Consider the following 113840-nt stretch of genomic DNA (forward strand, 5'->3'; position numbering starts at 1 on the left):
GTCAGTGTAACGGGAAGTACCGGAGCGACAGGTGATACGGGTGTAACGGGAGTCACTGGGGTTACCGGCGTCACCGGTGCCACGGGTGTTAGTGTCACTGGTGCAACAGGGGCCACCGGAGTAACGGGATTAACGGGTGCAACCGGAATAACTGGAAGCACCGGGGTTACAGGAATAACAGGTGCCACAGGAGTCGGTGTCACTGGATCAACAGGAGCTACCGGAATCACGGGTGCAACGGGCGTTGCAATTGGAATCACCGGAGCCACGGGTGTGACGGGAATTACAGGGACTACGGGAGCAAGCGGAACAACTGGGGTTACCGGGGCAACAGGGGTTAGTGTAACCGGAGGTACGGGCGCAACTGGAGTTACTGGAGCAAGCGGGGCAACAGGAGCAACCGGAGCAACAGGAGCCAGTGTAACTGGAAGCACAGGATCGACAGGAGTTACTGGAGCTACTGGAGCAACGGGTGCCACTGGAGTGAGCGTCACAGGAGCAACAGGCGTGACAGGAGTCACCGGGGGTACAGGTGCAACGGGTGCAACCGGAGCCACAGGAACTTCTGTAACATCTAACTCGGCTTACGGTGAGAACACAAGTGGAACCATCGTTGTTATTTTGGGTGGAACACTAATTCCACTGCCGAATAACCAAAATATTGGCACTGGCATAACCATTAATGGAACGAATGACACCTTCACTCTTGCCAATGCAGGGCGTTACTATATCTCTTACAAAATAAATCTTACAGCTGCACTTGCTATTCAATCCCGTATTTTACTTAACGGAACAGCAATTCCGGCGAGTGTAGTTTCACCATTACTTTCCCTCAGTCAGTTGCAGTCTGACTTTATTGTGACGGTAACTGCTGGATCAACAATCCAGTTCCAATTATTTGGGCTTGTTGGTACAGCTGTCCTCTCTCCACCAGGCGCTACATTAAACATTATTCAATTAGCTTAATGCATGAATTACGCTAGTCAAAAGGAATTTTGGGTTTATAAAAAGAGACGAACCTGATAAAGGTTCGCCTCTTTTTGTCTTATAATTGATTAGTCCGTCAGTTAATTCAATACGATTTCAACGGCTGTATTGATTTCCTGAAGAGCTGCAAGCTGTACAAGCACATCTTTTGGAACTTCCTTATCTACAGTCAGAATCATGATAGCTGCCCCACCAATGATTTTACGTCCGACCTGCATGGAGGCGATGTTAACTTCGTTTTCTCCAAGCAAAGTTCCAACACGTCCGATAATACCCGGTTTATCATTATGCGAAATCAGAATTTGGTGACTTTCTGGAGCGATATCCACTGGGAATTTGTCCAGACGCACGATCCGCTCTCCATAACCTGCAAGCAGTGTGCCCGCAACACGACGCTCCTCGGCATCCTGAGTCGTCACGAGTGTGACGGTAATCAGATTTGTAAATCCTTTAGTGGCCGATGTTTGGCTAACCACTACGTTGAGATCCCGCACTTTAGCTAAATGCATGGAGTTGACAATATTGGCTTCTCCGCCTAAATGTCTTGCCAGAATACCTTTTACAATGTAACGAGTCAAAGGAGAAGTATCCACTTCCGACAGATCTCCAGCGTAGTCGATCCGAATTTCCTGAACCGCATTTTGAGTGATCTGAGCTGCAAAGCTACCCAGTGTTTCACCCAGTTTAAAGTACGGCTGCAGTTTGTTCATTACAGTTGGGGCTACTGCAGGCATGTTAACTGCGTTTTTGAACGGTTCATTGCGCAGAATATGCAGGACTTGCTCGGATACGTCAATCGCTACATTTTCTTGTGCTTCTACTGTCGATGCACCAAGATGAGGCGTCACAATAATGCTAGGATGATTCAGGAATGGGTGATCAGCAGCCGGTGGTTCGCTCTCGAATACGTCGAATGCTGCACCAGCAACGATACCTTCATCAATTGCTTCTACAAGTGCCATTTCATCAACGACTCCGCCACGGGCACAATTGATAATACGCATACCTTTTTTCATCACTTCGAATTGTGGACGGGAGATCATATGGCGTGTCTCAGGTGTTAATGGTGTGTGAACGGTCATGAAGTCGGCATTGCGAATGATGTCATCCACACTAGCCAGCTTAACCTGAAGTTTCTCTGCGCGATCTTGAGTGAGGAACGGGTCATAAGCTAGAATATCCATTCCGAATGCTTTGGCACGTTTAGCTACTTCGCTACCGATCCGTCCCATACCGAGCACACCCAGCGTTTTATTTCTTAACTCCACACCAAGGAAGGTTTTACGATCCCAAGTACCTTGAATGGTTTTGGCATATGCCTGAGGAATATGTCGTGCCAGTGCCATCATCATGGCAAATGTATGCTCACATGTCGTAATCGTGTTACCGTCAGGGGCGTTAATAACAATGATACCGCGTTGGGTAGCAGCTTCCAAATCAATGTTATCTACACCTACGCCAGCACGTCCGATGACTTTAAGGTTTGTACCTGCTGTCATAATACGATCCGTTACACGAGTCTGACTTCGAACTAGAAGGGCATCATAATCGCCGATAATTGCAACAAGCTCATCTTCGCTAAGACCTGTTTTCTTCTCAACTACAACATCATTTGCATCCACCAGTTGCTGGATTCCCAGATCACTAATGGGGTCCGACACTAACACTTTGTACATGGTTTCTTCCTCCTTAGGTATGTGTATCTATATCGTCAAGGTCTCACCTCACGAAAAGAGGCATTCCTTAAAACCATTGAAACTCTTCCTTCCAACAACGCGGTGTCGCAGCAGAGGAGGAGGGTGTAGCAAATAGGGCGATTCCCACGTCTGTACTCTAAAATAAATCAAAAAACTCTCAATCCACATACTGCTTGCGCAATAAGGGACGAGAGTTGTCGTGGTACCACCCTAATTCACCGCCGTTTCGCAACGACAGTCTTAGCGGTCAATGAAGACCGAAGAGGATAACGGGTCTAAACCGATTGCACCTACTCCAATTTCAATGCAATAACTCAGGAGCGCTCAAGATCATCTGCCTGCCACCGATTTACACCATCCATCGGCTCTCTGTAAGACAAAGCAACGTCTTTTTTCCATCATCGTGTTTAACGTGACTAATTTTTTCATAATGTATCATGGCTGACATGAGCATGTCAATAGGCTTAAATGTTTTAATTCGATTTACTAATGTGATTTTCTTCAGTTGAGGAGAAGGCGTATAGATATAAAAAATTGACTTCCTTGATCGTTCGAAATAGCTCGATTACAAGCTGTTTTGTGAATCGGATTTTAACACATTAATGAACTAATTCAATGGATATGGCTGCGCTGAAAAACCGGGACTTGGGGCAGGCCTTGAACCTATTTGGTTTTTTGGCTATCATTTAGTATACTATCCGATTGGACAACGAATTTGTTATCCATCAAATATAAGTCAAGAGGACAGACACAGGCGATGAAAAAATTAAAGTTTCCCAAGTTCAAGATTCAGAAGGCTGAACCACAGCAGCTTACCGAGCGTTTGCTTCTGATCAATCTATACTTTACACAAGGGTTAACTTTGATCATTGGGGTTGTATGGATTTTATTGCAGAAGAGAAATCTTTTTGATGTACTTGCGTGGCCTGATAGTTACCAGTTTATTTGGTGGGGGCTTGGTCTTGCTGGCATTATGCTTGTTATGGACTTGGTTCTTTCTTATGTTATTCCTCAAGAAAGCATGGATGATGGCGGCATTAACGAGTTGCTGTTTCGCAAGCGTCCAATCTGGCACATTGTATGCATAGCAGCCATCGTTGCTGTTTGTGAAGAATTGTTATTTCGTGGAGCCATACAACATGCGTTAGGTCCTTACTGGACAAGTATTTTATTTGCGGTTATCCATATACGCTATTTGCGGCACTGGATTCCAACTGGTTGGGTATTTGTTTCGAGCTATGGATTGGGTTGGATTTATATGCAATCCGGCACATTATGGGCGCCTATACTTTGTCATTTTATTATTGATTTGGTGTCTGGATTAGCGATACGTTTTCGGAGGGGATCATGAATCAGCAATTAAGTAGAATGAAGACATACGGCAGTCAGCGCCATCGTCACTCGGATAAGACAGAGACATCTGAGCGGCCTGAAGCTTCTCAAGTAAATCTGGTTGTTGAACCAGCTGCTGCCTCAGAGGTGGGAGGACTCACACCCATTACCTCGGTCTCCATACCAAGATCACAACGCAAGTCTTATACATCATCACTGGAAAGTCCGGTACTTCCCCGGCGGGCACCAGCACGTGCCAACAAAGCAGAAAAGCCATCAGAAGAAGAATCCGTTTCCGAAGCGGGAACACTTCCTACGCGGACTGAGCTTCATCCATCTCGCCGTTTACGTCTCAGTAAGCGATTTGTTAACTCGCTCATATTTATATTTGTTTTGCTCACAATTAGTCTGGTTTGGTGGGGGATAAAAGGAGCGCCTTCTTTGGATACTTTCCTTCCATGGCCATGGTAATACTGGCATGGTTCGTTGCCGTTATTTTGGCCGGGATTGCCTTGCTGGTTCATATGTGGCGTGAGGCGCATCTTCATCACATCGTTTCAGAAGAGGTTGAAGTTCCGAATTTGCCCTCTTCTTTTGATGGCAGCAAAATCCTGTATTTATCTGATATCCATAAACGCAAGCTGAAAAAGAATGATCTGGAACATCTTCGCAATCAGGTGGACTGGGTTATTATTGGGGGAGATGTGGCGGAAAAAGGAATTTCATGGCCCATTGTCAGACATAATATGAGCTTGTTGTCTTATATTGCCCCTGTTTTTACAGTCTATGGGAACCATGATAAAAGAGCAGGAACTGTGCATCTCGAACGTATATTCCGAGATACGGGCGTTCAACTCTTACAGGATTCTACCACTTACCTTCGTAAAGGCAGAAGCAAACTGTGTCTGGTCGGAGTTGATTATCGTTCACAGCGAGGGGATTCGCTGCTTGCAGAATTGGACTCCAAAGAATGCAAGATTGCCATCGTGCACGATCCCCTAGAGGCTCTTCACTTGAATGGACCTGTTGATCTGATATTGAGTGGTCACACTCACGGTGGACAATTAGTATTTCCGGTCTTTGGCCCCGTCTTTCTTAACAAAGCGTACCGCTCTGTGTCTAGCGGGTGGTTCTCTTTGAAAAAGGATGGTAATGATACCGAGCAAGAAGGTAAAATGCTGGTTAGCAAAGGATACGGAACAAATCATTTGCCATTCAGACTTTGTTGTCCCGCAGAAATGCATATCATTACTTTGCGAATGCTCTCAAACAAACAGCCTTGATCCGCATAGGACCAAGGCTGTTTGTTATAACTTTGTAAGTTCCTTCATGTCAATTCCAACTCATCAATTATTGATATTAAGCCGAATGCCGGGCAAATAATCGAAGCTCAGCGGGCTTCCAGTTCAATGGAGCGAGGATCGACAAAAGTGTAACCTTTCTGTTCAAGTTTGGTTAACAACTCATCCAACGCTTCAACTGTCCATGGCAACTCATGCATCAAAATATTACTGCCTGGATTTAATTGATCCAGCACATTCTGGATGACTTTATCCGGTTTATTTTTGGTACTCTTATCCCAATCCAGTGAGCCATTGGACCATGTCATATATAACATGCCGTTTTTCTTGACTGTGGCCTTTAATGCATCATTTCCAGAACCGAACGGCGGACGGAAGAACTGGGGTTCCACGCCAATCGTTTCTTTCACAATCTTTTGCACATCGGTGACTTGTTTGGAAGCTGCCGTAGTGGACATTTTTTTCAGATCCTCATGGTCCCACGCATGATTTCCTATTACCTGTCCACGTTCATGGATGATCTCGAGCAACTCGGGATGACTTTTCACTCGGTATCCGTTAACAAAAAATATCGCTTTCGCGTCATGTTTATCTAAGGTGTCGATTAATCCGTTTATCATTTTTTCTTCTTTGGGCCCATCATCAAATGTTAACAATACAACCTTGCTTTCGTTCGTTTTATCGTTGGGTTTGATGTAGTAATTGGCATTCATATGATACGTTTTTTCAATATTAACTTCGGCTGCTTGTGTACCGAGAGCGTTATCAGTTTCTTCTTTTTCTGTCGAAGATGTTTCGTCATCACTTGGTGATTCTTGATCCGAATTCGAGTCCGTTGAGGACGGAGAATCCGTGGTTTGCTTTTCGCTTGTCCCAGTGGAAGTTGGCTCGTTCTGCTGCTCCTGCGTTGAAGTAACCGATTCATTGCTGGACTTCGTGGATTCAGGTGTTGTTTCGACCTTGGTTCCACAAGCTGACAACAGCATGCATGCGATCATAATTAAGGCAGTGGTGTGTCTAATCATGCTTTCAACTCGCTTTCCTGTATTTATGCGGAATGAGATGAGGCACTCCCGCAAACACTAGTTGTGATTTTAACATTAAAAGGAGGTTGGTGTAATGAAGGCGTCATCCTTTTTCTGGGGTGTTGTAATTGGCGTAGCAGCCAGTTCTTGGCTGTCCAAAGGTAAAATGTCAATGCTGTCTTCCGGTTCATCCCGCAACATGATGAATCAGGCCAAACACAAAATGATGGAGATGACGTTCCCAGGCATGGACGGATTCAGCTCCAAGCCAAACGAACAGAGCGGAGATTCCCACAAAAGCACGCATAAAAAAAGTGCAAAGCCGATCACTCCGCAGGAAAAAGAAGAGAACATGAACATGCTCAAAGATTTTATTCGCACCAATCCGGATGTTAAACATGAAGTTGAGCAAATTTTAACTCAAACAAACACAACAGTACCGGGTTTATAAACACAAACCTCCCATTAGAATCATCCACAGTCCTGTTTTGATGTGGAATGATTCTTTTTTTGTCGATTTTACTTCGTGCATTTGCAGGTATAAAATGATAACATAACTACATAGATTTATTTTCAGCACATATTGTTTTGTGCTTCATAATCTGTTATAAGACTTGCTTATAAAGGGGAGATCCTGTATGAAAATAGAACGATTAAGTCACGATAAGATACGGATTTTCCTGACCTTTGACGATCTGAGCGAGCGCGGAATACAAAAAGATGATATGTGGCAGGAAATACCTAAAGTTCATGAACTGTTCACTGAAATGATGGACCAGGCCTATTCCGAACTTGGATTTGATGCTACAGGTCCACTTGCTGTCGAAGTATTCGCACTTCCCGCTCAAGGGATGGTTGTCATTGTCACCCGGGGGAAATATGATCCGCAACAATATGGTTCAGGTAATGAGGATGATTTGCCTGAAGAAGTATATGAGATGGAAGTTACACTTGAGCAAAGCGATTCCATCGTCTATGCATTCAAAGATTTTGAAGTGCTGATTGAGGCTGCACATATGTTGCATCAGCACGTAACGGATGCTGGAAGACTTTATTCCTATAAAGACAAATGGTTTTTGCATTTTGAACCGGATGACTTGGATTCGACCAAACATGCAGCATTGATTGCATTGCTTGCTGAATTCGGTGAAGGATCTTCCGTTACCCCTGCCGTCATGGAAGAGTACGGAAAGGTTGTTATGCCTGAACAAGCGGTTGAGGTTATTTGCACCCACTTCAAGCGTCAGGAGTAAGCTCTAGTTGTAATCGCGTCTTTAGTCAGAGGAGGGAATTTCGGTGCTTTTGTTTTCGGTTCTAGCGGCAGCAGTAGCTCCGGGTCTCGCCTTGTTAACATACTTTTATCTGAAAGACCGTTATGACTCTGAACCTCTTCACATGGTATTTCGAGTCTTTCTCATGGGGATTCTGATGGTACTGCCTGTGATGATTATTCAGCGTGGCATGATGATCTGGCTTGGAGATAATCCTTATGTTGAATCCATCCTGATTTCAGGTGGGGTTGAAGAGTTCGTCAAATGGTTTGTGATTTACCATATTATTTATAACCATACCGAATTTGACGAGCCTTATGATGGGATTCTATACTCCGTTGCTGTTTCACTCGGATTTGCTACAGTTGAGAATGTGTTGTATGCCTTTGCGGGGAATGCTTCCGTCTCAGCTATGTTCATTCGTGCATTGCTTCCTGTATCGGGTCACGCCATGTTTGCAGTAATTATGGGTTATTACATGGGGCGGGCCAAATTCTCGGATGGCAAGAAAAAACGTTGGTTTCTTATGCTCTCACTGGTTTTACCGTTCTTCTGGCATGCGCTTTATGATGTCATTATGAATACCATGGTGAATCATTGGTTATGGTTCATTGCGCCATTGATGGCGGGATTATGGTACGGTGCGATGGGCAAGATTACAAGGGCCAACAATCGTTCTCCTTTTCGTTTTGTGAAGCGTGAGGAAGAGATTAAATTATAAAAATACGGACACACTGGTGGACATGGAGCGCAACCTGCGCCTGATGCCCCGGTGTGTTTTTTGTTGCAATAAAATAAAAATTCCCGGGGAAGACCAATAGAAACGGGGATAAGCGTGATGAGAATCAAAATTAAAATTAGATGCAAGCAATGTGGAGAACGTTTTACGCTGCGAGGTAAGAAAGAACGAGGAAGAATTGAGACCGGTTTTAAACAGTGTTTGTGTGATAATCGAGATCAGTTTGAAATTGAGGAAGATGGCGGCACAACCTGGGTACAATTGAATTAAATAGAACGTTTGAGACCATGCGTGATAAGCCCGTCATTGGACAGACTGGAAATCGCATGCATAAGAGGTCTTTCTTCGATCCACAATAGAGGTAGTGGCTTAGAAGAAAGGAGACTCTACCGATGTATAAACGTTTAAGTTCAGTTATGTTTCCGATATTTGCAGTTCTGTTAATCGGTGCTCTCGTATGGGGTTACCAAGAGAACCAGGAGAAAAATGCCATTCTGATCAAGGCAGAGAATCAATATCAGCGTGCTTTTCACGATTTATCTTTTCATATGGACAAATTGCACTCGGAGATTGGGAATACGCTGGCAGTCCATGCTACGTCCCAAGGGATGCATCGTAAAGGTCTGATGAACGTATGGCGACTTACCAGTGAAGCCCAGAATGAGATTAATCAATTGCCGCTTACAATGCTGCCATTCAGTGAAACGGAGGAGTTTCTCTCCCGCATCTCCAACTTTGCTTATCAGGCGTCCATGCGTGATCTGACCAATGAACCATTAAGTGAAAAAGAAATGGGCAACTTGAAAAAACTGTATGCGAATTCATCCGAGATCACTAAAAATCTGCAGGATGTACAGCAGAAAGTCATTTCTGACCGTTTACGCTGGATGGATGCCGAGTCGGCTATGGCAACGGAAGAGCAAACGATGGACAACACCATCGTGGATGGATTCCGGACAGTCAACAAAAAGGTACAGGAGTATCCTGAACTTGACTGGGGTCCTTCAGTCTCCAGCATTTATGCCAAACGTTCGGTGAAGAAGCTGGATGGCTTACCGATGACCAAAGAGCAGATCCAAACTAAAGCTGCAAAGTTTTCCGATGCAGAACACGGTAAGATTCAAATACAGGAAAATGGTAAAGGTACAGATTGGGAATCGTATACAGCCACGATTGATCAGTCCAAAGACAGTAAATTAAGTATGGACTTCACACGTAATGGCGGTCTGCTCATCTCTTACAGTGATACTCGCCCAATCGGGACGAAGAAAGTAACACGTAAAGAAGCTATGTCAAAAGCAGATCATTTCCTTTCCAATAAGGGTTACAAAGATATGAAGGCAGTCAATTATGACGAGTTTGGTAACCTCGGTAACCTGACCTATGTGCGCAAACAAGGCGATACACTGATTTATCCAGAAAAAATGTCTGTTCGGGTTGGCCTTGATAATGGGAATGTTACCGGCTTCCAGGCAAGTGATTTTGTATATGAGCATCAGAAAAAGCGGGAGATTCCAAAAGCCACACTCACGGTTGAACAGGCCCGCAAAAAACTGAATCCGGAATTCAAGGAGAGCTATGCTCGCAAATCACTCATTAAGAATGATTACAGCAAAGAAGTTCTGTGTTACGAATTCGGTGGACGCATCAATGGTGCAAAATATAAAATTTACATCAACGCTGATACAGGTATGGAAGAAGCCGTTGAGGAGATCAAACCGGTGAATGAGACCACATAACATCAAGAAGCCGGCAGCCTGTTAGAATGTAAATAGATTATGGAACAGACCACGTAGTGGTCTGTTTTTTTGTTGTCCACTATGAGAAAGGTCATGGTATAATAGTCCTTGTACATACGATACGAAGATAAAAAGCTAAGGTGGCGGTGAACAGCTTGTTTCCCAAAATAAATGAAGTTTTATACATCCAGATTGCCTCTGCAGATGAAAAAGAGGAAAGCAAAGAATATAAATCACGCATAGCGGATGTGGATGAAAATAGTTTTCTGATCGAAGTCCCGATGCAACAGGGAAGCAGTCGGTTGAAAAGGTTGTTTTTTGGTGAGGAATTGTCCATTTCTTATATTACGGAAGACGGGGTTCGTCATTATTTCAACACGTATGTGACTGGATTTGAAGAAGATGTAGTTCGGCTTGTACGAATTCGCAAGCCCTTGCCGGACGATATCACCAAAATCCAGCGTCGCAGTTTTCTGCGTGTTCATGCAAATCTTGAAATGGCCATTCAGGGTGAAGATCTTACCCGAGCCGTGGGCTTGACTGAAGATATTGGCGGCGGGGGATTGTCCATTTATGGGGAACCCAGTTTTGCTATTGCGGAAGGACAAAAGCTGAAATGCTGGTTGCTTATTCCTTATCGGAATGCAGCGATTGAACATGCGAACTTTGAAGCTGAAGTGGTACGGATCAAAACACTGGAAACAGGCAGACAGCTATGCATGTTAAAGTTTGTGCAGATTACAGATTCGGAACGACAAAAGATCATCAAGTTTTGTTTTGAACGGCAATTAGATTACCGAACGAAATAGAGATGGTGATTGTCTGTAATAGAAAGTGACAATGGTGGGCAATGTAATGGAAAAACGGAGGTTCAGCTTGTGAACAATCGCCATGCATCCCGCAGATACGAGCGCCTATATTATGTTTTATCCAAGCGAATGGAAAGAAGGGCTTTGAAGCTGATTACAGCTCTTCTTGTTCTGCTTGTGATCTATCAGCTATTACTTCTTGTGCCTGATATGAAAAAGAATATGACCTCCATTGATCGTCTGGAAGGAACACCAATTCAGATGCAAACGGTACACGATCAATAGCATCACTGATTTGTCTGTTTTTGCATCCATGTGTATAGTGTGGTATAATTTTGACGATGCAGGCAATGCCTGTTTTTTTATTGAGGCTTATCGTTTGAGGAGGAATGCCCCGTTGGCAAGCCAGAACACATCAGAGAACGGGAAGATGAACGTTGCAATTGACGGACCTGCCGGTGCCGGGAAAAGCACGGTGGCCCGATTGGTTGCAGAGGCGCTCGCGTATATATACGTCGATACTGGCGCGATGTACCGTGCGGTAACCTTGCATATGCTTCGAAAAGGTATTTCACCGGAAGATGTGCCAGAGGTGCTTCAGGAAACCCAAAAGCTGGTCATTGATTTACAACCGGATCCCGACGGACAGAAAGTGTTCTGTAATGGGGAAGATGTAACCTCGGAAATCCGCTCCCGTGAAGTGACGGGAATCGTGTCCCGATATGCGCAAATCGAGGGGCTGCGTACGCAATTGGTGGATACACAGCGGCAAATGGCTTTGCGCAAGGGCGTCGTCATGGATGGACGCGATATCGGAACGACAGTATTGCCCGACGCGGAAGTGAAAATCTTCATGACTGCCAGTGTGGAAGAGCGTGCACTTCGCCGCTTCAAAGAACTGGACCCCTCAGAAGGACTGACGTTGCAGCAACTTGAGCGAGACATTGCCACCCGTGACAAATTGGATGAAAGTCGGGAAATATCCCCGCTTCGTTGTGCTGAGGACGCTACAGTGCTCGATACAACCGAGATGAGCATCCATGAAGTGGTTGACAAAATCGTGTCTTATTGCACAATGGTCAGAGGAGAGATCGGTCTATGATTTACACATTTTGCAGCACATTACTGCGGATCATTTACACCATTCTTTTCCGCCTAGAGGCAGTTGGACGGGAGAACATCCCGAAAGAAGGCGGCGTACTTTTATGTTCCAATCATATCAGTAACTTTGATCCTCCAACGGTTGGTATCAAGATTCGTCGTCAGGTGCGCTTCATGGCCAAAAGCGAATTGTTTGATATTCCGGTCTTTGGCCGAATTATCAAAGCCGTAGGCGCTTTCCCTGTTAAACGTGGAGGCGTCAGCAAGGAATCCATCAAGACCTCACTCAACATTCTGCGTGGTGGTGAAGTGCTTGGCATTTTCCCTTCGGGAAGCCGACACAATGATGGAGGCATCGGCAAAAAAGGGGCAGCGAGCTTCGCTCTCCGAAGTGGTGCTACAGTTATTCCTACTGCTATTATCGGTAACTACAAGGTTTTTCGTAAGATGAAAGTAGTTTATGGAGCACCAGTGAATTTGGACGAGTTCAAGGAAGATCCTTCCGGCGATGCGCTGGAAAGAGCGACGGAGAAGATTATGTCCAAAATTAACGAAATGGTGCAAACAGGCGTGCCGAGCAAATAACGGCATCGTCAGACTGCTGAGTGCATGTTTCCATATTTTTGAGGGAAGCTAAGGATGTTCATTCAGCGATGAAAGTGTTTTGAACTCTGCTACAGGCAGGTTTGAATATAATGGGGTTTTTGAATTGAGGAGGGTATTTGACATGTCGGAAGAAATGAAAAATCAAGAAGCAACCCAAGATGAGTTGGATCAATTCGTTTCCTTGAAAAAAGGAGATACCGTAAAAGGAACCATCGTCAAATTGGAAGATAACCAAGCCTATGTGAGCATTGGATATAAATATGACGGTGTAATTCCAATTCGTGAACTGTCTTCCCTACACGTAGACAGCGCGTCTGATGCAGTTGAAGTTGGACAAGAAGTTGAAGCTAAAGTACTTAGCATCGACGACGAGAAAGAAAAACTCGTTTTGTCCAAACGTGCAATCGACAGCGAAAACGCTTGGGATCAATTGCAAAAGCATTTTGAAGACCAAGACGTATTCGAAGTTGTTGTAGGTGACGTTGTTAAAGGCGGTCTGGTAGCAGACGTGGGCGTTCGCGGATTTATCCCGGCTTCCATGGTAGAGCGCCATTTCGTTGAAGATTTCAGCGATTACAAAGGACGCACATTGCGTGTTAAAGTGAAAGAGATCGACCGTGAGAACAACAAAGTGATCCTTTCCCAAAAAGACGTACTGGAGCAAGAATTCGAAGCAAACAAAGCTACTGTTATGGCTGGTTTGCAAGAAGGTCAAGTGATCGAAGGTACGGTACAACGCTTGACTCAATTCGGTGCTTTCGTTGATGTAGGCGGAGTAGACGGATTGGTTCACGTATCTGAGCTCGCTTGGACACACGTTGACAAACCATCGGACGTTCTGTCTGAAGGCGATAAAGTAAACGTAAAAGTGCTGAAAGTTGATCCTGAAAAAGGTAAAATCAGCCTGAGCATGAAAGCTGTTCAACCAGGTCCTTGGGAAACAGCTGGCGACAAATTCAACTCTAGCGATATCGTAACAGGTGTTGTAAAACGTCTGGTTGACTTCGGTGCTTTTGTTGAAATCGCTCCTGGTGTTGAGGGACTTGTGCATATCTCGCAAATCTCCCACAAACATATTGGCACTCCGCACGAAGTATTGAAAGAAGGACAAGAAGTTCAAGTTAAAATCTTGGACATGAATCCTTCTGAGCAACGTGTAAGCCTGAGCATCAAGGAAACTGAAGAAGCTCCTGCTCAAGCGCCAAAATCAGAAAGACCTGCAAGAAACAATGCTCCACGTGAAGAAATCAACAACCCGAACGTTTCCTTGAGCAATCAAGGTCTGAGCATCACGCTCGGCGAGCGCTTCGGTGACAAACTCAGCAAATTCAAATAAGTTATAAATGCATGGTTCTTAGTTATATACTGCATATTTTGCTGAACAATAAAAGCAAGATCGGCGAGCCCCAGCGGGTTCGCCGATTGTTTTTATTGCGAGTATAACGGCATGAAACGTTAGCCAAGACAGGCGTTTTTTGCTATGATGAGTATCGTAAGTATGGACAGGAGGAGTGGAATGTATGGCAAGACCCGTTGTGGCAATTGTCGGGCGACCGAATGTGGGCAAATCCACCATTTTTAATCGGATCATCGGCGACAGATTGGCCATTGTGGAAGACAAGCCGGGCATTACCCGTGACCGTATCTACGGAATCGGCGAATGGAACGGTAAACCATTTAGCATTATCGATACAGGTGGTATCGAAATCGACGGCGAGGACGTCATTTTAAAATCAATCCGGATGCAGGCAGAGCTCGCCATTGAAGAAGCGGATGTTATTGTATTCATGTGTGATGCAAAAGCAGGGATTACGCAATCTGATGAAGAAGTCGCAGAGATGTTGTACCGCTCAGGTAAGCCTATCGTTGTAGCCGTTAACAAAGTGGATAATATCGGGCGCAGTGAGCTCATTTATGAGTTTTATGGATTTGGATTTGGTGATCCAATCGGAGTATCGGGAAGTCATGGTACAGGTGTAGGTGATTTGCTCGATGCCATCGTAGAGAAATTGCCTGAACTTGAGGAAGAGACTTACGATGACGATGTCATTCGTGTAGCTCTGATCGGACGTCCTAACGTGGGTAAATCTTCATTGGTGAATGCCATTTTGGGCGAGGAACGTGTTATTGTCAGTGATGTTGCTGGTACAACGCGGGATGCAATCGATACACCGTTTGAAAAAGACGGTCAGCGTTATGTGCTGATTGATACAGCAGGTATGCGTAAACGTGGTAAAGTTTATGAAACCACGGAGAAATACAGCGTAATGCGTGCGATGCGTGCCATTGAGCGTGCAGATGTTGTTCTGATTGTAATTAATGGCGAAGAAGGCATTATTGAGCAGGACAAGCATATTGCAGGTTATGCATTCGAAGCAGGTAAAGCTTCCATGTTTGTTGTGAACAAATGGGACGTTGTAGAGAAGTCTGATAAAACAATGAATGAGTTTGAGAAAAAAATTCGGGATCATTTCCTGTTTATGACTTACGCTCCGGTTGTATTTTTGTCAGCCAAGACAAAACAACGCTTACAAAAATTGTTGCCTGTTGTGCAACGTGTAGCACAGCAGCATACTATGCGTGTTCAGACGCATCTGCTTAACGATGTAGTATCTGATGCAGTGGCTATTAATCCGCCACCAACAGATAAAGGACGCAGAATGAGAATCAACTATGTGACTCAGGTTGCAGTTAAACCTCCGACCATGGTTATTTTTGTGAACGATCCTGAATTGATGCACTTTTCTTACGAACGTTACCTGGAGAATAAAATTCGTGCAGCGTTTGATTTTGAAGGGACGCCAATTCGCATATTTACTCGGAGGAAGTCCGACGAAGGTTAGGGGAGAAGTTTGTGATTTTACAAATCGCAGCGATTGTACTGAGCTATCTGCTCGGTTCAATCAGCTTTAGTGTCCTCCTTGCAAAAGCACTACGGGGGATCGATATCCGTCAACACGGAAGCGGAAATGCAGGGGCTACCAATACTTTGCGGATATTGGGTAAAGGACCGGCAATTCTGGTACTTCTGTTGGATGTACTCAAAGGTATTGCGGCCGTTTGGATTGGGGTTTGGTTCAGCAATGGTTCCGATTGGATTCCTGCACTCAGTGGTATAGCTGCCATTGCAGGACATAACTGGCCGCTGTACTTCCGTTTTCGTGGAGGAAAAGGAATTGCGACAGCGATCGGTGTGCTCGTAACTCTTGCACTTATTCCTGCGCTATGCGCCGGTGTATTTGCCATCCTGTCCATCGTATTGACACGATATGTTTCATTGGGTTCCCTTATTTTTGTAGCTTTGACACCGCTCTTCATCCTTGTGTTACCCGGATATTCGATGAGTATCTTCTGGGGAAGTCTGATTATTTGTCTGTTTGCGTTCTGGAGACATCGTACCAATATTGCGAAGCTCGCCAAAGGACAGGAAAATAAATTGGGATCGAAAAGCCCTGGAGGGGGAAAACGCGTTGTCTAAAAAAGTTGCTGTTCTGGTTGCGGGCAGTTGGGGTACTGCACTTGCCAGTGTATTAGCTGCCAATCAACTGGATGTGATCATGTGGACACGTGGTGAAGACCAGGCCACAGAAATCAATAATAAACATACAAACCAACGCTTCCTTCCCGATGCAGAGCTGTCACCTCGTATTCAGGCAACCACGGATATGGCGACGGCAGTTGAAGGGGCTTCTGCTGTGTTAATTGTTGCTCCTTCATCGGCGATGCGTTCGGTTGCTCATCAGCTTAAGGCCTATTACAAACCGGAAATGTTAATCATTCATGCAACCAAGGGATTTGAGACAGAAAGTCTAAAACGCATGTCCACAGTCATTTCGGAAGAACTTGAATGTGAAGAAGGACATATCGTTGTACTTTCTGGTCCAAGCCATGCGGAAGAAGTGGTTAAGCGTTGCCCAACGACGGTTGTTGTGGCATCACTGGATAAAGCTTCTGCCGAGGCCGCCCAAGGTTTATTTATGAATGCTTATTTCCGTGTGTACACGAATCGAGATATGATCGGTGTAGAATTGGCGGGAGCGTTTAAAAATATTATCGCGCTGGGAGCAGGTATGTCAGACGGCCTTAACTTTGGTGATAATGCCAAAGCAGCGTTGCTAACACGCGGGCTGGCCGAGATCACACGCATCGGTGTGGAGATGGGGGCGAATCCGCTTACGTTCTCCGGACTTGCAGGGATCGGTGATTTGGTCGTGACCGCGACTAGTCAGCACAGTCGTAACTGGAGAGCAGGTTCCTTGCTGGGCAAAGGACAGAAGCTGGACGATGTATTGAATTCCATGGGCATGGTTGTGGAAGGAATTCGGACCACACAGGCCGCCCACTTCATTTCTCAGAAATATGGTGTGCAAATGCCGATTGCAGATCAGCTTTATCACGTTCTTTTTCAGGAGAGACAGCCGCGGGATGCGGTTGAAGCTTTAATGGGACGTGATCCCAAGACCGAAATGGAAGTCATGACGCTTGAAACCTGGGAGCAGTGGCATTCCTGATGGTAGCGTAGGCAGCTTTCCCGAAATGAGAAGCTTATTCACCTTTTTTGCGGTGCACTCATATTATACACATGAGTATTGCCGGAGGAGGGGAGACGAATGGCTAACAACATTTCCAAGGAAGCGCTGAAAGCGATCAACAAAAAAACAGGGAAATCGATTACGGAAGGTGCCGTCAAGAAATTGGCGAGTACAGTAAAACCGTCCACCATGCAGAATGAAGCTCAGTTGCGCCAACTGATCAAGCAAGTATCCGCCATGGCAAAAGTGCCGGTATCTGAGGATACAGTTCAGGATATCGTGAGTGCCGTCAAAAAAAGCGGATTAAACCCAAACAGTATGGAATCATTAATGAAAATGATGATGAAAAAATAATAGATCGCGCCTGCATGCAGGCGATCGAGCAAGACAAAAAGACAAGTCGGCATTTGCCGGCTTGCTTTTTGTCTTTTTTTTGGAAAGCTGAGCAATGTTTCGTGTTATAATAGTTGCAATTGTCACAGTGTCAGTGATGAATTACGGACTGAAGGGGAGAACTCTGGATTATGAACGCGATGGACAAGATGTGGCTTTCATTGGTCGCAATCCTCATTATGGGACTATCTGTATTCCTAATTACGTTTGCTCGCTCCAAAACGAAAGGCGTTGTACGGGGCATTCTTTCTTTAATCGCTTTTCTCATTATGCTGATTGGCCTTTTCGGCGGAATAGCTTCTCTGACCTGATCTTTCTCGCCTGAGAGATAACATCCGCATAAACACATCATAAGAACTGACACAACGAAAACGGATGAAGGGAAGGTGAGCCGATGAGGTCGCATGAAACGGAGGATCGGACAGAGCGCTATCCGGAATTACACGCGGCTTTGCTGGAAACGGCGAAAGCTTGGGATGCAGAGCCTTATACGTGGCTGCTTGGGGGAAGCTGTGGGTTGTTGCTCCAGCAGGTGGAATTACAGCAGGCTCCCAGAGATATTGATATTTACGCTGATATCACCGCCGCGAAGTTGCTGCATAAATCTGCGCCTGGAATGGTACTGGACGAGCCTGTCGTAGATAAGACGGGACCTTATGCCTCGCTACTCAGTCATTATCAGGTAGGGACTTGTGCCTTGGAACTGGTTGGGGGTTTCGAAGTGTGGTCACGTAAGAGTTGGTACCGCATTGAAATTGAGCATGTATTGGCCGAGTATGCACCTGAAGCCAAAGTAGGTTCTTACACATTGCGTCTAATGCCGCTTGCTCATGAGCTGTTGTTTAATCTAATGAGAGGCCGTGCCGATCGTTACGAACCCATTGCAAGGCAGATTCGGCAGATGCCTGAATCACATCAACCTCTAATGACTTTATTGGGGAAGCAAAATATATGGACAAGCCGATTCAGAGCAGAAGTGGAAGAGCTTGTTGGCTTCGAATGGCCTCAGTAAGTTAGGAGGAAGAATGATGGATTACAATATTACATTTTTACCGCAAAATAAAACGATTCGGCTAAAGCCAGGGGTAACGCTGTTAAATGCTGCACGCCGTGCAGGGGTTAAAATAGCAACGCGATGTGATGGAAAGGCAGCCTGCCTGATGTGTAAGGTGAAAGTAGATTCGGAACATCTAGCAGCGCTGCATCCACCAACAGATGCGGAGAAGCGTAAACTAGGTTCACTGCTGGATGCAGGCACTCGACTGTCATGTCAGGCGAAGGTGCGGGGATCGGTGACGGTTCATGTTCCGGAGGACCCTCTGAAGGCAGCGATTCGTAAACAATTGGAGCGTCAGCAGCAGGAAGAGGACGATTGGTTCTAAGAATACCTGAGTGGAACGATTCAAGGAGGATACGGATGAACGTGAATATGACGAAGAACGTGAAACCAAGAAGGCAGAGGCGTCATTTGCAGAAGATGTCCTGTCTACTCTTATTCCTATTGTTTGCTTTTACAGCAACGGGGTGTATGTATCAATCCCAGAGTAATCCCGATCCCAAAATAGCTTATAGGGAAAGCTTAAGCCGTATTCAAACTGCGGTAGAAGCATTCCAACAGGATCAGGGGATTTTGCCCATGGTCAACGCAGATATGGAAACACCGAAATATGAAAAATTCAGAGTTGATCTGTCCAAGCTGAAACAGCAGGGGTATCTGGATGAAATACCCGGCACGGCGTTTGAAAGTGGTGGGAGCGCTTACTTTCTCATTCAGGATGAAGAAGTGAACCCGACAGTCAAAGTCATGGATCTTCAAACGGTACAGAAAGTAAATGATGTTCAACGAATGGTCAATCAGTACAAGTCCGTACATAACAATCAACTACCAAGTGGGGAAGAACTGTATCCTGGGCTATACGCTGTAGATATGGAACAAGCCGCACAGGCTGGTGCCCCAGCGGTTACACTGAATAGTGTATATTCGGGTCAGGAACTGCCTTTCATGATGGATGATGAGGGCAATGTCTATGTAGATTATGCTTTTGACATTATGCAGGCTGTAGAGAAGTCAGATAATGCTCCAACAAAAGTGGAAGATTTGCGTGAATTCTTGCTGGAGCATTCTTACTTTGTCCCTGTAAAATCAGTCGCCTATACCTGGCAGAATAACACCCCGATTGCAACAAAGTAATAATGAGCGTTAATTCGATTCGAATGCACGCAATCCATTGATTGTCCTTAAGGTAAAAAAAAGAGATATTCCGCATCACGGGATATCTCTTTCTTATAAGTTGGTTTATAGTCACATCATATGGTCCATAAGCTATATTCAGATTACTTTGTTCAGACCTCCACTTTATAACTCAAGTCAAGTTCATCACCGGGTAATCCCCGAATACCCCAATGACTGCGCGGTGTTTCAAATATAGTAATCTCCACATCATTGGGCGACAATTTCAACTGTTCGTTCATCCGTGTGAATAATTGCTGAATGAGTTCTTTCTTGACTTGATCTGTTCGGCCTTCGAACATGCTGATTTCAATAATGGTATACCCTGCTGAACGATCAGAGGGAAAAAGAAAATCATCCGTGTTCATGGGAAAGTAACGTTGAAACTTCTTGTTCTCCGGTAATCCCACAACATCCACCATAACGGAGTGTATAACTTGTGAAAGCTGCTCTTTCAATGGGTTCAAGTGCTCACCTAGTCCATATACTTTGATCTGTGCCACGCTCATCTCACCTTTCTCAGCTCGTTATCTCTGCTCTTCTCTGCTAAAAAATGCCTTACCTTCACAGTATACCTTCTGCACGGCTTGAACGGTAACACGAGAACCAAATGAACGAACCGGCATAAAAGCTTCGGCACGCTCATAAAGTAGATTGTAATAAAGACGCGCAGTCCGAGAGCGGGGCAATTCTCTTAAGGCAACTACCTTGAGAAAAAAACAAAAAATACGCGTCATAATGCTGCATACGGATACATAAGATGATACTAGTCCAATTGCATGTACGAGTTAACGCCGCTCTCGCCGATTTCATCAGAATGCAACGTTCGGCGGCGGACGACTTCCGGGCACTCACAAAGGCGGCTCTACCGTTGCAGGGATTTCAGTCTTCTGATTGAAAAAACGAAGCGGATGCTCTTTAGCATTTTTCCTTCGGAGTAATTTAGGGAGGGATTTCATTGGAGAAAGTGGACATTTTTAAGGACATTGCCGAGCGGACCGGAGGGGATATTTATCTCGGGGTTGTCGGCGCAGTCCGGACGGGGAAATCAACATTTATCAAACGTTTCATGGAAACAATCGTCTTGCCGAACATTACAAATGAGGCAGACCGTGCGCGGGCAGTGGATGAACTGCCACAGAGCGCAGCTGGCAAAACAATCATGACTACGGAGCCAAAATTCGTACCGAATAATGCGGTTCAAATCAAGGTCGCCGAGGGACTTGATGTCAATGTGCGCCTTGTGGATTGCGTAGGCTACGCAGTGGAAGGAGCCAAGGGATACGAGGATGAGAATGGACCACGCATGATCTCCACGCCTTGGTTTGAAGAACCAATTCCTTTCCAGGAAGCCGCCGAAATTGGCACACGCAAAGTCATTCAGGAGCATTCCACACTGGGTGTGGTGGTTACAACAGACGGCACGATCGCTGAGATTGCCCGGAGTTCCTATGTGGAATCAGAGGAACGCGTTATAGCCGAACTGAAGGAAGTAGGCAAACCGTTTGTACTGGTGATCAACTCGACTCGCCCTCGCAGTGAAGAAGCGCTGCAGTTGCGCAGTGAGCTTGCTGCCAAGTATGACATTCCGGTTATGACACTCAGTGCAGCTACAATGACAGAAGATGATGTCACAGGTGTGCTTCGCGAAGTGCTGTATGAGTTCCCTGTACATGAAGTGAATGTGAATTTGCCGAGCTGGGTGATGGTGCTGAATGAAAACCACTGGCTGCGCAGCAACTATGAAAATTCCGTTCGCGACACGGTTAAGGATATTCGCAGGCTGCGTGATGTGGATCGAGTTGTTGCTCAGTTCATGGAATACGAATTCATCGACCGAGCCGGTCTGAGCGGCATGAACATGGGGCAGGGTGTAGCAGAAATCGATCTGTATGCACCGGATGAATTATATGATCAGATCCTCGTGGAAGTTGTTGGTATTGAAATTCGAGGCAAAGATCATCTGCTGCAATTGATGCAGGAATTCTCCCATGCGAAGAGGGAGTACGATCGCTTCGCTGAGGCGCTGGAGATGGTCAAAACGACTGGCTACGGCATCGCGGCTCCATCCCTCGCCGAAATGGCATTGGATGAACCTGAACTCATCCGGCAGGGTACCAAATTCGGCGTCCGCCTGAAAGCAACTGCACCATCCATTCACATGATCCGGGTCGATGTGGAATCGGAGTTTGCACCGATTATCGGAACGGAAAAACAGAGTGAGGAACTGGTGAGGTACTTGATGCAGGACTTCGAGAACGATCCGATCAAGGTATGGGATTCAGATATGTTCGGTCGTTCACTGCATTCCATCGTGAGAGAAGGCATTCAGGGTAAAATTGCGATGATGCCAGACAACGCACGATACAAATTGCAAGAGACGCTGGGACGTATTATTAACGAAGGTTCCGGTGGATTAATCGCTATAATTCTGTAAGTCCAAAAGGCCGTAGGGGTACCCCTCGCGGTCTTTTTCTTGTTTTATTTTCATGATTCTGGATGAACTGGATAAGATACTTTAGTTTCGAATAAAAACTTAGCGAGTTTTAGCTTTAAATTACTAAAACCCATTTACATACTAGGGATTAGCCGTTATATTAATATTCAACTATTGTGATCGAGATCACAGAGAGAGTGTGAACAGGGGGAGAAAGAGATGAGAAGTAAAAATACAAAATGGGTATGGTTGAGTGTGTTGCTTGTATTTACATTGGCGCTGTCCGCTTGCGGAATTAAAAAAGAGCCTGCTTCAACTACAGCTTCCGGCGCAGCAGAGGACAAGCCTCAAACCGAAGCAGTAACAGGCCCACTCAGTGGAAAACGAATTGCACTGATCATGGAATTTAACACAGGTACGTTCTCACAGCAATATGTGCAAGGGGTTAAAGAAGAAATCGAAAAATTCGGTGGACAATTGACTACGTTTGTCGCCGATAATGATAAAGCCAAAATGGTATCGTTGCTCGATAGCGCAATTAACCAGAAATTCGATGCCATTCTAACGGATCATGGGGATTCCTTGCTGACGCCGGGCGTGAAAAAGGCAGTAAAACAAAACATTCCGGTTGTTGTGTTCGATGCAGACATTAGTGTTCCGGGAGCAACAGTGTTGTCCCAGGATGATCAAAAGATGGCTGAACTTACGCTGGAGCAAATGAAAAAAGATATCAACGGACAAGGCAATATCGTAAAAGTATGGGTTGCCGGCTTTGCACCAATGGAACGTCGTCAGGTTGCTTATGGCAAGTTCCTGAAAGAGAACCCGGACATTAAGGAGATTGCAACGTTTGGTTCAGCTCAGAACCCGGCGCTGGATACACAAGCCAAAATGGAAGCGATTCTGAAACAATATCCAAAAGGTGAAATCACAGCGGTATGGACTGCATGGGATGAGTTCGCCAAAGGTGCAGCGCGTGCCATTCAGCAAGCAGGACGTGACGAGATCAAGGTATATGGTATTGATATGAGTGATGAAGATTTACAGATGATCCAAGATCCGAAAAACCCTTGGGTAGCTTCCGCAGCGGTTGATCCAACAGACATTGGACGTGTACAAGTCCGTTATGCATACCAGAAGCTGAACGGGGATGATACAGAGGATCAAGTGGTTCTCAACCCGGTTTATGTACAGCGCGATGCGCTGCCTGACAAACAAATCTCCACTTCAGAGCTGTCCGAGTATGTTGAGGGTTGGGGAGGTAGTACACAGGGAATCAAGGAATGGATGTCGGAATACGGAGTTACTGCTAAATAAAACAGCGTAACGGAGGCGCGCCGCAAGGCGCGCTTTTTCCAACCATGATGGAATATAACTACATGAGAATAGTGACACTCCCGGAGGGGAGCGATTGGAGGTTGGCGTCATGAGTACTGCACCGATTCTGCTTCAAATGGAACATATCCACAAGCAGTTTGCAGGCATTCCTGCACTGAAAGACGTGGAGTTCTCCGTGAAAGGCGGAGAAATTCATGCGCTGCTAGGTGCGAATGGTGCCGGCAAGAGCACATTGATGAAAATTCTATCTGGTGCCTATCAACTGGATCAGGGTACTATCCAATTAAGTGGGCAAACGCTTCATCTGAATTCACCAGGCGATGCCAAAGCGAGTGGTATTCACTGTGTGTATCAAGAGGTGGATGCTGCGCTGGTTCCCCAATTGACAGCTGCCGAGAACATTATGCTGGATCAATTAGCGTCGCCGAGTGGAGGTTGGTGGAAAAGCCCGCGGAAACTGCAACAGCGTGCGGCTGAAGCTTTGCAGCAATTAGGAGCGGCTATATCCGTTCACAAAAAAGTAGCCGACCTGACGCTCGCGGAGAAGCAGATGATTCTGCTCGCACGTATCCTGATTCAGGATGCCAAGGTCATTATTTTTGATGAACCAACTGCACCGCTGAGCCAGGAAGAAACGGATGCTTTTTTCCGAATTGTACATTTGTTGAAAGAACGCGGAGTGGCATGTATTTTTATTACTCACCGTCTTCCTGAAGTTACAAGTCACTGTGACCGCGTCACCGTGATGAGAGATGGACAACATGTGTTCACGGGTGAGGCAAAAAAGCTTACGATCAATGATCTGGTGACACAGATGCTCGGAAAACCGTTTGAGGAAGAGTTTCCCAAGACAGAAGCACCGGTAGGAGAAGTGTTGCTGGAAGCAAGAGGACTTCGGCGTGGAGTCCGAGTCAAGGGTGTGGACCTATCTGTTCGTCGAGGCGAAGTGCTTGCTGTAGTAGGGCTTGTAGGTGCGGGGAAAACGGAATGTTCCCGCTTGTTGATTGGTGCAGATCGGTTGGAGAGTGGAGAGATTCGGCTTAACAATCGTGAACTTCGTCTTTCCCAACCTGCTGATGCTGCTGCTCTGGGAATTGTCTCCGTGCCTGAGGAACGGCGGAAACAGGGGATTTTGATTGAGGAAAACGTGGAGCGGAATTTGAGCCTGCCTTTGCTTGGACGTCTTAGTAGATTAGGTTTTGTAAGTCGAAAGCGAGAGCGTGAGAATGCGGAATCTTTAGTGCAGCAACTCGGTATCAAAACATCGTCAGTGCGACAGGAAGTGAAGTATTTAAGCGGTGGCAATCAACAAAAGGTGGCCATTGGCAAATGGCTGAATGCCGACGCAGACGTCTTTATCTTTGATGAGCCGACAAAAGGTGTGGATATCGGCGCCAAAAGTGACATTTTTCGCATCATTAACGAACTGGCTTTGGCGGGTAAAGCTGTTATCTATTTCACGTGTGAACTGGATGAAGGATTGGGCATTGGTGATCGGATTGCAGTCATGTGTGAAGGGACGATTGTAAAGGAATTCAAACGGGGCGAGACCAATCAAGAACAGCTGCTATACTACGCAAGCGGTGGACAAGAGGTGGAAGCATGAAGGATAAATCATTAGATTTCGCGTTCCGTTATGGCGCAATTATCGTTATTATTGGTGTTATAGCATTTTTCGGTATTAAATTGCCTTATTTCTTCACGTACAGTAACTTGACCGATATTTTGGGTTCAATCTCTATCGTGACATTTGTGGCGATTGGTGTTACCTTATCTCTCATTGTTGATGGATTTGATCTTTCGGTGGGGGCGACCGTCTCGCTGACTACTGTCGTTACCGCTTCATTAATGATTTGGTATCAGCAGCCGCTGGCAGTTGTCATTATCGTCCCACTGATTATTGGTGCTGTGATTGGTTGGCTTAATTCCTTGCTAATTGTGAAACTGCGTATCCCGGATCTACTCGCTACACTTGCCACGATGTACATTATCGGTGGAATTCACAAAACGTATGCTCAAGGGTACACGATCTATAACCATATGCAGTTTCCGGACGGAAGCAAGGCTGCCGGAGAGATGGACCCCACATTTCTGCAGCTTGGGCAGGGAAAATGGCTGGGAATGCCGATTTCGGTCATTCTATTGCTCATTGCGGTTATCGGTGTGCATATCTTTTTGACGTATACGAAGTATGGGCGCCAGATGTACGTTACGGGGGGCAATGAAGAAGCGGCACGCCTATCCGGTATCAAGGTGAAAAAGGTGCGTACACTCGCTTATGTAGCTGCTGGAGTGTTTGCTGCAATCGGCGGTATTATCTATGCATCCAAAGTAGGTTCAGGGCAAATTGATGCGGGTTCTCCGTTGTTAATGGAATCCGTAGCCGCGGTATTTGTCGGATTCTCCGTATTTGGTGCAGGTAAACCAAACGTGATCGGAACATTCATTGGTTCGGTTCTGATTGGTGTACTGGTGAACGGTTTGACTATGATGAATGTTCAATATTTCACGCATGATATTGTAAAAGGTGGGGTGCTCGTGCTTGCCCTGGCGGTTACATTTTACGTGTTAAACCGCAACCGCACTTGAAATTGTGTGCTGTCTGTATTAGTATAAAATTTGTTCGGCGTCTGAAACAACCTTTGTTTCAGGCGACATTCTGCCGGAAATGACTGTTGACCGCAGGCCGAGATTTCTGTTCATCACGCTCAAGATGTACGTAGATTTTTTGTGTATGAACGTATATTTCGCTATAAAACGGAAACACAGTATAACATTCAGGACATTGATTCAGGAGGTGAAAAAACAAATGAACAAATCAGACTTGATTACACACGTGTCCGAAGCTACTGAATTGTCCAAAAAGGATGTAACGAAAGCGGTTGATGCCGTATTCGAAGCAATCTCTGAGGCTCTTCAAAGCGGAGACAAAGTACAATTGGTTGGTTTTGGGAACTTCGAAGTTCGCGAGCGCTCTGCACGTAAAGGACGCAACCCGCAAACAGGTGAAGAAATCGAAATTCCTGCGAGCAAAATTCCTGCATTCAAACCAGGTAAAGCGCTCAAAGACGGAATTAAATAAGATTTCTACATATTCCATATGTCGACAAAAAGACCGTGACTTGTTCACGGCCTTTTCTTTTGTCCTTTAATCATTTTTCTTCCTGCCGTCTAGCGACTCCGGCTCATCCGGTTGCTGCGCATAGGCAATCAGAATCAGTTCTTCTCCAGTAGCTGCGGACAGATGCTGTTCAGTTTCTTTTAACTGGTGAATATGCTCGTCTGTCAGTGCTGCGGGAATGTACTTCATAGAGACTCTCCTTTCTGTGGCTGGATCACTTGTAGTATGACCTGGGAGTAACAGATTATTGCGCTCCATTCACATAAGGGCTGGTTGACAAATGAAACAATATTTATCATCATTAACGCTATTGAACTAGGAGAGGGGATGTGCGTGATGGATCATCCAACCGGCAGTGATTATATCGTAATTAAGGCGGAGGAGAACGGTGTTCAGGTGATCGGCTTAACCCGAGGTCAGGATACCCGCTTCCACCATACGGAGAAGCTGGATAAGGGAGAAGTCATGTTTGCCCAATTTACCAATCATACTTCCGCCATTAAAATCCGTGGAAAAGCCACGCTGATCACCAAGCATGGACAAATTCAGTCGGAATAATGAAAATTGCAGGCATAGCCTGCTTTTTTTCATTGTACAATGAGGTATGAGCCTTTACCGGACAGACTACACTAATAGGTAAGGGCAGGGAGGCATTTATGAAACCGCGGATGATCGTGACTGCTTCACTGCTGGCAACGGTTGCGGCGGTCCTTCTGCTTGTTGCCATACAAACCTTACATATGCGTACCTTGGGCGGTGAAAACGTACAACCCGTTTCTGCGGCGCAGCATCCCGTCCAGCTAACAGAAGACAATCTGGTGGACGTGCTGAGCACCATGAAATTATCGACACCCATTGCCAGGGTGGAGTGGAAACGATCCATTTTGACGCTTGATCTAAAGGTTACCGGAACCAGCACAAGTTACACCGAAATCTATGGTAATATGGCTGCTGTGGCAGATCTAGGATTTCGAAGTCTGGATAACGTGGAACAGGTGATGCTGCGTGTTATGGCAGAGGATGAATGGCTTCACAAAAGACATTTGTTGCTCGCTGCCGATTTTCGGCGTGGGGAATGGCCAATGTACGCGATCGAAACGCTTCGAGACTGGAATAGTCCGATCCTCTCGGACGAATTGAAGGACTGGTTTCACATGATGGAGACCGAACTTTGGAAGAAGCAATTCGAAATGTCAAGTCCGGGGTAATAGAATAGCATGATTCAGTGCGTGCCCGATAAACATATGCTATAATATATAAGATTGTAGTGCAGAAATGGTTTAACAATGCAAAGGCTCGGAGGCTGAGAATGAATTCATATCGCGTACCCCAACTAGCAAAGAAATATACGGATTACGACATGATTCGACAACATACGGAAATCCCATCATTTCCGGATAGCCGGGCTCGTCTGCTGCAGGTATTTGTGGGCCGCACAGACGAAAAGGTTCATGATGAGCTATACGCTCTCGCAACCTCGCTCGTTCAGTTGGCCATGGATACGCATGATCGAATCGATACGATATCCGGAGAGCGTAGAGAACTGGAGATGCGTTCACGCCAGCTGAACGTGCTTGCCGGGGATTATTTCAGTAGCCGTTTCTATCAGTTGCTTGCCCATGCAGGCAAAATTGAAATGATCGGTAAACTTAGTGGTGCTGTATCCGAAGTGAATGCACGCAAGATGACGCTGTATGAACGGATGAAAAAGCTTCTCGTTTCGGCTGAAGAATACTTGCGTGAAACAGTACAGCTGAAGATGCAGCTGTTTCTTTCTTTTACAGGCATGATCCGCGATAACGAAGCATCACTATGGAACGACCTGTTGGCCGAATTCAGCTACTGCGAGGCAATTATGGAAGAGCTGCATCGGATGAATGACGAACAGAACTTTTATCACAGTTATGCTTTCTGGCATATTTACGAGTATGGCAATGACGACGAGCGCAATACGCTGCGTCAGCCGGAGCCTGATACAAGAGCATGGAGTGGTATGGTGCATAAGTATCGAATCGGCGAGTTTTTGCTGGACAAGCTTCGTGAGTGTACACACCGTATACAACTGTTGCTGCAAGACGAGGAAGATCAACTGGGCCTGCAAGAAATTGATGCAATCCTGGAGCCTTACTTGACGTATTTGCAGCCTTCACATGCGGCAGTAAGGGAAGATTGAGGGGGAGACAACGAATGGGGAGCGGAGAGACCAAACCTAAAGAAGAATTTGTCCATTCTGTTTTTCAGAGTATAGCAGGTAAATATGACGTCATGAATGATATCCTGAGTTTCCGCAGACACAAGGCTTGGCGCAAATTTACGATGAAGAAAATGAATATGTCCAAAGGCGATACCGGTCTTGATTTGTGCTGCGGCACATGTGATTGGACGCTTGCGATGGCTGAAGCAAGTGAAACAGGTCACATGCATGGACTGGATTTCAGCAGCAACATGTTGGAGGTTGGACAAACCAAAGTTGACGCTGTAAATCGGCAAAAACAAATTACGTTGGTACAGGGCAATGCAATGTCACTTCCCTTTGAAGACAATTCATTCGATTATGTAACGATTGGATTTGGACTGCGCAATGTACCGGATCTTAGACAGGTTCTGTCGGAGATGAAGCGTGTAGTGAAACCGGGTGGCATGGTGGTGTGTCTGGAATTGTCCAAGCCGACATGGCAACCGTTTAAAGGTATTTATTATTTTTATTTTGAACAAGTATTACCCAATCTTGCCAAATTGTTTGCCAAACGTTATGAGCAGTATAAATGGCTGCCCGACTCACTTGCACTTTTTCCAGGAAGGAAGGAACTGGCCGACATTTTCGCTGAAACTGGATTGCAGCAAGTGCAGGCCTACCCTCTAACCGGAGGCGTCGCGGCACTGCATATTGGAACCAAGGAGAATCAGCATGTTTAGGAAAATTCGCATCTTTTTAGAAATGATCAAAATTGAACATACGCTTTTCGCTTTACCTTTTGCATTTATGGGAGCCATCCTCGGTTCCATGGTAGTGAATGATACATTCCCGACCTGGATGCAGATTATGTGGGTATTACTGGCTATGATTGGTGCAAGAAGTGCTGCTTTTGGCTTGAACCGCATGATTGACCAGGCCATAGACAAGAAAAATCCACGTACCGCGATGAGAGCAATTCCGGCCGGTTTGTTGAAAAACGGTGAGGTCGTTATTTTTATCATAGTATCATTTGTGCTCTTGTTCTGGGCCTCATCCAACCTTAACGTGTTATCCATGCAGCTGTTGCCGATAGCTGTATTTATGCTGGTTTTGTATTCATATACCAAACGTTTCACCTGGTTGTGCCACGTAGTGCTCGGTATGACCATTGGTCTGGCTCCACTTGGGGGTTGGGTAGCAGTAACGGGTACGATGGATTGGACAGCGATTGTGCTGTACGTTACGATTGTGTTCTGGACTGCAGGGTTCGATATCATCTATGCATGTCAGGATCTGGATTTTGATCAGGGCGAGGGCCTTCATTCCATACCTTCCCGTTTTGGTCTTAACAAATCATTGCAGATCGCAAAGTTCTTCCACGTGATTACAGCAATCGGTTTTCTTGCTTTGTTATTGTTGACCGATCTGAGCTGGTGGTATGGAGCCGGAATGCTGATAACTTATGGTATCCTCTTCTATGAACACTATATTGTATCGCCAAATGACATGAGCCGTGTACAAACAGCATTCTTTACGATGAACAGTGTGCTGAGTTTAGTGGTATTTACGTTTACCCTGATTGATTTGGCGGTGAAATAAAGATGCAGCAGCCGGACAATAAACGACTTGTTGTCGGAATTACCGGGGCCAGTGGAAGTATATATGGCATCAGATTAATTGAAACGCTGCTTGATCTGGAATACACTGTGCATCTGGTGATCTCCAATGCCGGGTGGCGTGTATTAAAAGAAGAAATGGACTGGGATGTTACGAATCGGGACCGTGTGCTGGAAGAAAAATTTGGCGGTCGTGCGGGTTCCCTAATCTATCATCCCGTTAGTGATATTGGTGCCTCCATCGCGAGTGGTTCTTTCCTGGCAGAAGGCATGATTATAATGCCATGCTCCATGGGTACTCTTTCATCCATTGCACAAGGGTCATCGGACAATCTGATGTCCCGGGCTGCTGATGTCATGATGAAAGAGGGAAGAACGCTGATTCTGGTGCCACGTGAGACGCCACTGCATGCAATTCATCTGGAAAACATGCTGAAACTCTCACGGCTTGGTGTCCGCATGATACCGGCCATGCCTGCTTTTTATTACAAACCCCAAACGATGGACGAGTTGATTCTGTTTCTAGTGGGTAAAGTGCTCGATAGTCTGCGCATCCCGCATCAACTGTTTACCAGGTGGGGAGAACCGGATGAACGGGGATAGCTTCTGAGCTTCCTGCAATTTTGAATCTGCTGACCGAATTGCAGGGGCAATTTGCTGTCCCCCAATCCCGGGGTATTGGTGAGCGCTGATGGTGATGTTTGGATGGAACCACAGCCTTGACCCATGCTCCGGCAACTTCTGTACTTATGTTTCAGAACAAGTCGCAGAGTTTAATTCCCGGATGTCGGCCTTGACATTCGAAGAAGATTAGTACGTCTCAGAAGAACACAAGCAGGAAAGGCAAGCCCTGGTTTTTCGTTATGCCTGCAGGCCCGACTTGCTGGAGGGGAAGGTAAGCATGGATTTATGGACTGACAATACGCTGACACGGGTGAACGAATGAAACTATTGGATATTTTCGGGTTGTTAAAAAAAGACATGGACTACATTGAAAAAGAGCTGTATCGCAGTGTTCAGGGAGAACAGAAACTGCTAAGCGAAACGTCACTTCACCTGCTCAAGGCAGGGGGTAAGCGTTTGCGTCCGGTATTTGTGTTACTCGGTGGGAAATTTGGTACATACGACATTGAACGTCTGAAGCTGGTAGCGGTTCCGTTGGAACTGATTCATTCGGCTTCTCTGGTTCACGATGATGTTATTGATAATGCGGCGACACGGAGAGGTAAACCAACGGTGAAGTCCAAATGGGATAATCGGATTGCCATGTACACCGGAGATTACATTTACGGCAAGGCGCTTGAAATGACTGCGGGCCTGTCCGATCCGGCTATACACCGTATTCTGGCCAAAGCGATGGTTCAGATGTCCATTGGTGAAATGGAGCAAATTCGGGACTTTTTCAACACGGGACAAAGTGTACGTAACTATCTCTTGCGAATTCGTCGCAAAACGGCGCTTCTTATTGCTGTCAGCTGCCAGCTGGGGGCGCTTGCTACTCGTGCGCCGGAACATGTATCTTCGTTGCTGTACACCTACGGTTACAACGTGGGTATGGCGTTCCAGATTCAAGACGATGTACTTGATCTGGTTGGCACCGAAAAGCAACTCGGCAAGCCTCCAGGCAGTGATATGAAGCAGGGGAATATTACGCTGCCTGTACTGTATGCATTGCAGGAACCTAATTTGCGTGAACCTTTGCTGAAGGAGATAGCCCGCGTTCAGCACGAGGAGGGACGGGCGAGTGCATCCGATGCAATTGGAATGATTCGCCAAAGTCAAGGAATTGCTAAAGCAGAAGCCCTGGCTGACCGATATATGAAGAAAGCGCTCGATGCTCTGGATCAACTGCCTAACATCAAGACCACCAAAAACTTGCGTGATATCGCTCATTTTGTGGTCAAACGTACGCATTAATATGTTTGAACATAGACTGCTATGGACGGGCATCTTTTCATGAATTCAGTTCCTCGTGTAGCTGTCTCACTCAAAAAATAACATTGATGTGATATTCCTCATTGGGAGGATTTGGACATGTATGTTACAATCAAAGGGATTGCGTTTACATAATGAAATAACTTTGAACCGTGAGTGAGGAGTGAGCCTATGGATCGTACATTTTTGATGGTGAAGCCGGATGGTGTGCAGCGTGGTTTGATAGGGCGTATCGTTAGCCGTCTGGAAGACAAAGGATTTAAGTTGGTGGCAGGCAAGCTGGTGCAGATGTCTGAAGATCAGGCCAAGCGCCATTATGCTGAACATGAGGGGAAACCGTTCTTCGATGATCTGGTTCGTTTTATCACATCTGGACCTGTATTTGCTATGGTCTGGGAAGGTGACGACATCGTGGCGCTTGCGCGCATCGTAATCGGGAAAACCAATGTGAAGGAAGCGGCTCCGGGTACAATTCGCGGAGATTTCGCCAGCCACACACCGCATAATCTGATTCATGGGGCGGATTCACCGGAAAGCGCCACTCGTGAAGCAGCGAACTTCTTTACTCCGGATGAGCTGGTAACGTACGACAAGAGCATCGCAGCCTGGTTGTAATTTTTTTAGCCAGAAGGGTGATACGATGCTGGAGCAGGAACAACTACTAGACCAGGATTACACCGGATTTATTCGGAAAATCAAAGAGAGCACAGGCATTGATCTTGCTCAATACAAGGAAGGCCAGATGAAAAGAAGGCTGACCACACTTCGTAACAAAAACGGATTTCATACGTTTTCTATCTTTTTTGATGCCATGCAGAAGGACAAGTCTCTGTTTTATGAGTTTCTGGATCGCATGACCATTAACGTCTCGGAATTTTGGCGTAACCCCAATCGCTGGGAAGTACTGCGGGATGAAATCCTGCCTGAGTTGCTGGGTCCGAAGCGTGGCGTTAAAGTGTGGAGTGCCGCTTGTTCCACAGGCGAAGAACCTTACACTTTGGCGATGATTCTGGACACGATGGGCATTCTTAAGGGAAGCTCCATTACGGCAAGTGACTTGGACGAAGGAGCTCTCGCTAAAGCCAAGGAAGGGCGTTATATGGAACGCTCGCTCAAAGATGTACCCAAGGAAACAGCAAATCGATACTTCAAGCAGGATGGCTTGGTGTACCGTATTGATGAACAACTGAAAAGTTCAGTCAAGTTCATGAAGCAAAATCTGTTACTCGATCGTTTTGACGAAGGATATGATCTGATTGTGTGCCGCAATGTCATGATCTATTTTACCGAGGAAGCCAAAAACCTGTTGTATCACAAGTTTGCAACAAGTTTGCGTCCAGGTGGTATTTTGTTCGTGGGCAGTACGGAACAGATTTTTTCCCCGGGGCAATATGGTCTGGAAACTGCGGAAACATTCTTTTATCGCAAAAAATAATTTCAATTATTTCATAACCGTCTGGCGTGCACATGTATATGTGTCCAGGCGGTTATTTGCATAATGAATGAATGAATGGATACTTCTCACAGTCGTTGACATCTCAATCAATTGTCAATCTAGTCCAATCCAGTTTAGGACAAGAAACGACCGGTTTTCTTGTCAAAGCCGGTCAGCTATACTATAATAAGCAAAGAAATTATGGGATTTTAGCAATGTGAAGTTTAACAGTTTAAAGGGGGAACGTATTATGAGTTTACGCTATTTAACCGCAGGGGAGACGCACGGACCCCAATTAACCGCAATTATTGAAGGATTGCCAAGCAATCTGAATATTGACTTTGAAGAGCTGAATTTTCAGCTTCACCGCCGCCAAAAGGGATATGGCCGTGGACGTCGCATGCAAATTGAGAAGGATCAGGCCAATTTCGTTGGTGGTATTCGTCACGGATATACAACAGGTGCTCCTGTAGCGTTGGTTGTTCAAAATAATGACTGGAAACACTGGCAGAATATTATGAATATTGAGCCGATTGAAGGCAGTGACGAAGAGAAACGTCGCGTTCATCGTCCACGTCCGGGACATGCTGATTTGAATGGCGGGCTCAAATATAACCTAAAAGATTTGCGTAATGTGCTGGAGCGTTCCAGTGCGCGTGAGACAACGGTACGTGTAGCATGTGGTGCTATTGCACGTCAATTCCTTGCTGAATTCGGAATCAAAGTAGCTGGACGTGTGTTGCGTATCGGAGAAATCGAAGCTCCTTATCAAGATCTGCCGATTGATGAACTGATCGAAGTGACAGAAGCTTCTTCCGTACGTGTAACTGATGCAGAAACCGAGAAGAAGATGGAAGCTTACATCGACCAGATCAAGCAGGAAGGCGACTCCATCGGTGGAATCGTGGAATGTATCGTTGAAGGTGTGCCTGTGGGTCTTGGTAGCCATGTACAGTATGACCGCAAACTGGATGCAAGGATTGCTCAGGGCGTGATGTCCATTAACGCATTCAAAGGTGTGGAAATTGGTATCGGGTTCGAAGCCGGAACGATTCGTGGTTCTCAGGTGCATGATGAAATCGTGCATAGTGAAGAGCGTGGTTACCACCGAGCTACCAACCGTTTGGGCGGATTCGAGGGCGGAATGACTAACGGTATGCCAGTAGTGGTACGTGGGGTTATGAAACCTATTCCTACGTTGTACAAACCGCTTCAAAGTGTGGATATCGATACAAAAGAAGCATTTACAGCTCAGGTTGAGCGTTCTGATGCATGTGCTGTTCCGGCAGCTAGTGTAGTAATGGAGCATGTGGTAGCCTGGGAAATTGCAAAAGCTTTCCTTGAGAAATTTGGCGGAGACTCCATGGAGGAAATCCGCGCGAACTTTGCCAACTACAATAATCAACTGGAGAATTACTAAGATGCGCCAGCTGACAGTGCAGTTGGAGGAGCGCTCATATCCAATCCTGATTGGCAGCGGCCTGTTGGCTCAAGCGCCTCAATATTTTGAGCAATATGGCTTAACCAAAAAAAGCCCCTTACTCATTATTACTGATGATCATGTGGCACCCAAATACTTGTCCGATCTGGAACAAACACTGCGTACGGCTGGTTTTACAGTCGTCTCCGCAGTTGTTCCATCTGGTGAAACATCGAAATCCCTTTCGGTATATCAGGCTATGATGACGGCCGCCATCGAAGGCAAACTGGATCGCAGTTCGGCAATTGTTGCTTTAGGCGGCGGTGTAGTAGGGGATCTGGCTGGTTTTGTTGCTGCTACATATATGCGTGGAATCAAGTTTGTACAGGTGCCTACGACGATCCTGGCGCATGACAGCAGTGTTGGCGGCAAAGTAGCTGTCAATCATCCGCTGGCTAAAAATATGATCGGTGCATTCCATCAGCCAGAGCTGGTGCTCTATGATGTGGATACTCTTCAAACCTTGCCGCCACGCGATGTCTCTGCTGGTTTGTCAGAGATGCTGAAGCACGGACTGATTCGGGACGAAGCTTTTGCATACTGGTGTGAGGAGCATGCGGATGAACTGCTTGCCCTTGATCCGGAGGCTTTGGGATATGGCTTGGAACGAGGCTGTGGTATCAAGGCAGAGATTGTATCGCGTGACGAACGTGAAAATGGAGAACGTGCATTGTTAAACCTGGGTCATACGATTGGTCATGCCATTGAAGCGATTGCCGGTTACGGCGAATTTCTGCATGGTGAAGCCATCTCGATTGGTATGGCGGGTTCGGCATTGCTCGGCGAAAAGTTGGGAGCCCCAGCAGGACTCTATGACGATACGGTTCGCATGTTGCGTTCATTGCGCCTGCCGGTGACGATGCCAAAACATTTGGATACGGATGCATTAATGGATGCAATGATGCACGACAAAAAGTTCCGTGAGGGCCATATGGTCTTCATTATTCCTGACCGGATCGGCGCTGCCAGAATTGTGAAGGATGTACCGGTATCGGCAGTACGCGACGTCATTGAAATGCTCAAGAAGGGAGATTAAAAGTGATGGTTACTCGGGGAATTCGCGGGGCTACTACGGTCACGCATAATAACGAAGAACATATTTTGAAAGAAACGGCTGTACTATTGCAGGAAATCGTGGATCGTAACGAGATTCAACCCGAAGATATTTGCAGTGTGTGGATTACGATGACTGGAGATCTGGATGCAGCTTTCCCAGCAAAGGCAATTCGCCAGTTGGATGGCTGGGAGCTTGTACCTTTGATGTGTGCGCTGGAAGTTCCGGTTGCAGGTGCCTTGCCACAGTGCATCCGTTTTATGGTACATGTTAACACTGCAAAAGGTCAGAATGAAATCAACCATGTGTATCTTAACGGTGCACAGTCTCTGCGTCCCGATTTGGCGGCACCTTCCAATTCGTAAGATTAGAGTGGTTGTCAAATCATTCTGAATGATGTATAGTGAGAACCAGTTGAGTAGAGTAGAGATTGAGCTGAGAGCAGCTGAGATGAGTGGAGTATATAGCAGAGTCCAGCGGGTGGTAACCGGAGTAACAGAAGCCGGTCAACTGATTCGCGGTACGTCGAGCTACGGAATTATTAGAAACAGGATGAAGGAATGCAAACGTGTCTAGCGACATCGTTTTGTTTAGGTATAACACGACCGATATCCTCTTGCATTTCATGAAAGAATGAGTGCTATGGGTGAGAATCAGTGTATGCCGGTACATTTCCTTTTTATTTGATGGATTTGTATTACATCCATACAACAGCCTGTGTGATAATTCGGTAAGTATGCATGTATAGGGACTTGTTATTTATGAAGCACCAACCTGTTGAAACAGCTTATAACCAAACCTCTACCTGATGGTAGAGGTTTTTTTGTTGTATATTGAATTGTTTCTTCTACCCATATAGGTTCAACTAAACTTTTTACACAAAAACGGAGAGGACAGAAATAACCTGAAGAAGCGGAGCGTTCGCCTTTATCACCGGATTTTCCCTTTAGAAAGGGAATCAAAAAATCTGGGGATAACAGCGATCGGAAGGTTGTTCTGTCATCGGAGTGCTCAGTGTAAACCTCTTTAGTTGAACTTATATAAATCTGAAAGGACGTGATCTGATGATAACGCCAAACGTTAATCAAGTACTGAAAATGTCGAATGAATATAATCTGATTCCGGTAGTCAAACGGATTCTGGCAGACATGGAGACCCCGATTCGGATTTTCCGCCGTTATGCTGACAACGACCGGGCATTTCTGCTGGAAAGTGTGGAGGGTGGAATTCAATGGGCGAGATATTCCTTCATCGGTACAGATCCGTTCCTGATGATCTCCGCCAAAAAAGGCCGGATCGTGGTAGAAGAAGCGGGCCAGATTCGAGAACTGCCAGGCAAGCCGATTGAAGAACTCAAAGCTCTGCTGCGTAAGTATCGCAGTCCGAAGGATGATGAACTGCCGCCATTTACAGGCGGGGCCATCGGTTTCTTTGGATACGATCTGCTGCAATATTATGAGAAGCTTCCGGCCCACGCGCTGGATGATCTGAAAATGGATGATATTCGCTTCATGTTCTGCGACCAGATTATCGTGTTTGACCATGTGAAGCAGCAGATGCTGCTTGTGGGCAATGTGCACGTGAAGGACGGTGCAACGGATGATGATATCCGTCAAGCTTATGCTTTAACTTCTGAGAAGCTGGAACAGGCGGCTGAACGCTTGCAGCAGCAAGGACCAGGGGAGAACTTGAACCCGCGTTCCATCCCAGGAGACGTGGAACTGGGGGATATTCGATCCAATCTCACGAAGGAACAGTTTATCGGGAATGTAGAGCAGGCCAAAGAGTACATTCGGGCAGGAGATATTTTTCAAGTGGTATTATCCCAACGTTTCCACATTGATACCGAAGTATCTCCGCTGCATGTATATCGCGTGCTTCGAACGTTGAATCCATCACCCTACATGTATTATCTGAAGATGGACGATGAAATTATTGTGGGGACTTCACCGGAAGCGTTGGTAAAAGTGGATGGAAACCGCGTAGAAACACGGCCGATTGCGGGTACACGTCCAAGAGGAGCTACGGAAGCAGAAGATCGTGCATTGGCGGCAGATCTGCTGCAGGACGAGAAGGAACGTGCGGAACATCTGATGCTTGTTGATCTGGGACGTAATGATCTGGGACGTGTGTCTAACTTTGGAAGTGTGAAATGTGACATGTTCATGGAAATTGAACGATATTCCCACGTCATGCACATGGTGTCCAACGTTACAGGTGAGCTTAGAGAAGACAAGGATTTCTTTGATGCATTTCTTTCGTGTTTGCCGGCGGGTACGGTATCCGGTGCGCCGAAGCTACGTGCGATGGAGATTATCGCGGAACTGGAAAAAGAAGCACGGGGTGCTTATGCAGGTGCTATCGGTTATCTTGGTTTCTCGGGCAACATGGACTCCTGTATTACAATCCGAACGATTATTTTCAAAAAGGGAAAAGCTTATGTGCAGGCTGGAGCCGGAATCGTATGGGATTCGGTGCCTGAGAATGAATATGAAGAAACAGTAAATAAAGCCAAAGCGTTACTTAAGGCGATTCGTACAGCAGAAGCGATGTTTCCTGCCAAAGAGAAGGATCACACCTTGAAACTTGCCAACGCCGATTATTTTGTTACCCCAGCCACGGCTGCACAAAACTGAGAGAGGAGAGACCGGAAATGAATATGAACCCAGTCATGAATGAAGAATCAGAGCGATTTGTAACTAAAGTTAGTCATGCGGAAGGAATGAAGAATGGCCTTGCCAAAATTTTGGAGGGCAGCCATCTGGAGCAGGCGGAAGCGCGTGACTTGATGTACTCCATCATGAGAGGTGAGGCCACTCCGGCTCAAATCGGAGGTTTGCTTATGGGCTTGCGGATGAAGGGGGAAACGGTGGATGAAATCACGGGGTTTGCCGAAGCCATGCGTGGACAGGGCGGACGGATCCTGACCGACGGCAATGGACTGCTGGACACCTGTGGAACAGGTGGTTCAGGTATTCATAAGTTCAACATTTCAACAGCATCGGCGATCATTGCTTCAGCAGTCTCTGTCCGGGTGGCGAAGCATGGAAATCGCTCTGCCTCAGGCAAGGCGGGCAGTGCGGATGTACTTGAAGCATTGGGCGTGAATATTCATCTGGACGGAGAGCAGGCGAGACAATGTCTCGATGAGATCGGAATCTGTTTTTGTTTTGCTCAGGTGTACCACCCTTCAATGAAACATGCTGCTGCGCCAAGAAAAGAGCTGGGTGTGCGTACGATCTTTAACATGCTCGGACCTCTAACCAATCCTGCGGGAGCGGATCGACAATTGCTTGGTTTATATGACCGCAGCCGGACACCGATGATCGCTGAAGTGCTGAATCGTCTGGGGCTGAAAAGAGCTTTGGTTGTAGCGAGTCATGATGGACTGGATGAAATCAGCATCTCCGCACCTACCCAGGTATCCGAGCTGCGTAATGGTGAAGTGCATACGTATGACATTGATCCACGTGATATGGGATTATCGTTACATCCGCTGGAATCGGTTCTTGGAGGAGATGCGGCTCAGAACGCCGAAATTATTAAAAGGATCTTCCAGGGAGAACGGAGCGCATACCGCGATGTCGTTCTGTTGAATGCCGGGGCGTGCATCTATGTATCCGGTCTAGCAAATACCATTGCAGAAGGTGTGTTGATGGCGACAGACGCTGTAGACTCCGGCAAGGCTGCCGGGAAGCTGGAACAGTTAATTCATACAACGGAGGCGTACAGTCATGTATCTTGATCGAATCGTAGCAACCAAACATAAAGAAGTTGAAGTTCTGGCACAAACATTTCAGATGGACGATGCGCTGAAAAAGATAGAGGCATTACCCAATACTCGTGGATTCGAACGTGCTCTATCAGAGAGACGTAACCGTAAGCTGGGTCTCATTGCCGAAGTGAAGAAGGCTTCTCCGTCCAAAGGACTGATTCGTCCTGATTTTCATCCAGTAGAAATTGCTTCCGCATACGAACGGGCAGGAGCGGATTGTATATCCGTATTGACCGACGTTTCTTATTTCCAGGGAAATAGCGAATACTTGCAGGCCATTCATGAAGCTGTGAACATACCGCTACTGCGCAAAGATTTTATTATAGATGAACGACAGATTGCCGAGGCAAGGCTGCTTGGCGCGGATGCCGTTTTGCTGATTGCGAGTATTCTGACACCCGAACAGATGCGTCAATATCTGACGTTTGCCAAAAGTCTGGGCCTTGATGCATTAATTGAAGTACATGACCGTGCTGAACTGGAGCAAGTACTCGATATTCCGCAGGCAACGCTTGTGGGCATCAACAACCGCAATCTGAAAACGTTCGAAACCAGTCTCAACACCACGTTGGATTTGATGAACTTGATTCCGGATGGTGTCACATTAATCAGTGAAAGTGGAATTGACGGCCCTCAGCCACTGGAATCTCTTATTGAGGCAGGTGTGCATGGTATCCTTGTTGGGGAGCATCTGATGCGTAAGGACGATGTTGAGGCAGCGGTATATGAACTGATGGGACCAAAAGCATGAATGCATTCAATCATGACGGCACAAACAGCAGAGACGTGGATCTGCGAACCCGGCCGGCAGCGGCTGTAAAAATATGTGGACTTCAGGACGTTGAAGTGCTAAAATCGATGATAAACTTGCCTGTGGATTACGTTGGTGTTGTTTTTGCCCCATCCCGTCGCCGTATTACGCCTGAACAGGGTGCCGAGCTAAGAACGGTTCTCTTGGACTGGACGATGTTTGATCGGCCGAAGCTGGCGGGTGTTTTCGTGAATCCTACGCTCGAAGAGCTGGAAAGCATCATGCAGATTTCAGGCCTGGATGTCATTCAGCTGCATGGACAGGAATCGCCGGAATTTTGTGAACAGGTGAAGCAGCACTTCGGTACCGAAGTGTTCAAGGCTTTCTCTTTTCCCAAGGATGAAACAGGTTCATTAGCTGACGATACTGCCTTATTGGCACTTGATCCATATAAAAATGTGGTGGACGCCATATTGCTCGATACGTTTGACCCGCTCTATGGAGGGGGCTCCGGTAAAACCTTTGCCTGGGAACGAATTCCTTTCTACGCCGAGTGGGCAAGAAAACATGGAATCGCGTTGTTCGTGGCAGGAGGTTTACAGCCGGATAATGTGCAACAACTGATACAGACATATGCACCGGACGGCGTCGATGTATCCAGCGGCGTAGAGTCCGAAGGTGTGAAGGATATTGCGAAAATTACAGCATTTGTAGAAAGGGTGAAGCAGGCATGACACATCAATTGCCGGATCAACACGGGCGTTTCGGTCCCTTCGGAGGCCGCTTTGTACCTGAGACACTAATGAACGCTCTGATCGAACTGGAGGAAGCGTATAGCCACTTCTCTGAAGACGAGGAATTCAACAAGGAACTGAATTACCTGTTAAGCGAGTATTCTGGCCGGGAAACACCTTTATACCATGCAGAGCAATTATCCCGCCGCTTGGGTGGACCTAAAATTTATCTGAAACGTGAAGACCTGAACCATACGGGAGCGCACAAGATCAATAACGCTATTGGACAGGGATTGCTGGCTAAGCGGATGGGAAAAAAGAAAGTCATCGCCGAAACAGGTGCAGGACAGCATGGCGTTGCCACCGCAACAGTTGCTGCATTGCTGGGGCTTGAATGTAAAGTGTTTATGGGTGAAGAAGATACGCAACGGCAACAGTTGAACGTATTTCGGATGAAGCTGCTTGGGGCGGAAGTCATTCCGGTGACATCTGGCACGCGCACATTGAAAGATGCAGGAAACGAGGCGCTCCGCTACTGGGTTAGTAATGTGGAAGATACCTTCTACGTGCTTGGATCGGTAGTCGGTCCTCATCCGTATCCAATGATGGTACGTAACTTCCAGCGAGTGATCGGTGATGAGACACGGCGCCAGATTCAGGAGATTGAAGGACGGTTGCCAGATGTGATTGTTGCAGCTGTAGGAGGCGGAAGTAATGCAATCGGTATGTTCTATCCGTTTATTGGCGATCAGGATGTGAAGCTTGTTGGAGTTGAAGCAGCAGGTAAAGGGGTGGACACCGAGTTCCATGCGGCTACGATGAGCAAAGGGACACACGGTGTATTCCAGGGTTCGATGAGTTATTTACTGCAAGATGAATATGGACAGGTTCAGCCAGCTCATTCCATTTCAGCGGGACTTGATTATCCGGGTGTTGGTCCCGAGCATTCCTATCTCAAAGATATTAAACGTGCAAAATATGTTCCGATTACGGACCAGGAGGCATTGGATGCCTTGCAGTTGCTGAGCCGAACAGAAGGCATTATTCCCGCTTTGGAGTCAGCTCATGCTGTTGCGCAGGTTGTCAAGCTTGCGCCTGAACTCAGCGCTGATGATATTGTTGTGATCTGTCTTTCCGGTCGTGGTGACAAAGACGTTGAATCCATTATGAAATACACAGGAGGGGACTTGGCATGAACCTGATGGACCAGACCTTCCAACAATTGAAAGAACAGAACCGGACAGCACTTATTCCATTCCTTACGGTTGGAGATCCAGATGTGGACACCACGGTGGAAATCATTAAGGAATTGGAACAGGCGGGGGCAGACATTTTGGAACTCGGTGTTCCCTATTCTGATCCGCTCGCAGATGGACCGGTAATCCAGCGAGCTTCCGAGCGTGCATTGAAAAGTCAGATCACGATTCGGACTTGTATGGAGACAGCAGCAAGAGCGCGTGCGGAGGGTGTGAAAATGCCTTTTGTCCTGTTCACCTACTATAATCCAGTATTACAGACGGGATTGGATGTATTTTTTGACGAGTTGGTCAAACATGAGATCAGCGGCATGATCATCCCGGATCTTCCGATTGAGGAAGCCGAGGATATGCGACGCCGTGCGGATGCTGCAGGTGTGCATTTGGTTCCGCTTGTAGCCCCTACGTCCAACGCGAGAATCGAGCGTATTGTCACGGGAGCACGTGGTTTCATCTATTGTGTCTCTTCTCTGGGTGTCACGGGAGAGAGAGCTTCCTTTTTCGATGGGGTAGAGAGCTTCATTGAAACTGTAAAGAGCCTGACAGATATTCCTGTCGCTGTTGGCTTCGGCATTTCCAGTCACGAGCAGGTAGCTCGTTTCTCCCGCATCTGTGATGGTGTTGTTGTTGGTAGTGCTATCGTTCGTCAGGTGGAAGAAGCTATACCTCTTCTTGGAAACCCGGATACGCGTCAGGCGGGACTGTTGCAAATTCGCAACTTTGTGGCACAATTAAAAGGATAGGGATTAAATGATGTTACATCCCCGGGGCATGCTCAGCACAGGCTGAGGCATGTCCATAACTATTTCAATAAAAGGAGGCGGTCGGGTTGAAACCGAAGTCCCAGATTGTCAATCTGCCTGTATATAAACCGGGCAAACCGATTGAAGAAGTGAAACGTGAACTGGGTTTGGAGCAAGTGATCAAGCTGGCCTCCAACGAAAATCCATATGGAAGTTCGCCTGCTGCACTTGAAGCGATCACCAGAGAGCTGGTCAATGTAAGCATATATCCGGATGGCAGTTCCACGGAACTGACTGAAGTGCTGGCGAAGCATCTGGGGGTAGAACGGGATAATCTGATCTTTGGTTGTGGATCGGATGAAATCATTGCGTTGATCACTCGTGCATTCTTCCTCCCGGGAGACGAGAACATCATGGCTGACCAGACGTTCTCTGTATACAAAAGTAACGCTGACATCGAGGGTGCTGTCAGCATTGAAGTGCCACTTAAAGATGGAACTCATGACCTAACTTCCATGCTGGCACAAATCAATGATAAGACCAAAGCAGTCTGGGTATGTAACCCCAATAATCCAACGGGTACAATTATCTCTGAGCAGGAATTGACGGCATTTATGGATCGTGTACCTTCTCACGTCATGGTTGTGCTGGATGAAGCCTATTATGAATTCGTAACGGATGAGGCGTATCCACAAAGTGTCTCTATGATTGAGCGTTATCCTAACTTGGTCATTTTGCGGACATTCTCCAAAATCTACGGCCTGGCTTCATTGCGTATTGGATACGGTATTGCACGCCCGGAAGTGATCGATCTGATCAACCGCGTGCGTGAGCCGTTTAATACTTCACGATTCGGTCAGGCTGCGGCGAAAGCTGCACTTGAGGATCAGGCTTTTGTCCAAGAATGTGCGGAGCGTAATGCAGTAGAACGAGCGTATTTGCAAAATGAGTTCACACGGTTAGAACTGCCGTTTTTCCCTTCGCAGGGTAACTTCATCATGGTTGATCTGGAGATGCCTTCTGCAACGGCATTTCAGTCGCTATTGAAACAAGGCATTATTGTTCGTCCTGGATTCCATGTATATCCAACATACATTCGTGTGTCCGTAGGAACATCAGAACAGAACCGTGCGTTTGTCACGGCACTGGAGAACACGCTGGCTGAGAAGGCGGTAGCACGCCCTTAAATCTGGCGATGAAAAGAGTGAGGACCCATGAAACTAAAAATTGCAATGATCGGTGTAGGGCTCATCGGCGGTTCATTGGCGCTTTGCTTCAAAGGCAAGCCTGGTGTAACGGTGATGGGCTATGCCCACCTGCCTGAACTGAAGGACAAGTACATAGCGAGTGGTGTAGTGGATGATGCTACGCTCTCTCTGGAGGAAGCGGTACAGGATGCCGACTTTATTTTTTTGTGCGTACCTGTTGGGCTGCTCGAATCCTATTTTGGACAATTGGCCAAGCTTCCCTTGAAAAAGGGATGTATTATTACGGATGTAGGAAGCACAAAGGCGTCCATCGCAGCCTGTGCTGAGCATGTCCGCATGAGTGACGCATACTTTATCGGCGGGCATCCGATGGCCGGATCTGAGCGTGCAGGTGTAGATGCAGCCTCGGCAGTATTATTCGAGAATGCATACTATGTCTTGACCCCTTCAGAATATGTACCTGAGGAAGCTTATGACAGGTTATCTGATCTTCTTGCGTATACACGTGCCCAGATTGTACGTGTAGAGCCGCTGCTGCACGATGACATTGTGGGGGCGATTAGTCACTTGCCACATGTTATTGCAGTTGCGCTGGTGAACCAGGTGCGCGAATATAATGAATCGAACCCTTTGTATAAAATGCTAGCTGCAGGCGGTTTCCGGGATATTACTCGGATTGCCTCCAGTGATGCCATTGTATGGAGAGATATTCTGCTGAGCAACCGTGAGGTGCTGTTGGGCTTGCTGAAGGACTGGAACGGCCAGATGACGGCTTTCACCGAAATGCTGGAGCAACAAAATGGTGAGGGCATTGAGGAGGCGTTTCGTCAGGCACGCGAGTTCCGCAGTGTGCTGCCAGAACGACGGAAAGGCATGATCTCGTCGTTGTTTGATCTGTATACGGATGTACAGGATGCACCGGGGATGATCGGCAAGATTGCCACCGAGCTTGGGGCGAATGATATTAACTTAAGCAACATGGAGATTATTGAGAACCGGGTCGATGTACCGGGCATTATGCGTTTGTCGTTCCGGCAAGAAGAAGAGATGGAACGGGCCAAAACGTTGCTGGATTCCCTAGGGTATCAAGTGTGGATTTAGGTTTTTAGAAGGGGGCGAAGGCCCTCTTTCTTTGTGTTGAAAACTAACTGTTACAGGACATGTTCTAAAAAAGGACAAAAAAAAGACCGCTTACATAAGCGGCCATTGCTCACGTGGAGCAATACAGTTATTGGATAGGAGTGGAGAGAAACCATACTGTACTTTTATTATATGTATCCGTTTTCATTTTGTCAACACTTTGAGTAAAATTGTTTGAATTAATTATAACATTCGTAAATTAAGGAAATATAATCCTTGCATCAAAGTGGAATAGATCTTCATTAGGAACTGAAATTTTGAATTAATTCTTTATTCACACAAACTTTTTGAGGCCTTCGTTCGTCCAATATAAGAGTGGCTTCACAAAAGGGATCAAATTGAAGTCATGGACGAGAAAATGGCCGCATAATAATGACTGGTCGGGCTTCAATGGAAGCCATGGATTTGCCAGGACGATGCAGACCGTTGTACAATAAATACTGTTAATGTAGAAACGTTGGGGAAATTGCCATTACATAGGGGAATTTGGCGGGAAGGCCTGTTTTGGCGCTGAACGCTGTTTTATGCGGTGAAAACCGCAACTTTTTTGTGCCTGTTCGGTAATACATGGATAGAGTCGAACGGGGAGAAGCACATGGATGGGCGAGGAGGGGTCGCACTCAAATGACGGATTCCCAGTTGATTCGAGAGATCAAGGAAGGTAACCTGGAGTTATATTCCGAGCTGATGAGTCGTTATCAGCGTAAAATACTGGCTTTCGTATATCATATGTTGAAAAGTTCTAATATGGAGCTGCTTGCGGAAGATCTCTGTTCTGAGACTTTCTATAAGGCGTTCCGCAGTCTGCACTCATTCCGAGAGGTGGATGCCTCATTCTCAACCTGGTTATATACCATTGCGAGAAATACGGTACTGAGTGAGCTTCGCAAACAGCGTAGTGGGAGTGTTCCACTTGAAGAGAGCGGTATTGTACCTGTTGCTCCTTCTGAGAATGCGCCAGAGCATGCTGTATTGCGCAGTGAGCGGGTGATGCTGGTTAGGGATGCAATTAACAATTTACCGGAGAAGCAGCGTTCTGCCATTATACTCCGAGAGTATGATCAACTAGATTACCAGGAGATTGCAAATATTCTTGGGCAGAGCGTCAGTTCTGTAAAATCGTTATTGTTCAGAGCAAGGTCAAGCGTAAAAACTCAATTGGAACCTTATTTCTTCGAACCGGTCTACGAGCCATATGAAGGGATGAAGAACAGATGAATTGCAATGAAGCCCAGGAACTGTTTGCACTGGTCTGGGACTTGCCGGAAGCTCATCCTCAGCGAATTGCATTTCATGCTCATCTCGCTGGTTGTGAAGATTGCTCGCAGCAATTTGAGGTGTGGGAAGAAGCTCAAATTCTGATGCACAGCATACCGGTCCCAGTGACAGAACAACAAGCAGAGAAAGTGAACCGTAATGTTATGGACCGGATCTATGCGGAGTCTCCATGGCTACTGCCGGAAGAGGCAAAGGTTAATCGTTTCTCTGCTGTAATCCGCAAGCATATGTCTTTGTGGATTGCTGCGTTCCTGGCAATTTTTTTATGCAGCTTTCTGTACATGGCGATGTTTAAGCCAGACGTATCAGAAGCTGAGCAGACCAACGTGGTCTCTACGGGCATTTTGGAGACAGGAGTAGCGGGCAGTGAGCCTTCTTCCTCCGGATTGTACAAGTACAACATGACGGGAGCGGACAGAGGCAGTATTATTGAGCCCTTCGTTGTGAGCATGGGCCCAGCGTATCCTCAGTACTGGATGGCGTTGTCGCTGCTTGCAATAGGTATGGCTCTGTTCTCTCTTGGACGGATGCATCGTACAACGAACAAACGCAAACAAGGTGCACGTGCTTAGGTAAGGCTTTCGTTCACCGTATAGAGAAATGAGGGATGAGATGCGGATCGGGCTTATTCGTCACGGTCTAACCGACTGGAATGCGGCAGGACGTATTCAGGGACAGACAGACATACCTCTGAATGCAGAAGGTCGTGAGCAAGCTGAGCGTCTGGGTAGACGTTTGCTTACCGAAGAGTATCGCTGGGACCACATCATTACGAGCGGGCTGTCTAGGGCTCAGGAGACGGGAGAGATTATCTCCGGGCTATTGAATGTTCCTTTACTGGAGCCAGATGCACGCTTGAAGGAGCGTGCCTTTGGTCAGATTGAAGGTCTGACGTCCGAAGAGCGTGTTGCTCGCTGGGGCGCTTCCTGGGAGACGCTTGATTTGGGGCAGGAACAGATTGCTGATATTCAGACACGTGCATTGGGCTTTCTGGAGGATTTATGGGAGGCTCATCAGGACCAAAATGTGCTGATTGTCTCCCATGGCGCTTTTTTAGCCAATCTGCTATCAGCTTTGTATAAAGACCGCTATACGGAACGAATTGGAAACCTGTCGCTTACGATCCTGGAGAAGGAACGTGAAGATTGGAGACCATTGCTTTATAACTGTACAAGACACCTTTCATTGGATCTGGCAAAACAACCTGAGTAATTAACTCAGGTTGTTTTTTTTGCGTTATAGCAATTTATAACTGTCATTCTATATGATTTTGAACCTCTCATTCTTCTTCTGAGCGGGCAACTTCGGGCATAGTATGGTTAAAACATAAAAGATTTGCAAAAAAGAGGTTTAGATCATGGGAATTCCGTCAACGATATTTACAAAACCAAACTACTCCAGGCCCCGAATCAACAGCCAAAAAGTAGTCAAGGGCGAGGCGATGGACCCATGAATCTAGCGGATATGCTTACTTTTGCCGATATCGGCCAGCTTAATCGAATAGCAGACTATTACCAGTGCGAGTGTAAGCCCAATTCCAAACATGAACTCATCCAGAGTATTCTCACTACATTGGGCAGCAGACCTTTTTTTGAGCAGCAGGTTCGTGAACTAAACCAGGTAGATCTGCGATTTTTGAACAACTTGCTGTTTGATGCCCGTCAATACTTCGGTATGGAGGAACTTGTCGCCATTGCTCGTCAATCGATGGATAAAAAAGATAGCGAGGCTGGAGCCAGTCCACGTGATCTTATCGTACGCTTCACGAAGAGTGGATGGTTGTTCAATGGCACAACTCAACAGACCAGGTATCTGTATCAGGTACCCCAGGATTTGCAATTGAGATTTCGGGATGTGTTATCCACTCACCTGAAAGCCGGCATTGCACAGACGAGCGAGCCTCCCGTTTACCGGGATGAATACCATCTACTCGCAGATGATCTGAAACTGTTTCTACAATTTGTCCAGCAGCATGAAATAGCACTAAACGCAGAAGGCATGATGTATCGTCGTTCTCAGCAGCAGATCATGGAGCATTTGCATGTAAGTGAGGCGCTGGTGGGTAAGGCTGGATGGAGATTCGGTTACGGTCGTTCGTTCAAAGACTACCCCGACCGATTTGCGTTCATCTATGACTACGCTTTTCATCATCGTCTGGTCCGCGAGGAGCAGGGCTCGCTGAAATTGTCACCTTCCGGTGAAGACAAGCTGGGGGCAGAGAAAACAGCTGAGATGATACAGCTATTTCGGTTTTGGTTAAGACTTTATAAAGGTGCTATTCCCAATCTGTCCTCCATTGTGTACTGGACAGGGGAATGTGCAGCTAGCTGGTCCACAGCAGAGTCTTTGTTCCGACAGATTGGTCCCTACATTCAGCCGTTCTATTATGACACTGCAGAGACGATTTATGACAACAGGATACTCAAAATGATGCTGCATCTAGGCATGCTTCGTATTGGAGAGCATGCAGATGGGCGAACAGTACAAATGACAGCATGGGGTTCACGCCTTGCGTCATCCTGTCGCTCGCTATCCGGGGATATTACCCCCGTTATGTTTGACAAGTGAAGGACAAGTTGCTAAAATCACTCCCAAATTAAGGAGTGATACTTATGATAATTCCATACAAAGGTATGCAACCACAGTTACACCCTTCGGTATATATGGCTGAAGGCGCCAAACTAATAGGTGATCTGACAATGGGTGAAGAATCTACGATCTGGTTCAATGCTGTGCTGCGCGCCGATCTGGCACCCATTGTGATTGGACGGCGCTGTAATATACAGGATAATGCTGTTGGACACGTCAACACGGATCAACCTTTGATTTTGGACGACGATGTATCGGTAGGGCATTCTGCGATTATCCATGGATGTCGTATCGGAACAGGTTCGCTGATTGGTATGGGCGCTATCCTTCTCAATGGAGCCGAAATTGGTGAATATACGCTGATCGGGGCCGGTTCTGTTGTTACTGAAAATACTAAAATTCCGCCCTATACCCTTGCTTTGGGCACACCAGCCAAAGTGATACGTGAGTTGACTGATGCAGATCTTGAGCGGATGTCGAGAACTACACTAGGTTATGTTGCCAAAGGAAAGGAGTATAGGAGCTCTTAAATCCGTTTTGGAGGTGCATCCTATTGGATAAAATGAAAGTTACGTATGAAGTCATGTTGGGGCTGGCTGCTGAGATGGTGTGGGACGACGCGCTTCGTAAACAGCGCAGCGAGAAGCTGTATATGGAAATCGATAATGCATTGGCTACCGGAGACGAAGTAGCTTTCCGGAATCTGACGGATGAACTGAAGGCCATAAACTGATGAGCATGTAAAAATAAATATATAACACAGGAAATGCGTGAAACACGCATTTCTTTTTTGCGTTCACGACCATTCCTGCACGGAAAAAGTATCAATCTCTGGATTTATAATATAAGCTCATATATAATATGGGAATAAAATGGATAGAGAGGGGAATTAGGGAATTGAAATTCAGTGAGATGACTCAAGACAGCTGGGCGGAACTGCAACTCTATCTGGATACATGCCTTATTCCATATACAGCCCTAACGGGCAAGCAGTCTCCAGTTGAAGCAACTGAAGCGTTGGAGCGGCTTAGAGATTTTTTGGATCTAGTGGAGATTCCGTTTAAAGGGCGTATCATGACTTACCCTGCATTCCATTATGCGTGTCCGGATATGTCAATGGCATTAAATACCTTATCCGAACAACTCAAATCTTCCGGTTTCAAATATGTGGTTATAATGTCATCTGATGGTGTGATGGAACAGACCCAAATTACTTCTGCAGATTTGGTATTAAGTCGTTCTGTTTTAATTCAAGAGGTTGGAGAAGAAGGGATTTCGCGTTTTGTCGGGGAAAAAATCCGTGAGTTATGGAAAAGATGACCTACCTGTGACAAATGTGACAATTTACCAACACTTTTTTAATAACGCTTACAAATGAACCTTAAAAATGTGTGACAAATTCTTGACGGTGTTCTAGGGCTACTATATGATTATGTATGTTCTAGTAAGTCGTGGAATTTCTGATAATGAAAACGATTAAGAGAGTTGGCTGAAAAAGGGGGTTGGAGACAGTATGAGCAGTGAGCATGACCAGCACGAAGCTTCGATGAAATTGCCAAGCCGCATGGAAATGTCACGCAGGCAGTTTTTGACGTACACGCTTGGTGGAGCTACAGCCTACATGGCCGCCGGTGCAATACTTCCCATGGTCCGTTTTGCGGTGGACCCGATTTTGCAGCACAAGGGAGAAGGCACCTCTGTCAAAGTAGCGGAAATCAGCAAAATTACGAATGAACCTCAAGAATTTACGTTTGAAGTGAAACAGCAAGACGGTTGGTATTTGAGCAATGCTTCGTTAATCGCCTGGATCAGGAAAGATGAACAGGGCAAAATCTATGCGCTTTCACCCATTTGTAAACATTTGGGATGTACCGTAGGTTGGAACAGTGATAAGCAGTATCCCGACGAATATCATTGTCCGTGCCATGGTGCGCATTATACCAAAGAAGGCAAGAATCTTGCCGTAGCCCCGAAGCCGCTGGATGAGTATGTGGTTAAGGAAGATCAGGGTTGGGTTTATCTGGGCGACATTGTTCCGAACACCCGAGTCAAATAGGAGGCGTGAACGCAGATGTTTAAAAATGTCTATGACTGGATTGACGAGCGTCTCGATATCACGCCAATTTGGAGGGACGTTGCGGATCATGAAGTTCCAGAGCACGTAAACCCGGCTCATCACTTTTCCGCATTCGTGTACTGCTTTGGTGGATTGACGTTCTTTATCACTGTTATTCAAATTTTGTCAGGGATGTTCCTGACCATGTATTATGTGCCTGATATTATTAATGCTTACGCCAGTGTCGAGTATTTGCAGACCAAAGTAGCCTTCGGCCAAATTGTACGCGGGATGCACCATTGGGGAGCCAGTTTGGTTATCGTTATGATGTTCTTACATACGATGCGTGTATTCTTTACCGGCTCTTACAAAGCACCACGTGAGATGAACTGGGTTGTCGGCATGCTGATCTTTTTTGTCATGCTGGGTCTCGGGCTTACCGGGTACCTGTTGCCTTGGGATAACAAAGCATACTTTGCAACCAAGGTTACTCTAGAGATTGCGAATACGGTTCCTTGGCTGGGGCCGATCATTAAGGAATTCCTGCAAGGCGGAACTATTGTAGGTGCGCAGACGTTAACACGGTTCTTTGCCCTGCACGTCTTCTTCCTTCCGGCTGTGCTTCTGGTGCTTCTGGTCGGTCACTTTATTATGATCCGCAGACAGGGCATTTCGGGACCACTATAATCTGAGAAGGGAGGAATCGACATGGCTCACGGACACAAGTCAGATGACCAGGAAAAGATTATCTTCGTCGGGGACTCACGCGTCCGTAAAGGCGCGGGGTTTATAACTCCACCGGATTACACGGCGTATCCCGGCAAATCAGAGGCTTTTATTCCTAACTTCTTGCTGAAGGAATGGATGGTTGGTGTTGTTGTACTGGTTGGTATTCTGGTATTAACGATTTCGGAACCTGCACCATTGGGCTATCCGGCCAATCCAAGTGCATCGGTTATCCCGATGCCAGACTGGTACTTCCTTTTTCTGTATCAGTATTTGAAATACCCATATGCCTCAGGTGATTATGTCCTGCTCGGGGTACTTGGAGTCAGTGGAGTTGCTTTCGGCGCTTTATTACTCGCTCCTTTTCTCGATACAGGCAAGGAGCGGCGTTTCTACAAACGTCCGATTGCATCATCACTTATGATTCTATCGGTGATGGCCGTTTTCTACCTGACCAATGTTGCATGGACACACTACTCGCATGAGTTGGAAGCAAGCGGCCAGAAGCCGGAACATATTCAGCGTGAAGAAGAAGCGCGTGAGAAACACGCGCAGGGTCTGCCTACCTCCAATGCGGCAGGTCAAAAAGAAGAAGTGGCGATCGTTGAGAAGGATGACCCTGCAATGGAAACCTTCAAAAAGGCCGGATGTATCGGATGTCATGCGGCTGATATGAAGGGAGCAGGAGGACCTTCGCTTCGGGGTGTGGGCGACAAACACAGCCAGGAAGAAATCCTGACGATTATCAAAGAAGGATATAACAGTATGCCTGCTCAGTACGACAACGCCATTGCTCAAGGGCTGACAGATGATGACATTAATCACCTGGCAGAATGGCTTGCGAAACAGAAGGCAGAACAGTAAAATCGAAATAAGCAATGAAACCTGATCGTTTATGCGGTCAGGTTTTTTTGAGGCGTTTTTCGCAAAACCTATCTTTGGAACGCAGAACACATATGATGGAAGGGGCAGAGAATGTGGCTTTATCGTATTTTTGGAGCCGGGAATTTCTAACGAACCGTTATTTCCTGTGGCTTCTTTTTTGGTGTAATGCATTAGGAACAGTATATGGATACATATGGTACGGGGATCAATTGGAATATACGCTGGCACAGCAACCACTATGGCAAATTGTGTTTGTGCCGGACAGTCCGACGGCGAGTCTGTTTTTTACACTATCCTTGTTGTGGATTTTGTACAAGCCGAAATCGATGCTTCTGAATCAGATTGGACATGTCATACAGGCGCTTGCTGTGGTTACTTCGGTAAAATACGGTGTTTGGGCAGTCTCCATCATTTTTGCAGGCTGGATGCAGGGGGGCGCACAGAACTGGCAGGATTGGATGTTAATTGCGTCGCATAGCGCCATGGCTATTGAGGCTCTGCTGTATGTGCGGTTCTTTGGGTTCCGTTGGGGTGCTCTAGTAATCGCTGCATTATGGACGCTGTTAAACGATACGATGGATTATACTTATGACATCTTCCCTTGGCTGCCCGCATCGCTGATGGACCATCTGGATGGTGTACGCAACTTCACCGTTGGACTGACGCTTGTGAGCATTCTCTGTGCATGGCTTGCATTGAGACAGGCCAAACGGACCTGATTTCCTAATGTAAGCTTGTTCTAAGGAACTCCGGCCCGCCATACATTGATGGTGGGAGGGATGTCCATGAAGAGAACGTTCAGGATCAAAACTGGATTTATGGTGGTGTCGTTCATGACTCTACTGTTCTGGACGAACTTGTCATACAGCGTATCAGCGGAAAGTACAGGTGCGAACGGAAATACAGATCAGCAAGTATTAGCCAAAAATTCAATTCAGCAATTAAATGAAGAAGCGGCCCTGCTGTATCGACATGCCTTGGAGAATGATATTGAAGAGGTTAGAGGCAGTATTTTGCGAATCAGTAAAGGTCTGGAGCATATATCCTTTGAGGGTCAGACGACAGTAGAAGGCATTCATGCCCTATCCGAGACCATTGTTGAAGTGAAAGAAGCTGCGGTCAGGGTGAAAAGTGATGATGCATCTCTGCAGCAGGCCTCTGCCAAACTTCGACTTGCGGCAGACAGTCTTGCGAACCCGGCCAAACCTTTATGGCTCCAGTATTATAAAATCGTAAAAAATGATATTGATGCGCTATCAACCGCGGCAGATCAACAGTTAAGTTCGGCAATAATAGCAAGCCGCTACGCCTTGCTGGAGGAGCATTACGAGACGATCCGGCCTGCGGCGATGATCCGCCGTGAACCTTACCAGATCGCCCAACTGGACGCCTGGTTGTCTCATACCAAGGGTCTGACTGCGGCCAAGCAGACTGACATCGCACAATTGAAGAGTATGGTAACCCACGGTGAAGAGTTGGTGAACCAGTTGTTTGGTCGGGAAAAGGACGAAAGTGCCTTCGTACCGTTTGTTCAGGGGCCCAATCGCAGGGCAGCCGGATTGCTCATTACTTCCATAATCATAGCAACGCTAAGTTATGCGGGTTATCGTAAATATCGGGCACAGCAACAAGGGATTTTTCCTTTTCGGCGTTAAGCCATTACTGTTATCACGATATGACAAAGACCTCTTTCTACAAGGCAGGCCATTCCGTGGCCTTCTCTTGGGGAGAGAGGTTTTCTTTTTTGTAGAAGTAAAAGGTCAACTTTCCTTAAACCCTTCTCCATGTACATCATGCACATCGCTAATAATAACAAATGCTCTAGGATCAACCGAACGCACAATCGTCTGCAAACGTCGGAATTCCTGCCTGGAGATGACACAGTAAGCAACATGTTTGGCCTGCTTCGAATATGCACCAATGGCGGGAATGAGCGTTACACCGCGGTCCATATCACGGGTAATCAAATCTGCAATCTCAGGTGCATGGTCACTGATAATCATAAATGCGCGAGCCGAATAGGCTCCTTCCTGAATGAAGTCGATCACTTTAGAAGCGATAAACACAGCTACAAGGGTATACAGTATTTTTTCTTTGGGGATGTAGACGAGGGAGATACCAATAATGATGAAATCGATACCTAATAGTACACGTCCCATACTCCAGCCATATTTTCGATTAAGAATGCGGGCAATGATGTCAGAGCCACCTGTCGTTCCACCCCAGCGGAATACGATGCCAAGCCCTGCTCCCAATGTAACTCCAGCGTAAAGTGCTGCAAGTAAAAGATCATTCTGGGTATGCAGCGGTTCAATCCAACCAAGATGAATCATTTTTTCAAATAACCACAGGAACACCGTAAGTGCTCCTATGCCCACGCCTGTATAGATCATCTGTCTGCCGCCCAAAATCTTAAGCCCCACCAGAAAGAGTGGAATATTAACAACCAAGGTTGTAAGCGAAGGAGAGATGTTGAATGCATAATTTAGCAGGACCGTAATCCCGGTTACGCCGCCTTCCATGAGCTGGTTGGGGATGATGAAGTACAGAAGTCCAAAGGCATATAATGCCGTACCCAATAGGATGGGGAGAATCAATTTGAATTGAACCCAGGTTTTGGAAGTGCTCATAAGTTCCCTCTCCATTTTACAAATTAGAATGAGAAAGCAATCATTCCCATCTTAGTATACCTGTTTATCGATTCTTTAAAAATGATTTGTCGTTTATGATGGTGGAAGTGAATCTAAATAACTGATATATTAGGAACAAATACGACACAATTTCAAAAGGAGAATCCGTTCTCATGGAGAAAAGCATTGCAGAAATGCAGCGTGAGGTTGATCTGTATATTTCCCAGTTCAAAGAAGGATACTTCAGCCCGCTGGCCATGCTCGCCCGTATGTCTGAAGAGGTGGGAGAGCTTGCAAGGGAAGTGAATCACGAGTTCGGTGAAAAACCGAAAAAATCTTCCGAAGCAGACAATTCCATTGAGCTTGAGCTCGGTGACATTTTATTTATCACGATTTGTTTTGCTAATTCTCTCGGGATCGACCTGGCAGAGGCGCACGACAAAGTCATGCATAAATTTAACACACGCGATGCAAATCGGTGGACGCCAAAAAACACCGATTAGGCGTAGATTACATATGCTGTACCATCACCTCAATGAGGGAGGGACAGCTTGGATGATGAAACCGGAAGAGTATATGCAGCATGCGTACCGCTGTATTTTGCAAAATGATTTTGAGCAGGCGATTCGTTGGTTCGAATCTGCCATTGATGCTCACCCGGAACATGCGGAGCTCTATTATCGTTGTTCCATTACACATGCCCGCAGTCAACACTTGGCTCCAGCGCTTGAATATGCGCGTAAGGCTGTTGAACTGTCACAGGGGATAGAGGAATATGTTTTGCATTTACAGACCCTAGAAGCCAAACAGATAAGCCTTCAGGCCAAGGTGTTGCTTGAGCAGGCAGGAGACGGAACGCATGAACGATATGTGCAGGCGGCCGATCTGCTGAAACAGGCGGTTAAACTTGACCCGTTATATGTGGAAGCGCATATCATGCTTGCTCTTGCTTACAGCGATCTGAATGAGTTCGACCTTGCAACCCGTTCCGTTCGTGACGCATTGTTGCTGGACCCGCAGAATGATCAACTGCATCTATTGTTACAGGAAATTAAGCAGCGTATGAAATCCATTCAATAAGATGCCATTTCATAACGGGATGGAAATCATTTGAACTGGATTCAACCAAATGAACCAACATAGTGAGGAGATGCAGTCAAGATGAGTGAAGTAATAAGAGTTGCCGTAATCGGAGCGGCTGGCCGGATGGGCCGTGAAGTAGTGAAACTGGTGCTTCAAGATCCTGAACTGGAGCTCGCCGCAGCGGTCAACCGCTCCGGAGTAGGCACGGATGCCGGAACACTTGTCGGTCTACCCGAATGTGGGGTGCTTTTGACCGATGATATCGAGATGGCTTTTGCAGAGACTAAACCGCAGGTTATGGTGGACTTCACAGTCCCTCAATATGCCTTTGCCCATACAGAAATTGCCATTCGTCACGGAGTAAGACCTGTTATGGGTGTTACCGGCTTTACGCCGGAGCAGATCGAACAGCTGGACAAGCAGTGTCAGGACAAAGGCATTGGAGGGTTGATTGCCCCGAACTTCTCAATCGGTGCTATTCTGATGATGAGATTTGCCGCACAGGCTGCCAAACATATGCCGAATGTGGAGATCATCGAATATCACGGGGATCAGAAGCTGGATGCTCCTTCGGGTACAGCAATCAAAACAGCCGAGCTAATTGCAGCAAACCGCGAGGAACTTCGTCAGGGTAATCCGAATGAAGAAGAGACGATCGAAGGATCGCGTGGCGGATATTATAATGGATTCCGAATTCATAGCGTACGGTTGCCGGGAGTGTTCGCCCAGCAGGAAGTGGTATTTGGAGACTTTGGCCAATCCCTCAAAATTCGTCATGACTCCTATGAACGTGCAGGTTATATGCCTGGTGTTAAGATTGGTGTACAGAAGGTTATGGAATATACAGGACTTATCTACGGATTTGATCACTTTATCGACTAAAAGAGGTAGTTCAAAAATTCAACTTTTGAACACACACTAAAAGGAGATTGTCATGTTGAAAATTGCATTTATTGCCCATGATCGCAAAAAAGAAGAGATGGTTAACTTCGTGACAGCCTACGAAAATGTATTTACAGACCATCAACTATACTCGACAGGTACAACAGGTCTTCGCATTATGGAAGGAACCTCTTTACAGATCCATCGGTTTGAATCCGGTCCACTGGGCGGGGATCAACAGATCGGAGCCTTGGTTGCGCAAAATGAGATGGATTTGATTATTTTTCTACGTGATCCATTGATGGCACAGCCTCATGAACCAGATATTAACGCTTTGCTGCGTTTGTGCGATGTACAGGGGATTCCGCTTGCTACGAATATTGCAACTGCAGAGATTCTCGTTAAAGCGCTCGATCGCGGTGATTTTGGCTGGAGAGAGCTTGTACATAAATACAAGCCTGAGGGTAGATTGAATTCGGGTGATGCTCAATGAGTTTGGACATTCTCATATTTGGTGCACACGCGGATGATGCAGAGATTGGGATGGCAGGAACGATTGCCAAACATACTGCAGCTGGACTGAAAGTAGGCGTGTGTGATCTGACCCGGGCGGAGATGTCTTCCAACGGGACGGTAGAGCGCAGAGCCGAGGAAGCGGAGCAAGCCTCCCGCGTCCTCGGTCTTTCGTGTCGAAGCAATCTCGGTTTGCCTGATCGGGGGCTGTATATTACTCCAGAACACATCGAGGCTGTGACTGCCGAGATACGGCGTCATGCCCCTCGAATCGTGTTTGCGCCATATTGGGAGGATCGTCACCCGGATCATGTGATGTGCAGCAAACTGGTGCAGGAGGCTGTCTTTAATGCCAAGCTTAGAAACTATATGCCGGACATGCCCGCAGTTCAGGTGAAAGAATTGTATTTTTACTTTATTAACGATATCGGACCAACGGATTTGATTGTGGATATTACGGAACACTATGAGCAGAAGGAAAATTCATTGCTCAGTTATCGATCTCAGTTCGAATTGGGAGAAGGCGCAGTTGCCACTCCACTGACTCAAGGATATATTGAACGTGTGAAAGCTCGGGATTCTTTGCTCGGACAGCGGAGCCTTATTCCATTTGCAGAAGGATTCGCTAGCATTACACCTTATGTAGTTCATCAATTTGGCCAAGCGGCCAAGTCATAAAACGATCGAACTTGCTCGTATAAATCATTTATCAATTGCATTTCCGTTGCATTACATCAACCTGCACACGCGGGAGATTAAAGGAGCGTCCACCGGATGGATCAAAAGCTAAAAATTGGTATTACCTGTTATCCGTCCCTCGGAGGGTCTGGCGTTGTCGCAACGGAGCTGGGCAAATTGCTTGCCGAACAGGGTCACCAGGTTCACTTTATTGCTAATAGTATCCCGTTTAGACTGGGTAAATTCCAGAAAAATATTTTTTATCATGAAGTTGAGGTCAACGATTACTACGTCTTCCGTTATCCACCGTATGACCTGTCATTGGCCACGAAAATGGCGCAAGTAGCCAAAGCACAGCAACTGGATCTGCTACATGTACATTATGCAGTTCCACATGCGGTGTGTGCCTTTTTGGCAAAACAAATGGTTGGTGAGGACTTAAAGGTGGTTACAACGTTACACGGAACAGATATTACTGTGCTGGCGCAGGATGAGTCGTTGAAGGATTTGATTCGACTTGCCATCAACGAGAGTGATGCGGTTACGGCCGTATCTCAGGATTTGATTCGTGAAACGGTTGAGTTGCTGGATATAAGACGTCCAATCGATCTGACCTATAACTTTATTGATAAAAGAATTTATTATCCACGTGATGCAGCAAGTCTGCGTAGAGACTTCGCAGCACCTCACGAAAAAATACTGATGCATATCTCCAACTTCCGTCCTGTGAAGAGAACACAGGATGTGGTAGAAGTGTTCCGTCAAGTACAGGAGCGAGTACCTGCCAAGCTGTTATTTGTTGGAGAAGGACCGGACTTGCCGAAGATTCAATGGAAGATTAATGAGCTTGGACTGAATGACAAGGTTCATTTCCTAGGTAAGCAGGATGATATTGCTCAAGTCATTTCGATGGCTGATGTGCTTATGCTGCCGTCTGAGAAGGAAAGCTTTGGATTGGTAGCACTCGAAGCCATGGCTTGTGGTGTACCTACTATTGGATCACAGGCAGGGGGTATTCCTGAACTGGTATTGCACGGCAAGACCGGATTTTTGTCTCCAATTGGCGACACGCAATCGATGGCGGAGAACACGATTCGTTTGTTGACTGACGACCGTTTGACAGCAGACTTCAGAGAGGCATGTTTGAGACGGGCCCATCATGATTTCTGTAATGATGCCATTCGGCATGAATATGAACAAATATACTACCGGGTGCTGGGACGTGAAGTTCCGAATCTGAAGCCGGTTTGTGGCTGATTGTCAGATAGGATTGTTCCATCTTGGAAATATATCTGTGTAAGCCACACCAAGCAACACGTAGTTATGGGGTGAGAGTAAGTGGTTCAATGGACACAGGTAGATCATGAAATGGCAAGACAAAGTGAACAGGTACTGCGAACATTAAATGAAACAGGGTACGAAGCTTATTGGGTCGGTGGTTGTGTGCGTGATGAACTGCTGGAACGTAGCGTGGATGATATGGATATCACCACGTCCGCTTCTCCCGAGCAAGTCATGGAACTGTTCGCGGATTGTATTCCTACGGGCCTCCAGCATGGAACGGTTACTGTACGTTCAGGAGGTTTTTACTTTGAAGTTACAACTTTTCGCACTGAATCTGAATATAAGGATAATCGAAGACCCACTGCCGTTCAATTTGTGCAGGATGTCAAAGAAGATTTGCAGCGGCGTGACTTCACAATGAATGCTCTCGCTATGGATCGTGACGGTAATATCGTTGATCCTTTTGGTGGACAATCGGATATTCAGGATGGACGGGTCAGGTGTGTGGGATCGGCGGCAGAACGGTTTGGAGAAGATGCGCTGCGGATGCTTCGCTGTGTTCGTTTTGCTTCAGTATTTGATTTCAAAATTGCCTACAACACCTGGAAGGGGTTAGTTCGACAAAAGGATCTGCTACAACATATCGCCATGGAAAGAGTACGTACCGAAATGGTGAAAATGATGGCAGGCCCCCATCCACTGCGCGGTCTGGAATTGCTGTTTCGTAGCCAGGCACTGGAGCATGTGAAGGCACCAATCTCCATGGAGCGATTCAATAAAGCCCTCATGTCCAATATGGAACAATTGAACCAAGAAAACGTTCTATTGCGCTGGTCCATTGTGCTGATTGCAGGCCATTATACCAGGGATGAAGCAGATGCTTTACTTCGAAAATGGACGTTTTCTAATGACGATCGTTCCCGCATTAATGGAGTTCTCCAGGTCGAACAGTTGATCCAGACTGTCGTACAAGAGCAGAAGGATGAAGAGACACTTCGATCAGAATGGATCGTAACTGTGCTGTCTGGAGGACGTCAGGCAACAGAGGACTGGCTCATCATCCAACAACTGCTACCAACTGGTTGGAGGGATCAAGAGGTTCTGCACGAAGAACAGATCGTATTAATACAATCACGAGGTGCAGCATGGAGTCAATCCATGAAGGTGAATGAACTGAAAGATCTGCATATTACGGGTGAGAACGTTTTGCAGTTACTTGGACGCAAGGGCGGACCATGGCTGGGACAACTAATGAAGCATCTCTTAAGAGAGACTGCGATTGGAAATATAGCGAATCAGCATGACATGCTGACCAACGAAGTAAAGCGGGTGGCTGCAGATGACAAAGCATGAGGAACTGTTACATATGTTACTGAATGCCGAAGGAGAGTTTGTGTCTGGTGAAGAGATTAGTCGCAACCTTTCCATTAGCCGAACGGCCGTGTGGAAGCACGTAAACAAACTGCGTGACATGGGTTATGAGTTTGAGGCCGTATCTCGCAAAGGGTATCGCTTGATCACGAAACCGGACAGTATCGATGCCACAGCGCTTCAGCTGGCATTGGAAACGACGGTGTTTGGTCGGAAGGCAATCATTCTGAATTCCACGTTGTCCACCCAAGGTGATGTTCAGCACATGGCTGAACAGGGGCAGGGCGAAGGGGCAGTGGTGCTGGCAGAAGAACAAACAGGTGGACGAGGCCGCTTTGGACGTAAATGGTTCTCACCACCTGGACGAGGCATCTGGATGAGTGTTCTAATGCGTCCGGAGCTTGCCCTGCAAAATACACCACAGCTTACGTTATTAACGGGTGTGGCGGTGTGTCGTGCCATTCGATCATATACAGGTGCTGATGCTGGGATCAAATGGCCTAACGATCTTTTGATTGATGGTCGTAAAGTATGCGGAATTCTACTTGAATCAACCGTCGAAGACCACGAATTACGCTACTGTATCGCAGGCATAGGCGTGGATGTGAACTTCGATCCTAAGGATTATCCCGAGGATCTGATAACAATCGCAACTTCGCTTAAGATGGAGACCGGACAAACCATAGACCGAACCAAACTTGCAGCGGCCATTCTCTCGGAATTGGAGCGTTTGTATTTTTTGTATCAAAAGGAAGGGTTCGGTGTGATCTCTTCGCTCTGGGAAGCTTTGTCCGTATCCATGAATCGTGAAATTAAGGTGGCTAATCCGCAGGGTATCATCGAAGGTACTGCCATTGGCCTTGATCCTTCTGGTGCATTGATTTTGGAGAAGAAAAACGGTGAGCGAGTATCGGTTTACTCCGGTGAAGTTTCATTGGTAAATTAAACAATTTGTCGAATTTACACCGTAAAAATGAACTTAAGACGTGAACTTTGGGCAGAACTTTGGTATACTGTGTTCGTGAGGCGATATCGGCTAATGCAGACCGAATTGCACTCCGGCAATAGTATGCTTTGTTCTGCTTCAAAATGTTGCAGTGACAAGGCAAGAATGGTAGTAAAGTGAGTTGTTGGATTCTGCTCTGAGCCGAAGAGGACCGAGACAGAAGGGACGATCGCAAGTGACTCTTTTTTGACTTTTCGGGACTTTTTAGTGGAAACTAAAAGGTTTTTTTGTTGCGTTTAAATTGAAAAGATGAGAGGAGCCATAACGAAAATGGCAAACAAACAAGCATTGAATATTGTGAAAATGAAAAAATATAAGCAGGACGGCGTGCCGCTTAGCATGATTACAGCTTACGATTATCCGACAGCCCAATTGGCCGAGGAAGCGGGTATCGATCTAATTCTGGTTGGTGATTCACTGGGAAACGTGGTATTGGGTTATAACTCCACCTTGCCTGTTACGATCGAAGATATGGTGTACCATACACGCTCTGTAGTACGTGGTGCGGGAAATACGTTTATCGTGGCTGATATGCCCTTCATGACGTATCATGGTAGCTTGGATGAGACGCTTAAAGGTGTCCGTCGCCTGATGCAGGAAGGTCATGCACAAGCGGTCAAGATGGAGGGCGGTCTTGAAATCGCGGATACGGTAAAAGCGGTTGTGCAAGCCGGTGTACCTGTACTTGGACATATCGGACTTACACCGCAATCCGTGAATCAAATTGGCGGTTATCGTATTCAGGGCAAGGATGCTGCTGATGCCAAACGGCTGATGGACGAAGCCAAGGCGCTTGAAGCAGCTGGCGCTTTCGGCATTGTACTCGAACTGGTCACGGAAGAAGTGGCAAGAGCGATCTCGGAGGAATTGTCTATTCCTACGATTGGCATTGGCGCAGGTAGAGGGTGTGATGGTCAGGTACTGGTATTCCATGATGTGGTTCAGTATGCTTCCCCATACACGCCAAAACGCTTTGTCAAATCGTATGGAGACGTAGGTACATTGATTCGCAACAGCATCGAGTCCTATGTGAAAGAAGTCAAGGATCGCTCGTTCCCGGCACAGGAGCATGTATTTACCGCTGCTGACGGCGTTCTGGATCAATTGTACGGACATCGCAAAGAAAAGGTGGAGACCAACGTATGAAAGTGATACGGACAATCGCAGAATTAAGACAAGAGCTTAGCCTGAAACGTCAGTCGATTCAGTCCAGACAGTCCGTTGTAGGACTCGTGCCTACGATGGGATTTCTTCATGAAGGCCATGCAAGTTTGATGCAAGCGGCCAAACAACAGAGTGATATCGTGGTTTTGAGCATATTTGTAAACCCAATTCAATTCGGTCCGAATGAAGACTTTGACAGTTACCCTAGGGATGAAGCTAGAGATGTGGAAACTGCACGAGCAAAAGGGGTGGATATCGTATTTATTCCCTCTGTTGAAGAGATGTATCCACAGCCTACACAAACGACCGTATCGGTTTCCCGCTTAACGGATCGCTTGTGCGGTGCTTCTCGTCCAGGGCATTTTGACGGAGTGACTACGGTCGTGTCAAAGCTCTTTAACATTGTACAACCGCAGCGTGCATTTTTTGGCATGAAGGACGCACAGCAGGTAGCTGTGATCCAGCAGATGGTTAACGATTTGAACATGGCGGTTGAGATTGTGCCTTGTCCTATCGTTCGTGAAAGTGATGGCTTGGCGCTTAGTTCGCGCAACGTGTACCTCAGCACAGAACAGCGTAAGGAAGCTCTTGTTCTGTCCAAGGCTCTGCGTGAGGCACAGGAAGCTGTAGATGCAGGGACGGCAATGACAGCAGCGGATATCCGCGTTATATTGCGTGAGAACATTGAACGTTCACCAATGGCCGTGATTGATTATGCTGAAATTCAGGCTTTTCCAAGTCTTGAGCCACTTTTGGATCAGGAAAAAGTTCATGGTCGTGACGATCTGTTGATCGCACTTGCAGTAAAATTCGGCAAAACAAGATTGATTGACAATATAAGGCTGCAAAAATCGGAGGTACTGTCCCATGTTTAGAACACTAATGAAATCCAAAATTCACCGGGCAACCGTTACGGAAGCAAACCTGAACTATGTGGGTAGCATTACCATAGATGAAGATCTAATGGAAACTTCCGATCTAATGGAAAATGAGAAAGTGCAAATTGTGAATAACAACAATGGTGCACGTCTGGAAACCTATGTCATTCCAGGCCCACGTGGAAGTGGAGTTATCTGTTTGAATGGAGCAGCAGCTCGCCTGGTACAGCCTGGAGATACCGTCATTATCATTTCATATGCAATGATGTCTCAAGAAGAGGCAAATAATCACAAGCCTACCGTTGTATTTGTGGATGGACAGAACAAACCTGTGCAAACGATGAAACACGAAGTTCATGCGACGATTATGTAATCGACTGGTAAGGGGAATGAAATCGACCCATTCTACAAAAAATGAGTACAGGTCACTGCACTAATCCATTTTTTCAAGGGTGGGGATGCATCGATGTTCCAGCATGTTTTCGCAGAAATGAACGACATGTTAGATGAAATTATCAAGCGCTACCCTTCTGCTGAAGGCCTAAGCAAACAGGAATTGCTGCAAAAGTGGAATTTGCTGAAGCGGATGAGTGACGGGATGATTGATGAGTGGCTGATGTTTGAAGAAAAAATGAGCCAGGTGAGGGAAAGGGAACTGGATAAGCCTGCTTCCCTTGAACCTGAACAGGAAGCTGTTACCGCACTGCCAGAACTGCATTTGGAGTGTTTCAGTCGCGGTCAGGGATATTTCAAACTGCAAATGTACCCGCAGGCGATTATGCAATTTTCTAGGGTTGTGACCGACTATCCGGAAAGTGCATTGACTCGTTTTTACCTGGCTCTTGCTCATCTCAACCTGGAACAAACCGAGGAAGCAGGAATACACTTGCAGCGGATCATGCATCTGAACGGTTCGCCGAGATTGAAAGGGTTGGTATGTAACGTCCTGGGCTGTATCGAGGCCAAGCTCGCGAATCCTGAAGGTGCATGTTCATTATTTGCGCAGGCGCTTCAGTATGACCCATCGTTGACCGAACCGCTGTATAACATGGAAGCTTGTCGTTTAAACAGCGGAAAATTGCAATATGCAAATCAGCTGACTGCCTTAAATTAGGGCTATTCGGCGGCATTAAGACGGTGTTCCCTCCTCTGGCATAGCGGCGGGGACACCGCCTTTTTTGTCAGTTAATTTTCAAACGCCCTTTTTTTTGCTATGCTGTAACATAGACTGGAATGGAAGGGACCGTACATTGCAATGAAATTTGCCGTATTGGATTTCGAAACAACCGGCACGCAGTCCGACGGTGAGATTATACAGGCCGGACTTGCCATCATAGATCATGACTACAGCATAACTCAAATATATAGTTCTTATGTGAACCCAGGTGTACCGATTCCTCCGTTTATTACGGGGTTAACTGGTATTACCGATGAAGATGTGGCGGATGCTCCCTCATTGGAAGAGATGATGATGGAGATGGTTCCGCTGCTTGATGATGTGGTTCTTGTTGGACACAATGTTGCTTTTGATTTTCATTTTCTTCAAAATGCACTCGATCGATGCGGTTATCTGCCATTTACCGGACGGATCCTGGATACGATTGATTTCCTGAAGATCTCGTTCCCGTCACTGGGCTCTTATCAACTCGGTTATGTGTCTTCGGAATTCGGATTTCAGCATGACCGTCCTCATCAGGCAGACAGTGATGCTCTTGCAACAGCTTTTGTATTACTGAAGTGTCTCGATGAGCTGCGTGCATTGCCTCTAATCACGATTCAGCGCCTCAGTGACCTGTTTGCACCGGAAGACAGTGACTTGGGTTGGTTCTTCGATGGAATGCGTTCTGAGAAGGAAGCAGAGCCTATTCAGGATCTGGATGGTCATACGTATTACCGCCAGCTTGCCCTGAACGTGAGTGACTGGACCGATATAGGCTCACCACGTGATGAGCGAGAGGGTAATCCGCTGGAAGGCGTGAGTTTTGAGCAGTTTATGGATCAGGTTAGAGATAACCTGAAGGAGACGCTGGACCATTATGAGGAGCGTGAGGCGCAAACTCAAATGTTCAGCAGTGTACGACAAGCTTTGGATGAGGAGAAACATCTCTTAATCGAAGCTGGGACAGGTACGGGCAAATCACTTGGTTATTTGCTGCCTGCCATCTATGAAAGTGTAAAACAGGAACAGAAAGTGATGGTCAGCACACATACCATCAACCTGCAGGAGCAATTGAGAGAGCGGGATATTCCTATGCTGACCCAAGTGGTTCCGTTCCCGTTCAAGGCAGCGGTGTTCAAAGGACGTGGGCACTATCTGTGTCTGCGTAAGTTTGAGCATAAAATCAATAAACGTGAATTTGCTACACCGAAAGAGGATTATTTTACAGCGGCTCAGATGATTGTCTGGCTTACTCAGACGGAGACTGGAGACGACGAGGAGCTTAATCTAAGCGGGCGCGGAGGAGACTTCTGGGAGACGGTACAAAGTGAGTCTGAGTCCTGTCTTGGACGTTCCTGTCCTTGGTTCCGCAAATGTTTCTATCACCGGGCCAAACATGAAGCCGGGCTTTCCGATATCGTCATTACGAATCATTCGAAATTGTTTACGGATGTCAAAGCAGCACATCAGCTGCTGCCAGCCTACGAAAGTCTCGTCATTGATGAAGCACATCATCTGGAGGACGTAGCAGGTAAGCACCTTGGTCTTCATATGAAATATTTCACGTTGGTTCATACACTGACCCGACTATTTAAAGATAGCCGAAATGGCCAACTGCCTATGCTGCGTTCTCAATTGTCGGGTCATGAAAATTCGGTACAGTGGGGCTCCATGATTGATCAGATGTTCCCGCTTGCTGTCGAAGTTAAAGAGATGTGGGATCGACTAAGCGATGCATTGTTCGGACTGCTGCCTGAACGCAGCGATGCTTCTCCAGGCGAGACAGGACAATTCTCACTTAGACTGAAGTCTTCACAAAAACCAGCCAAATGGCAGGAATTGCAGGACGCTGAAAACCAAATTTATGTCACCCTAGGCGATTTGATTCGTAAAGGCGACAAGCTGCTGCTTGAAGTGAAAGAAGATCAGGACGATTATCAGTCCGATAGTCTGATTACGGATATCTCAGGTCTGCTCAAGGATTTGGCAACGATTAAGGATAATCTGCGTTTCTTCATGCGGATGGATGATGCCAATACCGTGTACTGGATGGAGGCCAGCGGCCAGTTCCGCAGTAAATCACTGCAACTCTATGCTGTTCCTGTCGATGTCAGTGCACAATTGAAGGATATGTTCTTTGATAAAAAGAAAAGCGTTGTGCTTACATCGGCTACGCTCTCCGTTGACAAGTCATTTCAATTCATGATCGAACAGCTGGGTTTGCAGGAAGCTGCCGACAATAACCGTCTGTTAACGTCGATGCTACCTTCACCGTTCAATTATCGAGAACAGGCGCTGCTTGTCATTCCGCGTGATTTCCCAAGCGTGAAGGGCAGTGTAGGCGATGCCCACTTTGTGGATATGCTCGTGCACTCGCTTGCGGAAACGGCTATTGCGACTCGTGGACGCATGATGGTGTTGTTCACCTCCTACCGCATGCTGCGACAGGTCTATGACCCGCTTAAGGAGGCCTTGTCAGGCAACGATATCTCTTTGCTTGGGCAAGGGGTGGACAGCGGCAGCCGTTCCAAGCTTACACGTCGGTTCCAAGATGCTAAAGCAACGGTGCTACTTGGCACAAGCAGCTTTTGGGAAGGCGTGGACATTCCGGGAGAGGCTCTGACCTGCCTTGCAATTGTCAGACTGCCGTTCCAGCCACCGAATCATCCATTAGTGGAAGCGAAGAGCGAGCTTTTGCAGCAGCAGAAGAAAAACCCGTTTATGAAGCTATCCGTGCCACAAGCCGTCATCCGTTTCAAACAGGGATTTGGCAGACTGGTTCGTACAGGCAAAGACAGAGGCATTGTGATTGTATACGATACACGCGTTATTGAAGCGTATTATGGCAAGTACTTTTTATATTCATTACCTGGTCCCAAAATGGAGCACATGCTTACAGAGCAGATAGTTCCACGCATTTCGGAATGGCTCGAGAGACCAACCGAAGAGCAACAATAACAGATACGCTCTGTAGCTTCCATTATTGCAAGACGCCAGTGATTGGCGGTAAAATTGAGTAATATCATGTATTCGTTTCATGGATATGCGAGTAAAGCGATTAAAGCAATTATCCATTATATAACAAGGAGCATCCTGTTTAATTCAGTAATCATTTTGCATCGTTTTAGACAGGGTGCTCATCTTTTCATCTATCTATCGTGGCCTTGGTAAGGGGGAGCAATGAATGAAATCAGATAAAATTTCGGAAGCCGTGGTGCGTAGATTACCTGTTTACTTGCGTTATTTGAATGAACTGCATCAGCGGGAAGTCAATACGGTTTCTTCACAAGAACTTGGACTGAGGCTGGATTTGAATCCGGCCCAGATTCGTAAAGACTTGGCTTACTTTGGTGACTTTGGTCGTAAAGGGATTGGATATGACGTTTCATATCTCATTGAGAAAATCCGCCATATTTTAAAAATAGACCAGCAGATCAATGTAGCTCTTGTCGGAGCAGGTAATTTGGGACATGCCTTGTCCAATTACAATGCCTATCTCAAAGACAACATGAAGATCGTCGCTGTATTTGATGCCTACGGTCCGAAAATTGGGAGTCAAATCAACAGTTTGACGGTACAACCGATGAATGAATTAACGGATTCGGTCAAAAAAGATAACATTCGTATAGGTATTATCACGGTTCCGGATACGGAAGCCCAAAATGTTGCAGATCAGCTGATTGAGTCAGGAATTGAAGCGATTCTGAACTTTGCGCCAACGATCCTGAAGACCCCGCCGCATATTCGCATTCATCATGCTGATTTTACGACGGATCTACTTAGCCTGGCTTATTACTTGGAGAATGGAAAGGACGACGAGGAAGATGACGACAAATAGATGGGTAATTCACAACGGCAAATTTGCCGTGAGTGAAGGTACGAATTGGAACGTGGTTCAAGGTCTTATGGTTGTTGAGAATGACAAGATTGTGCATATTGGTGAGACATTGCCGGAAGGAGACGAAAGCCTGACAAAGGTGGACGGAAAAGGACTGTTCTTCTTGCCGGGTCTGATCAATACGCATGGTCACGCGGCCATGTCGCTCCTCAGAGGCCATGGAGACGATCTGGCGTTACAAGTATGGTTGCAGGAGAAAATGTGGCCAATGGAAGCCAAAATGACGTCTGAAGACGTATATTGGGGCACATCACTTTCCGTGCTTGAAATGTTGAAGGGTGGAACAACAGCTTTCCTAGATATGTATGATCATATGGATCAGGTTGCGAAAGTGGTGGAACAATCCGGCGTTCGGGCTGCTCTGGCACGTGGGGTAATCGGGCTTTGCTCAGAAGAAGAACAACTGCGCAAGCTCGAAGAGTCCGCAGCATTTGCCCGTCAATGGAATGGACAAGCAGACGGAAGAATTACAACCGTAATCTCTCCGCACGCCCCTTACACTTGCCCTCCGGATTACATAGAGAAGCTGGTACAGGTTGCTCATGATCTGAATCTGCCTTTGCATACGCATATGTCTGAAACGCTTCGCGAAGTGGAACAGAACGTGGCTGATTACGGACTGCGTCCAGTCGCACATCTGGAGAAGCTAGGATTTTTTTCCCGTCCATCTCTGGTTGCACATGCGGTACATCTGAATGATGAAGAGATCGAGATTCTCGCAAAGCATGATGTAGCAGTTTCCCACAATCCAGGCAGTAACCTGAAATTGGCTTCGGGTGTTGCGCGTGTGCCTGATCTGTTGAAAGCAGGCGTGACTGTGTCTCTGGGAACAGACGGACCAGCCAGTAACAATAACCTGGATATGTTTGAAGAGATGAGATTGGCTGCGTTGATTCACAAAGGTGTGTCCGGTGACCCTACTGCAGTGCCGGCAGGGGAAGCGCTTCTGCTTGGAACTTCGTATGGTGCTAAATCCATATTCCTGAACAATACAGGCGCTCTGCAAGTTGGCATGAAGGCTGACTTCATCGCGTTGAACATCGAACAGGCCCATTTCTATCCGCATACGGATCTGATTTCCCATACGGTCTACTCGGCTTCGGCCAAAGATGTGGAGCATGTGTGGGTGGATGGTAAACAAGTGGTTAAACATGGCGAATGTCTTACGATGGATGAAGAGCGCATTCTGCGTGAGTCTCAGCTGGCATTTGACAGTTTGCTTGCCCGTTAATTACAAGGACAGCATCGTCATAGGGAAAGGAAGTTCGGCTTTTGAAGAAAAAAAAGAAGTGGATATGGATTTCGCTGCTGCTCCTGGTTCTGATTCTGTTTGGACTTCAGCGTTATTATGTCTATGTTACCCAGGATCAGCGCAAGGAAGAGGCGTTGGCCATACAGGCGGCCCAGGAACAGCTGGGGATTACGTCCCACGAAGAGCTGCGTAAGTATGTCTGGGGGCAGAAAGACGGCGGAGACAACATATACTGGACCCTGATTGGCAAAAATAAGGATAACCAGGATGTCATGGTGTGGATCAAGTTTGATGAGAATAACAAACCCGTGACGGGAACCAATGCAGTACACGGTGAACTGTTAAAGAACGGCATGAATGAAGCTCAGATTCGAAATCGGTTCAGCTCTGAAGTTCCCGGTGGGGAGATCAAACGAATCATGCCAGGCGTTGTGAATGGAATCTATGTATGGCAAGTGTATTATAATGATGATACTCACAACTATTATCGGTTTTACCGCTTCAGTAACGGGGAACAGGTGGATCTGGTCTATACGATCCCAAATAGCTAGAATTAGCATAAATACTATCGTCCAAAAGAATACATTAAAGAACCGGCAGACGGAAACCCGACTGGTCCGGTTCTTTGGCGTACTTTGTTGATCATTTTGGATTTGAATAGTTAAAATTAATAATTTATTCATATTTTCGCCTTAGATATTGTATATACGATGTGATATACTCAAATATGTATTCAAGGATACATCATACACAAATAAATCCTGTTAGGCACATCACAGGACATTACGTACACATATTCATATTCTTGCCTACAAGTTATAGGATGGGCCAAAATTTAGGAGGGGTAACTCACTTGAAGATAAAAGTATTGCCTATTGCTCTGACTGCCGTCATTTCAGCCGTTGTGTTGTTTGGAGGTTGGTTTGTGTATCGTCATGTGGCTGTGCAAAGCCCAATTGAAAAAATGGTTACCCAGTACGATGGAGTCAATGATGTTCAATTAACTATTAACCGCAATGATGTACAGTTGAAACTCGATCTGCAGCCGGATGTTGATCTGGGCAGGTTGGTACAATATATTCACAAAGAAGGACAAACCTTGATTGGCACTCGTTCGTTGAAGCTGGATGTCGTGGATCATTCCAACGAAGCATTAGAGAGCTGGTGGGGAAGCGCGATGTTTACCGTAGCACAAGCGATGGAGAACAAGCAATACACCGAAATTACACCGACCTTGTCTAAAATGGCTACAAATGGGATCAAGGTAAATACAGCCATGGATGACAATAATGTATATGTCAGTCTCAGAGATGGAGATGCCAGTAAGTTTATTATTCTGCCGCGTGTGCCCGGTCAGATAGGAGTGTGGCCTAATGCCTAAATGGACGAAAGAAATTGCCATTGGATTTGTACCCGTATTAATTATCTTTCTCGCTTTTATCGGTGTAAACATGATTCCCATTCTGATCGCTGTAATGCTTGTGGGAGCTCTGCTGCTCATGATGCAAATGCGGGGTGGGATTACGGTGGGGGCAGGTCAGGAACGTAAACGCAAGAAAAAAGGCCCTTCCAAGCTGACTTTTGAAGAAATCGGTGGTCAGGAGAGTGCCAAGCAGGAACTGCGGGAAGCGCTTGATTTTCTCATTCGACATGAAGAAATTCAGAAGTTTGGTATTCGTCCTTTGAAAGGTATACTGCTTACTGGCCCTCCAGGAACAGGTAAAACCTTGATGGCCAAAGCTGCTGCTCATTATACCGACTCTGTTTTTGTAGCTGCTTCAGGCAGTGAGTTTGTTGAGATGTATGTTGGTGTAGGTGCAGGCAGAATACGTGATTTGTTCCGTGATGCAAGAACTCGCGCCGCTAAAGAAAATAAGGAAAATGCCATTATATTTATTGATGAAATTGATGTGATCGGTGGAAAACGCGAAGGTGGACAACAGCGTGAATATGATCAGACGCTGAATCAGCTGTTGACGGAAATGGATGGCATATACTCTTCCGAAACACCACGTATACTCGTGATCGCCGCTACGAACCGAAAAGAAATGCTGGATAGCGCACTGACGCGTCCAGGTCGTTTTGACCGTCATATTCAGGTAGACTTGCCGGATAAGAAAGGCAGAAAACACATACTGGAGCTGCATGCAGTTAATAAACCTCTTTTGGAAGGGGTCAGCCTTGATAAGACAGCAGAAGAATCCTATGGTTTCTCTGGAGCGCAGCTGGAAAGCGTGATGAACGAAGCAGCAATTTATGCGATGAGAGACGGGCTGCTCAACATTGAACAGCGTCATCTGTCCCTTGCGATTGATAAAGTAATGATGGGTGAGAAGACAGACCGCGAATCCAGCGTGGAAGAGAAGAAAAGAGTGGCTATTCATGAGTTGGGACATGCCATCATGGCTGAACTGGTTCGTCCTGGCAGTGTGAGTCAGGTTGCACTTAGCCCTCGTGGACAGGCCTTGGGTTATGTACGTCATAACCCGCAACAAGAGCAATTTCTGTACACGAAGCGCTTTCTTGAAGAGCAAATCATGATTGCCCTCGGAGGTGCAGCAGCGGAGGAAATGTATTACGGTGGACGTAGTACAGGATCGCGTAATGACTTTGAACAAGCAACGAATGTAGTACAGACGATGATGGCTTCCGGGCTCACGACGTTGGGTATTGTTAACATGGATATGGTAACTACAGAAGAATTGATGCGGGAGAATAAATTAATCCTGCAAGACCTGATGGAACAGACCAAACGATTGCTTGAAGAACAGCGGACAATTTTCGACAATTCCCTCGACACGTTGCTCAGGGAAGAAGTATTGTCTGGCGATCAATTTCGTTGTCAATTTCGTGACAGCGCCCTTCTACCGGCATAATTTATTTATGTCGGTTATTTTTTTTTACATTTCAGTCGTGCTAAGATATTATTATATGTTGGGTCGAAATTTGTAATTTTCGGCGAACAGGGTACAATAGAGAAATAGAGAACCGAAAGGATGGAGCAGAACCATGTTTTTCAAAAAGATAGGAGTTGTCGGCGGCGGCACGATGGGGCAAGGTATTTCCCAGATGCTTGCAGCCAAAGGACTTGATGTGCTTCTGGTGGAACACACAACGGAGAAGCTGGATCATGCGTATAACATGATTGAGACGAACCTTGATAAACAACTGGAGAAATGGGCCATTACGAAGGCTGAGAAGAAATTGATTCTCTCCCGTATTACCAAAGTTGCTCATCTGGCTGAACTCGGAACTTGCGATATGGTCATTGAGACTATTTCTGAAGATCTGGAAGCGAAAAAAGCGGTATTCAGTCAACTTGACCAAGTTTGCCCAAGCAACGTAATTCTTGCAAGTAATACATCCACGCTGAGTTTGACTGAGCTTGCAAGCTCAACCAAATACCCAGAGCGTGTTATTGGTATGCACTTTATTCACCCGGTTTCCCGGGTTGATCTTGTAGAGATTATTCGTGGTCTGAAAACATCCGATAGCACTTTTGCAGAAACTAGACGTTTTGTGGAAGAAGTAGCGGACAAAAAAGGCGTTATGATCTATGAATCACCTGGATTTGTTACGTCCAGACTGATCTGTCTTCTGATCAACGAAGCGCTGCATGTACTGCAGGAAGGTGTCGCTTCCGCTGAAGATATTGATGACGCTATGCGTATCGGATACAATTTTCAGCACGGACCGCTTGAGATGGCAGACCGTTTCGGATTGGATTCGGTAGAAGCTGCACTCGAAAGAATGTTCCGTGAATTCGGTGAATTGAAATATCGTCCTTCCACAGTTCTGAAGAAAATGGTGCGTGCAGGACACCTGGGTGTTAAAACAGGCGAAGGATTCTTCAAGTACGACAAGGATGGTGACCGGCTGTGAAAGTACTCGTAATTAATGCGGGGAGTTCCTCGCTCAAATATCAATTGTATAACATGACGGATGAATCCGTATTGGCAAAAGGTCTGGTAGAGCGGATCGGTATGGACTCTTCCATTCTGACTCATAAACCAACGGGCCGCGAGGATGTTACGGAAGTTAGCGAAATTCTCGAACATACTACAGCGATTCGTAAAGTTATTGACATCCTGACAGATAAAGAAAACGGTGTGCTTGGTTCCGTTGATGAAATTCAGGCAGTTGGACATCGTGTGGTTCATGGTGGTGAAGCATTTAAGGAATCGACATTGGTTGATGATGCTGCCAAAGCAGAAATCCGCCGTCTGTTCGATCTGGCTCCACTTCATAACCCTGCAGCAATGATGGGTATTCGTGCGGCTGAATCCAATATGCCAGGAGTACCACAGGTAATGGTCTTTGATACGGCTTTCCATCAAACGATGCCGGAAAAAGCATATCTGTATGCTATTCCACGTGTGCTTTATAAAAAGTATAAAGTGCGTCGTTATGGAGCACATGGTACTTCCCATGATTACGTAAGCAAGGCAGCAGCTGAATATCTGGATCGTCCATTGGAAGATCTGAAGATCATCACATGCCATGTTGGTAATGGTGGTAGTGTAACGGCTGTACAGGGCGGCGTATCCGTGGACACGTCCATGGGCATGACTCCACTCGAAGGATTGATGATGGGAACACGTAGTGGTGACCTGGATCCGGCAATTGTACCTTATGTTATGAACAAGGAAGAACTGAGCGTGAGCGAAGTAAACTCCATGTTGAATAAACATAGTGGACTTCTTGCAATCTCCGGCATCAGCAGCGACATGCGTGAAATCACGGAAGGTATGGAAGCTGGCGATGCTAACTCCACGCTTGCATTCGAGATGTACGAATACCGTTTGCGTAAATACATCGGTTCTTATGCAGCAGCAATGAACGGTGTAGACGTGATCGTATTTACGGCTGGTGTAGGTGAAAACTCCGTTGTTCTTCGCCAAAAAGTATGTGAGCAACTCACGTACCTGGGTGTTGAACTGGATGAAGCGCTGAATGCAATTCGCTCTGGAGAGCCACGCCGCATCACAACAGCGAATTCCAAAGTGGACGTTCTTGTAGTTCCTACGAACGAAGAATTGGTGATTGCAAGAGATACACACCGAATCGTATTGAATTCTCTGTAATCTAATTGTAAAGTGAATATAGCATGACAAGGAAGTGCAGGGGACAGGCATATGCCTGCCCGCTGCATTTTCAAATTCAGGATTCCAAGGAGAGATATGGGCATGAGTACGGATTGTGTAATTCGTAATGTGAGTGAGCATGTGGGCGAGACTGTTAAAATCGGCGCCTGGATTAACAACAAACGTTCCAGCGGCAAAATTCAATTTTTGCAACTGCGTGATGGAACCGGATATATTCAAGGGGTAGTGGTTAAGAGTGAAGTTAGCGAAGATATCTGGAATGCTGCGAAGAGCTTGACTCAAGAAAGTTCATTGTATGTAACAGGTATTATCCGTGAAGAACCGCGTAGTGCATCCGGTTATGAGATGACAGTTACTGGCGTGGAAATTATCCATCTGACTGAAAACTATCCAATTACTCCGAAAGAGCATGGGGTAGACTTCCTGATGGATCATCGCCATCTGTGGCTGCGTTCGACAAAACAACGTGCGATTATGGTTATTCGTGCGGAGATCATCCGCGCTGTTCAGCAGTTCTTTGATGGTAACGGATTCACTCAGGTTGATCCTCCGATTCTTACACCTTCATCTGCTGAAGGAACGACGAACTTGTTCCACATCAAATACTTTGATGAAGATGCCTATCTGACACAAAGTGGACAGTTGTATATGGAAGCTGCAGCAATGGCGCTGGGCAAAGTGTACTCCTTCGGTCCTACGTTCCGTGCTGAAAAATCCAAAACACGTCGTCACCTGATTGAGTTCTGGATGATTGAGCCGGAAATGGCGTTTGTGGATCACGAGGAAAGCCTGCGAGTGCAAGAGAAGTTTATTGCTCACGTGGTTCAAACGGTTCTGAAAAACTGCCGTGCTGAACTGGAGTCCATCGGACGTGATGTATCCAAGCTTGAAAAAATTGTAGCTCCATTCCCGCGCATTACGTATGATGAAGCGATTGAATTCCTGAATGGACAAGGCTTCGATATTCCTTGGGGAGAGGACTTTGGTGCTCCACACGAAACAGCGATTGCCGAGAAATACGAAACACCGGTCTTTATTACCCATTATCCGGCTGGAATCAAGGCATTCTACATGAAACCTGATCCAAATCGTCCTGAAGTGGTTCTCTGTGCAGATATGATTGCACCCGAAGGATACGGAGAGATCATTGGCGGTTCCCAGCGTATTGATGATCCGGAACTGATGCAGCAGCGCTTTGATGAGCATCAATTGTCGGAAGAGGCATATCAGTGGTATCTGGACTTACGTAAATACGGATCGGTTCCTCACTCCGGCTTCGGTCTGGGATTGGAGCGGACGGTAGCATGGATCTGTGGATTGGATCACGTACGTGAAACAATTGCATTCCCACGTATGCTCTATCGTCTGTATCCTTAATGCTTAACCGCGAGTCCATGGAAGAAACCGGCTCCAAAGCCTGGTTGAATGGAGCAGCTTACGGTATGGCATCAGGGACAGCGCAGCTCCCATATGCTTTATTGCGCTATTATCATCAGCTGGGGTTAAGTGACGCAGAGGTACTTCTGCTGATTCAATTGTTTGGATTCCGGCAAGTTGAATTCAATGAGTTCCCAACGCTTGAAGAGCTTGCTACCCGTATGGGTCTTGCTCCTGAAGGCATCGCCAGAATGCTGCAACGTCTTATGAGAGACGGGTACATTCACATTGACGAGCATCGGGATGAAGAGCGTGATATTCAGTATGAACGTTATGATCTGCATGGATTATATGCGAAGCTTGCAGGATGTACAGCAGAGGAGTTGGCCGTTGCTCGTAAACAGCAGCAGGACAATAATGCATTACGCCCGGATTCGAACAGTGTTCAAAAAGAAGAGGAAGAGCGAAATATGTTCTCTATTTTTGAAAAAGAATTTGGCCGCCCGCTTTCCCCGATGGAATGCGAGACTATATCCAGTTGGCTGGATCAGGATCGCTATCAGGAGGAACTGATTCTCATGGCATTGAAGGAAGCGGTGTTTGCTGGTAAAGTGCATTTCCGCTATATCGACCGAATTCTGCTGGAATGGAGCCGTAACCGCGTGAAGAATGTGCAGGATGCCAAGGCATATACGCAGCGGTTTCGTAACGGTGGACGTTAACACCAATGTTAGATTATGCAACAACTTCATTCAGAATAAACAAAAACAGGCCAGAATTTATTCTGTGCCTGTTTTTTTAGATTATAGAGATGTTCAATAAGATACGTTAAGTTAATTCCCGGTGGAACTGACTTTTCAGGCAATGTATAACCTTTTTATAAAAAAATGAATGAATACGCAGGGGTCAACAAACAAGTTGTCGTCTATTGTAGTGGAGAGGAGGGGAGAGTTATTGATGAAGCGCGCTTAATCGAACAAATCCGTCAAGGCGATACATCCCAGATGCGTTTGTTGATCGAAAAGTACAGCCAGCATGTATACCATGTGGCCTACTCCGTATTGCGGAACGATCATGATGCACAGGATGCAGCGCAGGAGGCGTTCATTCAGATGGTCAAATCTCTCCCCGATTACCGATCCGAAGGTTTCAAAACGTGGTTAACCCGAATTACCTTTCACAAAGCAATTGATGCCAAACGCAAGCTGGGCAGACGAAGCGCTGAGGATCTGGGCGGAGAAGAAAAAATAATGAACATGCCCGGTCGCGAAGAAGATGTTCTTGCCCGCCTCGTGCGTGAAGAGCGTCAGGAGAAGTTGCGCGAGCGTATCAATCAGCTGCCTGCCCAGCACAGGGACATTATAACTGCGTATTACTTAAGCGAAAAAAATTATGAGCAGATTGCCCGTGATGCACAGGTGGCAGTGAAGACCGTGGAGTCCCGTCTATATCGTGCCCGGCAGTGGATTCGAAATCATTGGAAGGAGGATGAGTGGCGTGAGGAATAAAAGGATGTATACCGTCCAGGAATGGACTGATTATATTGAAGGCCGAATGACTGCAAACCAGGCAAGTTTGATGGAACAGGTGCTGATGGACGTTCCGGAAGCAATGGACAACTATCTCGAAGCACTCGGCATTCATCGGGAGCTGCCACAACTGAAGGACCCGGTAGGCTTCGCCGATTCGGTCATGAATCAAATCACGGAAATGCAATCCTCCAAGCCAAAGCGCAAATCGCGTTCTGGACGAAGACGTCTCTGGCTGGATCACAAAGTGTTTCATTATGCTGTAGCGGCTTGTCTGACGTTAATCTTCCTCTCCTCGGGACTGTTTGACAAGGTAGCCCCTTATCATAAGTTCCAGGAAGGTGAGAACAGGGGGTCATTTACGGAAAAATGGACGGAGGCAGCCACATCATGGCTGGATCACTTCAAGCCTGGACCATAAATTGTTTCGTATTGCCTGAAAAGAAAGGATGAAGACTGTGCAATCAGATCGTAACAAATTACTTGCATTCTTATTAAACCTGATTCCGGGTCTGGGTTTTCTCTATTGGGGTCGGCCTGTCAGAGCTGTAATCTATCCATTACTCTTTTTTGGGACAGCTGTTGGTTCGTTTATGCTGGCAATTCTGGTGAGTGAGAGAGAGTTAATGATTCTTGGGGCTTTGGGGACCATATTCTTCTGGTGTGTCAGCATGCTGGATATGATTATCGTTCTGCTACGTGCCCCATCGCCTAATGATGCCCGATACCATGGATATGGCGCACATTACAGTGGACCGCATCAGGGAGCATACACTGGTCAGGAAGGTCATCTGGGACAGATGGAGATGGACATGGACATGGAGGGAATACATCAGCATCAGAACGGTGAGTATGGCGTGCCTGCGGCTCCTTATGGTCAACCCATGTATCAAAAAGGCAGTGAAAGCGAACGATTCTTCACGATTCTGCTTTCCTTTGTTCCAGGTCTGGGACATCTTCATCTCGGACTGTTACATCGCGGTTTATCATTCCTTATCGCGTTCTTCGGTTCATTTGCCATGATGGTTTTTGTAGCTTCTATTACGAATGAATCCGTATTTCTGATGTTCTTGCTCATTCTGCCTGTCATCTGGGTTTACTGCATGTTTGATGCGGTCCAGCATGTGCATCGCAAGCAGGCCGGTGAGGTATTGCAGGATCGTACGTTGTTCGAGGAGCTGGAGATGGGCAGGGCTTCTGGACGGCGAAGCAAAGTGCTGGCAACCCTGTTATCAGCCTTTCCGGGTGCGGGTCATCTGTATCTGGGACTGCAAAAAAGAGGCATGCAACTCATGTTCCTGTTTCTCGGCAGTATCTACGTTCTGGACCTGCTTCATTTATCGGTGTTCCTGTTCATGATTCCGTTGATCTGGTTCTACAGCTTCTTTGACGGACTTCAGTGTTCAAGCCGGTATGGCCGCGAACCGTTGACAGATCAACCTATTTTCAAGGATTGGGCTCGTCACCAGCGCCTGATTGGATTCGGAATTGCTGCATTGGGATTGTACTATCTGTTTATCCGCTTGGTCATTCCACAGCTGAATGAGATGTTCCCGGATGCATTTATGACGTACGAGATTCGTTCGTATGTGAACACCGTCATTGTGTCCTTGCTGCTCATTTTTGGCGGTCTGAAGCTGTTGTTTGGCAAGCAGAGGGGGACGGGTATCTCTAGTGCGGCTCATCGAAATGATGAGGGAGCGGACAGTCTCTTTTTATTCAAGGATCGGGACGATCGTCTGTAGAGCTTTACTTAGTTGAACTAAAGAATAGTTACACTGACACTACGATGATAGAGTAACCTTCCAATCGCTACAATTTCCCAAACATAAAAAAACACGCCGAGGACTATGTATATTAGCCTTGGCGTGTTTTTGGTTTTGCAGCTTTTATTTCGAATAAATGATTGCTATTTCGTAGCACCCTTCAGCAGAAGTTGACGGTACATCACTTCGAACAGGAACTCGAACGCTTCCAGATGACGTTTCGCTTCAAAAGCATCTTTGCCCCAGGCATAAATACCGTGATTACGCAGCAAAATTCCTGGTACGTTGGCATCAAGTACACCTGGCACCAATTCAGCGATGGATGGAATATCAGCGAAGTTAGGCAGGACCGGTACACGAATCTCCGCATTTTCTTCCCAGATGTTGAAAGCCTTGATCAATTCGATGCCTTGAATCGGTACGTGTCCATCTGCTCCAAAGAATTCACTGATCAGGTTGTTAAATACGGTATGCACATGGAACACCGCGCCACAGCCGGTTAAACGATAGATTTCGCAGTGAATCAACGTTTCAGCGCTCGGTTTCAGGGTTGTGGTCTCAATGGCTTTACCATGCTTGTCCACAAACAGAAAGTCTTCCGGTGTACGGAGAGATTTGTCTTTGCCTGATGCAGTAACTGCAAAGTAGAATTGCTCCGGGTCGAAGTCGCCCACACGCATCGACAGGTTGCCACTTGTACCAGGGAACCAGTTACGGCTGGCAAACAGCGCTTTGATATCAGCCAGCTCTTCGAGGACCTGGCGTTTATGTTCCAATGTAATCTTTTCAAAACCCATTTTTACAGCACTCCTTGTGTTTGCTTCTGTTTCATATCTTCCATAATATCGTAGAAGGTTGTGAATGGGACATGATCCACACCCAGCTCTATACACTTATCCGTCAGGATAGAACGGGAGTAGACAAGATCAGCGATTTTGGCACCTTCAAAATCCGTTAGACTGTCTCCAATGAGGATACGATTATATTGTTCTTCCGGGAATGTACGAATAACCGTCGTTTTACACATGCCGCATCCGTTCTCACAAGGAGGCTGACATGGATTAGGCCATTCAATACGTATAAATTCATCTGTGAAATCTGCCCCATTGCAATAAACGTGATCCTGTGGAATATCGAATGGAGCGAGCAAAGGCTCGATAAAAAAGTCCATTCCGCCGCTGGTGACATTGAATTCAATGCCCTCGTCCCGAACGTATGCAAGAAATTCGCTGAACCCTTCTCGGATGCCAGCCTGACCAAGTACAAATTCCACAATCTCATCTTTCTGCGAAGAAGGCAACAGAGCGAACATCGCTCCCACACCTTCGCGGAGCGAAACTCGCTGTTCAATCGTGTCTTTCATAATTGCTTCAATACCTTCGGGTTTAAAATGTTTCATAATTGCTACAATATTGTCCGAAAGGGTGATCGTGCCATCGAAATCACAGAAAATGACCGTTTTTTTATCACTTCTCATCGTTCGCCACCCCACAGATCCAGTGCACTTTTCAGTTCGGGATGTTCGACTGCATACTCTGCCAGTGGAATGGAACGCTGGGCTGCCTCGATAGCCTGCAAGAATGCCCGTCCGCCTGCCTCAGTGCCCATGGGATGTCCATGAATACCTCCGCCGGCATTAACGATGACATCGGTGCCGAAGTCACGCAGAATAAGCGGTACAAGCCCTGGATGTATACCAGCCGAAGGCACAGGCATGCTGGTTCTGACCGGAAGCTCAGGTGACAGCAATTGTTCTGTAATGGCCATATTCTCTTCCTTCGGCATTGTCACCGATCCGTAAGGGGAAGGGAAGAGCACCAGATCCGCTCCGGCAAGTCGCATCAGCTGTCCCAGCAGGACGGAAGCTGAGATACCATAGTGTGGTGAAGGATACAGTGCACCTGCAAGCGCAGGATGAGCCATGATTGGCACGTTGATGTCTGGATCACTGCTTAGTTCGTGCAGCACGTCATATCCGTAAGACAAGACATTGAACAACAGCGCATTTGCTCCTGCACCTATCGCACGTTCAGCCTGTTGTTTCAGGCGTGATGTAGGTCCAGTCAAATTCGCGGCATAAAGAAGTTTCTTACCCGTCTCCTTGCGTGCCTGTTCCGCAGCTTTCATGCAGACCTCGACTCTTTTCTCAATCGGAGTCAGTTTGTTCTCAAACAGAATTTCATCGTCTTTAATCAAGTCTACTCCACCAAGAGCCTGGCGAATAAACTGTTCCTTCAATTCGTCTGCATCCAGTCCAATAACTGATTTAAAGATACTCATTAACAATGGACGATCATGTACACCTAGCAGATCACGAACACCGTTCAGTCCAAACTTGGGACCGGGGAATGCGCTGAGGAAGCCGTCTGAGAATCCAAGCCGTGTCAGTTTGATGCGTCCATCCATTGAGATTTTGCCAAAGACCGTCACGAGCAGGGCAGGAATATCACGGCTGAAATTTACATCCGGATAACCAATGGTAATATCAGCGTAACGCTCACCTGGGGCCATGCCCTCAGCTTCATGCACCTCAACGCTGATGACCTCACCCAGATGTTTCTGCATCGCCTCACGCTTGGCCTGAGGCAATTCGGTCCAACTGCCAACAGTCATGCCGACAGCAATGGACTCAGCCTTCTTGCGGAAGTCTGCACGATCATCATGCAGACGATATGTGGCTGTGCACATAGTATTCATTTTAAATCTCCTTCCAAAGCAGCTCCCATCTCCCGTGAGCGCTCTGCACAGCGGTTGACGGCTGCGATTACATTTTCAAAGAAATCTCCCTCGTCCAGCGTTTTTAGTGCTGCCTGGGTTGCACCTCCCGGGGAGGTCACATCACTACGGAGTTTCATTGGCTCTAGGCCAGTCTGTTGTACCATGCGAGAAGCACCCAGCACGGTCTGAACAGTCAGATCGCGGGATTGTTGGCTGGACAAGCCGCCACGAATACCTGCGGCAATCATGGCCTCCATCAAATAGTATACATAAGCCGGACCACTTCCGGAAATACCTGTGAGCACTTCGAGTTTATCTTCAGGCACAATGGTCACGATTCCGACAGCTTCGAACATCGTCATGACTGTACTGCGCTGTTCATCCGTAATCTCTTCAGAGAAGGCAAGTCCGGTTGCTCCAAGCCCGATTGTACTGGACGTATTCGGCATGGTGCGGGCGATCGGTTGCTTGAGTCCCAGCAGGGATTGCATCGTACGGATCGATAATCCGGCAATAACGGAGACGATTAATTGATCCGGAGACAGGAGCGGCCCAAGTTGACGCAGCGCTGCGGCAGCATCCTTCGGTTTCATGCAGAGTACAATAACGGGAGAAGCGGCGAGATGATCCAGCGATTGTGCAGCAGTTCCGGTATGCACGGCATAACGGGTGCTTAGCTCCTCCTGACGTTTCTGGTTGCTGCGGTTCAGCATCGTAATATCCTGAGGACGAACGACAAGGCGGGAAATTAGTCCGCGCACGATGGCTTCAGCCATCGCACCTGCTCCGTGAAAAGTAATCTTTTGTTGTAATAACGTCTGTTGTTCTTGACTCATAATTATCGTTCCTCCTATATAACTGTAGCTGCGATATTATTGCCGGATTTGTCCATTTCCAGTGATACGGTATTTGGTTGACGTTAATGCAGGCAGACCCATCGGTCCACGAGCATGCAGCTTCTGGGTACTGATCCCAATTTCGGCTCCATAACCGAATTCAAAACCGTCTGTGAAACGTGTGGAAGCATTATGGTATACAGCAGCTGCATCTACATCATGTAAAAAACGTTCTGCATTGATGGTATCCTTGGTGACGATGCACTCTGAATGCTTTGTGCCATAACGGGCAATATGCTCCATCGCTTCATCCAGGTTCTGAACTACACGAATATTTAAAATATAATCATTGTACTCTGTCGCAAAATCTTCTTCCGTCACAGGAAGGGCAGAGGGAACGAGACGGCGAACCATGTCACAACCCTTCAACAGGACATTCGCTTCACGGAGTTGTTCAGCCATAGCCGGCAGATGCTCCTCCGCGTATACAGCGTGCAGCAACAAGGTTTCCATGGAGTTGCATACCGATGGACGCTGTGCCTTGGCATTAACTGCAATCTCCACAGCCATAACCGGATCAGCAGATTCATCCACATAGGTATGGCAGATACCTGCGCCGGTTTCGATCACAGGCACTGTTGCATTGGCGACCACATTGCGGATTAGTGAGGCTCCGCCGCGTGGGATGATGACATCGAGCAGTCCATTTAACTTGAGCATTTCGTCCACGGAAGAGCGGTCTGCATCCTCCACAAGCTGCAAGGCGTCCGCGGGCATGTCTGTTGTTGCCAGTGCCTGATGCAATACCTCCACAATTTTGCGGTTGGAGGAGAGGGCCGAGGAGCCGCCTCGTAGCAGTACAGCGTTGCCTGTTTTGAGGCATAGTCCGGCGGCATCTACTGTAACATTTGGACGTGCCTCGTAGATGATGCCGATCAGACCGATGGGCACTCTCAATTTTTCAACATGCAATCCGTTTGGACGAGTGAACGTCTCCAGCACTTCGCCGACAGGGTCCTGCAACTCCACGATCTGACGCAGTCCTTCTGCGATACCGGCGATACGCTCCTTATTTAAAGCGAGGCGATCCAGCATCGATTCTGGCGTACCTTGCTGTTTGCCACGTTCCAGATCGTCAGCGTTTGCTACTATAATGGAATCCGATTGGGCAATCAATGCGTCCGCCATGACCAGCAGGGCGTTATTTTTTTGTTCTGTGCTCAGTCGATTCAGCTGTGGAACCACGGCTTGAGCCTTGCTCGCTTTTTCCCTGACTTCACTCATCATAAATTCCTCCCATATATAAAGTGGAAACAAAAGAATATTTAATAGCTGTATCATATGATCCTGAGAAGTACACTCGGTAGGATTAGAGGTTTTCTATTTTAACGTAATCCACTCGTCCCGATGAATAACCTCAAGTCGATGGATGCTGTTCAACTGCTTCATTACTTCGCCACTTGGCAGTCCTGCAATGAGCCGTAGCTGGTCATCATCATAATTGACGATACCACGACCGAGCAAGGTTTCATCCATACCCAGCACCTCTACAACATCTCCGGCATGGAAGGTACCCAGCACACGTTTGACGCCTACAGGCAGGAGACTATGACCACCATGGACGAGTGCTTCTTCGGCACCATTATCCACAACGACGGTACCGAGCGGAGTAGACATGAAGCCAAGCCATTGCTTTTTACGAGAGAGCGCGGCAAGGCGAGTCTCGAAATACGTTCCTTTTCCAGTGCCATCAACCGCTTTTTGCATATCTCCAGGTTCCTTCACACTTCCCACAAAGACAGGCACGCCTCCACGCGTTGCCACTTTGGCTGCATCTACCTTGGATCGCATGCCGCCTGTACCTACGGATGATCCAGAACCACCAGCATAGGCGTAAATTTCTGCCGTAATTTCGGGGATACGGTCATAACGAAACGCAGACGGATCTTTTCGTGGATCGGCCGTGTACAGACCGTTGGTATCTGTAAGAATGACCAGATGCTGTGCCTTGACCAGATTCGCTACCAGAGCTGACAGGAGATCGTTATCTCCGAACTTTAATTCATCGACAGATACGGTATCATTCTCGTTAAAGATCGGAATGACGCGCTGTTTGAGCAGTTCTTCTACCGTCATGCCCGCATTGCCCATACGTTTCCGGCTGTGAAAGTCGGTACGGGTGAGCAGAATTTGTGCTGTAGTAACGCGGTGCGCTGCAAAAGCCTGTTGATATGCCTGCATCAACAAAGCTTGCCCAACAGCCGCTGCAGCTTGTTTTTCATGCAACTGCTTGGGACGCTGAGGGTAACCGATCTCCCGGAATCCGGCAGCTACCGCTCCCGAAGTGACCAGAAGAACCTCATGGCCCTGTTCGGCCAAGGCAGCAATTTCTCCGGCAAAAAAAGTAATGGCACTTCGATCAAGCCCGCCTTCTTCCGTAGTAAGCGAACTGCTTCCGATCTTAACTACAATACGTGAGGTCATGTTTTCACTTCCTTAAACAATATTAATGATTGACCCTGGAGCAGACCGTTGGGTACAAAAAAAACTCCCGCCCTTTTAGTTAAAAAGGACGAAAGTTCGTTACTTCCGCGGTACCACCTTTATTGATGATTGGATCATCCGGCTTCATGCCCTGTAACAGAAGGCACTGTCCTGTGCATCACAGGCCGCTCAGGGGTAGGTTTCGGAGAGAAGCCGCGGTAAATTCTTGCAGCCCGATGGAATTTACTCTCTGGGCGCGGCTGATCCTCTCGTACTGGTCCCGTCATCACGTTTCGTTCAATATTTCCTTATAACATACCATGGAAACTTGGCAGATGCAAAGGGGTTATACACCTGTAAATTACTTGAATAAATTCAACTTGCCAATCCGCTCCGCTGCTTCCCTTAATCGATCTTCATCACTTAGCAGTCCTGCGCGCACATAGCCCTCACCATGTGAACCAAAACCGATACCCGGTGCTACCGCGACTTTTGCTTCACGTAGTAACACGTCGGCAAATGAAGCAGAAGTAAAGCCCGCAGGTACAGGCAGCCAGCTAAAGAAGGAACCTCCCGGTTTAGGGGCCTGCCAGCCGATGGATGAGAGTGCATCATAGAAAGCATCGCGACGTGATTCATAACGTGCAACCAGTGAAGTGACACATTCCTGGGAAGATGTCAGTGCCGCAGCAGCAGCGGCCTGGATGCCTCCGAAGAGACTCACGTAGATATGATCCTGCAGCAGATTGATTTTGGAGATGATCTCCGCATTGCCCAGAGCAAATCCGACGCGCCAACCCGCCATATTGTAGGTTTTGGATAACGTGTAGAACTCAATGCCCACTTCTTTGGCACCTGTTGCCTGCAAAAAGCTTACTGGACGATGTCCATCGAATCCAATTGCACCATAGGCGAAGTCGCTGGCTACGACGATTTTATTTTGAATGGCGAACTCTACCGTATCTTCATAGAAGGAAAGCGGGGCGGTTGCCGATGTTGGATTGTTGGGATAGTTCAGGAACATCAGCTTGGCCTTCTCCCGATCCTCGGTAGAGATTGCTTCATAATCAGGCAGGAATGCATTGGACTCTAGCAGTGGCATAAAAGACATGTGCGCTTTCGCCAGTGCCACACCGGACCAATAATCCGGATAACCTGGATCAGGTACGAGACATACGTCGCCAGGATTGAGCAATACTTGAGGCAACTGGACCAAGCCCGTTTTTCCACCAAATAAAATAGCAACTTCCGTTTCGGGATCCAGGTCCACGTTGTAATCTTCCTTGTAACGCTTCGCAACGGCTTCCTTCAGGAAAGCATGCCCGCTAAAAGGAGAATATTTGTGATAGAGCGGGTTCTCCGCCGACTCCTGCAATGTTTTAACAATGTGGGGTGGTGTAGGTGTATCCGGGTTACCCTGACCCAGGTTAATCACGTCGTGACCACTTGCGATTTCGCGGTTTACATTTTGAACAAGGGTAGCAAAAAATTGTGTAGGAAGCTGTGTCATTACATCGGATGTAGGTATGGTAAAGGCTGAACGACTCGATGATTTAGATTGATTAGTCATGCTATACATCACTCCGGTTATTAAAGATGGCAATATAGTACTCATTAATTTATCACGTCAATCCCGAGCTGTATAGGGGGAAAACACTTCATGAATACTTGAATGGAGCCTATATTTGTGTTTTTGTACAAAACTGAAATGAGAGATTTCGTTTTGTCCATTGAGATTAGGGTAAAGCCTGTTTTATGATAATACTCGATAATGATAATCAATATCATTGATAAATATGGACGAAGCACTTATTAGGGGGAGAAATAGAAATGAAAAAGGGTATACGAAATACGGCAGTATTATTGACGGTTACATGGTTGTCCATTCTTCTGCTGGCTTGCGGAAATCAGGCTTCAACTCCATCTGGAACGGATGATTCCAAAACGGTTAATGAAACACAGACAGATGGGGATCAGTCCAAGCAGGAACAGACGGCATCCGCGGATAACAGTGAGGGTGAAACCCGGATGTTCAAGGACTGGACAGGCCATGAAGTTGAGGTTCCGGTTACGCCAAAACGCGTGATTTATCATGGTGAAGTTACAGGGGATTTGCTAGCGCTGGGCGTTGTACCTGTAGGTATTCTTCGTCAGGATGGAACGGTATATGATGATCAGGTAGCCCAAGCGGAAGATGTGGGTTTCCCGATGAGTGTTGAAAAGGCGCTTACCTTGAATCCTGATCTGATCATTTTCTCAAATAGTGATCAGGCACAATATGATCAAATCTCGAAGGTTGCGCCAACGGTTACCTTTGATTCATTTGCTTCACTGGACGACCGCATGCGTACTCTTGGCGATCTGTTGAACAAAAAGCCGGAAGCGGAAGCTTGGATCACGGCCCATCAAAAAGCAACGGAAGAGATGTGGAAGCAGCTTCATGAGAATGGACTGAAAGAAGGGGAAACGGCTTCGGTATTCACCATGTATCCTGGTAATCGACTGTTTGTAATGGCCGGAGCAGGATTGCCACAGTTGTTATATGGAGCCGATGGCATGAAGCCAACCGCGGAAATTCAGAAAGTATTAGATGAAGGAATGGGCTTTGCAGAGATTTCTACTGAAAAGCTGCCCGAAATAGCGGGTGATCGCGTATTTATACTGAATCCAGTAACGGATGATGCGAAGCAGTCCACCAAAGAATTGCTGGATAGCCCGATCTGGAAGAACTTGCCCGCTGTAAAAGAAGGAAAAGTATATCGCTTTGATCTGGTTAAGGCTTCAAGTGATGCAACTTCAAGAGAATGGCTTTTGAAAGAGTTACCGAAACAGATGATTAAATAGTCGTTTATGGATTGATAAATCATAATATTTTACTGGAACAAGAACGAAAATGCCGACTAAAAAAGAGCCTTCAACATTTCGTTGAAAGCTCTTTTTTTTGCTGATTACAGCCAGATCTGGATTAATGACAAAAGCTCGCTTATAATCAGTTCATACAGATTTAATGATAATCATTCTCATTTTAAAGAACGAGGTGAACCACCATGCAGGCTTTAAATGCCGATGCGAGAGGGTTGTATTTTTCAGCATTCATGTTTCGGCTGGATCATCTGGAACAACGAATTGAACAACCAGAACAGGTGATGCTGGAAGTGGCATGCGATAAACATACATTTTTGATCTGCGAAGAAGGGGAAGGTCGCTTATACATAGGATATGAACAGTTTCCTTTTACCACCGGATGTGTTTACCCGCTTTCTCCGGGCGAGGGGTACCAAATTGAACATGGAAACCGAATGGAATTAAAATATATGGTGATATCATTTGATGTTATTCATGTATTGACAGGAGATCCGGAACAGTATACGCGCCCTGTATTCGAACATAGAAATCAATTGAACGGCTATCCTTATGCCCCGTTAAGTGGACTGTTGGAGCAATTGTATGCCATTCGTGATTATCAAACAGATGCCGAATATATCCATTTGAATGCACAGTTTCAGAGATGGATGGAGATGATCATCACCCGGTACACTTCTCCAAAAACGGAGCAGAGCATGGAATCCAGACTACACAGCACGATTCAGTATGTAGAAGACCATTACGCTGAAGAAATCACAGTAACGAAACTGGCACGTCTTGCGGCTATCCGACCCGTGCAATATACAACCTTGTTCAGACAATTAACCGGCCACAAGCCGCTTGATTATGTGAACCATGTACGAATTAAACATGCTAAGGATTGGCTGCGCAAATCCGATGAACCGCTTCGGGATATAGCAACCCGGGTGGGCTTTAAGGACGAGTATTATTTTAGCAGGCGTTTTCGTCAAATGACCGGATTATCGCCTCGTCAATATGACCGATCTATTCAGCAACAAACACTGGTTCAGGATTGGTTGGGTCATGATGTGAATATTCCGGCACGACCGGAGCGAATTATGTTTTATGGTGATTCCGGTGGAGATCTGCGAGTGCTGGGTATTGGTCTGTTAGGAGATCAGGCATATGATGCGGTTGCCCCGGTTAATGTGGAAGAGGCAGTCCGGATGAGACCAGACCTGATCATTTTCGATAGCACTAACGAACAGCAATATGAGCAATTTTCCCGAATTGCACCCACACTGGCATACAACTCTCACGCAACGCTGGAAGATCGGATTTGCAGGGTGGGAAGCTGGTTTGGCAAGCAATCAGAGGCTGGACAATGGCTCTCCTCCTATCAGCAACGTATGGAAAAGATGTGGATGAAGATTCATGCTTCAATTGAACCGGGGGAAACGGCGTCCGTATTCACGTATCATCGGGGTGCACGATTGTTTGTCATGGGTAATATTGGTCTGGCCTCGCTCTTGTATCATCCGATGGGGTTCAGACCCGTTACGAAAGTGAAGGAGGCGCTTGCCGCGGGCAGAGCGTATAAGGAAATTTCGTCAGAAGCGATTCGTCAGTATGCCGGTGATCATATATTTGTCTTGCTTCCTGAAGAGGTTATTGCAAGGCAGGCCACAGAGAAGTTGATGCAGAGTCCAAGCTGGCTGGCACTTCCAGCCGTGCAGAAGGGGCAAGTGTACGGAGTAGAGGAGACAACATGGAATTTGGGCGATGCGCTGACGAGCAACCGTTTGTTAACATTGCTGCCCGAGTTATTATGTAGGAGTTCAGAACGAAAACAGGTTGCAGATGTTTGAATGATCAAGCTATGATTACAGGTATTACGGTTCAGAGGAGTGCTGGTTATGACAGAACAACAACAAGGGGAAATGCGTGTGGCCCTGATTCAGGGCGATATTCAGCTCGGAGACCCTGAGGCCAACCATAAACATATGCAGTCTTTGCTCGAACGAGCGCTAGAACAGGTTCCCGACCTGGGATTGGCTGTGCTGCCCGAGATGTGGAATACGGGCTATGCTTTGGAACAAATTCATGAGCTTGCTGACCCGGAGGGCCAGAAATCAAGAGAGTGGCTCGCGGCTTTTGCCCAAAAACATCGAATCTCCATCGTTGGCGGTTCCATTGCGGAGAAACGTAATGGCCAAATTTACAATACAATGTACGCCTATAACAGTGAAGGAAATCAGGTGACACGTTACGATAAATTGCATTTATTCCGTCTGATGGATGAAGAGAAGTATTTGCAGCCTGGTGCAGAACCGGAAATATTCGAATTGGAAAATGGCCTCACCGCTGGAGCTTCGATCTGCTACGATATCCGTTTCCCTGAGCTTGCTCGAACCCTTGCCTTGAACGGAGCCAAAGCATTAATTGTCCCCGCTGAATGGCCGAACCCGCGCTTGCATCATTGGCGCACACTGCTTACAGCAAGGGCCATCGAAAATCAGATGTACGTTATTGCCTGCAATCGTGTAGGGAAAAGCGGAGACACCGAATTTTTCGGGCATTCCCTCATTATTGATCCTTGGGGTGAAATTGTGGCTGAAGGTGGAGAAGGAGAAGAGATCGTGACCGGAGTTATCCGTCCTTCGCTTGTGGATGAGGTTCGTGGCCGTATCCCGGTATTCGAAGACCGTAGACCTAGCATTTATTTTGGCAGCAAATAAAAATCTGCAATTTTCCAATAAAGTGTTTATTCATCCGGGAGGCGGGTAATGATAACTATCCCGTCACCAAGGAGGATGATCAATCAATGGACAACCATGTGAAAGATACGCTCAGGAGACTGGAACAGGAAAACACTAGGGTAGATCACTTGAGGCCATTCTTAGAGAATGGGGCAGGAGGGCTATCACCACCTGAACAATCTGTTCAGGACGAAGGCCGCCTTGTGAATCAACAGAACAGGCTGACAAGTGAACGTAATTTGCGAAAATAAACCGCCAAACTTTAAATTCTCATATGTACGTTTTTACGTTAACAATTCAATGATGATATCAGCAACATTGTACTGTAACGATGATGTACTGCTAATACCATGTAAGAACTTTATCCTGCGGATGCGGGAGACGAGTATAGAACAAAGGCTTGGCCCTTATGGGTCAAGCCTTTGTTTATTTTATTGCCATGTATGGCGGGCTGTTTCGCTGACCGTCCAATTATTCTCCTTGAGAGAGCTCGGCTACGGTTTGTTGAAACGTATGAATGAATGCCTCCGCGGCTTTGGAGAGAACCCGTCCTTGGCGGTATGCAACGACAAGGGTACGACTGGGCGTTGGCTCAGCTAGCGGTACATAAATAGGAACAAATTCACTGCGGGGCGCACGGGCAATAAAGCGCGGAACCAGTGTAATCCCCATACCTGTAGCCACCAGTGACTGCACCGTCTCAATATTTGTACTCTCAAAAACCACATTGGGGTCAAACCCAGCTTCCTCACACAGATCAAATGTAAGTTTGCGGAAGCCTTGTCCTTTCTTCAGCACAACAAAGGGTTCATCTCGAAGCTCTTCCATCCGTACTGGAATCGGATGCTCTGGATCTCCTCTGCGTGCCAGAGGGTGATTTGGGGGAACAGCCAGATCAATTCGCTCTTCACCTATCGTTACATAAGATAGACTTGGCTCCTGCAATGGGAGGGAGAGCAGGCTTAAGTCAGCCTTGCCACTGGCCGTCAACTTTTCAAGCGTCAGCCCGGAGTCTTCCAGCAAGGTTACTTCAATCTCGGGATAGGCCTGTTGAAAAGCGGGAAGCACATGCGGAAGCAGGTGGGAGCCAGTGATCGGCATGCTGCCTACAACGACTTTACCTTTACGCAGCTGGGAAATGTCCGACATTTCCTGTCTGAGCAGCTCGACTGCATCAATAATTTTTTGAGCCTGCTCTACAAAAGTCACCCCTGCATGGGTCAACTCCACAGTGCTGGTATTACGCTGAAATAACAGTACACCCAGTTCCTTTTCAAGTTTGGATAGCTGCTGACTTAAAGAAGGCTGGGCAATGTGCAGCTTCTCGGCTGCCCGGGAGAAATTCCGTTCTGCCGCGATTTGCAGCGTATATTGAAGTTGTCTGAATTCCATATGCACACTTCATTCCTTTCGTTATGCCATCATTATATCACTACAAATAAGAAATGATTAGTTTAACTGAAACGCTTAAACTGCTTAAAAGAGTTAATACAACACAGGCAAAACTATAACAAAAAGAAACTCCCTCAAGGGGGTGAAAAGCGTGAAGTCCAATTCTGCAACGAGCATTAAAAAAAACCTATTGGGAGTCAATTGGACTCAAGATCATATTTATCTGAGTGATTTAAGTCAATTTGATAAGCAAATGGCTCCGAAATCCATTCATTAATTTTTTCTTAGCAGTAAATCTTAACTTATGAAGACGTTAACGGATGTAAATTCATCTGGCTAACGTCTTTTTCATTGAACAGTCAGGAATAAATACTTGCACTTACTTAAGTTTTACTTATAATAACTTGCGAAAATTAAAAATAAAACTTATACTTACTTAAAAGGAGGTGCATGTATTGTGTATCAAGAGGAAAGATTGTTAAAAATACTCGAATACTTGAAACATCACCAATCGATGAGTGTTACAGATATATGTACGCTGTTTGAAGTATCAAGGGATACTGCACGAAGGGATATTGTTAGATTAGTACAAGAAGGCGTTGTGATTCGAACTCATGGGGGGCTATCGTTACCTGAGTTACAGAAAGAAATGCTGTCTTATCAGGATCGTTTGATTGATGAATCCGAGAGTAAGAAAAAAATAGGGAAGTTTGGGGCAAAACTTATCCAAGACCATGAGACTGTGATTTTAGACGTATCAACCACGGTGCAATTTGTAGCGGAACAAATTAGCGCAAAAAATTGCACGGTGGTCACGCACTCGATTGATAACGTAGGGATCTTGTCCAATCGAGAGGATCTTCAAATCTATATTCTCGGTGGTTACTTGAATGTAAAGCACCGCTTTTTATATGGTTCTTCCATTATCGATAAACTAAGTGAAATTCGTGCTGATAAAGCCTTCATCGGAGCATCGGCGATCCGGTCTGATGGACTTTATTATCCATATGAAGAAGATGCCCGGGTAAAGAAAGAAATGGCCAGAAGATCTGATCAGGTTATCGTAGTAGCCGATCATACAAAATTTATTGGCAAATCTATTCATCGGCTGGACTTTGATTTCGTTGACATTTTAGTCACAAATCAGGAACTCCCGAGTGAGATCAGAGAAGTTCTGGATCAGAAGAACATCACTGTTATTGAGTGTCAGGAAGAAAATGAAGAGGTTCGAAAGCAAGACTGATAACCATCGGGAAGAGGAGGGTTTTTATGGATTATATTTTGCATAATGTACAAATGGCACTTCGCAACCGTATCGTTCCATCAGCCAATGTGTGGATTTCTGAAGGGAAAATCATGAGGGTAGACACAGGTGATCTTCCTACGCTAGAAGGGGAGTATGAACGGATTGATGGGAGAGGACATTTGCTAGTACCTGGGATGATAGATGTTCATATCCACGGTGCCAATGGCTTTGATATGATGGACGGTACTGAAGAGAGTATTCAAGAAGTTTCACGCCAATGTGCTTTAACGGGGTGTACCTCATTTCTGGCTACATCTGTTAGTTCTACGATGGAGGATCTTCTGGAAATGATTCGTAGTGTCAAGCGTGTAATAGGACAAGAAGTGGGAGCAAAGATCGCAGGGATTCACTTAGAGGGACCGTATCTGAACCCGAAGCGAAAAGGAATGCAGAATGAAAAGTATTTGCGGCATCCCAACATAGAAGAAATGAAGATCATTTTCCAGGAAGCAGGGTCACTCATTAAGATGGTTACTATTGCTCCCGAGCTGCCGGGAGGAATGGACTTGATTTCCTTTTTGAAAGAACAGGGAGTAGTTATAGCGATCGCTCATTCGGATGCCACATATGAGGAAGCCAAACAAGCCTTTGCATCAGGTGCGAGTCATGTGACGCATTGTTTTAATGGCATGCGGCCGATCCATCATCGAGATCCGGGTCTAATCGTGGCTGCTTTTGAAGAGAAACATGTAAGTCTTCAAGCTATTGTGGATAATGTCCATCTGCATCCTGCTATTATTCGACTGATTCATAACCTGAAAGGACCGGAAGGAATGGTCTTGATCACAGATGCTTTACAAGCAATGGGTATGGGCGATGGGAATTATCTATTTGGAGGCCATCATGTCACGGTTTCGGGTGGCATTGCAAGACTAGAGGATGGAACACTGGCCTCCAGTACAGTTACCATGAATGAAGCCTTACGTTATACTGTCGAAACCGGAATTCCCTTGATAGATGCCGTACAGATGGCTTCAAATACGCCGGCCAATATTCTTGGATTTCAACAAAAGGGGGAAATTTCCTCTGGTTTCGATGCCGACCTGGTCCTATTGGATGATGAATTTCAGGTTCTCTGGACGATGGTGGGCGGTCAAATTCTATAAATCACTATTATTTGCGATTCCACAGAGAAAGCCCATTAGATAAGTCTAGTGGGCTTTACATAAATAAACCCAAGAACCCCTTTTTTATAAGGGGTTCTTGGGTTGGGAAACGAAATTTCGACTTGAATTGGGATGAGGAAAGTGAGTGATTGTAATGGATGGATCCGCTAACGTATTGCCTTACAGAATCCATTGCCGATTTTGAAGAATTGGGCATTTTATTTTCTTTAATGATTGGTATTTCAGTGATTTTGCTATTAAGATTTAAATTGTTTGCGGAAGCAGAGTGGCGAGATGCCCATCACTAATTTGAAGGTTCTTCCAAAATGGGAAGTGTTATCAAACCCAACCATTCCCGCAATTTCAGTAACATTAAAAGAAGAGCCCACCAGCAAATCACGAGCTTCTTTAATACGGATGTTATTGATATATTCAATGAAGCTGAACCCGGTGGATTCTTTAAAAGTTCGGCAAAGGTAGGAAGAGCTTATGTCGAATTGCCGTGAAATCTCACAGAGCTTAAGCGGTTCCATATAATGTTGATTTACATAATTAACGATGTCTAGGACTTTCTTGTGTGTACGATTGGATTCCACCAATGGAGCGACAAGGCTGTCCAATAGTTTACGGTTAAGATAGAGGAGCAACTCTACCAATAATATTTGTTGATATTGTTCATACCCGCGGGCTTGCTTTTTCCCTTCCTGGATCATCTTCTGAAAAAGCTGTTCGATGAAATGCTGATCCTTTCCGGTCATCTTCAAAGCACGGTAATCACTTTTGAACAATTCGAGCAGATCCTCACATTGACCGCGGGTGCAGAATTGCTGCAGGAATTCTTTCTTAAAAAGCAGTGTAACTCGTTCATACATATTGCAGCCGGAATTAACCAGTTTGTGCCTTTCGTGAATATCCATAAATAGCAGTGTTCCGCCCGCAACCTGGTAGGTTCTATCGCCTATATAATAATAAAAATCCCCGGATATTAAATACAGAATCTCATAAGCATCATGATAGTGTCTTGAAGGCATGCTGGTGTATACCTGTTTCTTGCGGCTGACATCAAAAAGAGCAGACTCATAAAATACCGGCTTCATTCAGCACCTCCTAAGAGGATTGTAGACTTGATCTAAGGTTCATAGCAATATATGTATGAAAATTTAATAATTACAAGAAAATACGTGCTGTATAGTTAATTTTTCTGAGATAAGCTTGAGTGGAATTTATTAATCGTTAAAAAAGGAGGGGGGCGAATAGGTTTGGGGATAGGGTTCCTATTTCTAAAAGTTAAAGCGCTTATACTATTCAATTAAGGGAGAGATTGCGGTGCTTAATTCAACGAACAGTAAGGTTTTCAAGAAGATGAAATTTTCATTGATGCTCCTGCTCAGTTTTTCAATGATTTTTTCTTATGGCTCTCTGTCCAATACGTCTCAACAGAAAAGTTATGCGGCAGGGAACCCTAATTCTAATTTCTCCCCTGCAACACTTCAATTCTTACGTACCAACACAGGTCTGGATGGTGAGCAGTGGAACAATATTATGATGCTTGTCAACAAACCGGAGCAGGACGATCTGAACTGGACCAAGTTTTACGGATATTGTGAAGATATTGATGATAACCGCGGATATACGATTGGAATATTCGGTGCGACTACAGGCGGCTCAAATGATACCGGTCCCGACGGTCCGGATCTGTTCAAGGAATATGACGCTGCCAAAGGCGCGAGTAATCCTTCGGTTAAGGGAGCATTGGCCCGGATCGGTGTCAAGGGTTCGATGAAAGGGAAGATCCTCGAAATCAATGAAAGCGAAAAGAGTTTCTGCAAAAAAATCGGCAATTTGCAAAATGATCCCGAGTGGAGAGAGGCTATGTGGAAAACGTTCTACAATGTTTATATTAAGTACAGTGTGGATCAGGCCCGCAAACGCGGCTTTAACTCGGCATTAACGATTGGTTCCTTCGTGGACGCAGCGCTGAACCATGGAGCGACCGGCGGTTCTGAGACCCTTCAAGGGCTTTTGGGTAAATCAGGAAGCAGCACGGATGAGAAGACTTTCATGACCACATTCTATAAAGAACGGACCAAGATTGTGGATACGAATGACTACAACTCTCCGCCTAACGGAAAGAATCGTGTGAAGCAGTGGAGCAATTTGCTGAACATGGGAGAAACAGACCTGAAGGGCGCAGATTCGGCAGTACTTCAAGTTACCAACTGGAAACTCCAATAATAGGAGGGAGATGAGGCGAATGGACAACAACCAATCTTATCTCAAGAACAGATTCTCCAAGGTAATTAGTCTATTGGTTATAGGTTTGCTGCTTGTCATGGAACTGACCGGTTTTGTCTCAGCAGGAAGGGAAGGAAATGAGGAAGATCTTGCAAGTGAAGCAACTGCAGTTGAGGAAACGATTGCCCAGTGGATTTTTAAAGACAAAGGTGAGAACGGAGTATTTCCGGCTACCGGCGGGATATATCAAACAGCTTCATCCATTCGTGATGTAGGAACAAATACGGATGCATACACCTATGAGTCAGGTGAGAACAGCGTACGCAACCAGGGCTGGCATGAAGGAACGGGCATTAAGTACTGGCTTGCCACGGTTTCGACCAAAGGTTTCGAAGGTATCGACCTCTCTTCACAGCAAACATCTTCAAGTACAGGACCTAGGGATTTTAAGGTGCAATACAGTACGAATCAGCAACAATGGACAGATGTTTCGGGCGGCAAAATGGTTCTTGCCCAGAACAATTTTAATTGTTCCAATAATTCCTGCAAATTAACGAACCTCGCATTGCCTGCGGAAACAAACAATCAAGATGTACTCTATATCCGCTGGGTGGTAAACTCTGCGAAAAGCGTAAGCGGGGGAACGGTGTCCAGCTCAGGTTCAAGCAGAATCAAAGATGTGGTAATTAAAGGAACACGCATCAGCGGCGAACCAGGGAACACTCCCACACTTGAGGTAAATAAAACTCCCGCTTCAGGGGCTTCAGATGTTTCCCTTAACGCAGAGATTACAGTGAAGTTTAATAAAGCCATTAGTCTCGTTAGTGGTCATCAAGTTGTAATCACAGAAAATAATGTCCCTCTTACCAACATCTCTGCCTCGCCCCTCGGTCAAGACACGGTTAAAGTCAGCCATCCTAATTTTACTGCCGGCAAAACTTACAAGGTGACCATCCCTAAAGAACTTGTTAAGGGGACTGGGGACGGCCGGACACCGGACAACGATATTACTTGGAGCTTTAAGACGAAGTCTCCGGATACCGGCAACAAAACACCAACGCTGCTGAATATGACTTTTAATGGGGACCCCAAGACAAGTATCGCTTTTGACTGGTATACGGCCGAAACCGTAAGAAGTACAGTAGTGCAAGTAGTGGAGGCCTCCAAAGCCGGAGGAAGCGAATTCCCAGAACAGCTGGCAACTTCTTATGAGGGTAGTTCAACAATTATTGAAACCTTAATGACGTTAGGAGACAGAAGTTCCAAGAAGTATAAGAAGTTCGCCAGCCACAAGGTTATTGCAACCGGTCTTAAGCCTGGAACCAAGTATATGTATCGCGCCGGTAACGGTGATGTGGACGGCTGGAGCGAGACGGGTTCTTTTACCACAGACAAGGCGGATAATCAGGATTTCCATTTCCTCTATGTAACCGACACCCAAGGCTCAAGTAAATCCAATTTCGATCTGTGGCAGGATACTTTTAAGAGAGCTATTGAGAAAACGGTAGATCCAAAGTTTGTTCTTCTTACAGGGGATCTAACGGATGACGGTGATCTGGAGCAGCTGTGGCAGTGGTTCTTGGGTGTGCCGAAAAAAGAATTTGCCAATGTACCATTTGCGCCGATAATCGGCAACCATGAGATCGAGGATTATCCGAATAATAATTTTTATAACCATTTTAATCTTCCAAAAGATGTGGGGACTGGTGCTCATGACGGGTCGGTATATGCTTTCGAATACGGCGATGCCCTGTTTATGCAAATCAATTCCCAGTACGAAGGGGAGGTCAAGCCGTACAAAGCGGATATTCAGTTCACGAAGCAATTGGAATGGATGCGGAATCAGGTGGCAAGGACCGACAAGAAGTGGAAATTCGTCTCTATGCATAAGGGAGCTTATTCTTCAGGAGATAATGCTTCGGCAGAAAGCGAACGTGTAGAATTTTACCGGAAATATCTGATTCCTGTATTTGATGAGCTGGGTGTGGATATGGTGTTTGAGGGACATGACCATATGTATATGAGATCTTTTCAAATGCTGAACAACGTTCCGATTAAGAATGTCATTACCGATGAGCATGGAAATGTGCTGAATCCCAAAGGGACCGTGTATCTAATGGGGAACTCGGCCGCTTCGAAATTCTATGCTCTTAATCCAGACGCAGACACGTTTTTTGCAGCAAAAAACGATCAGCCCAATAAGAAAATGTTCCTGGATGTTTCCATTACAAGCGACGTGCTGAAAGTTACATCCTACACAGCAGTTAAAGATAAACCTCTTGCCGTCTATGATGCTTACAGTATTAAACGGACGGACGGCAAACCAGGCATAGTCGAAAATCCAAGCGCAGTAAGACAGTCAGCGAACCGTGCAGTTCTTTCGTGGAAAGCGCCAGCAACTAGCTCTGAGCCGGTGCGAGGTTACCGGATTTACGAGAAGAATGATAAAGTCAGCACGAATTGGAGCTTGTATGTGCCGGCGGTCAGCGGTCAGACAAGTTACAGCTATACTTTAAACGGCATAGATTCTGCCAAAGCCTACAATTTCGTTATTAAAGCAGTGGGGACAAGAAGTAATTCACTTCCAGCAGAGGCAGGAATGCAATGAATGGATAGATGTGGGGAATACGGGAGGTAGCGATCGTACTTTTTTTCAAGACCTCAATCTGCTGATCCGTTGTCTCATTTATTTCATTCGGTTATTCATACGTCGTTTGTACTGTGTGTGGACGGGACCGTCTAGAGCTGGTGAGAATTAGTCATCGCAGCCCTGGCATCAGGGCTGCTTTTTTTCTATTTAATATAAAAAGCATTGACAGCGAAGAAGCTGGAACGTAGTATAAGACTTATATGATAATGATAATTGTTATCAATTGAAACCTCTGCATAGAGCAGTGGTTTATTTGCTTTTCCCTCATTATAGGTTAAACCTATTACATCTATAGATATTATATCTTGGAACAATGAAGGACAGGGTGATATATTTATGTCATTCAAGAGCTTCACTTTTAAAGAAACTACTGAGGCTCTTCCAAGGACCGAACTTATGATGAGGTGAAAATGATGAGTAAAAAAACGATGTTTGAGAAAATTTGGGAAAACCACGTGATTCATCAAGAAGAAGGCAAACCAAGCATTTTGTATATCGATCTGCATCTGGTGCATGAAGTGACATCCCCACAGGCGTTTGAAGGTCTGCGTCTGAGTGGTCGTAAAGTTCGTCGCCCTGAGTTGACGTTCGCAACAATGGATCACAACGTTCCAACGAAAGATCGTTTTAACATTACGGATCCAATCTCCAAACAACAAATCGACACACTTTCACAAAACTGCCGTGACTTCGGCGTAAAACTGTATGACCTGGATACCATCGATCAAGGTGTTGTACACGTTATGGGTCCTGAGCTCGGCCTGACTCATCCAGGTAAAACGATTGTATGTGGCGACAGCCACACGTCCACACACGGTGCATTTGGCGCACTCGCATTCGGGATCGGAACGAGTGAAGTAGAGCATGTTATGGCAACCCAATGTTTGCAGCAAGCCAAAGCCAAAACGATGGAAGTTCGTTTTGTCGGCAAACGTAACCCGGGTGTAACGGCGAAGGATATGATTCTCGCAGTCATCGCCAAATACGGTACAGACTTTGCTACTGGATATGTTATTGAATATACAGGTGAATCGATCCGTGAACTGAGCATGGAAGAGCGTATGACCGTCTGCAACATGTCCATCGAAGGTGGAGCAAGAGCGGGCATGATTGCTCCTGATGAAACAACTTTTGAATATCTGCGTGGACGTGAATACGTACCTGCCGATGGCCAATTCGATGAAGCGGTTGCTGCCTGGAAAGAGCTTGTAACCGACGAAGGTGCTGAATTCGACCATGTGGTTGAAATCGATGTGGAATCATTGATTCCGCAAGTGACTTGGGGTACTAGCCCAGGTATGGGAACCGACATTTCTTCGAAAGTTCCTGTCCCGGCTGAACTGCCAACTGAAAACGAACGTAAAGCAGCTGAAAAAGCGCTTGAATATATGGGCTTGGAACCTGGAACACCAATCTCCGAAATTCCAATTGATTATGTATTTATCGGTTCATGCACGAATGGACGGATTGAAGATTTGCGTGCTGCTGCACAGGTAGCCAAAGGTCACACCGTATCCAGTAATGTTACAGCGATCGTTGTACCAGGCTCGGGACGTGTTAAAATTCAGGCGGAAAAAGAAGGTCTGGATAAAGTGTTCACTGAGGCTGGATTTGAATGGCGTGATGCAGGATGCAGTATGTGTCTGGCAATGAACCCGGACGTATTGAAACCCGGACAACGTTGTGCTTCGACATCCAACCGTAACTTTGAAGGGCGTCAGGGACGTGGAGGACGTACTCACCTCGTATCTCCTGCAATGGCGGCTGCAGCAGCGGTTAAGGGACACTTCGTTGACGTACGTGACTGGAATTTCAAAACGGAAGCAGCTATCTAACAACGAACGGATTGAAGGGAGAACGAATGATATGGAAGAATTCAAAACACTGCAAGGCATCGTTGCACCGGTAGACCGGGTCAATGTAGATACAGATGCAATCATTCCAAAACAATTTTTGAAACGGATCGAACGGACCGGATTTGGACAATTTTTGTTCTACGAATGGCGTTTTGACGAAGAGGGTAACAACAATCCTTCTTTTGAAATGAATAAACCTCGCTACGAAGGGGCATCCATTCTGATCTCACGGGCCAACTTTGGTTGTGGATCTTCTCGTGAGCACGCACCATGGGCCATTATGGACTACGGTTTCCGTTGTGTAATTGCACCATCGTATGCGGATATCTTCTATAATAACTGTTTCAAAAACGGGATCTTGCCGATCAAACTTTCCGAAGAGCAGGTTGAAGATCTGTTCCAGCGTACAGCTACACATGAAGGCTATGAGATGAATGTGAATCTGGAAAACAAAACGATTACAGATGCATACGGACTGCATATTGATTTTGATCTGGATGAGCATCGTCGCCAATTCCTGTTGCAAGGATTGGACGATATTGGTCTCACGCTTCAACATGATGACGAAATAGGGGCTTATGAACAACGCCACGCGGCAAAGCTGTTTGGACAAACGGCCTCAGTCTAATCTTTCATCTGTAATTTGTATTTCAAACCTCCAATCGTGCAGGGAACTTCACCATTCCTTGGACCGAATTGGAGGTTTTTTTGCATTTGGCAATGATGCAATTATGTTTTCGAGTTATAGGATATTCCGACTAAATATGACAACGTTGTAACCGGATGAAGTGACAATATCTGATAAACTGATTAGTAGATTATGGAAGGGTAGATAGAGTCGAGTGTTGCATCACTGCGAATCAGGTCGAAGGTTCAAAAGACAAACAGAATGGTGGTTGATGTATGAAGAAATGGTCGGCAGCAGTCTTTGTTTTTCTGTTCCTCTGTTTATTTCCTGTCATGGCAAATGCCGATTCGTCTCCCTCGATTGTGCTGGACGGTGTGACCATTAACCAGCAGTCGGGAGCTCCAGCCGAGAATACTGGCAAAACCGTGATGGTGCCCATTCGGATCGTCTCTGAAAACCTCGGTTATCAGGTGAAATGGGAGAAAGCCACTCAGACTGTTCGTATTCTCAAAGGTAACAGCAGTATCCAGATGACGGCAGGCGAAGATGCGGCCACCGTGAATGGAAATCGGGTGAGTCTCGATTCTCCGCCTCTAATTAAACAGGGGACTACACTGGTTCCGCTACGTTTTGTCGGTGAAGGCATGGGTCTTCAGGTGGGATGGGACAATGGAACCAAGACAGTAAGCCTATCAAGTATTCCTCCTGTAGCAGGTACCGAAGGTGAAAATGACCCAGTGGAGGCTCCTGAACCAGAAGGTCTGTCTGAGCTTCAAAGTATCAGCTTCGGCGGGGATCGTTTAATCTTGGCGACGAACGGGAAAATCACACCGAAGGTTTCCAGTCTCAGCGGACCTGATCGTATCATCGTAGATCTGCCCGGCACCACATTTGCTAAGGAGTTCATCCAGGGACAGGCTTCCAATCCGGATGGCAGCGGAACTCTTCTGGTTACGGATTCATCGCTGGTTTCCAAGGTGCGATATGCAATGTTCAGCCAAACGCCTTCAACGGTGCGTGTGGTCCTTGATCTGAGTCAGGTGGCGACTGCCAAATGGTCACTGGGCGAGAACAACGTGTTGCTTGTTGACCTTGCGGCGAGTAATGGAGAACCAACAAGTCAGCCTGCTGTGCCAACCAATGATGGCAAAAAGGTTGTCATTATTGATCCAGGACATGGTGGACGACAGTCAGGGGCCGTCAGTGTGACAGGTGCCTATGAGAAGGACTTTAATTTGGCTGTGGGACTCAAAGTTCAGGCACTTCTGCAACAACATACGGAGATTCAGACGGTGATTACAAGGCAGGATGATACGGAATTATCCCTGCAGCAGCGTGTAGATATTGCCCAGCTGAATCAGGCGGATATTTTTGTGTCGATCCATGGAAACAAGTTTACAACTCCTGTTCCTAATGGAATTGAAACGTTGTACAGTCGTAAAGATAGCAAGGATTTGGCCGATGTTTTGCATAAGCATGTGTTGCAGATTACAGGATTTAAGGATCGGGGAGTCAAAACGGCAAGTCTGCATGTAACCCGTGAAACGACGATGCCCGCAGTTCTGATTGAACTTGGATTTCTGAGTAATCCAGCTGATGAAGCAATGATGCTGACTGAAGATTATCAGAACAAATGTGCACAGGCCATCGTAGACGGAATTGTAGAATATTTGGGTCTTTAATGTGTGTTGTGCGCAAATATGAAGGTCAGGGTAGTCCGTTGTTTCGAGATGCATAATTGATAATTAAGGAAAAATTCAGACAATAAAATGTAGAAAAAGCTTGATTTGACAACGTTTTTTTTCTGTTATGTTGGAATATATTCGCAACTTTTGAGAGTACGAGGCGTCTAATAGGTGTCTGGTAATGCCTCAGTGGTCAGTCGGAGCTGAAGGTTCACAACATGCGGCAAAAAAATATGAGAATGGTAGGGGTGAAGGATGAAGAAGTTCGGTTTTTTGGTACTGTTATTTGTCTTTGGGCTCGTTTTCCCGGGCTATAGTCATGCAGCAGCAGATACGCACATTATCCTAGATGGGAAAGAAATTGTGCAGCCTACGGATGCCAAAGCGGAAATCATCAATAGCAGCGTGATGGTTCCGATTAGGGTTATTTCGGAGAGCCTGGGATATGGTGTGGACTGGAAACAGGCAACAAGCACCGTGACTATTAGCAAAGACAACACTGCCATGCAGATGATTGTTGGACAGAAGACGGCAACGGTGAACGGCAGTAACGTGAACCTGGATGCCCCGCCACTCGTGAAAAATGGAACCACACTTGTGCCTTTAAGGTTCATTGGTGAGCAAATGGGTCTTAAGGTGGGTTGGAACAATACAACGAAGACGGTAACATTAGTTACCCAGAATTCAGGTTCCGGAAACGGGACAACCACTCCTCCGAACTCTGGTAATGATGGTGGAGGATCGGATCAGGATGGTCTTGTACTGGTGAACGGCATCAGCTTCAGTGACAACCGCTTTTTGATTGCAACAAGTGGAAATACGAAGCCGAACGTCTTCACGATGACAGGACCGGATCGAATCGTTATAGACTTGCCAAATACCGCATTCGCTGACTCTTTTAGTGAAGGACAAGCTTTGGACAGCAACCAGAATGGACAGCTTGTCGTGAGTGGATATCCGGATGTGTCGAAGATTCGTTATTCCTTGTACAGCAATAGTCCTTCTACTCTTCGTTTTGTCATTGATCTGAGCAATGCCAAAGGTTATGACGTGCAAAGTGACTCAGGTCTGGTTATGATTGATCTGAACAAAGAAGGCACTACAACACCGCAACCTCCTGTTGGAAACAACGGCAAAAAAGTTGTTGTTGTAGACGCTGGACATGGTAATCAGGACCCGGGAGCCATCGGTGTAACCGGCAAGAAGGAAAAAGACTTCAATCTGGCAATGGCTCTGAAAGTGGAAGCATTGCTGAAAAAAGAATCTAACATTGACGTTGTGCTGACGCGCAGCGATGATACATTTTTGGCTTTGAGTGAACGAGTAAAGATCGCAGAAAAATTGAAGGCGGATATCTTTATTTCGATTCATGCGAACAGTGGGTCTGCAGCGGCAAACGGTGTGGAGACGTATTACACCCGTTCGAATAGCAAGGCATTGGCTACGGTGATGCACAAGTATCTCTTGCAATCATCTGGTCTGAAGGACCGCGGAGTAAAAACGGCAAGTCTCCACGTAACCCGTGAAACAACGATGCCGGCTGTTTTGCTGGAAGCCGGTTTCCTGAGCAACAAGAGCGATGAAGCCGCATTGTTCACTGAAAGTTTCCAGAACAGTGTAGCCAAAGGGATTGTTGCAGGGATCAAGGAGTATCTGGGAATTAAATAAGGGTTCAACCCTTATGATCAGGAGGCGGAGTTAGAATGAACAAAAAATTATGGATTGCAGCGCTGCTGGTAACGGTTATGACAGTTGCTGCTGGATGTGGAAGCAAGCCAACAGCTGCTCCAGCTCCAAATCAGACTCAAGGTGCGGGAACAGAGAATAATGCGCCTGAGGATCAGAATGAGACGGATATTACTGAACCTGTAACTGTGGATCCGGAGGATACAACAACAACGACACCGGATAACACTGAAGGCACTACGGAGGGTACAACGACTCCATCGAGTGGAACTACTTCAGAGAAACCTGGAACTTCCGAAAGTAATGAGAAGAAGACCATTGAAGTGTACTACACAGATCTAGAAGAGTTGGAATTGCACAAAGCATCGGCAGATATTTCTTACGCTTCGGATGAAGCCAAGTACAAGGCTGCGTTTGCGGCGCTACAACAAAGCAAGGACGACAAACTCGTTCCGCTTTGGGCGAAAGAAATTGAATTGAAATCTGTTCAGTTTAAAGATGGCGCGCTTACCCTGGATATTCACATGCCGGATACAGCACGTCTTGGTGCAGGTGGCGAAGTGTTTGCCATTGATGCTTTGAAGCAAACATTCTTCCAGTTTGATGAAGTCAAATCACTTGATTTGCTGGTAGATGGCCAGCAATCCGAGAGTTTGATGGGCCATGTGGATCTTGAGCATCCAATGACACGATCCGAATAGGTTGTACAGCATGTTGTTTTACCGTGAATCTGCGGAATATCGGCCGTTTTACATGAGAGAGGGGAATCACAGGTGACTTTTAAATATAACAATCCATCACACTCTAAAAAAGTAGTTTCAGCCGTGCTTGCAGGCATGATGGCCCTTAGCGCTGGCGGAGCTGCCATGGCAGCAGAATCAACAGATACGGGGCAAGGCCAGACTGCAACTGTAAGCAATACAGCTGCACCAACCGGTTTGTTCAGTGATATCAAGGTCGGATATTGGGCTGAGAAACATGTGTACAAACTGGCCTATCAAGGCATTCTTCTCGGTAACAACGGCCTGTTCCGTCCAGGAGACGCGGTAACACAGCAGGAAGCTGTGACGATGGCGATCCGTTTTATGAACAAGGAGAACCAGTTGAACGACAGCACGGCTACGGCATTACCGACAAATATGGAAGTGGGAAACTATTTCAAGCCATATGTCGCTTTGGCGCTTCAACTGGGACTGATAGATAAAACCGAAGAATCTACTGTGGATGTATCCAAAACATCCTGGGGGCAGAAGCAGGCATCACGTGAATGGATTACAAAATTGCTGATTCGTTCGTTGAACAAAGATGCTGAAGCGAAAGCACAAAACAATCAATCTACCGGATTTGCAGATAATGATAGCATTTCCGAAAGTGGCAAAGGGTACATCAATCTGGCTGTAAGTTTGGATCTGGCCAAAGGTGTAGAAGGCAACAAGTTTAACCCAACGGGCTCTGTAACTCGTGCCCAACTTGCTACATTCTTTAGCCGCGGCGAAACGTTAACGGATACGAAGTATGCGAACACATTCACGGGTTATGTAACTGGAATAAAAGATGGGCAGATTACGCTTGTTGTGGACGGAAAAGCTGTTAACTTCGCAGTGAACAGCAGTACGCCTTACTTTACAAAAGACAGTGAATCCCGTGCATCGTCTGCGGATGTGAAGCTGTATACAAAAGTTCAGATTGTAGGTACTACCGGTACGGCTTCCTATGTCGAAGTGGTCGATGCTACGCCGCAGGTAGAAAGCGTTGAAGGTACGTTTGCTCGTTCATTATCAGGTAATAAAATTGGCTTGTTTGTAGGCGAGAATTATGAAACGTACGGCTATGATGAGGCAACAGCATTTATGGATCAAAATGGAAATGCAATCAAACTGTCTGATATTACAGCAGATAGCACCATTGAAGTACAACGTGAGACGTTCTCGGCTGACAAAAAGACAGTTGTTATTCGTGTGAAGTCCGGTATTGTCAACAAAAGTGATAGTGGTGTCGTTGCTGAAGTAACGACTTCTGCCAAAACGGTTAAGCTTACCAATGCAGCCGGAACTACAGAGCAATACACGTATAACGATAATCTGATCATTCGATATCAGGACCGAATCCTTTCCTTGGCTGAGCTCAAAGCGGGAAGTGCAGTGAAGTATACGGTGAAAGACAGCATCCTGCAAACGATCGAATTGTCGCAAGGTGTAGAGCAGTCTTTACGCGGTACACTGGTGGAGATCGGTGGTAACCAGTCCACACTGACGTTTAAACGTGAAGGTGGATCGCTGGAAGCGAAGCTGCTGGTAGAAAAGCCTGAAGTAGTCATCAACGGAATCCAGGATGCAACGCTGAATGATCTGATTACGGACGCAACCAATGGAGATCAGGTTGAGCTTACGCTAAACTCTGAAGATCGTGTGACGCGCATTCAAGTAATCGGACGTCAGATGGAGCCAATGAACGGGGTTTCCGTTGTATCCTACAACAGTAAAACAAAAGTATTGACGGTTCTCGACAGCAATAAAAAACCGTTTGTATTCACGCTGGATGACAAAACGAAGCTGGACTACAACACAACGAAGCCTACACTTGCTGGATTGGAGTCTTTGTTAAATGATGGTCGCAAATTGGATCTGACGTATGTGGGAACTCGTGCGCTATCCGTTAAAGTGATCTACAAATACGAAGGCACAATCAGCAGTATTGATACTTCGGGCAGAAAAATCAGTTTGTTGTCTGGAAACCAAACGATCACGGTGCCGTACTCTACGGTTCCAACAATTGAGATCTACAACAAATCTGGAGCAAGTCTGAGTGATCTGAAGATCGGTGATAGTGTCACAGTTACGCTTGGTTCGAATCAGGACTATGTGCAGAAAGTGGCTTTGAACACCGTGGCTCAATTTGAAGTAGTCTCTGTAGAAACCAATGGACGTGTTCGCGTGAAATCGGACTCGCTGACAAGTCAGTTCTATGTCGATCAAGCGGTTTTGACAGGAGAAAGTGGTCAGACCATTACGGCGTCACAATTGACAGCGGGCAACCTGATTAACGTTACATTTGAGGGAACTACGCCTAAAGCGGTTCAAGTCGTTAAACGTACGCTTGCGGAGGTTACATCTGTTGATGCTTCCTCAGTTACACTGAAACTATTCAATGGTCAAAGTGAGACGGTTCCTGTTAGTGGTTCTGTAAAAGTGGTCAAATCAGGATCTACGTTAACCACTCTTGGCAGTCTCACTGTAGGTGACCGTGTTGAGATGACAAAGGATACGGATAATTCCACCCGTTTCAGAGTGTTGACGGTCATGAGCAAACAGTTCTGGTCTTATGATGGAGTCGGTAACCAAATTTTGGTTAAACGTGAGTCCACATCTGACACGAATTATCGTTTTGCACTGGGTACAGGCGCATTTGTTCACCAGGGTGACAACACTTTAAGCGTGCAATCTCTCAAAGATAATGATAATATTGTATTGTATCTCCTGAACAACGTTGTACTGGAGATCCAAAAACAGTAATCGTTTCTTTTCGAGGATCAAAAGAATGACCGTCTTGATGCGGGATCTTTCCCGTATCAGGACGTTTTTTTTGCAAGATTTTTGGGGTCCCCGCAAAGTACTCGAAAGAAGCTTCGAAGTAAGGCTCCACCTCGTGGAGTCATTTTGTGGGAGGTAGCTCTTCATGAATGCAGCCACTGTTAGGCATATACTCGAAACAATGGAAGCGATGTTTCCTGATGCACATTGCGAATTAAATCACAGCAATGCGTTTGAATTGACTGTAGCCGTCCTATTGTCTGCCCAGTGCACCGACGAAACGGTAAACAAGGTAACCGCAGACTTGTTCAAAAAGTACACCAGTCCTGCCGATTATCTGTCTGTTCCTCTCGAAGAACTGGAACAGGATATCCGGCGTATCGGTTTGTACCGAAACAAGGCCAAGCATATTCAGAACATGTGCCGAATTTTAATAGAGCAGTATGGCGGTGATGTACCGCAGGAACATGATCAGCTTGTGACGCTCCCTGGTGTCGGGCGGAAAACTGCAAATGTCGTTGTATCCAATGCATTTGGAGTCCCGGCAATTGCGGTGGATACGCATGTTGAACGTGTATCCAAAAGGCTGGCACTAGCAGGTTGGGATGACTCCGTACTTGAAGTCGAGAAAAAACTGATGAAGCGCGTACCCCGGGATGAGTGGACTTTAACTCATCATCGGTTCATATTTTTTGGACGCTACCATTGCAAGGCACAAAACCCTCAATGTCATGTCTGTCCATTGCTGGACATATGCAGAGAAGGTAAAAAGCGTATGAAAACGTCCCAAATCAGGAAAGATAAGGAACGTGCCACAACCCCAAAACGAAAAATAAATTAATGAGTAGAAGAGGATGAGTAATCATGAAATGCATTTCCGTGTACACTGACAATTTTGAGGCCTTCTCCGATATTTTCGAACAAATCGTTGAACAGGAAATGGCTGAAAACGAAGAAAAAGAAGTAGAAGGCATCACTGTAAGCCATTCTGGCGATGTGCCTGAACATTATTTGGAGCGTATGTCCACGAAACCAGAAGTGGTTGTCATGAGAGACAAAGGTCGTGACATTACGATTCTGCAGCATGGACAAGTATTTGAAATTTTGCTGCCTTCGATGGAGAACGCTGTTTCTTAAGAGATTTGGAATAATAAGATATGCTGCTTCTATGTCACTGGGTTATCCTTTTGAAGGTGATCCCATTGGGCATGGACGCAGCATGCTTCTTATGGAATACAATCGTTTCACAGATAAAACCGACAGGATCGGTTTTATTTTTTTATGTGGAGAATTGCGATGTGAAAATTTCTTTGTCAGTCATCTTGCATTCAAACCGTTCAATTTCAAACTTGATAATGGTAAAATAAATGAATTATAAGATAAAGACATCGGACCAGATGTCAAATTAGAGGAGCCAGGGGGAAGGCCAGTCATGTCCAGAACAGATTACCCAGTAGAGATGGCCAAACCTCTGCTTCCACTGCGAGAAGCGATGGAGCAGACAGGGGACCATACAGCTGTACAGGCTTTAACGGATTTGATCAGTAAGGCGGAAATGAAACAGTTAACGATTGCGTTTTGTGGACACTTCTCGGCAGGCAAATCGAGTCTAATTAATAGTTTATGTGGCAAGCGGGTTTTGCCTTCGAGTCCTGTACCTACAAGTGCGAATGTTGTATCCATCCGTAACGGTGAGCCGAGAGCACTTATTTATACGTCATCGAACGTAAGCGCTGACAATTCAGCGGGAGTACTTGAGGTTTCGCCAGAACAATTGGAAGAGTATTGCAAGAATGGTGGGGCATACACCTCCATTGAAGTATGGGACGACATTCCTCTACTGAAAGATGATGCGGTATTACTTGATACACCAGGCGTGGATTCGACCGATCAGGGGCACAGCCTAGCAACACATTCAGCACTTCATCTTGCCGATGTGGTGTTCTATGTGATGGATTATAACCATGTGCAATCGGAAAGCAACCTTTCTTTTGCCAAAAGTTTATCCGATTGGGGCAAACCGTTGTTTCTTATCGTAAACCAGATTGATAAACATCGGGAACGGGAGCTTTCGTTTGACCAATATGTTGAAGGTGTAGAAGCTATTTTTGCAGCCTGGGAAGTCCGGTATGATGGTCTGCTGTTTACTTCGCTTCGGGACAAGGAGCATCGTTACAGCCAGTGGAAGCAGCTTCCTCAACTGATTGAACATATGATGAATGAGAAGGAAGGGTTAATCAAGCACAGCCTTGCAAGCTCTGCGAGCCATGTGACCGAGCAGCATCTGACAAGACAGGCGGAAGAACGCGAAGAGGAAGAGACAGCGCTCCTGGAGGAAGTAGGGGGCAAGGAAGGTATTGAACACCTGGAACGGGAGTTGGGTCTCCTGGATCAAAAGGAAGCAGAACTTCGTTCCAAACCATCACGGGAACGGGAGAAGTTTCGGGCGGAGTTGGAGCCCCTTCTGGCAAATGCGAACCTAACCCCTGCCGATATTCGTACCTCTGCGGCGGCCTATTTGGAGAGCCGTAAACCCGGTTTCCGGGTAGGCTTATTGTTCTCTGGTGGCAAAACCGAGCAGGAGAAAACGCGTCGTGCCGCTGAGCTTGTGAGACTTCTGCATGATCAGGTCTCGGGACAAGTAGAAGTGCATATCCGTACCATGCTTAGACAGTTGGGCGAAGCCCATCAGCTGTGGGGTGCTGAGTGGGAGCAGGCGCTGAATGCGGAGCTGCCTACAGTAGATGAAGCACTGCTGGAGATGAAACGGAGTGCCAGCGCAGAAGTATCTCCCGAGTATGTGCTTCAATTCAGCAAAGATATACGGGGCGAGATTGAGGCCCGTTACCGCAGGTCGGCCATGATGCTGGCCGACCGCTTGCTTGAAGCGCTGGGCGCGCAAGGCGAAGCCGCGCTCCAGGCGCTGGACGCCAGCCGCGCAGCGCTGCTGGCGCAATCCGCGTCGGCGGCGCGCTACACGGCGCTACAGGGCGCCGCCGACGCCGAGGCAGCAGGGCTGCGCAGCCTGCTGCCGCCTGCGGGCACCCTCACCTCCGGGCTATTGCCGGAGGTG

Annotated in this window: 115 protein-coding genes and 1 other annotated feature; of the genes, 101 read left to right on the top strand and 14 right to left on the bottom strand. The window is 46.4% G+C overall.

The window, feature by feature from the left end; translation table 11 throughout:
- On the top strand, positions 1–966 hold a 966-nt coding region (locus A6049_RS33375), incomplete at its 5' end, for a BclA C-terminal domain-containing protein (protein WP_063566741.1).
- A gap of 101 nt (positions 967–1067) precedes the next feature.
- On the opposite strand, the gene serA is transcribed toward A6049_RS33375, so the two are convergent.
- Positions 1068–2663 carry a phosphoglycerate dehydrogenase gene (gene serA, locus A6049_RS22160; protein WP_063566742.1) on the bottom strand — a complete coding sequence of 532 codons (1596 nt, stop codon included), beginning with the start codon at positions 2661–2663 and terminating at the stop codon, positions 1068–1070.
- A gap of 201 nt (positions 2664–2864) precedes the next feature.
- Positions 2865–3095, bottom strand: a binding site (T-box leader).
- Between the two features lie 346 nt (positions 3096–3441).
- Here serA and A6049_RS22165 point away from each other — a divergent pair.
- From A6049_RS22165 to A6049_RS22175, 3 genes are read left to right on the top strand one after another with little or no spacing between them, the layout of a single operon-like run.
- Positions 3442–4035: a CPBP family intramembrane glutamic endopeptidase gene (locus A6049_RS22165; RefSeq protein WP_063566743.1), complete on the top strand. Its 594-nt coding sequence runs from the start codon at positions 3442–3444 to the stop codon at positions 4033–4035.
- A complete protein-coding gene (locus tag A6049_RS22170; protein ID WP_063566744.1) occupies positions 4032–4487 on the top strand; it encodes a hypothetical protein in 456 nt (151 codons plus the stop codon). The genes A6049_RS22165 and A6049_RS22170 overlap by 4 nt, the downstream gene beginning before the upstream one ends.
- Entirely contained in the window at positions 4475–5299 is an 825-nt protein-coding gene (locus A6049_RS22175; RefSeq protein ID WP_090807405.1) for a metallophosphoesterase, read from the top strand. Before A6049_RS22170 ends, A6049_RS22175 begins: the two co-directional genes overlap by 13 nt.
- 107 nt (positions 5300–5406) lie before the next feature.
- Here the strand turns inward: A6049_RS22175 and A6049_RS22180 are convergent, their stop codons facing one another.
- Complete coding sequence (locus tag A6049_RS22180; protein ID WP_063566745.1) at positions 5407–6342, bottom strand: polysaccharide deacetylase family protein; 936 nt, start codon at positions 6340–6342, stop codon at positions 5407–5409.
- Between the two features lie 94 nt (positions 6343–6436).
- Here A6049_RS22180 and A6049_RS22185 point away from each other — a divergent pair, with 94 nt between their 5' ends.
- From A6049_RS22185 to A6049_RS22265, 17 genes are all read left to right on the top strand, one after another.
- Positions 6437–6793 carry a hypothetical protein gene (locus tag A6049_RS22185; protein WP_053780665.1) on the top strand — a complete coding sequence of 119 codons (357 nt, stop codon included), beginning with the start codon at positions 6437–6439 and terminating at the stop codon, positions 6791–6793.
- 187 nt (positions 6794–6980) lie between these two features.
- On the top strand, positions 6981–7595 hold the full coding sequence (locus tag A6049_RS22190; protein ID WP_063566746.1) for a genetic competence negative regulator: 615 nt from the start codon (positions 6981–6983) through the stop codon (positions 7593–7595).
- 43 nt (positions 7596–7638) lie between these two features.
- Positions 7639–8334: a glutamic-type intramembrane protease PrsW gene (prsW, locus tag A6049_RS22195; RefSeq protein ID WP_063566747.1), complete on the top strand. Its 696-nt coding sequence runs from the start codon at positions 7639–7641 to the stop codon at positions 8332–8334.
- 410 nt (positions 8335–8744) lie between these two features.
- Positions 8745–10091 (top strand): germination protein YpeB, encoded by a 1347-nt coding sequence (gene ypeB / locus A6049_RS22200; RefSeq protein ID WP_063566748.1) that lies wholly within the window; start codon positions 8745–8747, stop codon positions 10089–10091.
- Between the two features lie 155 nt (positions 10092–10246).
- Positions 10247–10900, top strand: a complete 654-nt coding sequence (locus A6049_RS22205) for a flagellar brake protein (RefSeq protein ID WP_063566749.1) — start codon at positions 10247–10249, stop codon at positions 10898–10900.
- Positions 10901–10969: 69 nt separating this feature from the next.
- The gene (locus A6049_RS22210; protein ID WP_063566750.1) at positions 10970–11185 is read left to right on the top strand and encodes a hypothetical protein; all 216 of its coding nucleotides are present in this window, start codon (positions 10970–10972) and stop codon (positions 11183–11185) included.
- Between the two features lie 112 nt (positions 11186–11297).
- A complete protein-coding gene (cmk, locus tag A6049_RS22215; RefSeq protein ID WP_063566751.1) occupies positions 11298–12002 on the top strand; it encodes a (d)CMP kinase in 705 nt (234 codons plus the stop codon).
- Positions 11999–12586 carry a lysophospholipid acyltransferase family protein gene (locus A6049_RS22220; protein ID WP_063566752.1) on the top strand — a complete coding sequence of 196 codons (588 nt, stop codon included), beginning with the start codon at positions 11999–12001 and terminating at the stop codon, positions 12584–12586. The genes cmk and A6049_RS22220 overlap by 4 nt, the downstream gene beginning before the upstream one ends.
- A gap of 142 nt (positions 12587–12728) precedes the next feature.
- Positions 12729–13943 (top strand): 30S ribosomal protein S1, encoded by a 1215-nt coding sequence (gene rpsA, locus A6049_RS22225; RefSeq protein WP_063566753.1) that lies wholly within the window; start codon positions 12729–12731, stop codon positions 13941–13943.
- A gap of 184 nt (positions 13944–14127) precedes the next feature.
- A complete protein-coding gene (gene der, locus A6049_RS22230) occupies positions 14128–15450 on the top strand; it encodes a ribosome biogenesis GTPase Der (RefSeq protein WP_063566754.1) in 1323 nt (440 codons plus the stop codon).
- An 11-nt stretch (positions 15451–15461) separates the two neighbouring features.
- Positions 15462–16085, top strand: coding sequence for a glycerol-3-phosphate 1-O-acyltransferase PlsY (gene plsY, locus A6049_RS22235; RefSeq protein WP_063566755.1), 624 nt, complete (start codon positions 15462–15464; stop codon positions 16083–16085).
- Positions 16078–17118: an NAD(P)H-dependent glycerol-3-phosphate dehydrogenase gene (locus tag A6049_RS22240; RefSeq protein ID WP_063566756.1), complete on the top strand. Its 1041-nt coding sequence runs from the start codon at positions 16078–16080 to the stop codon at positions 17116–17118. Before plsY ends, A6049_RS22240 begins: the two co-directional genes overlap by 8 nt.
- 99 nt (positions 17119–17217) lie before the next feature.
- Positions 17218–17493 (top strand): stage VI sporulation protein F, encoded by a 276-nt coding sequence (locus A6049_RS22245; protein ID WP_024630680.1) that lies wholly within the window; start codon positions 17218–17220, stop codon positions 17491–17493.
- Positions 17494–17663: 170 nt separating this feature from the next.
- A complete protein-coding gene (locus tag A6049_RS22250) occupies positions 17664–17843 on the top strand; it encodes a DUF2768 family protein (RefSeq protein WP_063566757.1) in 180 nt (59 codons plus the stop codon).
- 83 nt (positions 17844–17926) lie between these two features.
- Positions 17927–18544 carry a hypothetical protein gene (locus A6049_RS22255; RefSeq protein ID WP_063566758.1) on the top strand — a complete coding sequence of 206 codons (618 nt, stop codon included), beginning with the start codon at positions 17927–17929 and terminating at the stop codon, positions 18542–18544.
- 16 nt (positions 18545–18560) lie between these two features.
- Complete coding sequence (locus tag A6049_RS22260) at positions 18561–18914, top strand: 2Fe-2S iron-sulfur cluster-binding protein (protein ID WP_063566759.1); 354 nt, start codon at positions 18561–18563, stop codon at positions 18912–18914.
- Between the two features lie 35 nt (positions 18915–18949).
- Entirely contained in the window at positions 18950–19723 is a 774-nt protein-coding gene (locus A6049_RS22265; RefSeq protein ID WP_079694050.1) for a hypothetical protein, read from the top strand.
- A 152-nt stretch (positions 19724–19875) separates the two neighbouring features.
- Here the strand turns inward: A6049_RS22265 and A6049_RS22270 are convergent, their stop codons facing one another.
- Entirely contained in the window at positions 19876–20265 is a 390-nt protein-coding gene (locus A6049_RS22270) for a tautomerase family protein (protein ID WP_063566760.1), read from the bottom strand.
- A 455-nt stretch (positions 20266–20720) separates the two neighbouring features.
- On the opposite strand from A6049_RS22270, the gene spoIVA reads away from it, so the two are divergent.
- From spoIVA to A6049_RS22295, 5 genes are all read left to right on the top strand, one after another.
- Positions 20721–22199, top strand: a complete 1479-nt coding sequence (spoIVA, locus tag A6049_RS22275; protein WP_024630674.1) for a stage IV sporulation protein A — start codon at positions 20721–20723, stop codon at positions 22197–22199.
- Positions 22200–22418: 219 nt separating this feature from the next.
- Positions 22419–23516, top strand: coding sequence for a sugar ABC transporter substrate-binding protein (locus A6049_RS22280; RefSeq protein ID WP_063566761.1), 1098 nt, complete (start codon positions 22419–22421; stop codon positions 23514–23516).
- Between the two features lie 109 nt (positions 23517–23625).
- The gene (locus A6049_RS22285) at positions 23626–25143 is read left to right on the top strand and encodes a sugar ABC transporter ATP-binding protein (protein ID WP_063566762.1); all 1518 of its coding nucleotides are present in this window, start codon (positions 23626–23628) and stop codon (positions 25141–25143) included.
- Positions 25140–26126 carry an ABC transporter permease gene (locus A6049_RS22290; RefSeq protein ID WP_063566763.1) on the top strand — a complete coding sequence of 329 codons (987 nt, stop codon included), beginning with the start codon at positions 25140–25142 and terminating at the stop codon, positions 26124–26126. The genes A6049_RS22285 and A6049_RS22290 overlap by 4 nt, the downstream gene beginning before the upstream one ends.
- Positions 26127–26346: 220 nt before the next feature.
- Positions 26347–26619, top strand: a complete 273-nt coding sequence (locus A6049_RS22295; protein WP_024630670.1) for an HU family DNA-binding protein — start codon at positions 26347–26349, stop codon at positions 26617–26619.
- 66 nt (positions 26620–26685) lie between these two features.
- On the opposite strand, the gene A6049_RS33380 is transcribed toward A6049_RS22295, so the two are convergent.
- Positions 26686–26847 carry a hypothetical protein gene (locus A6049_RS33380; protein ID WP_161490627.1) on the bottom strand — a complete coding sequence of 54 codons (162 nt, stop codon included), beginning with the start codon at positions 26845–26847 and terminating at the stop codon, positions 26686–26688.
- 147 nt (positions 26848–26994) lie between these two features.
- Between A6049_RS33380 and mtrB the strand changes: the two genes are divergently transcribed.
- The 33 genes from mtrB (at position 26995) to A6049_RS22455 (ending at position 55150) form a co-directional block, all read left to right on the top strand.
- Entirely contained in the window at positions 26995–27216 is a 222-nt protein-coding gene (gene mtrB / locus A6049_RS22300; RefSeq protein WP_024630669.1) for a trp RNA-binding attenuation protein MtrB, read from the top strand.
- Between the two features lie 98 nt (positions 27217–27314).
- Complete coding sequence (locus A6049_RS22305) at positions 27315–27866, top strand: hypothetical protein (RefSeq protein WP_063566764.1); 552 nt, start codon at positions 27315–27317, stop codon at positions 27864–27866.
- Positions 27867–27967: 101 nt separating this feature from the next.
- Complete coding sequence (locus tag A6049_RS22310; protein WP_063566765.1) at positions 27968–28831, top strand: heptaprenyl diphosphate synthase component 1; 864 nt, start codon at positions 27968–27970, stop codon at positions 28829–28831.
- A 14-nt stretch (positions 28832–28845) separates the two neighbouring features.
- Complete coding sequence (locus A6049_RS22315) at positions 28846–29574, top strand: demethylmenaquinone methyltransferase (protein WP_053780684.1); 729 nt, start codon at positions 28846–28848, stop codon at positions 29572–29574.
- Complete coding sequence (locus tag A6049_RS22320; RefSeq protein WP_063566766.1) at positions 29567–30433, top strand: UbiA-like polyprenyltransferase; 867 nt, start codon at positions 29567–29569, stop codon at positions 30431–30433. The genes A6049_RS22315 and A6049_RS22320 overlap by 8 nt, the downstream gene beginning before the upstream one ends.
- Positions 30434–30435: 2 nt before the next feature.
- Positions 30436–31053, top strand: coding sequence for a UbiX family flavin prenyltransferase (locus A6049_RS22325; RefSeq protein WP_063566767.1), 618 nt, complete (start codon positions 30436–30438; stop codon positions 31051–31053).
- 339 nt (positions 31054–31392) lie between these two features.
- Positions 31393–32367, top strand: a complete 975-nt coding sequence (locus tag A6049_RS22330; protein ID WP_063566768.1) for a polyprenyl synthetase family protein — start codon at positions 31393–31395, stop codon at positions 32365–32367.
- A gap of 189 nt (positions 32368–32556) precedes the next feature.
- Positions 32557–33000, top strand: a complete 444-nt coding sequence (gene ndk, locus A6049_RS22335) for a nucleoside-diphosphate kinase (protein WP_063566769.1) — start codon at positions 32557–32559, stop codon at positions 32998–33000.
- Between the two features lie 25 nt (positions 33001–33025).
- On the top strand, positions 33026–33820 hold the full coding sequence (locus A6049_RS22340) for a CheR family methyltransferase (RefSeq protein ID WP_063566770.1): 795 nt from the start codon (positions 33026–33028) through the stop codon (positions 33818–33820).
- A 250-nt stretch (positions 33821–34070) separates the two neighbouring features.
- A complete protein-coding gene (gene aroC, locus A6049_RS22345) occupies positions 34071–35240 on the top strand; it encodes a chorismate synthase (protein ID WP_063566771.1) in 1170 nt (389 codons plus the stop codon).
- A gap of 1 nt (position 35241) precedes the next feature.
- Positions 35242–36336, top strand: a complete 1095-nt coding sequence (gene aroB / locus A6049_RS22350; RefSeq protein WP_063566772.1) for a 3-dehydroquinate synthase — start codon at positions 35242–35244, stop codon at positions 36334–36336.
- Between the two features lie 5 nt (positions 36337–36341).
- Positions 36342–36719, top strand: coding sequence for a chorismate mutase (gene aroH, locus A6049_RS22355; RefSeq protein WP_063566773.1), 378 nt, complete (start codon positions 36342–36344; stop codon positions 36717–36719).
- 49 nt (positions 36720–36768) lie between these two features.
- Entirely contained in the window at positions 36769–36930 is a 162-nt protein-coding gene (locus A6049_RS33385; protein WP_170867816.1) for a hypothetical protein, read from the top strand.
- Positions 36931–37418: 488 nt separating this feature from the next.
- Entirely contained in the window at positions 37419–38990 is a 1572-nt protein-coding gene (gene trpE, locus A6049_RS22360; RefSeq protein ID WP_063566774.1) for an anthranilate synthase component I, read from the top strand.
- Positions 38991–39076: 86 nt separating this feature from the next.
- Positions 39077–40099: an anthranilate phosphoribosyltransferase gene (trpD, locus tag A6049_RS22365; RefSeq protein ID WP_371121629.1), complete on the top strand. Its 1023-nt coding sequence runs from the start codon at positions 39077–39079 to the stop codon at positions 40097–40099.
- Positions 40089–40880, top strand: coding sequence for an indole-3-glycerol phosphate synthase TrpC (gene trpC / locus A6049_RS22370; RefSeq protein ID WP_063566775.1), 792 nt, complete (start codon positions 40089–40091; stop codon positions 40878–40880). The genes trpD and trpC overlap by 11 nt, the downstream gene beginning before the upstream one ends.
- Positions 40877–41614, top strand: a complete 738-nt coding sequence (locus tag A6049_RS22375; RefSeq protein WP_072733417.1) for a phosphoribosylanthranilate isomerase — start codon at positions 40877–40879, stop codon at positions 41612–41614. The genes trpC and A6049_RS22375 overlap by 4 nt, the downstream gene beginning before the upstream one ends.
- Positions 41611–42810: a tryptophan synthase subunit beta gene (gene trpB / locus A6049_RS22380; RefSeq protein ID WP_063566776.1), complete on the top strand. Its 1200-nt coding sequence runs from the start codon at positions 41611–41613 to the stop codon at positions 42808–42810. Before A6049_RS22375 ends, trpB begins: the two co-directional genes overlap by 4 nt.
- Positions 42807–43613: a tryptophan synthase subunit alpha gene (gene trpA / locus A6049_RS22385; protein ID WP_063566777.1), complete on the top strand. Its 807-nt coding sequence runs from the start codon at positions 42807–42809 to the stop codon at positions 43611–43613. The genes trpB and trpA overlap by 4 nt, the downstream gene beginning before the upstream one ends.
- A gap of 86 nt (positions 43614–43699) precedes the next feature.
- Positions 43700–44800: a histidinol-phosphate transaminase gene (hisC, locus tag A6049_RS22390; RefSeq protein WP_063566778.1), complete on the top strand. Its 1101-nt coding sequence runs from the start codon at positions 43700–43702 to the stop codon at positions 44798–44800.
- A 27-nt stretch (positions 44801–44827) separates the two neighbouring features.
- Positions 44828–45922 (top strand): prephenate dehydrogenase, encoded by a 1095-nt coding sequence (locus A6049_RS22395; RefSeq protein WP_063566779.1) that lies wholly within the window; start codon positions 44828–44830, stop codon positions 45920–45922.
- A gap of 663 nt (positions 45923–46585) precedes the next feature.
- Positions 46586–47179, top strand: a complete 594-nt coding sequence (locus tag A6049_RS22400) for an RNA polymerase sigma factor (protein ID WP_053780698.1) — start codon at positions 46586–46588, stop codon at positions 47177–47179.
- Positions 47176–47811 (top strand): anti-sigma factor family protein, encoded by a 636-nt coding sequence (locus A6049_RS22405; protein ID WP_063566780.1) that lies wholly within the window; start codon positions 47176–47178, stop codon positions 47809–47811. The genes A6049_RS22400 and A6049_RS22405 overlap by 4 nt, the downstream gene beginning before the upstream one ends.
- Positions 47812–47851: 40 nt before the next feature.
- The gene (locus tag A6049_RS22410; RefSeq protein ID WP_063566781.1) at positions 47852–48451 is read left to right on the top strand and encodes a histidine phosphatase family protein; all 600 of its coding nucleotides are present in this window, start codon (positions 47852–47854) and stop codon (positions 48449–48451) included.
- A 237-nt stretch (positions 48452–48688) separates the two neighbouring features.
- A complete protein-coding gene (locus tag A6049_RS22415; RefSeq protein WP_063566782.1) occupies positions 48689–49807 on the top strand; it encodes a hypothetical protein in 1119 nt (372 codons plus the stop codon).
- A gap of 44 nt (positions 49808–49851) precedes the next feature.
- Complete coding sequence (locus A6049_RS22420) at positions 49852–50358, top strand: gamma carbonic anhydrase family protein (protein WP_063566783.1); 507 nt, start codon at positions 49852–49854, stop codon at positions 50356–50358.
- A gap of 23 nt (positions 50359–50381) precedes the next feature.
- Positions 50382–50561, top strand: coding sequence for an IDEAL domain-containing protein (locus A6049_RS22425; RefSeq protein WP_063566784.1), 180 nt, complete (start codon positions 50382–50384; stop codon positions 50559–50561).
- Positions 50562–50725: 164 nt separating this feature from the next.
- Complete coding sequence (locus A6049_RS22430) at positions 50726–51148, top strand: DUF2487 family protein (protein ID WP_063566785.1); 423 nt, start codon at positions 50726–50728, stop codon at positions 51146–51148.
- Between the two features lie 193 nt (positions 51149–51341).
- Positions 51342–51884 carry a QcrA and Rieske domain-containing protein gene (locus A6049_RS22435; RefSeq protein WP_063566786.1) on the top strand — a complete coding sequence of 181 codons (543 nt, stop codon included), beginning with the start codon at positions 51342–51344 and terminating at the stop codon, positions 51882–51884.
- 15 nt (positions 51885–51899) lie between these two features.
- Positions 51900–52571 (top strand): menaquinol-cytochrome c reductase cytochrome b subunit, encoded by a 672-nt coding sequence (qcrB, locus tag A6049_RS22440; RefSeq protein WP_017687726.1) that lies wholly within the window; start codon positions 51900–51902, stop codon positions 52569–52571.
- 21 nt (positions 52572–52592) lie between these two features.
- Positions 52593–53474: a menaquinol-cytochrome c reductase cytochrome b/c subunit gene (locus tag A6049_RS22445; protein WP_063566787.1), complete on the top strand. Its 882-nt coding sequence runs from the start codon at positions 52593–52595 to the stop codon at positions 53472–53474.
- A gap of 113 nt (positions 53475–53587) precedes the next feature.
- Positions 53588–54214 carry a DUF1405 domain-containing protein gene (locus A6049_RS22450; RefSeq protein WP_063566833.1) on the top strand — a complete coding sequence of 209 codons (627 nt, stop codon included), beginning with the start codon at positions 53588–53590 and terminating at the stop codon, positions 54212–54214.
- Positions 54215–54280: 66 nt separating this feature from the next.
- Positions 54281–55150, top strand: coding sequence for a sporulation protein YpjB (locus A6049_RS22455; protein WP_063566788.1), 870 nt, complete (start codon positions 54281–54283; stop codon positions 55148–55150).
- 105 nt (positions 55151–55255) lie between these two features.
- Here A6049_RS22455 and A6049_RS22460 read toward each other — a convergent pair whose 3' ends face one another.
- A complete protein-coding gene (locus tag A6049_RS22460) occupies positions 55256–56125 on the bottom strand; it encodes a YitT family protein (RefSeq protein WP_063566789.1) in 870 nt (289 codons plus the stop codon).
- A 173-nt stretch (positions 56126–56298) separates the two neighbouring features.
- Here A6049_RS22460 and A6049_RS22465 point away from each other — a divergent pair, with 173 nt between their 5' ends.
- From A6049_RS22465 to A6049_RS22585, 25 genes are all read left to right on the top strand, one after another.
- The gene (locus tag A6049_RS22465) at positions 56299–56628 is read left to right on the top strand and encodes a nucleotide pyrophosphohydrolase (RefSeq protein WP_024630636.1); all 330 of its coding nucleotides are present in this window, start codon (positions 56299–56301) and stop codon (positions 56626–56628) included.
- Positions 56629–56680: 52 nt separating this feature from the next.
- Entirely contained in the window at positions 56681–57205 is a 525-nt protein-coding gene (locus A6049_RS22470) for a tetratricopeptide repeat protein (RefSeq protein ID WP_236703321.1), read from the top strand.
- An 81-nt stretch (positions 57206–57286) separates the two neighbouring features.
- Positions 57287–58090: a 4-hydroxy-tetrahydrodipicolinate reductase gene (dapB, locus tag A6049_RS22475; RefSeq protein WP_053780709.1), complete on the top strand. Its 804-nt coding sequence runs from the start codon at positions 57287–57289 to the stop codon at positions 58088–58090.
- 52 nt (positions 58091–58142) lie between these two features.
- Positions 58143–58583, top strand: coding sequence for a methylglyoxal synthase (gene mgsA, locus A6049_RS22480; protein WP_063566790.1), 441 nt, complete (start codon positions 58143–58145; stop codon positions 58581–58583).
- On the top strand, positions 58580–59281 hold the full coding sequence (bshB1, locus tag A6049_RS22485) for a bacillithiol biosynthesis deacetylase BshB1 (RefSeq protein WP_063566791.1): 702 nt from the start codon (positions 58580–58582) through the stop codon (positions 59279–59281). The genes mgsA and bshB1 overlap by 4 nt, the downstream gene beginning before the upstream one ends.
- A gap of 96 nt (positions 59282–59377) precedes the next feature.
- Entirely contained in the window at positions 59378–60538 is a 1161-nt protein-coding gene (gene bshA / locus A6049_RS22490; RefSeq protein ID WP_063566792.1) for an N-acetyl-alpha-D-glucosaminyl L-malate synthase BshA, read from the top strand.
- A gap of 81 nt (positions 60539–60619) precedes the next feature.
- Positions 60620–61918 (top strand): CCA tRNA nucleotidyltransferase, encoded by a 1299-nt coding sequence (locus tag A6049_RS22495; protein ID WP_240321517.1) that lies wholly within the window; start codon positions 60620–60622, stop codon positions 61916–61918.
- Positions 61905–62882: a biotin--[acetyl-CoA-carboxylase] ligase gene (locus A6049_RS22500; protein WP_063566793.1), complete on the top strand. Its 978-nt coding sequence runs from the start codon at positions 61905–61907 to the stop codon at positions 62880–62882. The genes A6049_RS22495 and A6049_RS22500 overlap by 14 nt, the downstream gene beginning before the upstream one ends.
- Positions 62883–63212: 330 nt before the next feature.
- On the top strand, positions 63213–64088 hold the full coding sequence (panB, locus tag A6049_RS22505; protein WP_063566794.1) for a 3-methyl-2-oxobutanoate hydroxymethyltransferase: 876 nt from the start codon (positions 63213–63215) through the stop codon (positions 64086–64088).
- Positions 64085–64981, top strand: coding sequence for a pantoate--beta-alanine ligase (gene panC / locus A6049_RS22510; RefSeq protein WP_063566795.1), 897 nt, complete (start codon positions 64085–64087; stop codon positions 64979–64981). Before panB ends, panC begins: the two co-directional genes overlap by 4 nt.
- The gene (gene panD / locus A6049_RS22515) at positions 64974–65357 is read left to right on the top strand and encodes an aspartate 1-decarboxylase (protein ID WP_024630626.1); all 384 of its coding nucleotides are present in this window, start codon (positions 64974–64976) and stop codon (positions 65355–65357) included. Before panC ends, panD begins: the two co-directional genes overlap by 8 nt.
- A gap of 93 nt (positions 65358–65450) precedes the next feature.
- Complete coding sequence (locus tag A6049_RS22520; RefSeq protein ID WP_063566796.1) at positions 65451–66098, top strand: tetratricopeptide repeat protein; 648 nt, start codon at positions 65451–65453, stop codon at positions 66096–66098.
- A gap of 141 nt (positions 66099–66239) precedes the next feature.
- A complete protein-coding gene (dinG, locus tag A6049_RS22525; RefSeq protein WP_063566797.1) occupies positions 66240–69101 on the top strand; it encodes an ATP-dependent DNA helicase DinG in 2862 nt (953 codons plus the stop codon).
- A gap of 226 nt (positions 69102–69327) precedes the next feature.
- Positions 69328–69981 (top strand): redox-sensing transcriptional repressor Rex, encoded by a 654-nt coding sequence (locus A6049_RS22530; protein WP_053780717.1) that lies wholly within the window; start codon positions 69328–69330, stop codon positions 69979–69981.
- Positions 69968–71272, top strand: a complete 1305-nt coding sequence (locus A6049_RS22535) for an amidohydrolase (RefSeq protein WP_063566798.1) — start codon at positions 69968–69970, stop codon at positions 71270–71272. Before A6049_RS22530 ends, A6049_RS22535 begins: the two co-directional genes overlap by 14 nt.
- A 41-nt stretch (positions 71273–71313) precedes the next feature.
- Entirely contained in the window at positions 71314–71844 is a 531-nt protein-coding gene (locus A6049_RS22540) for a cell wall elongation regulator TseB-like domain-containing protein (RefSeq protein ID WP_063566799.1), read from the top strand.
- Between the two features lie 302 nt (positions 71845–72146).
- Positions 72147–72674, top strand: a complete 528-nt coding sequence (locus A6049_RS22545) for a hypothetical protein (protein ID WP_063566800.1) — start codon at positions 72147–72149, stop codon at positions 72672–72674.
- Positions 72667–74169, top strand: coding sequence for an AAA family ATPase (locus A6049_RS22550; RefSeq protein WP_063566801.1), 1503 nt, complete (start codon positions 72667–72669; stop codon positions 74167–74169). Before A6049_RS22545 ends, A6049_RS22550 begins: the two co-directional genes overlap by 8 nt.
- A 133-nt stretch (positions 74170–74302) precedes the next feature.
- Entirely contained in the window at positions 74303–75175 is an 873-nt protein-coding gene (locus tag A6049_RS22555) for a 3-hydroxyacyl-CoA dehydrogenase family protein (RefSeq protein WP_063566802.1), read from the top strand.
- Positions 75172–76377 carry an acetate/propionate family kinase gene (locus A6049_RS22560; RefSeq protein ID WP_063566803.1) on the top strand — a complete coding sequence of 402 codons (1206 nt, stop codon included), beginning with the start codon at positions 75172–75174 and terminating at the stop codon, positions 76375–76377. The genes A6049_RS22555 and A6049_RS22560 overlap by 4 nt, the downstream gene beginning before the upstream one ends.
- A gap of 102 nt (positions 76378–76479) precedes the next feature.
- Complete coding sequence (asnS, locus tag A6049_RS22565; protein ID WP_063566804.1) at positions 76480–77775, top strand: asparagine--tRNA ligase; 1296 nt, start codon at positions 76480–76482, stop codon at positions 77773–77775.
- 17 nt (positions 77776–77792) lie between these two features.
- Positions 77793–78497: a DnaD domain-containing protein gene (locus A6049_RS22570; RefSeq protein WP_063566805.1), complete on the top strand. Its 705-nt coding sequence runs from the start codon at positions 77793–77795 to the stop codon at positions 78495–78497.
- 282 nt (positions 78498–78779) lie between these two features.
- On the top strand, positions 78780–79283 hold the full coding sequence (locus A6049_RS22575) for an RNA polymerase sigma factor (RefSeq protein ID WP_240321518.1): 504 nt from the start codon (positions 78780–78782) through the stop codon (positions 79281–79283).
- Positions 79273–79725 (top strand): hypothetical protein, encoded by a 453-nt coding sequence (locus A6049_RS22580; RefSeq protein WP_079694034.1) that lies wholly within the window; start codon positions 79273–79275, stop codon positions 79723–79725. Before A6049_RS22575 ends, A6049_RS22580 begins: the two co-directional genes overlap by 11 nt.
- A 37-nt stretch (positions 79726–79762) precedes the next feature.
- On the top strand, positions 79763–81049 hold the full coding sequence (locus A6049_RS22585; protein WP_063566807.1) for a hypothetical protein: 1287 nt from the start codon (positions 79763–79765) through the stop codon (positions 81047–81049).
- A gap of 164 nt (positions 81050–81213) precedes the next feature.
- Here the strand turns inward: A6049_RS22585 and A6049_RS22590 are convergent, their stop codons facing one another.
- From A6049_RS22590 to A6049_RS22620, 7 genes are all read right to left on the bottom strand, one after another.
- Positions 81214–81867 carry a methylthioribulose 1-phosphate dehydratase gene (locus tag A6049_RS22590; RefSeq protein WP_036607600.1) on the bottom strand — a complete coding sequence of 218 codons (654 nt, stop codon included), beginning with the start codon at positions 81865–81867 and terminating at the stop codon, positions 81214–81216.
- Between the two features lie 2 nt (positions 81868–81869).
- Positions 81870–82547, bottom strand: coding sequence for a 2-hydroxy-3-keto-5-methylthiopentenyl-1-phosphate phosphatase (locus A6049_RS22595; RefSeq protein WP_063566808.1), 678 nt, complete (start codon positions 82545–82547; stop codon positions 81870–81872).
- Positions 82544–83767: a 2,3-diketo-5-methylthiopentyl-1-phosphate enolase gene (locus A6049_RS22600; RefSeq protein ID WP_063566809.1), complete on the bottom strand. Its 1224-nt coding sequence runs from the start codon at positions 83765–83767 to the stop codon at positions 82544–82546. The genes A6049_RS22595 and A6049_RS22600 overlap by 4 nt, the downstream gene beginning before the upstream one ends.
- Entirely contained in the window at positions 83764–84624 is an 861-nt protein-coding gene (gene proC / locus A6049_RS22605; RefSeq protein WP_063566810.1) for a pyrroline-5-carboxylate reductase, read from the bottom strand. Before proC ends, A6049_RS22600 begins: the two co-directional genes overlap by 4 nt.
- 36 nt (positions 84625–84660) lie before the next feature.
- Entirely contained in the window at positions 84661–85908 is a 1248-nt protein-coding gene (locus A6049_RS22610; protein WP_063566811.1) for a glutamate-5-semialdehyde dehydrogenase, read from the bottom strand.
- A gap of 96 nt (positions 85909–86004) precedes the next feature.
- Entirely contained in the window at positions 86005–87108 is a 1104-nt protein-coding gene (gene proB, locus A6049_RS22615) for a glutamate 5-kinase (protein ID WP_063566812.1), read from the bottom strand.
- A 361-nt stretch (positions 87109–87469) separates the two neighbouring features.
- On the bottom strand, positions 87470–88678 hold the full coding sequence (locus A6049_RS22620) for a pyridoxal phosphate-dependent aminotransferase (protein WP_063566813.1): 1209 nt from the start codon (positions 88676–88678) through the stop codon (positions 87470–87472).
- A gap of 260 nt (positions 88679–88938) precedes the next feature.
- Here A6049_RS22620 and A6049_RS22625 point away from each other — a divergent pair, with 260 nt between their 5' ends.
- From A6049_RS22625 to A6049_RS22640, 4 genes are all read left to right on the top strand, one after another.
- On the top strand, positions 88939–89952 hold the full coding sequence (locus A6049_RS22625; RefSeq protein WP_063566814.1) for an ABC transporter substrate-binding protein: 1014 nt from the start codon (positions 88939–88941) through the stop codon (positions 89950–89952).
- A 203-nt stretch (positions 89953–90155) separates the two neighbouring features.
- A complete protein-coding gene (locus tag A6049_RS22630; protein ID WP_090951414.1) occupies positions 90156–91802 on the top strand; it encodes an ABC transporter substrate-binding protein in 1647 nt (548 codons plus the stop codon).
- A gap of 48 nt (positions 91803–91850) precedes the next feature.
- Positions 91851–92672, top strand: a complete 822-nt coding sequence (locus tag A6049_RS22635; protein WP_063566815.1) for a carbon-nitrogen family hydrolase — start codon at positions 91851–91853, stop codon at positions 92670–92672.
- 86 nt (positions 92673–92758) lie between these two features.
- Positions 92759–92944 carry a hypothetical protein gene (locus tag A6049_RS22640; protein WP_024630602.1) on the top strand — a complete coding sequence of 62 codons (186 nt, stop codon included), beginning with the start codon at positions 92759–92761 and terminating at the stop codon, positions 92942–92944.
- A gap of 220 nt (positions 92945–93164) precedes the next feature.
- Here the strand turns inward: A6049_RS22640 and A6049_RS22645 are convergent, their stop codons facing one another.
- Complete coding sequence (locus A6049_RS22645) at positions 93165–94085, bottom strand: LysR family transcriptional regulator (RefSeq protein ID WP_063566816.1); 921 nt, start codon at positions 94083–94085, stop codon at positions 93165–93167.
- A 457-nt stretch (positions 94086–94542) separates the two neighbouring features.
- On the opposite strand from A6049_RS22645, the gene A6049_RS22650 reads away from it, so the two are divergent.
- Both A6049_RS22650 and nagA read left to right on the top strand, forming a co-directional pair.
- Entirely contained in the window at positions 94543–95328 is a 786-nt protein-coding gene (locus tag A6049_RS22650; protein ID WP_176854453.1) for a DeoR/GlpR family DNA-binding transcription regulator, read from the top strand.
- A 26-nt stretch (positions 95329–95354) separates the two neighbouring features.
- The gene (gene nagA, locus A6049_RS22655; RefSeq protein ID WP_063566818.1) at positions 95355–96497 is read left to right on the top strand and encodes an N-acetylglucosamine-6-phosphate deacetylase; all 1143 of its coding nucleotides are present in this window, start codon (positions 95355–95357) and stop codon (positions 96495–96497) included.
- A 257-nt stretch (positions 96498–96754) separates the two neighbouring features.
- Here the strand turns inward: nagA and A6049_RS22660 are convergent, their stop codons facing one another.
- Positions 96755–97594 carry an AraC family transcriptional regulator gene (locus A6049_RS22660; protein ID WP_063566819.1) on the bottom strand — a complete coding sequence of 280 codons (840 nt, stop codon included), beginning with the start codon at positions 97592–97594 and terminating at the stop codon, positions 96755–96757.
- Between the two features lie 229 nt (positions 97595–97823).
- On the opposite strand from A6049_RS22660, the gene A6049_RS22665 reads away from it, so the two are divergent.
- The 11 genes from A6049_RS22665 to A6049_RS22720 all read left to right on the top strand — a co-directional run.
- Positions 97824–98732 carry a chitosanase gene (locus A6049_RS22665; RefSeq protein ID WP_240321519.1) on the top strand — a complete coding sequence of 303 codons (909 nt, stop codon included), beginning with the start codon at positions 97824–97826 and terminating at the stop codon, positions 98730–98732.
- 19 nt (positions 98733–98751) lie between these two features.
- Positions 98752–101340 (top strand): metallophosphoesterase, encoded by a 2589-nt coding sequence (locus tag A6049_RS22670; RefSeq protein ID WP_063566820.1) that lies wholly within the window; start codon positions 98752–98754, stop codon positions 101338–101340.
- A 455-nt stretch (positions 101341–101795) separates the two neighbouring features.
- Positions 101796–103217 carry a 3-isopropylmalate dehydratase large subunit gene (leuC, locus tag A6049_RS22675; RefSeq protein ID WP_063566821.1) on the top strand — a complete coding sequence of 474 codons (1422 nt, stop codon included), beginning with the start codon at positions 101796–101798 and terminating at the stop codon, positions 103215–103217.
- Between the two features lie 31 nt (positions 103218–103248).
- Positions 103249–103866 (top strand): 3-isopropylmalate dehydratase small subunit, encoded by a 618-nt coding sequence (leuD, locus tag A6049_RS22680; RefSeq protein WP_063566822.1) that lies wholly within the window; start codon positions 103249–103251, stop codon positions 103864–103866.
- A 275-nt stretch (positions 103867–104141) separates the two neighbouring features.
- Complete coding sequence (locus A6049_RS22685) at positions 104142–105548, top strand: N-acetylmuramoyl-L-alanine amidase family protein (protein WP_063566823.1); 1407 nt, start codon at positions 104142–104144, stop codon at positions 105546–105548.
- Positions 105549–105806: 258 nt separating this feature from the next.
- On the top strand, positions 105807–107219 hold the full coding sequence (locus tag A6049_RS22690) for an N-acetylmuramoyl-L-alanine amidase family protein (protein ID WP_063566824.1): 1413 nt from the start codon (positions 105807–105809) through the stop codon (positions 107217–107219).
- A 35-nt stretch (positions 107220–107254) separates the two neighbouring features.
- Positions 107255–107938 carry a GerMN domain-containing protein gene (locus A6049_RS22695; RefSeq protein ID WP_063566825.1) on the top strand — a complete coding sequence of 228 codons (684 nt, stop codon included), beginning with the start codon at positions 107255–107257 and terminating at the stop codon, positions 107936–107938.
- A 72-nt stretch (positions 107939–108010) separates the two neighbouring features.
- Positions 108011–110749, top strand: coding sequence for an S-layer homology domain-containing protein (locus tag A6049_RS22700; protein ID WP_063566826.1), 2739 nt, complete (start codon positions 108011–108013; stop codon positions 110747–110749).
- 163 nt (positions 110750–110912) lie between these two features.
- Entirely contained in the window at positions 110913–111608 is a 696-nt protein-coding gene (gene nth / locus A6049_RS22705; protein ID WP_063566827.1) for an endonuclease III, read from the top strand.
- A 23-nt stretch (positions 111609–111631) separates the two neighbouring features.
- Positions 111632–111904, top strand: coding sequence for a hypothetical protein (locus A6049_RS22710; protein WP_024630585.1), 273 nt, complete (start codon positions 111632–111634; stop codon positions 111902–111904).
- Positions 111905–112199: 295 nt separating this feature from the next.
- The coding region (locus A6049_RS22720) for a dynamin family protein (RefSeq protein ID WP_205412037.1) at positions 112200–113840 on the top strand (1641 nt) is incomplete at its 3' end.

Origin of the sequence: Paenibacillus sp. O199, assembly GCF_001636635.1 — a bacterium.
GTDB lineage: Bacteria > Bacillota > Bacilli > Paenibacillales > Paenibacillaceae > Paenibacillus > Paenibacillus marchantiae.

Coding starts and splice junctions, on each gene's coding strand:
- A6049_RS22690 (WP_063566824.1), top strand. CDS start 105,807: ATGAAGAAGTTCGGTTTTTTGGTACTGTTATTTGTCTTTGGGCTCGTT.
- A6049_RS22185 (WP_053780665.1), top strand. CDS start 6,437: ATGAAGGCGTCATCCTTTTTCTGGGGTGTTGTAATTGGCGTAGCAGCC.
- A6049_RS33380 (WP_161490627.1), bottom strand. CDS start 26,847: ATGAAGTACATTCCCGCAGCACTGACAGACGAGCATATTCACCAGTTA.
- A6049_RS22530 (WP_053780717.1), top strand. CDS start 69,328: ATGAAATCAGATAAAATTTCGGAAGCCGTGGTGCGTAGATTACCTGTT.
- A6049_RS22640 (WP_024630602.1), top strand. CDS start 92,759: ATGGACAACCATGTGAAAGATACGCTCAGGAGACTGGAACAGGAAAAC.
- A6049_RS22295 (WP_024630670.1), top strand. CDS start 26,347: ATGAACAAATCAGACTTGATTACACACGTGTCCGAAGCTACTGAATTG.
- nagA (WP_063566818.1), top strand. CDS start 95,355: ATGGATTATATTTTGCATAATGTACAAATGGCACTTCGCAACCGTATC.
- A6049_RS22460 (WP_063566789.1), bottom strand. CDS start 56,125: ATGAGCACTTCCAAAACCTGGGTTCAATTCAAATTGATTCTCCCCATC.
- A6049_RS22555 (WP_063566802.1), top strand. CDS start 74,303: ATGTTTTTCAAAAAGATAGGAGTTGTCGGCGGCGGCACGATGGGGCAA.
- A6049_RS22265 (WP_079694050.1), top strand. CDS start 18,950: ATGAACGTGAATATGACGAAGAACGTGAAACCAAGAAGGCAGAGGCGT.
- A6049_RS22500 (WP_063566793.1), top strand. CDS start 61,905: ATGACAAAGCATGAGGAACTGTTACATATGTTACTGAATGCCGAAGGA.
- A6049_RS22590 (WP_036607600.1), bottom strand. CDS start 81,867: ATGGGTTTTGAAAAGATTACATTGGAACATAAACGCCAGGTCCTCGAA.
- dapB (WP_053780709.1), top strand. CDS start 57,287: ATGAGTGAAGTAATAAGAGTTGCCGTAATCGGAGCGGCTGGCCGGATG.
- der (WP_063566754.1), top strand. CDS start 14,128: ATGGCAAGACCCGTTGTGGCAATTGTCGGGCGACCGAATGTGGGCAAA.
- A6049_RS22290 (WP_063566763.1), top strand. CDS start 25,140: ATGAAGGATAAATCATTAGATTTCGCGTTCCGTTATGGCGCAATTATC.
- A6049_RS22630 (WP_090951414.1), top strand. CDS start 90,156: ATGCAGGCTTTAAATGCCGATGCGAGAGGGTTGTATTTTTCAGCATTC.
- A6049_RS22710 (WP_024630585.1), top strand. CDS start 111,632: ATGAAATGCATTTCCGTGTACACTGACAATTTTGAGGCCTTCTCCGAT.
- A6049_RS22245 (WP_024630680.1), top strand. CDS start 17,218: ATGGCTAACAACATTTCCAAGGAAGCGCTGAAAGCGATCAACAAAAAA.
- A6049_RS22595 (WP_063566808.1), bottom strand. CDS start 82,547: ATGAGAAGTGATAAAAAAACGGTCATTTTCTGTGATTTCGATGGCACG.
- serA (WP_063566742.1), bottom strand. CDS start 2,663: ATGTACAAAGTGTTAGTGTCGGACCCCATTAGTGATCTGGGAATCCAG.
- trpC (WP_063566775.1), top strand. CDS start 40,089: ATGTATCTTGATCGAATCGTAGCAACCAAACATAAAGAAGTTGAAGTT.
- A6049_RS22250 (WP_063566757.1), top strand. CDS start 17,664: ATGAACGCGATGGACAAGATGTGGCTTTCATTGGTCGCAATCCTCATT.
- bshA (WP_063566792.1), top strand. CDS start 59,378: ATGGATCAAAAGCTAAAAATTGGTATTACCTGTTATCCGTCCCTCGGA.
- A6049_RS22180 (WP_063566745.1), bottom strand. CDS start 6,342: ATGATTAGACACACCACTGCCTTAATTATGATCGCATGCATGCTGTTG.
- panC (WP_063566795.1), top strand. CDS start 64,085: ATGAAAGTGATACGGACAATCGCAGAATTAAGACAAGAGCTTAGCCTG.
- aroH (WP_063566773.1), top strand. CDS start 36,342: ATGGTTACTCGGGGAATTCGCGGGGCTACTACGGTCACGCATAATAAC.
- A6049_RS22255 (WP_063566758.1), top strand. CDS start 17,927: ATGAGGTCGCATGAAACGGAGGATCGGACAGAGCGCTATCCGGAATTA.
- A6049_RS22575 (WP_240321518.1), top strand. CDS start 78,780: ATGCGTTTGTTGATCGAAAAGTACAGCCAGCATGTATACCATGTGGCC.
- leuC (WP_063566821.1), top strand. CDS start 101,796: ATGAGTAAAAAAACGATGTTTGAGAAAATTTGGGAAAACCACGTGATT.
- A6049_RS22660 (WP_063566819.1), bottom strand. CDS start 97,594: ATGAAGCCGGTATTTTATGAGTCTGCTCTTTTTGATGTCAGCCGCAAG.
- A6049_RS22695 (WP_063566825.1), top strand. CDS start 107,255: ATGAACAAAAAATTATGGATTGCAGCGCTGCTGGTAACGGTTATGACA.
- asnS (WP_063566804.1), top strand. CDS start 76,480: ATGAGTACGGATTGTGTAATTCGTAATGTGAGTGAGCATGTGGGCGAG.
- A6049_RS22610 (WP_063566811.1), bottom strand. CDS start 85,908: ATGAGTGAAGTCAGGGAAAAAGCGAGCAAGGCTCAAGCCGTGGTTCCA.
- A6049_RS22260 (WP_063566759.1), top strand. CDS start 18,561: ATGGATTACAATATTACATTTTTACCGCAAAATAAAACGATTCGGCTA.
- A6049_RS22685 (WP_063566823.1), top strand. CDS start 104,142: ATGAAGAAATGGTCGGCAGCAGTCTTTGTTTTTCTGTTCCTCTGTTTA.
- aroC (WP_063566771.1), top strand. CDS start 34,071: ATGAGTTTACGCTATTTAACCGCAGGGGAGACGCACGGACCCCAATTA.
- A6049_RS22340 (WP_063566770.1), top strand. CDS start 33,026: ATGCTGGAGCAGGAACAACTACTAGACCAGGATTACACCGGATTTATT.
- A6049_RS22325 (WP_063566767.1), top strand. CDS start 30,436: ATGCAGCAGCCGGACAATAAACGACTTGTTGTCGGAATTACCGGGGCC.
- mtrB (WP_024630669.1), top strand. CDS start 26,995: ATGGATCATCCAACCGGCAGTGATTATATCGTAATTAAGGCGGAGGAG.
- A6049_RS22410 (WP_063566781.1), top strand. CDS start 47,852: ATGCGGATCGGGCTTATTCGTCACGGTCTAACCGACTGGAATGCGGCA.
- A6049_RS22670 (WP_063566820.1), top strand. CDS start 98,752: ATGGACAACAACCAATCTTATCTCAAGAACAGATTCTCCAAGGTAATT.
- A6049_RS22415 (WP_063566782.1), top strand. CDS start 48,689: ATGAATCTAGCGGATATGCTTACTTTTGCCGATATCGGCCAGCTTAAT.
- proC (WP_063566810.1), bottom strand. CDS start 84,624: ATGAGTCAAGAACAACAGACGTTATTACAACAAAAGATTACTTTTCAC.
- A6049_RS22645 (WP_063566816.1), bottom strand. CDS start 94,085: ATGGAATTCAGACAACTTCAATATACGCTGCAAATCGCGGCAGAACGG.
- dinG (WP_063566797.1), top strand. CDS start 66,240: ATGAAATTTGCCGTATTGGATTTCGAAACAACCGGCACGCAGTCCGAC.
- A6049_RS22375 (WP_072733417.1), top strand. CDS start 40,877: ATGAATGCATTCAATCATGACGGCACAAACAGCAGAGACGTGGATCTG.
- A6049_RS22280 (WP_063566761.1), top strand. CDS start 22,419: ATGAGAAGTAAAAATACAAAATGGGTATGGTTGAGTGTGTTGCTTGTA.
- A6049_RS22305 (WP_063566764.1), top strand. CDS start 27,315: ATGAAACCGCGGATGATCGTGACTGCTTCACTGCTGGCAACGGTTGCG.
- A6049_RS22570 (WP_063566805.1), top strand. CDS start 77,793: ATGGAAGAAACCGGCTCCAAAGCCTGGTTGAATGGAGCAGCTTACGGT.
- A6049_RS22310 (WP_063566765.1), top strand. CDS start 27,968: ATGAATTCATATCGCGTACCCCAACTAGCAAAGAAATATACGGATTAC.
- A6049_RS22620 (WP_063566813.1), bottom strand. CDS start 88,678: ATGACTAATCAATCTAAATCATCGAGTCGTTCAGCCTTTACCATACCT.
- A6049_RS22420 (WP_063566783.1), top strand. CDS start 49,852: ATGATAATTCCATACAAAGGTATGCAACCACAGTTACACCCTTCGGTA.
- A6049_RS22470 (WP_236703321.1), top strand. CDS start 56,681: ATGATGAAACCGGAAGAGTATATGCAGCATGCGTACCGCTGTATTTTG.
- trpE (WP_063566774.1), top strand. CDS start 37,419: ATGATAACGCCAAACGTTAATCAAGTACTGAAAATGTCGAATGAATAT.
- rpsA (WP_063566753.1), top strand. CDS start 12,729: ATGTCGGAAGAAATGAAAAATCAAGAAGCAACCCAAGATGAGTTGGAT.
- trpD (WP_371121629.1), top strand. CDS start 39,077: ATGAAGAATGGCCTTGCCAAAATTTTGGAGGGCAGCCATCTGGAGCAG.
- A6049_RS22535 (WP_063566798.1), top strand. CDS start 69,968: ATGACGACAAATAGATGGGTAATTCACAACGGCAAATTTGCCGTGAGT.
- aroB (WP_063566772.1), top strand. CDS start 35,242: ATGCGCCAGCTGACAGTGCAGTTGGAGGAGCGCTCATATCCAATCCTG.
- A6049_RS22285 (WP_063566762.1), top strand. CDS start 23,626: ATGAGTACTGCACCGATTCTGCTTCAAATGGAACATATCCACAAGCAG.
- A6049_RS22190 (WP_063566746.1), top strand. CDS start 6,981: ATGAAAATAGAACGATTAAGTCACGATAAGATACGGATTTTCCTGACC.
- ypeB (WP_063566748.1), top strand. CDS start 8,745: ATGTATAAACGTTTAAGTTCAGTTATGTTTCCGATATTTGCAGTTCTG.
- A6049_RS22435 (WP_063566786.1), top strand. CDS start 51,342: ATGAGCAGTGAGCATGACCAGCACGAAGCTTCGATGAAATTGCCAAGC.
- A6049_RS22395 (WP_063566779.1), top strand. CDS start 44,828: ATGAAACTAAAAATTGCAATGATCGGTGTAGGGCTCATCGGCGGTTCA.
- A6049_RS22175 (WP_090807405.1), top strand. CDS start 4,475: ATGGCCATGGTAATACTGGCATGGTTCGTTGCCGTTATTTTGGCCGGG.
- A6049_RS22625 (WP_063566814.1), top strand. CDS start 88,939: ATGAAAAAGGGTATACGAAATACGGCAGTATTATTGACGGTTACATGG.
- A6049_RS22165 (WP_063566743.1), top strand. CDS start 3,442: ATGAAAAAATTAAAGTTTCCCAAGTTCAAGATTCAGAAGGCTGAACCA.
- A6049_RS22400 (WP_053780698.1), top strand. CDS start 46,586: ATGACGGATTCCCAGTTGATTCGAGAGATCAAGGAAGGTAACCTGGAG.
- leuD (WP_063566822.1), top strand. CDS start 103,249: ATGGAAGAATTCAAAACACTGCAAGGCATCGTTGCACCGGTAGACCGG.
- panD (WP_024630626.1), top strand. CDS start 64,974: ATGTTTAGAACACTAATGAAATCCAAAATTCACCGGGCAACCGTTACG.
- mgsA (WP_063566790.1), top strand. CDS start 58,143: ATGTTGAAAATTGCATTTATTGCCCATGATCGCAAAAAAGAAGAGATG.
- panB (WP_063566794.1), top strand. CDS start 63,213: ATGGCAAACAAACAAGCATTGAATATTGTGAAAATGAAAAAATATAAG.
- ndk (WP_063566769.1), top strand. CDS start 32,557: ATGGATCGTACATTTTTGATGGTGAAGCCGGATGGTGTGCAGCGTGGT.
- A6049_RS22330 (WP_063566768.1), top strand. CDS start 31,393: ATGAAACTATTGGATATTTTCGGGTTGTTAAAAAAAGACATGGACTAC.
- A6049_RS22405 (WP_063566780.1), top strand. CDS start 47,176: ATGAATTGCAATGAAGCCCAGGAACTGTTTGCACTGGTCTGGGACTTG.
- A6049_RS22220 (WP_063566752.1), top strand. CDS start 11,999: ATGATTTACACATTTTGCAGCACATTACTGCGGATCATTTACACCATT.
- proB (WP_063566812.1), bottom strand. CDS start 87,108: ATGACCTCACGTATTGTAGTTAAGATCGGAAGCAGTTCGCTTACTACG.
- A6049_RS22315 (WP_053780684.1), top strand. CDS start 28,846: ATGGGGAGCGGAGAGACCAAACCTAAAGAAGAATTTGTCCATTCTGTT.
- A6049_RS22445 (WP_063566787.1), top strand. CDS start 52,593: ATGGCTCACGGACACAAGTCAGATGACCAGGAAAAGATTATCTTCGTC.
- trpA (WP_063566777.1), top strand. CDS start 42,807: ATGAACCTGATGGACCAGACCTTCCAACAATTGAAAGAACAGAACCGG.
- A6049_RS22635 (WP_063566815.1), top strand. CDS start 91,851: ATGACAGAACAACAACAAGGGGAAATGCGTGTGGCCCTGATTCAGGGC.
- A6049_RS22550 (WP_063566801.1), top strand. CDS start 72,667: ATGCCTAAATGGACGAAAGAAATTGCCATTGGATTTGTACCCGTATTA.
- qcrB (WP_017687726.1), top strand. CDS start 51,900: ATGTTTAAAAATGTCTATGACTGGATTGACGAGCGTCTCGATATCACG.
- A6049_RS22465 (WP_024630636.1), top strand. CDS start 56,299: ATGGAGAAAAGCATTGCAGAAATGCAGCGTGAGGTTGATCTGTATATT.
- A6049_RS22520 (WP_063566796.1), top strand. CDS start 65,451: ATGTTCCAGCATGTTTTCGCAGAAATGAACGACATGTTAGATGAAATT.
- A6049_RS22455 (WP_063566788.1), top strand. CDS start 54,281: ATGAAGAGAACGTTCAGGATCAAAACTGGATTTATGGTGGTGTCGTTC.
- A6049_RS22170 (WP_063566744.1), top strand. CDS start 4,032: ATGAATCAGCAATTAAGTAGAATGAAGACATACGGCAGTCAGCGCCAT.
- A6049_RS22600 (WP_063566809.1), bottom strand. CDS start 83,767: ATGAATACTATGTGCACAGCCACATATCGTCTGCATGATGATCGTGCA.
- A6049_RS22320 (WP_063566766.1), top strand. CDS start 29,567: ATGTTTAGGAAAATTCGCATCTTTTTAGAAATGATCAAAATTGAACAT.
- bshB1 (WP_063566791.1), top strand. CDS start 58,580: ATGAGTTTGGACATTCTCATATTTGGTGCACACGCGGATGATGCAGAG.
- trpB (WP_063566776.1), top strand. CDS start 41,611: ATGACACATCAATTGCCGGATCAACACGGGCGTTTCGGTCCCTTCGGA.
- nth (WP_063566827.1), top strand. CDS start 110,913: ATGAATGCAGCCACTGTTAGGCATATACTCGAAACAATGGAAGCGATG.